The 111,911-nt window shown below is 67.0% G+C and carries 111 protein-coding genes, 6 tRNA genes and 1 pseudogene (2 of these 118 running past the window's edge); 52 read left to right on the top strand and 66 right to left on the bottom strand.

Annotated elements, in window-relative coordinates; all coding sequences use genetic code 11:
• Positions 1–1,378, bottom strand: the 5' portion of a protein-coding gene (locus tag ACOGXD_RS06475; protein ID WP_419917067.1) for an ATP-binding protein. Its footprint begins 23 nt before the window's first position; 1,378 of the gene's 1,401 nt are visible here — the first part of the coding sequence; its start codon is at positions 1,376–1,378; the stop codon falls past the left edge of the window.
• A complete protein-coding gene (locus ACOGXD_RS06470; protein ID WP_419917066.1) occupies positions 1,375–2,091 on the bottom strand; it encodes a response regulator transcription factor in 717 nt (238 codons plus the stop codon). The genes ACOGXD_RS06475 and ACOGXD_RS06470 overlap by 4 nt, the downstream gene beginning before the upstream one ends.
• 220 nt (positions 2,092–2,311) lie before the next feature.
• Between ACOGXD_RS06470 and ACOGXD_RS06465 the strand changes: the two genes are divergently transcribed.
• A complete protein-coding gene (locus ACOGXD_RS06465; RefSeq protein WP_419917065.1) occupies positions 2,312–2,623 on the top strand; it encodes a hypothetical protein in 312 nt (103 codons plus the stop codon).
• A gap of 70 nt (positions 2,624–2,693) precedes the next feature.
• Here the strand turns inward: ACOGXD_RS06465 and ACOGXD_RS06460 are convergent, their stop codons facing one another.
• Positions 2,694–2,945 carry an antitoxin HicB gene (locus ACOGXD_RS06460; RefSeq protein ID WP_419917064.1) on the bottom strand — a complete coding sequence of 84 codons (252 nt, stop codon included), beginning with the start codon at positions 2,943–2,945 and terminating at the stop codon, positions 2,694–2,696.
• A gap of 92 nt (positions 2,946–3,037) precedes the next feature.
• Positions 3,038–3,577 carry an NUDIX hydrolase gene (locus ACOGXD_RS06455; protein ID WP_419917063.1) on the bottom strand — a complete coding sequence of 180 codons (540 nt, stop codon included), beginning with the start codon at positions 3,575–3,577 and terminating at the stop codon, positions 3,038–3,040.
• A gap of 76 nt (positions 3,578–3,653) precedes the next feature.
• On the opposite strand from ACOGXD_RS06455, the gene ACOGXD_RS06450 reads away from it, so the two are divergent.
• The 6 genes from ACOGXD_RS06450 to ACOGXD_RS06425 all read left to right on the top strand — a co-directional run bounded on the left by ACOGXD_RS06450 (position 3,654) and on the right by ACOGXD_RS06425 (position 6,744).
• Positions 3,654–4,739: an LLM class flavin-dependent oxidoreductase gene (locus ACOGXD_RS06450; protein ID WP_419917062.1), complete on the top strand. Its 1,086-nt coding sequence runs from the start codon at positions 3,654–3,656 to the stop codon at positions 4,737–4,739.
• Positions 4,740–4,809: 70 nt separating this feature from the next.
• The gene (rpmB, locus tag ACOGXD_RS06445) at positions 4,810–5,046 is read left to right on the top strand and encodes a 50S ribosomal protein L28 (RefSeq protein WP_419854909.1); all 237 of its coding nucleotides are present in this window, start codon (positions 4,810–4,812) and stop codon (positions 5,044–5,046) included.
• The gene (rpmG, locus tag ACOGXD_RS06440) at positions 5,046–5,210 is read left to right on the top strand and encodes a 50S ribosomal protein L33 (protein ID WP_323671457.1); all 165 of its coding nucleotides are present in this window, start codon (positions 5,046–5,048) and stop codon (positions 5,208–5,210) included. The genes rpmB and rpmG overlap by 1 nt, the downstream gene beginning before the upstream one ends.
• A gap of 36 nt (positions 5,211–5,246) precedes the next feature.
• A complete protein-coding gene (locus ACOGXD_RS06435) occupies positions 5,247–6,515 on the top strand; it encodes a winged helix-turn-helix domain-containing protein (protein WP_419917061.1) in 1,269 nt (422 codons plus the stop codon).
• Between the two features lie 80 nt (positions 6,516–6,595).
• A tRNA-Asp gene (locus tag ACOGXD_RS06430) sits at positions 6,596–6,670 on the top strand.
• Position 6,671: 1 nt separating this feature from the next.
• Positions 6,672–6,744 (top strand) — tRNA-Phe (locus tag ACOGXD_RS06425).
• Positions 6,745–6,875: 131 nt separating this feature from the next.
• Here ACOGXD_RS06425 and ACOGXD_RS06420 read toward each other — a convergent pair.
• From ACOGXD_RS06420 to purL, 4 genes are all read right to left on the bottom strand, one after another.
• Entirely contained in the window at positions 6,876–8,291 is a 1,416-nt protein-coding gene (locus tag ACOGXD_RS06420; protein WP_419917060.1) for an NAD-dependent malic enzyme, read from the bottom strand.
• Between the two features lie 77 nt (positions 8,292–8,368).
• Complete coding sequence (gene purM / locus ACOGXD_RS06415; protein WP_419917059.1) at positions 8,369–9,463, bottom strand: phosphoribosylformylglycinamidine cyclo-ligase; 1,095 nt, start codon at positions 9,461–9,463, stop codon at positions 8,369–8,371.
• Entirely contained in the window at positions 9,460–11,052 is a 1,593-nt protein-coding gene (purF, locus tag ACOGXD_RS06410) for an amidophosphoribosyltransferase (RefSeq protein ID WP_419917058.1), read from the bottom strand. Before purF ends, purM begins: the two co-directional genes overlap by 4 nt.
• Positions 11,049–13,379 (bottom strand): phosphoribosylformylglycinamidine synthase subunit PurL, encoded by a 2,331-nt coding sequence (gene purL, locus ACOGXD_RS06405; protein WP_419917057.1) that lies wholly within the window; start codon positions 13,377–13,379, stop codon positions 11,049–11,051. The genes purF and purL overlap by 4 nt, the downstream gene beginning before the upstream one ends.
• A gap of 50 nt (positions 13,380–13,429) precedes the next feature.
• Between purL and ACOGXD_RS06400 the strand changes: the two genes are divergently transcribed.
• Positions 13,430–13,831: a hypothetical protein gene (locus tag ACOGXD_RS06400; RefSeq protein ID WP_419917056.1), complete on the top strand. Its 402-nt coding sequence runs from the start codon at positions 13,430–13,432 to the stop codon at positions 13,829–13,831.
• Between the two features lie 60 nt (positions 13,832–13,891).
• On the opposite strand, the gene purQ is transcribed toward ACOGXD_RS06400, so the two are convergent.
• The 12 genes from purQ to dnaK all read right to left on the bottom strand — a co-directional run bounded on the left by purQ (position 13,892) and on the right by dnaK (position 26,965).
• Positions 13,892–14,584, bottom strand: a complete 693-nt coding sequence (purQ, locus tag ACOGXD_RS06395; protein ID WP_419917366.1) for a phosphoribosylformylglycinamidine synthase subunit PurQ — start codon at positions 14,582–14,584, stop codon at positions 13,892–13,894.
• Positions 14,585–14,621: 37 nt separating this feature from the next.
• The gene (purS, locus tag ACOGXD_RS06390; RefSeq protein ID WP_419854916.1) at positions 14,622–14,894 is read right to left on the bottom strand and encodes a phosphoribosylformylglycinamidine synthase subunit PurS; all 273 of its coding nucleotides are present in this window, start codon (positions 14,892–14,894) and stop codon (positions 14,622–14,624) included.
• Positions 14,891–15,823, bottom strand: a complete 933-nt coding sequence (locus ACOGXD_RS06385; protein WP_419917055.1) for a phosphoribosylaminoimidazolesuccinocarboxamide synthase — start codon at positions 15,821–15,823, stop codon at positions 14,891–14,893. Before ACOGXD_RS06385 ends, purS begins: the two co-directional genes overlap by 4 nt.
• Positions 15,824–15,838: 15 nt before the next feature.
• On the bottom strand, positions 15,839–17,215 hold the full coding sequence (purB, locus tag ACOGXD_RS06380) for an adenylosuccinate lyase (protein WP_419917365.1): 1,377 nt from the start codon (positions 17,213–17,215) through the stop codon (positions 15,839–15,841).
• A 61-nt stretch (positions 17,216–17,276) separates the two neighbouring features.
• Positions 17,277–17,723, bottom strand: a complete 447-nt coding sequence (gene purE / locus ACOGXD_RS06375) for a 5-(carboxyamino)imidazole ribonucleotide mutase (protein WP_323671469.1) — start codon at positions 17,721–17,723, stop codon at positions 17,277–17,279.
• 103 nt (positions 17,724–17,826) lie between these two features.
• Complete coding sequence (gene purD, locus ACOGXD_RS06370) at positions 17,827–19,098, bottom strand: phosphoribosylamine--glycine ligase (RefSeq protein ID WP_419917054.1); 1,272 nt, start codon at positions 19,096–19,098, stop codon at positions 17,827–17,829.
• A gap of 43 nt (positions 19,099–19,141) precedes the next feature.
• On the bottom strand, positions 19,142–20,422 hold the full coding sequence (locus ACOGXD_RS06365; protein ID WP_419917053.1) for an adenylosuccinate synthase: 1,281 nt from the start codon (positions 20,420–20,422) through the stop codon (positions 19,142–19,144).
• Between the two features lie 113 nt (positions 20,423–20,535).
• Positions 20,536–23,067, bottom strand: a complete 2,532-nt coding sequence (locus ACOGXD_RS06360) for an ATP-dependent Clp protease ATP-binding subunit (RefSeq protein WP_419917364.1) — start codon at positions 23,065–23,067, stop codon at positions 20,536–20,538.
• A gap of 107 nt (positions 23,068–23,174) precedes the next feature.
• Entirely contained in the window at positions 23,175–23,606 is a 432-nt protein-coding gene (locus tag ACOGXD_RS06355; RefSeq protein ID WP_419917052.1) for a heat shock protein transcriptional repressor HspR, read from the bottom strand.
• 30 nt (positions 23,607–23,636) lie between these two features.
• The gene (locus ACOGXD_RS06350; protein WP_419917051.1) at positions 23,637–24,620 is read right to left on the bottom strand and encodes a DnaJ C-terminal domain-containing protein; all 984 of its coding nucleotides are present in this window, start codon (positions 24,618–24,620) and stop codon (positions 23,637–23,639) included.
• A gap of 9 nt (positions 24,621–24,629) precedes the next feature.
• Complete coding sequence (locus ACOGXD_RS06345) at positions 24,630–25,151, bottom strand: nucleotide exchange factor GrpE (RefSeq protein WP_419917050.1); 522 nt, start codon at positions 25,149–25,151, stop codon at positions 24,630–24,632.
• A complete protein-coding gene (gene dnaK / locus ACOGXD_RS06340) occupies positions 25,148–26,965 on the bottom strand; it encodes a molecular chaperone DnaK (RefSeq protein WP_419917049.1) in 1,818 nt (605 codons plus the stop codon). The genes ACOGXD_RS06345 and dnaK overlap by 4 nt, the downstream gene beginning before the upstream one ends.
• A 155-nt stretch (positions 26,966–27,120) precedes the next feature.
• Here dnaK and gpmA point away from each other — a divergent pair, with 155 nt between their 5' ends.
• On the top strand, positions 27,121–27,843 hold the full coding sequence (gpmA, locus tag ACOGXD_RS06335) for a 2,3-diphosphoglycerate-dependent phosphoglycerate mutase (RefSeq protein ID WP_419917048.1): 723 nt from the start codon (positions 27,121–27,123) through the stop codon (positions 27,841–27,843).
• A 10-nt stretch (positions 27,844–27,853) separates the two neighbouring features.
• Here gpmA and ACOGXD_RS06330 read toward each other — a convergent pair whose 3' ends face one another.
• On the bottom strand, positions 27,854–28,207 hold the full coding sequence (locus tag ACOGXD_RS06330; RefSeq protein ID WP_323671478.1) for a P-II family nitrogen regulator: 354 nt from the start codon (positions 28,205–28,207) through the stop codon (positions 27,854–27,856).
• Between the two features lie 101 nt (positions 28,208–28,308).
• Here ACOGXD_RS06330 and ACOGXD_RS06325 point away from each other — a divergent pair, with 101 nt between their 5' ends.
• The 4 genes from ACOGXD_RS06325 to ACOGXD_RS06310 all read left to right on the top strand — a co-directional run bounded on the left by ACOGXD_RS06325 (position 28,309) and on the right by ACOGXD_RS06310 (position 33,359).
• Positions 28,309–28,824 carry a Crp/Fnr family transcriptional regulator gene (locus ACOGXD_RS06325; protein WP_419917047.1) on the top strand — a complete coding sequence of 172 codons (516 nt, stop codon included), beginning with the start codon at positions 28,309–28,311 and terminating at the stop codon, positions 28,822–28,824.
• A gap of 45 nt (positions 28,825–28,869) precedes the next feature.
• A complete protein-coding gene (locus ACOGXD_RS06320; protein ID WP_419917046.1) occupies positions 28,870–31,047 on the top strand; it encodes a heterodisulfide reductase-related iron-sulfur binding cluster in 2,178 nt (725 codons plus the stop codon).
• 176 nt (positions 31,048–31,223) lie between these two features.
• Positions 31,224–32,360, top strand: a complete 1,137-nt coding sequence (locus ACOGXD_RS06315; protein ID WP_419917045.1) for an ATP-binding protein — start codon at positions 31,224–31,226, stop codon at positions 32,358–32,360.
• Between the two features lie 27 nt (positions 32,361–32,387).
• Positions 32,388–33,359 (top strand): HNH endonuclease, encoded by a 972-nt coding sequence (locus tag ACOGXD_RS06310; RefSeq protein WP_419917044.1) that lies wholly within the window; start codon positions 32,388–32,390, stop codon positions 33,357–33,359.
• 9 nt (positions 33,360–33,368) lie between these two features.
• Here the strand turns inward: ACOGXD_RS06310 and ACOGXD_RS06305 are convergent, their stop codons facing one another.
• Complete coding sequence (locus ACOGXD_RS06305; RefSeq protein WP_419917043.1) at positions 33,369–33,923, bottom strand: EcoRII N-terminal effector-binding domain-containing protein; 555 nt, start codon at positions 33,921–33,923, stop codon at positions 33,369–33,371.
• A 40-nt stretch (positions 33,924–33,963) separates the two neighbouring features.
• The gene (gene dcd / locus ACOGXD_RS06300) at positions 33,964–34,542 is read right to left on the bottom strand and encodes a dCTP deaminase (RefSeq protein WP_419854931.1); all 579 of its coding nucleotides are present in this window, start codon (positions 34,540–34,542) and stop codon (positions 33,964–33,966) included.
• A 40-nt stretch (positions 34,543–34,582) separates the two neighbouring features.
• Between dcd and ACOGXD_RS06295 the strand changes: the two genes are divergently transcribed.
• Positions 34,583–34,653 (top strand) — tRNA-Gly (locus tag ACOGXD_RS06295).
• 4 nt (positions 34,654–34,657) lie between these two features.
• On the opposite strand, the gene ACOGXD_RS06290 is transcribed toward ACOGXD_RS06295, so the two are convergent.
• The 7 genes from ACOGXD_RS06290 to ACOGXD_RS06260 form a co-directional block, all read right to left on the bottom strand.
• Positions 34,658–34,924: a hypothetical protein gene (locus ACOGXD_RS06290; protein WP_419917042.1), complete on the bottom strand. Its 267-nt coding sequence runs from the start codon at positions 34,922–34,924 to the stop codon at positions 34,658–34,660.
• Between the two features lie 3 nt (positions 34,925–34,927).
• The gene (gene dnaB / locus ACOGXD_RS06285; RefSeq protein WP_419917041.1) at positions 34,928–36,289 is read right to left on the bottom strand and encodes a replicative DNA helicase; all 1,362 of its coding nucleotides are present in this window, start codon (positions 36,287–36,289) and stop codon (positions 34,928–34,930) included.
• A 266-nt stretch (positions 36,290–36,555) separates the two neighbouring features.
• Complete coding sequence (gene rplI, locus ACOGXD_RS06280; RefSeq protein ID WP_419917040.1) at positions 36,556–37,005, bottom strand: 50S ribosomal protein L9; 450 nt, start codon at positions 37,003–37,005, stop codon at positions 36,556–36,558.
• Positions 37,002–37,448 carry a 30S ribosomal protein S18 gene (gene rpsR, locus ACOGXD_RS06275; protein WP_419917039.1) on the bottom strand — a complete coding sequence of 149 codons (447 nt, stop codon included), beginning with the start codon at positions 37,446–37,448 and terminating at the stop codon, positions 37,002–37,004. Before rpsR ends, rplI begins: the two co-directional genes overlap by 4 nt.
• Positions 37,448–37,909, bottom strand: a complete 462-nt coding sequence (ssb, locus tag ACOGXD_RS06270; protein ID WP_419917038.1) for a single-stranded DNA-binding protein — start codon at positions 37,907–37,909, stop codon at positions 37,448–37,450. Before ssb ends, rpsR begins: the two co-directional genes overlap by 1 nt.
• An 11-nt stretch (positions 37,910–37,920) precedes the next feature.
• Positions 37,921–38,256, bottom strand: coding sequence for a 30S ribosomal protein S6 (gene rpsF, locus ACOGXD_RS06265; protein ID WP_419917037.1), 336 nt, complete (start codon positions 38,254–38,256; stop codon positions 37,921–37,923).
• A 229-nt stretch (positions 38,257–38,485) separates the two neighbouring features.
• Positions 38,486–40,132, bottom strand: a complete 1,647-nt coding sequence (locus ACOGXD_RS06260; protein WP_419917036.1) for a transglycosylase domain-containing protein — start codon at positions 40,130–40,132, stop codon at positions 38,486–38,488.
• An 80-nt stretch (positions 40,133–40,212) separates the two neighbouring features.
• Between ACOGXD_RS06260 and ACOGXD_RS06255 the strand changes: the two genes are divergently transcribed.
• The 11 genes and pseudogenes from ACOGXD_RS06255 to ACOGXD_RS06205 all read left to right on the top strand — a co-directional run bounded on the left by ACOGXD_RS06255 (position 40,213) and on the right by ACOGXD_RS06205 (position 49,552).
• Positions 40,213–41,553 carry a CCA tRNA nucleotidyltransferase gene (locus ACOGXD_RS06255; RefSeq protein ID WP_419917035.1) on the top strand — a complete coding sequence of 447 codons (1,341 nt, stop codon included), beginning with the start codon at positions 40,213–40,215 and terminating at the stop codon, positions 41,551–41,553.
• Between the two features lie 40 nt (positions 41,554–41,593).
• The gene (locus ACOGXD_RS06250; protein ID WP_323671492.1) at positions 41,594–41,989 is read left to right on the top strand and encodes a DUF5318 family protein; all 396 of its coding nucleotides are present in this window, start codon (positions 41,594–41,596) and stop codon (positions 41,987–41,989) included.
• A gap of 98 nt (positions 41,990–42,087) precedes the next feature.
• Complete coding sequence (locus tag ACOGXD_RS06245; protein ID WP_419917034.1) at positions 42,088–42,570, top strand: CarD family transcriptional regulator; 483 nt, start codon at positions 42,088–42,090, stop codon at positions 42,568–42,570.
• Positions 42,571–42,593: 23 nt separating this feature from the next.
• On the top strand, positions 42,594–44,315 hold the full coding sequence (murJ, locus tag ACOGXD_RS06240) for a murein biosynthesis integral membrane protein MurJ (protein WP_419917033.1): 1,722 nt from the start codon (positions 42,594–42,596) through the stop codon (positions 44,313–44,315).
• Positions 44,316–44,355: 40 nt separating this feature from the next.
• The gene (locus ACOGXD_RS06235; RefSeq protein ID WP_419917032.1) at positions 44,356–45,207 is read left to right on the top strand and encodes a DegV family protein; all 852 of its coding nucleotides are present in this window, start codon (positions 44,356–44,358) and stop codon (positions 45,205–45,207) included.
• Positions 45,204–46,709 (top strand): hypothetical protein, encoded by a 1,506-nt coding sequence (locus tag ACOGXD_RS06230; protein WP_419917031.1) that lies wholly within the window; start codon positions 45,204–45,206, stop codon positions 46,707–46,709. The genes ACOGXD_RS06235 and ACOGXD_RS06230 overlap by 4 nt, the downstream gene beginning before the upstream one ends.
• A 157-nt stretch (positions 46,710–46,866) precedes the next feature.
• Positions 46,867–47,196 (top strand): hypothetical protein, encoded by a 330-nt coding sequence (locus ACOGXD_RS06225; protein ID WP_419917030.1) that lies wholly within the window; start codon positions 46,867–46,869, stop codon positions 47,194–47,196.
• The gene (trxB, locus tag ACOGXD_RS06220; protein ID WP_419917029.1) at positions 47,193–48,194 is read left to right on the top strand and encodes a thioredoxin-disulfide reductase; all 1,002 of its coding nucleotides are present in this window, start codon (positions 47,193–47,195) and stop codon (positions 48,192–48,194) included. The genes ACOGXD_RS06225 and trxB overlap by 4 nt, the downstream gene beginning before the upstream one ends.
• 72 nt (positions 48,195–48,266) lie before the next feature.
• Positions 48,267–48,590, top strand: a complete 324-nt coding sequence (trxA, locus tag ACOGXD_RS06215; RefSeq protein ID WP_419917028.1) for a thioredoxin — start codon at positions 48,267–48,269, stop codon at positions 48,588–48,590.
• A pseudogene (locus ACOGXD_RS06210) lies at positions 48,587–48,724 on the top strand (peptidoglycan-binding domain-containing protein); the annotation flags it as partial. The gene trxA and the pseudogene ACOGXD_RS06210, both read left to right, overlap by 4 nt.
• 147 nt (positions 48,725–48,871) lie before the next feature.
• Positions 48,872–49,552: a peptidoglycan-binding protein gene (locus tag ACOGXD_RS06205; protein WP_419917027.1), complete on the top strand. Its 681-nt coding sequence runs from the start codon at positions 48,872–48,874 to the stop codon at positions 49,550–49,552.
• Positions 49,553–49,674: 122 nt separating this feature from the next.
• Here the strand turns inward: ACOGXD_RS06205 and ACOGXD_RS06200 are convergent, their stop codons facing one another.
• A complete protein-coding gene (locus ACOGXD_RS06200; protein ID WP_419917026.1) occupies positions 49,675–50,577 on the bottom strand; it encodes a ParB/RepB/Spo0J family partition protein in 903 nt (300 codons plus the stop codon).
• Entirely contained in the window at positions 50,574–51,470 is an 897-nt protein-coding gene (locus ACOGXD_RS06195) for a ParA family protein (RefSeq protein WP_419917025.1), read from the bottom strand. The genes ACOGXD_RS06200 and ACOGXD_RS06195 overlap by 4 nt, the downstream gene beginning before the upstream one ends.
• Positions 51,471–51,561: 91 nt before the next feature.
• Here ACOGXD_RS06195 and ACOGXD_RS06190 point away from each other — a divergent pair, with 91 nt between their 5' ends.
• Entirely contained in the window at positions 51,562–52,182 is a 621-nt protein-coding gene (locus ACOGXD_RS06190; protein ID WP_419917024.1) for a 16S rRNA (guanine(527)-N(7))-methyltransferase RsmG, read from the top strand.
• A 13-nt stretch (positions 52,183–52,195) separates the two neighbouring features.
• Here ACOGXD_RS06190 and ACOGXD_RS06185 read toward each other — a convergent pair whose 3' ends face one another.
• On the bottom strand, positions 52,196–52,714 hold the full coding sequence (locus ACOGXD_RS06185) for a protein jag (protein WP_419917023.1): 519 nt from the start codon (positions 52,712–52,714) through the stop codon (positions 52,196–52,198).
• 26 nt (positions 52,715–52,740) lie between these two features.
• Positions 52,741–53,793, bottom strand: a complete 1,053-nt coding sequence (locus tag ACOGXD_RS06180) for a Rieske 2Fe-2S domain-containing protein (protein ID WP_419917022.1) — start codon at positions 53,791–53,793, stop codon at positions 52,741–52,743.
• A gap of 139 nt (positions 53,794–53,932) precedes the next feature.
• Here ACOGXD_RS06180 and ACOGXD_RS06175 point away from each other — a divergent pair, with 139 nt between their 5' ends.
• Positions 53,933–55,975: a cytochrome P450 gene (locus ACOGXD_RS06175; protein ID WP_419917021.1), complete on the top strand. Its 2,043-nt coding sequence runs from the start codon at positions 53,933–53,935 to the stop codon at positions 55,973–55,975.
• 10 nt (positions 55,976–55,985) lie between these two features.
• Here ACOGXD_RS06175 and ACOGXD_RS06170 read toward each other — a convergent pair whose 3' ends face one another.
• The 5 genes from ACOGXD_RS06170 to rpmH form a co-directional block, all read right to left on the bottom strand.
• Positions 55,986–56,339, bottom strand: a complete 354-nt coding sequence (locus ACOGXD_RS06170) for a Jag N-terminal domain-containing protein (RefSeq protein ID WP_419917363.1) — start codon at positions 56,337–56,339, stop codon at positions 55,986–55,988.
• Between the two features lie 183 nt (positions 56,340–56,522).
• Complete coding sequence (locus ACOGXD_RS06165; RefSeq protein WP_419917020.1) at positions 56,523–57,728, bottom strand: YidC/Oxa1 family membrane protein insertase; 1,206 nt, start codon at positions 57,726–57,728, stop codon at positions 56,523–56,525.
• Positions 57,728–58,012 carry a membrane protein insertion efficiency factor YidD gene (gene yidD / locus ACOGXD_RS06160; protein WP_419917019.1) on the bottom strand — a complete coding sequence of 95 codons (285 nt, stop codon included), beginning with the start codon at positions 58,010–58,012 and terminating at the stop codon, positions 57,728–57,730. The genes ACOGXD_RS06165 and yidD overlap by 1 nt, the downstream gene beginning before the upstream one ends.
• Complete coding sequence (gene rnpA / locus ACOGXD_RS06155; RefSeq protein WP_419917362.1) at positions 58,009–58,287, bottom strand: ribonuclease P protein component; 279 nt, start codon at positions 58,285–58,287, stop codon at positions 58,009–58,011. Before rnpA ends, yidD begins: the two co-directional genes overlap by 4 nt.
• Positions 58,288–58,352: 65 nt before the next feature.
• Positions 58,353–58,487 carry a 50S ribosomal protein L34 gene (gene rpmH, locus ACOGXD_RS06150; RefSeq protein ID WP_323673719.1) on the bottom strand — a complete coding sequence of 45 codons (135 nt, stop codon included), beginning with the start codon at positions 58,485–58,487 and terminating at the stop codon, positions 58,353–58,355.
• Between the two features lie 367 nt (positions 58,488–58,854).
• Here rpmH and dnaA point away from each other — a divergent pair, with 367 nt between their 5' ends.
• The 11 genes from dnaA (at position 58,855) to ACOGXD_RS06095 (ending at position 70,613) form a co-directional block, all read left to right on the top strand.
• On the top strand, positions 58,855–60,549 hold the full coding sequence (dnaA, locus tag ACOGXD_RS06145) for a chromosomal replication initiator protein DnaA (protein ID WP_419917018.1): 1,695 nt from the start codon (positions 58,855–58,857) through the stop codon (positions 60,547–60,549).
• Positions 60,550–60,872: 323 nt separating this feature from the next.
• On the top strand, positions 60,873–61,982 hold the full coding sequence (gene dnaN, locus ACOGXD_RS06140; RefSeq protein ID WP_419917017.1) for a DNA polymerase III subunit beta: 1,110 nt from the start codon (positions 60,873–60,875) through the stop codon (positions 61,980–61,982).
• Positions 61,979–63,061 carry a DNA replication/repair protein RecF gene (gene recF / locus ACOGXD_RS06135; protein ID WP_419917016.1) on the top strand — a complete coding sequence of 361 codons (1,083 nt, stop codon included), beginning with the start codon at positions 61,979–61,981 and terminating at the stop codon, positions 63,059–63,061. Before dnaN ends, recF begins: the two co-directional genes overlap by 4 nt.
• Positions 63,058–63,396: a DciA family protein gene (locus tag ACOGXD_RS06130; protein ID WP_419917015.1), complete on the top strand. Its 339-nt coding sequence runs from the start codon at positions 63,058–63,060 to the stop codon at positions 63,394–63,396. Before recF ends, ACOGXD_RS06130 begins: the two co-directional genes overlap by 4 nt.
• A gap of 126 nt (positions 63,397–63,522) precedes the next feature.
• Positions 63,523–65,478, top strand: coding sequence for a DNA topoisomerase subunit B (locus tag ACOGXD_RS06125; protein WP_419917361.1), 1,956 nt, complete (start codon positions 63,523–63,525; stop codon positions 65,476–65,478).
• A 34-nt stretch (positions 65,479–65,512) separates the two neighbouring features.
• Positions 65,513–68,050 carry a DNA gyrase subunit A gene (gyrA, locus tag ACOGXD_RS06120; RefSeq protein WP_419917014.1) on the top strand — a complete coding sequence of 846 codons (2,538 nt, stop codon included), beginning with the start codon at positions 65,513–65,515 and terminating at the stop codon, positions 68,048–68,050.
• Between the two features lie 9 nt (positions 68,051–68,059).
• Positions 68,060–68,455 (top strand): hypothetical protein, encoded by a 396-nt coding sequence (locus ACOGXD_RS06115; RefSeq protein ID WP_419917013.1) that lies wholly within the window; start codon positions 68,060–68,062, stop codon positions 68,453–68,455.
• 85 nt (positions 68,456–68,540) lie between these two features.
• Positions 68,541–69,263, top strand: a complete 723-nt coding sequence (locus tag ACOGXD_RS06110; RefSeq protein WP_419917012.1) for a DUF3566 domain-containing protein — start codon at positions 68,541–68,543, stop codon at positions 69,261–69,263.
• Positions 69,264–69,352: 89 nt separating this feature from the next.
• Positions 69,353–69,426 (top strand) — tRNA-Ile (locus tag ACOGXD_RS06105).
• Between the two features lie 23 nt (positions 69,427–69,449).
• Positions 69,450–69,587 carry a hypothetical protein gene (locus ACOGXD_RS06100; RefSeq protein ID WP_419917011.1) on the top strand — a complete coding sequence of 46 codons (138 nt, stop codon included), beginning with the start codon at positions 69,450–69,452 and terminating at the stop codon, positions 69,585–69,587.
• A gap of 39 nt (positions 69,588–69,626) precedes the next feature.
• Entirely contained in the window at positions 69,627–70,613 is a 987-nt protein-coding gene (locus ACOGXD_RS06095) for an NAD(P)-binding domain-containing protein (protein WP_419917010.1), read from the top strand.
• Positions 70,614–70,657: 44 nt separating this feature from the next.
• Here ACOGXD_RS06095 and ACOGXD_RS06090 read toward each other — a convergent pair whose 3' ends face one another.
• Positions 70,658–71,395, bottom strand: coding sequence for a maleylpyruvate isomerase family mycothiol-dependent enzyme (locus tag ACOGXD_RS06090; RefSeq protein WP_419917009.1), 738 nt, complete (start codon positions 71,393–71,395; stop codon positions 70,658–70,660).
• A 51-nt stretch (positions 71,396–71,446) separates the two neighbouring features.
• Here ACOGXD_RS06090 and lgt point away from each other — a divergent pair, with 51 nt between their 5' ends.
• Positions 71,447–72,352, top strand: coding sequence for a prolipoprotein diacylglyceryl transferase (gene lgt, locus ACOGXD_RS06085; RefSeq protein WP_419917008.1), 906 nt, complete (start codon positions 71,447–71,449; stop codon positions 72,350–72,352).
• On the opposite strand, the gene ACOGXD_RS06080 is transcribed toward lgt, so the two are convergent.
• The 4 genes from ACOGXD_RS06080 to ACOGXD_RS06065 form a co-directional block, all read right to left on the bottom strand.
• Positions 72,275–73,171, bottom strand: coding sequence for a TIGR03564 family F420-dependent LLM class oxidoreductase (locus ACOGXD_RS06080; RefSeq protein WP_419917007.1), 897 nt, complete (start codon positions 73,169–73,171; stop codon positions 72,275–72,277). The two genes, lgt and ACOGXD_RS06080, sit on opposite strands and share 78 nt — an antisense overlap.
• Before the next feature lie 63 nt (positions 73,172–73,234).
• Positions 73,235–74,137, bottom strand: a complete 903-nt coding sequence (locus ACOGXD_RS06075) for an LLM class flavin-dependent oxidoreductase (protein WP_419917006.1) — start codon at positions 74,135–74,137, stop codon at positions 73,235–73,237.
• Positions 74,138–74,193: 56 nt separating this feature from the next.
• Positions 74,194–75,231: a methyltransferase domain-containing protein gene (locus ACOGXD_RS06070; RefSeq protein ID WP_419917005.1), complete on the bottom strand. Its 1,038-nt coding sequence runs from the start codon at positions 75,229–75,231 to the stop codon at positions 74,194–74,196.
• A gap of 47 nt (positions 75,232–75,278) precedes the next feature.
• Positions 75,279–76,487: an MFS transporter gene (locus ACOGXD_RS06065; protein ID WP_419917004.1), complete on the bottom strand. Its 1,209-nt coding sequence runs from the start codon at positions 76,485–76,487 to the stop codon at positions 75,279–75,281.
• 104 nt (positions 76,488–76,591) lie between these two features.
• On the opposite strand from ACOGXD_RS06065, the gene ACOGXD_RS06060 reads away from it, so the two are divergent.
• Positions 76,592–76,665 (top strand) — tRNA-Ala (locus ACOGXD_RS06060).
• A gap of 2 nt (positions 76,666–76,667) precedes the next feature.
• Entirely contained in the window at positions 76,668–77,084 is a 417-nt protein-coding gene (locus tag ACOGXD_RS06055) for a DUF1801 domain-containing protein (protein ID WP_419917003.1), read from the top strand.
• A gap of 31 nt (positions 77,085–77,115) precedes the next feature.
• Here the strand turns inward: ACOGXD_RS06055 and ACOGXD_RS06050 are convergent, their stop codons facing one another.
• From ACOGXD_RS06050 to bmt, 5 genes are read right to left on the bottom strand one after another with little or no spacing between them, the layout of a single operon-like run.
• Positions 77,116–78,528, bottom strand: a complete 1,413-nt coding sequence (locus tag ACOGXD_RS06050) for a tetratricopeptide repeat protein (RefSeq protein ID WP_419917002.1) — start codon at positions 78,526–78,528, stop codon at positions 77,116–77,118.
• Entirely contained in the window at positions 78,467–79,465 is a 999-nt protein-coding gene (locus ACOGXD_RS06045; RefSeq protein ID WP_419917001.1) for a WD40/YVTN/BNR-like repeat-containing protein, read from the bottom strand. Before ACOGXD_RS06045 ends, ACOGXD_RS06050 begins: the two co-directional genes overlap by 62 nt.
• A 52-nt stretch (positions 79,466–79,517) precedes the next feature.
• Entirely contained in the window at positions 79,518–80,327 is an 810-nt protein-coding gene (locus ACOGXD_RS06040) for a UGSC family (seleno)protein (protein ID WP_419917000.1), read from the bottom strand.
• Positions 80,324–81,520: a hypothetical protein gene (locus tag ACOGXD_RS06035; protein WP_419916999.1), complete on the bottom strand. Its 1,197-nt coding sequence runs from the start codon at positions 81,518–81,520 to the stop codon at positions 80,324–80,326. Before ACOGXD_RS06035 ends, ACOGXD_RS06040 begins: the two co-directional genes overlap by 4 nt.
• Positions 81,471–82,466 carry a betaine--homocysteine S-methyltransferase gene (gene bmt, locus ACOGXD_RS06030; protein ID WP_419916998.1) on the bottom strand — a complete coding sequence of 332 codons (996 nt, stop codon included), beginning with the start codon at positions 82,464–82,466 and terminating at the stop codon, positions 81,471–81,473. Before bmt ends, ACOGXD_RS06035 begins: the two co-directional genes overlap by 50 nt.
• A 182-nt stretch (positions 82,467–82,648) precedes the next feature.
• Here bmt and ACOGXD_RS06025 point away from each other — a divergent pair, with 182 nt between their 5' ends.
• Positions 82,649–83,401, top strand: a complete 753-nt coding sequence (locus tag ACOGXD_RS06025) for an enoyl-CoA hydratase/isomerase family protein (protein ID WP_419916997.1) — start codon at positions 82,649–82,651, stop codon at positions 83,399–83,401.
• 97 nt (positions 83,402–83,498) lie between these two features.
• Positions 83,499–85,970 carry a CoA transferase gene (locus ACOGXD_RS06020; protein WP_419916996.1) on the top strand — a complete coding sequence of 824 codons (2,472 nt, stop codon included), beginning with the start codon at positions 83,499–83,501 and terminating at the stop codon, positions 85,968–85,970.
• Here ACOGXD_RS06020 and ACOGXD_RS06015 read toward each other — a convergent pair.
• Both ACOGXD_RS06015 and ACOGXD_RS06010 read right to left on the bottom strand, forming a co-directional pair.
• A complete protein-coding gene (locus tag ACOGXD_RS06015; protein ID WP_419916995.1) occupies positions 85,967–86,737 on the bottom strand; it encodes an SDR family NAD(P)-dependent oxidoreductase in 771 nt (256 codons plus the stop codon). The genes ACOGXD_RS06020 and ACOGXD_RS06015 overlap by 4 nt on opposite strands.
• A 39-nt stretch (positions 86,738–86,776) precedes the next feature.
• Positions 86,777–87,805: a TIGR03617 family F420-dependent LLM class oxidoreductase gene (locus ACOGXD_RS06010; RefSeq protein WP_419916994.1), complete on the bottom strand. Its 1,029-nt coding sequence runs from the start codon at positions 87,803–87,805 to the stop codon at positions 86,777–86,779.
• Between the two features lie 173 nt (positions 87,806–87,978).
• Here ACOGXD_RS06010 and ACOGXD_RS06005 point away from each other — a divergent pair, with 173 nt between their 5' ends.
• Positions 87,979–89,646 carry a class I adenylate-forming enzyme family protein gene (locus ACOGXD_RS06005; RefSeq protein WP_419916993.1) on the top strand — a complete coding sequence of 556 codons (1,668 nt, stop codon included), beginning with the start codon at positions 87,979–87,981 and terminating at the stop codon, positions 89,644–89,646.
• Between the two features lie 10 nt (positions 89,647–89,656).
• Here the strand turns inward: ACOGXD_RS06005 and ACOGXD_RS06000 are convergent, their stop codons facing one another.
• The gene (locus ACOGXD_RS06000) at positions 89,657–90,961 is read right to left on the bottom strand and encodes an acyl-CoA dehydrogenase family protein (RefSeq protein WP_419916992.1); all 1,305 of its coding nucleotides are present in this window, start codon (positions 90,959–90,961) and stop codon (positions 89,657–89,659) included.
• 244 nt (positions 90,962–91,205) lie between these two features.
• Between ACOGXD_RS06000 and ACOGXD_RS05995 the strand changes: the two genes are divergently transcribed.
• Positions 91,206–91,592: a DUF3499 family protein gene (locus ACOGXD_RS05995; RefSeq protein ID WP_419916991.1), complete on the top strand. Its 387-nt coding sequence runs from the start codon at positions 91,206–91,208 to the stop codon at positions 91,590–91,592.
• Here the strand turns inward: ACOGXD_RS05995 and ACOGXD_RS05990 are convergent.
• Positions 91,589–91,804 carry a hypothetical protein gene (locus ACOGXD_RS05990; RefSeq protein ID WP_419916990.1) on the bottom strand — a complete coding sequence of 72 codons (216 nt, stop codon included), beginning with the start codon at positions 91,802–91,804 and terminating at the stop codon, positions 91,589–91,591. The two genes, ACOGXD_RS05995 and ACOGXD_RS05990, sit on opposite strands and share 4 nt — an antisense overlap.
• A gap of 84 nt (positions 91,805–91,888) precedes the next feature.
• Here ACOGXD_RS05990 and ACOGXD_RS05985 point away from each other — a divergent pair, with 84 nt between their 5' ends.
• On the top strand, positions 91,889–92,146 hold the full coding sequence (locus ACOGXD_RS05985; protein WP_419854985.1) for a hypothetical protein: 258 nt from the start codon (positions 91,889–91,891) through the stop codon (positions 92,144–92,146).
• Positions 92,147–92,199: 53 nt separating this feature from the next.
• Here ACOGXD_RS05985 and ACOGXD_RS05980 read toward each other — a convergent pair whose 3' ends face one another.
• The 7 genes from ACOGXD_RS05980 to ACOGXD_RS05950 form a co-directional block, all read right to left on the bottom strand.
• The gene (locus tag ACOGXD_RS05980) at positions 92,200–92,466 is read right to left on the bottom strand and encodes a cell division protein CrgA (protein ID WP_419916989.1); all 267 of its coding nucleotides are present in this window, start codon (positions 92,464–92,466) and stop codon (positions 92,200–92,202) included.
• An 11-nt stretch (positions 92,467–92,477) separates the two neighbouring features.
• A complete protein-coding gene (gene pknB / locus ACOGXD_RS05975; RefSeq protein ID WP_419916988.1) occupies positions 92,478–94,793 on the bottom strand; it encodes a Stk1 family PASTA domain-containing Ser/Thr kinase in 2,316 nt (771 codons plus the stop codon).
• A gap of 65 nt (positions 94,794–94,858) precedes the next feature.
• Positions 94,859–96,139, bottom strand: a complete 1,281-nt coding sequence (locus ACOGXD_RS05970; protein WP_419916987.1) for a penicillin-binding transpeptidase domain-containing protein — start codon at positions 96,137–96,139, stop codon at positions 94,859–94,861.
• Entirely contained in the window at positions 96,136–97,461 is a 1,326-nt protein-coding gene (locus ACOGXD_RS05965; protein WP_419916986.1) for an FtsW/RodA/SpoVE family cell cycle protein, read from the bottom strand. The genes ACOGXD_RS05970 and ACOGXD_RS05965 overlap by 4 nt, the downstream gene beginning before the upstream one ends.
• 47 nt (positions 97,462–97,508) lie before the next feature.
• A complete protein-coding gene (locus ACOGXD_RS05960; RefSeq protein ID WP_419916985.1) occupies positions 97,509–98,348 on the bottom strand; it encodes a protein phosphatase 2C domain-containing protein in 840 nt (279 codons plus the stop codon).
• Between the two features lie 49 nt (positions 98,349–98,397).
• Positions 98,398–98,865, bottom strand: coding sequence for an FHA domain-containing protein (locus ACOGXD_RS05955; RefSeq protein WP_419916984.1), 468 nt, complete (start codon positions 98,863–98,865; stop codon positions 98,398–98,400).
• The gene (locus ACOGXD_RS05950) at positions 98,865–99,143 is read right to left on the bottom strand and encodes an FHA domain-containing protein (protein ID WP_419916983.1); all 279 of its coding nucleotides are present in this window, start codon (positions 99,141–99,143) and stop codon (positions 98,865–98,867) included. The genes ACOGXD_RS05955 and ACOGXD_RS05950 overlap by 1 nt, the downstream gene beginning before the upstream one ends.
• Before the next feature lie 50 nt (positions 99,144–99,193).
• Between ACOGXD_RS05950 and ACOGXD_RS05945 the strand changes: the two genes are divergently transcribed.
• A tRNA-Leu gene (locus tag ACOGXD_RS05945) sits at positions 99,194–99,277 on the top strand.
• 131 nt (positions 99,278–99,408) lie between these two features.
• On the opposite strand, the gene ACOGXD_RS05940 is transcribed toward ACOGXD_RS05945, so the two are convergent.
• A complete protein-coding gene (locus ACOGXD_RS05940; RefSeq protein ID WP_419916982.1) occupies positions 99,409–101,115 on the bottom strand; it encodes an RCC1 domain-containing protein in 1,707 nt (568 codons plus the stop codon).
• Between the two features lie 302 nt (positions 101,116–101,417).
• Here ACOGXD_RS05940 and ACOGXD_RS05935 point away from each other — a divergent pair, with 302 nt between their 5' ends.
• Together ACOGXD_RS05935 and ACOGXD_RS05930 are read left to right on the top strand one after the other, a co-directional pair.
• A complete protein-coding gene (locus ACOGXD_RS05935; protein ID WP_419916981.1) occupies positions 101,418–103,442 on the top strand; it encodes a cell wall-binding repeat-containing protein in 2,025 nt (674 codons plus the stop codon).
• 244 nt (positions 103,443–103,686) lie between these two features.
• Positions 103,687–106,041 (top strand): cell wall-binding repeat-containing protein, encoded by a 2,355-nt coding sequence (locus tag ACOGXD_RS05930; RefSeq protein WP_419916980.1) that lies wholly within the window; start codon positions 103,687–103,689, stop codon positions 106,039–106,041.
• Between the two features lie 114 nt (positions 106,042–106,155).
• Here the strand turns inward: ACOGXD_RS05930 and ACOGXD_RS05925 are convergent, their stop codons facing one another.
• Positions 106,156–106,479, bottom strand: a complete 324-nt coding sequence (locus ACOGXD_RS05925; protein ID WP_419916979.1) for a DUF4190 domain-containing protein — start codon at positions 106,477–106,479, stop codon at positions 106,156–106,158.
• A gap of 33 nt (positions 106,480–106,512) precedes the next feature.
• Between ACOGXD_RS05925 and ACOGXD_RS05920 the strand changes: the two genes are divergently transcribed.
• From ACOGXD_RS05920 to ACOGXD_RS05910, 3 genes are all read left to right on the top strand, one after another.
• The gene (locus ACOGXD_RS05920) at positions 106,513–106,788 is read left to right on the top strand and encodes a hypothetical protein (protein ID WP_419916978.1); all 276 of its coding nucleotides are present in this window, start codon (positions 106,513–106,515) and stop codon (positions 106,786–106,788) included.
• A gap of 147 nt (positions 106,789–106,935) precedes the next feature.
• The gene (locus ACOGXD_RS05915) at positions 106,936–107,475 is read left to right on the top strand and encodes a hypothetical protein (protein ID WP_419916977.1); all 540 of its coding nucleotides are present in this window, start codon (positions 106,936–106,938) and stop codon (positions 107,473–107,475) included.
• Position 107,476: 1 nt separating this feature from the next.
• Positions 107,477–107,926 (top strand): nucleic acid-binding protein, encoded by a 450-nt coding sequence (locus tag ACOGXD_RS05910; protein WP_419916976.1) that lies wholly within the window; start codon positions 107,477–107,479, stop codon positions 107,924–107,926.
• Between the two features lie 152 nt (positions 107,927–108,078).
• Here the strand turns inward: ACOGXD_RS05910 and ACOGXD_RS05905 are convergent, their stop codons facing one another.
• From ACOGXD_RS05905 to ACOGXD_RS05890, 4 genes are all read right to left on the bottom strand, one after another.
• The gene (locus tag ACOGXD_RS05905; RefSeq protein WP_419916975.1) at positions 108,079–108,786 is read right to left on the bottom strand and encodes a DNA alkylation repair protein; all 708 of its coding nucleotides are present in this window, start codon (positions 108,784–108,786) and stop codon (positions 108,079–108,081) included.
• A 48-nt stretch (positions 108,787–108,834) separates the two neighbouring features.
• Positions 108,835–109,326, bottom strand: coding sequence for a methylated-DNA--[protein]-cysteine S-methyltransferase (locus tag ACOGXD_RS05900; RefSeq protein ID WP_419916974.1), 492 nt, complete (start codon positions 109,324–109,326; stop codon positions 108,835–108,837).
• Entirely contained in the window at positions 109,323–110,864 is a 1,542-nt protein-coding gene (locus ACOGXD_RS05895) for an AlkA N-terminal domain-containing protein (RefSeq protein WP_419916973.1), read from the bottom strand. Before ACOGXD_RS05895 ends, ACOGXD_RS05900 begins: the two co-directional genes overlap by 4 nt.
• Positions 110,865–110,965: 101 nt before the next feature.
• Positions 110,966–111,911: the 3' portion of a DUF4349 domain-containing protein gene (locus tag ACOGXD_RS05890; RefSeq protein ID WP_419916972.1), read on the bottom strand. Its footprint extends 422 nt past the window's final position; the window shows 946 of its 1,368 coding nt (coding positions 423–1,368); its start codon lies beyond the right edge, outside the window; it ends in the stop codon at positions 110,966–110,968.

The following is a 111,911-nucleotide window of genomic DNA, read 5'->3' as shown; positions in this document are numbered from 1 at the left end:
GACGTATCTCGACGGTAGTGCCGGGGCCGTCGGTGTCGATGACCGACGCTGAGCCGTTGTGACTGCGAGCTACGTAGTCGACGATGGACAGCCCGAGGCCGGAACCGGGTTGAGCGCGTGCTTCGGGGGTCCGGTAGAAGCGCTCGAATACCGTCTCACGCAAGGCGGTGGGGATGCCCGGTCCGTGGTCGCGCACTCGGACGTGAGCCTCCCGGTCGACTGCGGCGACGCTGATCTCGATGGGCTCGCCCGGAGGCGACCACTTCACGGCGTTGTCGACGAGGTTGCCGATCGCTCGCTCCACCAACGCTGCATTCACGACCACCTCGCACGACTCGAACGCGGTCACAAAATCCGTCTCGGTCCGGCGGCGGTGCCGGTCCATGACCGACGCAGCCAGCTCGGCCAGATCGACGCGCTCCGGCTCGCCCTGGGATCGCTGGTCGGTCGCCAGCTCGACGAGCTCGTTCACCAGTTCGGTGAGCTGGTCGAGCTCGAACTGGACATCGTCGAGCATCTGGCGGCGCTCATTGCTGTCGAGTGCAACGACTGCATCGCCGACAGGCGCGTCGGAAGCCGTCGCGGCCGCTGGTTGGGCCGCAACCTGCTCGGCTCGCGCCAGCAGTTCGATGTTGGTGCGGATGCTGGTGAGCGGTGTCCGCAGCTCGTGGCCTGCGTCGGTGACCAGCCGACGCTGCTGGGCGCGTGACAGCGCCAAGGCCTCCAGCATCGCGTTGAAGCTGCGAGCCAACTCGCCCAGCTCGTCGTCGCGCTCAAGTTCGATGGGCTGGTCCAGGTCCTGGGTCTGCGCGACGTTCCGTGCCGCATCGGTGAGCCGCCGAACCGGCCGGATGGCACGACCCGCCACCAGAAATCCCAGCAGTCCGGCTCCCGCGACGCCGATGGCGGCCACAACAGCCAGCGCGTTGCGCAGGCCCGCCACGTTCGCGTCGACCTCGTCGAGCGGGCTGGCGACCATCAGCGCTCCCACGGGCGCTACCGGCACGGTCAAGACCCGGAGGCGTACACCGTCCGCTGACACATCGGTTCGATGCCGACGAGCCCGGCCATTGGCCACGGCAACGTCTGCGGGTGTTACCGGCAGCACCTCGTCAGACGCGTACACCACTGCGCCGTTCGGGGCCACGATCTGGGCGAGCACGTCCCGGGGCACGAATCGCCCGAAGAACTGCACGCTGCGGCGCTCGGGCAGACGCCCGCCGCTCGCGACCAGCACGGCGACGCGGTCGTCCAGCTTGCGATCGAGTGCCGACCGGGCCTCGGCTCGGGCAATCCAGAGCGCTACCCCCGAGACCGCCAGCACTGCGACGGCGACCGAGGCTGCCACCAGCAGCCCGAGCCGGGTACGGAAGCTCATGTGGGTCGGAGCACGTAGCCCACACCGCGCACGGTCTGGATCGGCCTGTGACCGTCGGAACCCGCTGCCGCTGCGAGTTTGCGCCGCAGGTAGCCGACGTAGACCTCCAAGGAATTCGAGGCCAGCGACGCGTCGTAGCCCCACACCGTGTCGTAGATCTCGTCGCGATGCAGAACACGACCCGGGTTGCGCAGGAACAGCTCCAGCAGCCGGTGCTCGGTGTGGGTCAGCGAGATGGGCTCGCCCGCGCAGGTCACCTCGTAGCTGGCGGTGTCGAGCACGATGCCGGCGCACGCCAGCCGTTCGCCTTCCTCCGGCGAGGAGCCCTCAGCGCTCCTGCGCAGCAGTGCCCGCAGTCGAGCCAGCAATTCGTCGAGCGCGAACGGCTTGGCCAAGTAGTCGTCAGCGCCGGCATCGAGGCCTTCCACCCGATCCGCAGTGGTGCCCCGCGCCGTCAGCAGCAGGATCGGCAGGCGGCTCCCGGCGGCGCGCAGGCGGCGGCACAGCTCGAAACCGCCCAGGTTCGGCATGGTGGCATCCAGCACCATCACGTCTGCCCGGCCGGCCAGCGCCTCGCCCTCGAGGCCATCGCTGCCTTCGAGCACGTCATAACCCTCGATCTGCAAGGCGCGTCGCAAGGCCGCTCGAATGCGTTGATCGTCGTCGACGACGGCCACCGCGGGGCTGCTCCGGTTCGGCAGATCAGCACCCATGGCCTCATTCTGGAACGCCGTTCATGAGAAACCCATGAGAGGCCGAGCCGGCAGGTGCCGAAAGTCCCCGCCGAGTTAGTTTCTTAGCGTGCTGAACTGGTGGCGTTGGCTGAGCGCAGGCCCTAGGGACCGCCGCGAGCACATCGTGTGGTCCCTCCGTTACACGGCAACGTTTTGCTCGCTGATGCTCTGGAATCTGTTCAGCAGCAACCTCAGTGTGTTGCTGATCATCATCATGTTGTGGCCTGCGTGGCTGGTCCCGTTCGTGCGCTGGCAGCATCGCCGAGTGCCGTTCAGCACGACCCCGAACAAGTTCAAAGCCGAGTGCGTGCGCTTAACGCTGAAGACGGCTCTATCCCGGGCCGCGGCAGCGGACATCGGCGACGTTGAGCCGTTCGTCTGGAAGGTGCGCACTCTCGGGAATCAGGTGACGGTGTCGTACCTGTACCCGAAGCACTGGTCGATGTCGGGCTCGGCGGTGTTCCGCCAGAACGTCGGCGAGATATCGCACCAGCTCGCATTGACCACCTAAGGACTGCAGTTGCAGCCGGGGCCTCGGTTTCGAGCCGGCGGCGGAGCGCCTCAGTTGCTGAGCCGTGTGGTCAGTTGGTCGTGCCGACCGCTGTGTCGAGAAGCGGAGCGTCGAATGCATCCCAAGGGAGCGGCCGAGGCAATGCCTCGCCGTTACGTTGCAGGTCCGCAACGATGTCGTCCACCAGCTCACGGATTCCGCGGAGGCAGTCCGCCTCGGTCGCAGCAATGTGACTCACCAGCACGAACCCGTTGCACACTCCAATCCAGGCGTGATCCTCGTCTGACCACGACACTCGAAACTGGTACCGAGGATCATTCATTGCCGGTCTCCATCATGTCGACGGCACGCAGTACCTGACGCACCTGATACGGCTTCGCGTCTCCGCCGTGGCGCGGAACGTGACGGTGGCGACTAGCCGGCGGCGGAGGTGCTGCGGCGGAGATGGGAGATGGTGAGCGCGGCGCAGGCTTCGCGTTCGGTTTCGTAACTCAGTGCCCGTACGGCGTCGGCGATGTCCCACCAGGCCACCTCGTCGACCTCGCTCGGGTCGCCCGCGAGCCGCTTGGGCATCTTCGCCGGGGCCATCGCGTAGAAGAGCACCAGCTTGGGCACCCCGCTGGCGATCATGTAGCTGACCGGGTAGGGCGCAGACGTGATCGCGCACCGCACGCCCGTCTCCTCGCGGACCTCGCGCAATGCCGCCTCCTCCCAGGATTCGCCCCGGTTGAGGTGGCCCTTCGGCAATGACCAGTCGTCGTACCGCGGCCGGTGCACCACCAGCACGGCACCGTCGTGGCACACCACGCCGCCGGCCGCCCGGTCCACGGGCGCACTGGAATAGCGGCCCCGCTCGATGTGGCGCCGGCGTGCCTTGACCGTGAGCTGCGCGGCAGGAGCCTGGACCGACTTCTTGCGGCCTTTCTTCGACGACTTGGCCCCATCGGATGCCACGCTTCGTGTCTAGCGTGTCCGCGCTGGCCGGGATGTACATGTCGGCGGTTGGCGGGATCGACAACGGGGGACAGACATGGACTTGGGAATCTGTATCGCATCGCACATCGGCGATCTCGACTACGTCGAGCGGGCCGAGGAGCTCGGCTACACGCATGCCTGGTTCGCGGACAGCCACATGCTGTGGTCGGACTGCTACGCCACCCTGGCGCTTGCCGCTGAGCGCACCAGCACCATCCAGCTCGGCACCGGCGTGTCGGTCTCGGGCACGCGGCCTGCTCCGGTGACCGCCGCGTCGATCGCCACGATCAACGCGCTCGCGCCCGGGCGGACATTCCTCGGCATCGGCACCGGCAATACGGCGATGCGGATCATGGGACACAAGCCCCAGCGCATCGCCGAGTTCGACCAGTACCTAGCAGCGCTGCGACCGATGCTGCGTGGCGAGGAAGCCGTCCACCACTTCGGCGGCAGCGCGCAGCCGATCCGCCACATCATGCCGGACAACGGGTTTGTCAACTTCGACGACGAGATCCCGCTGTACGTGTCGGGTTTCGGGCCGCGCTCGCTGGGGCTGGCGGGTCGCTACGGCGATGGCGCAGTGCTCTCGGTGCCGCCAGACGGCTCGGCCACGGCGCGCGTCTGGGAGTACATCGAAGAAGGCGCCGCCCAGGCAGACCGCACAATCGACCGCGCCGACTACCTGATGTGCTCGCTCACCACCATCGTGATCCTCGACGACGGCGAGACACTCGCCAGCCAGCGCGAGCGGGTCCATCACGAGGCGGGTGCCTTCGCGATGGCGTCGCTGCACTACTCCTACGACCAGTACCGGCAGTTCGGCCGGTCGCCCGGGGCACGCCTGGAAGCGGTCTGGGACGAGTACTGCGCGATGCTCGACGACACCGACCCCGATCGCATCCACCAGCGCATCCACGCCGGCCACAACTGCTGGGTGCTGCCCGAAGAGGCTCGGTTCCTCACCGACGAGCTCATCGATGCCACCTGCATCGTGGGCACGGCCGAGGCGGTCACCGAACGGCTAGCGGACCTAGGCGAGCGCGGGCTCGACCAGATCATGATCCTGCCCAACTTCGATCCCCGCTACGAGGTGCTCGAACGCGTCGGCAACGAGATCATTCCCCGGCTGGCGGCCGGCTGAGTGGGTCGGTACGAGACTGCTCGCTAGCCTTGTGCGCTGCTGTTGAGCCCATCCTGCGGAGCTGGCACCCATGAGCAACATCTGCCAAGTCACCGGCCGCCGGCCGCACTCGGGCTTCAACGTGTCGCACTCGCATCGGCGGACGAAGCGCTGGTTCAAGCCGAACATCCAGCGGAAGCGGTTCTGGGTGCCCAACGAGAGTCGCTGGGTCACGCTGACCGTCAGCGCCAAGGGCATCAAGACCATCAACAAGCGCGGCATCGAGTCGGTGGTGGCCGATCTGCGCCGTCGTGGGGAGAAAGTCTGATGCCCAAGAGCGACAAGCGTCCCGTCATCAAGCTGAAGTCCACCGAGGGCAGCGGCTACACGTACACGACGCGCAAGAACAAGACCAACACCCGCGACCGGATCGAGCTGCGCAAGTACGACCCGGTGCTGCGCCGGCACGTCATCTTCAAAGAAGAACGCTGAGCGGCGGCGCCGTCGAGGGCGCCCCATGAGCACCGCATGACCGCGGCGCGGCCTGCTCGCCTGAGCCTGCGGGCGGCGCGACGGCTCGCCATCGGCGCCCAAGGGCTCGCCTCACCGCTGCCGGGTGGGCGGCTGGACCTCCGGCATCTGCGACGGGCCATGGATTGCATGGGCCTGCTGCAGATCGACGCCGTCAATGTGCTGGCGCGCTCGCACCTGCTGGTGCTGCGCGCCCGGATGGGCGGCACGCATGACGCCGTGCTGGGGCTGCTCGAGCGGGCGGCGTACGCACGCCGCGCAGACGAGCGGGAGCTGACCGAGTACTGGGGCCATGAGGCGTCGTTCGTGCGTGTGGCCGACTGGCCGCTGTTCGGCTGGCGGATGCGCCGGGGGGCTGCCGGCGACATGTGGAGCGGCTACGCCCGCTTCGGAGAGGCCAACCAGCCCAAGATTCGTGCGGCGCTCGCTTGGCTCGACTCCAACGGCCCCGCATCCACGGCTGAGGTGGATGCTGCGATGGAGTGGGGACCGGGCGTGCGCGGGCCCTGGGGAACACGCAGCAACGGGAAGCTGGCGCTGGCGTGGCTGTTCTGGGCAGGCCGGGTCGGCGTGGCCGAACGCACCGGATTCGTGCGGCGCTACGACGTGATCGAACGGGTGCTGCCGAGCGAGGTGGTCGAGACGGTTGTGGACGAACCCGACGCGCACCGGGCGCTGCTGGCAGACGCCACCCGGTGCCTCGGCGTAGCCACCGCCGATGATCTCATCGACTACCACCGCCTGCCGAAGCGCATAGCGCCCGCTCGCATAGCGGAGCTCGTCGAGAGCGGCCAGCTCCGCCAGGTAACAGTGGAGGGCTGGGATCGGCCGGGGTATGTCCCCGCCGGCCAGCGCGCTGCCCGGCGACGGTCGAGGTCGGTGCTGCTCAGCCCGTTCGACCCGCTGGTGTGGCACCGCCCCCGCGCAGAGCGGCTCTTCGGCTTTCACTACCGCATCGAGATCTACACGCCCAAGGCCAAGCGGCAGTACGGCTACTTCGTGCTGCCGTTCCTGCACGACGATGCGCTGGCGGCGCGCCTCGATGTGCGCTTCGACCGGGAACGCAACGTGCTGGAAGTACCGGCTGCGTGGGCTGAACCGGCGTCATGGCCCAGCGGCGCCGCGGCCTCCGCAGACGCTCTGGAGGCACTGGCAGCCGAGCTGCATGCGCTGTCAGCGTGGTGCGGCGGCGAGGGAGTGTCAGTGCTGTCTCGCGGCAATCTTGCCGGCCGTCTGACCGCAGCGGTCAGCAGCGCTGATTGCTGATCGAGGTGGCTATCGTTGCTGCGCTTGCATCGGCAGAGATCCCGATCTCGACGTCGGCGCAAGCACACAGCAATACAGCTGGTCCCGTGGTGAAGTCTGGAGTTCACGCTGGCCTGTCAAGCCAGAGGTCGCGGGTTCAAATCCCGTCGGGACCGCGGTCGGGTAGCTCAGTTGGCAGAGCGCGCGCCTGAAAAGCGTGAGGTCACCGGATCGACGCCGGTCCCGACCACTGCCTAGTGCGAGCGAAGGGGCTTCGCCCCCGCTCACAACAATAGAAAGCTCGAAGGGCTTCGCCCCTCGGCCGCGAACTTAAGGGGTGCCGTCGCGACGACTCTCGTGGGGCGCTTGGGTGTGGCCTGTTTAGCGGCGGGTTACTTGGTCTTTTTGGGCTGCGGTTGCTACGGCGGAGGCCACTGCTGGGACTACTGAGCGGTCGAAGGCTGTGGGGATGACCAGGTCGGGGCTGAGGTCGTCGCTGGAGACTCCTGCGGCGATGGCCTCGGCGGCGGCGATCTTCATGTTCTCGGTGATGTCGGTGGCGCCCGCGTCGAAGGCGCCACGGAAGATGCCGGGGAACGCCAGCACGTTGTTGATCTGGTTGGGGTAGTCGCTGCGGCCCGTGGCCACCACGGCGGCGATGTCGCCGATGGCGTCGGGCAGGATCTCAGGGTCGGGGTTCGCCATGGCGAACACGATCGGGCGCTCCGCCATCGTCTCCACGTCGTCGCGGGTGATGAGCCCAGGACCGCTCAGTCCGAAGAACACGTCGGCGCCGGCCATCGCGTCGGACACCGAGCCGGCCACGCGCTCGGCGTTGGTGTTGGCCGCCAGCCATTCCTTGGCGTGGTTCAGCTCGGAGCGACCGGGATGAATGGTGCCCTTGCGGTCGCAGGCGATCACGTCGCCGATGCCGGCGCCCAGCAGGATCTTGGCGGTCGCAACCCCGGCGGCACCCGCCCCCAGGATGACGCAGCGCAGGTTCGCCAGCTCCTTGCCCACGATCCGCGCCGAGTTCTCGAGCGCAGCCAGCGCGACCACTGCGGTGCCGTGCTGGTCGTCGTGGAACACGGGGATGTCGAGCGCGGCCCGCAGCGCTTCCTCGACCTCGAAGGCCCCGGGTGCCGCGATGTCCTCCAGGTTGATGCCGCCGAAGGTGGGCGCCAGCCGGATGACCGTCTCCACGATCTCGTCGGGCTCGTTGACGTCGAGGCAGATCGGGAACGCGTCCACGCCGGCGAATTCCTTGAACAGCAGCGCCTTGCCCTCCATGACCGGCATCGCGGCCGCCGGGCCGATGTCACCGAGACCGAGCACCGCCGTGCCGTCGCTGACGATGGCGACCGTGTTGCCCTTGATCGTCAGGTCGTGTACACGCTCGGGCTGATCGGCGATCGCCCGGCAGACACGAGCGACGCCGGGCGTATAGGCCATGGAGAGGTCATCGGCATTGCGCAGCGGGATGCGGGTGACTGTCTCGAGCTTGCCGCCCTCGTGCAGCTCGAACGTGCGGTCCATCGAGGAGATGACCGTGATGCCTTCGAGCCCGTTGACTGCGTCGCAGATCTGAACGATGTGCTGCTCGCTGGACGCATCCACCACGATGTGCTGGCGCAGGGTGCCCTGGGTGATGGTGAAGCCGTCGAGGCTCTGGATGTTGCCGCCTACGTCGCCGATCGCCGTGCACAGCCGGCCGAGCGTGCCCGGCTGGTGGGCCAGCTCGACTTCGAGCGTGGCGGAATAGGCGGCGGTGGGTCGCGACCCCGCAGTGGCAGTCATCGGTGCTCCTGGCGCGCCCGGGGCGCTGTCCGGATAATGGGCAGGCAGGGTATTGGGCTGGACCCGTCGATTTGGCTCTAGCTGCCCGCTTGGACCAGGTGGGCAGTGCCCGCGCCCGGGCGGATCTCGCCGATCACCCAAGCCTGGTGGCCAGCGCCTTGCGCAACCGCAACCGCCGCATCGGCCTCCGGCGGGGGCACGGCAATCACCATGCCGATGCCGAGGTTGAAGACGCGTTCCATCTCCTCGGGCGTGACCGGGCCGGCATCCGCAATGCGGCCGAAGATCCTGGGCACCGGCCAGGATCCGCGCCGCAGCACCGCATCGACATCGGGGCCGAGCATGCGGGCCACATTCGCCACCAGTCCCCCGCCGGTGATGTGCGCAGCCCCGAGCGCGCCGCATTCGTCGAAGAGCGCTAGCACCGCGGGGGTGTAGATGACCGAGGGTCGCAGCATCTCGTCGCCCAGCGAATGATCGGCACCCGGCCAGGCGGGCGAGCCGAGCACCGCCGCTTCGGGCGTCTCACCGAGCAGGACGCGGCGGGCGAGGCTGTAGCCGTTGCATCGAAGCCCACCCGACGCCAGCCCCACGAGCGTCGCGTCGCCTGCGATGGAGCCTCGCAGCCGTGCGCGTTCGGCCACGCCCACGGCAAAGCCGGCGATGTCATAGTCGCCGGGAGCGAGCGCATCGGGGTGCTCGGCCAGCTCGCCTCCGACCAGCGCGCAGCCGGCGCTGCGGCAGCCGGCGGCCAAGCCCGTCACGATCGCCTCGACGACGTCGGGGTCGAGGCGTCCTGCGGTGATCTGATCGTGGAACAGCAGCGGCTGTGCACCGAGCGTGACGATGTCGTCGACGCACATGGCCACCACGTCGATCCCGATCGTGTCCCACCGGCCGAGCGCAGCGGCAATGAGGGGCTTGGTACCCGCGCCGTCATTCGCGCTCACCAGCACTGGGTCGGCGAAGCCCTCCGGCAGGGCCGTGACCGCCCCGAACGCTCCGATGTCGCTCAGCACCTCAGGCCGGTAGGTGCTGCGAGCGTGGGGCGCCAGACGCCGCACCGCCTCGTCGCCCGCGTCGATGCTCACTCCCGCCGCTTCGTAGGTCAGCGGCCCGGAATCGCCGGCTTCGAGTGCGCCAGCGGGTGGGTCCACAGATGCGGGCGTCATCCAGCGACGGACTCGGCGACGGCAGCACGCTGCACGCTGCCCGTCGCGATCAGCGAGCGATTCGGCTCGTCGGCAGCGCTGCCGAACACTTCGGCCCGCGCCCCCGCGCCGATCTCCACCGGATACTCGCCGGTCAGGCACGCATGACAGAACCCGCCGCCAGGCACGCCGGTGGCCTCGACGAGCTGATCCAGGCTCAGGTAGGCCAGCGAATCGACTCCCAGGTATGCCTCGATCTCGGCCAGGTCGCGATTCGCGGCCAGCAGCTCGTCGGAGGTGCCGGTGTCCATGCCGTAGAAGCACGGCCAGCGGTACGGGGGCGAGGAGATGCGCAGGTGCACCTCGACAGCGCCGGCGCTGCGCAGCATCTCCACGATCGACCGGGTGGTGGTGCCACGCACGATCGAATCGTCGACCACCACGAGCCGGCGACCGTCGATGTTGGGGCTGATCGGATTCAGCTTGGTCCGCACACCCAGCGATCGGACGTGCTGGTTCGGAGCGATGAAGGTGCGACCGATGTAGCGGTTCTTGACCAGCCCGTCGCCGTAGGCGATGCCGCTGGCACGTGCGTAGCCCTGCGCAGCAGGAATGCCCGACTCGGGAACAGGCATCACCAGGTCGGCATCGACCGGCGCGTTGGTTGCCAAGTGGGCGCCCATGCGCTGGCGGGCCGCATGCACGTTCTGGCCAGCCAAGGTGGTATCGGGGCGCGAGAAATACACGAACTCGAAGACGCACAAGTGCGGGGACGCCCCGTCGCCGGTTGACGATGTGGCTGCAAAGGGCCACAGCGAGCGGCACCCGGCTGCGTCGATGACGATCATCTCGCCCGGCTGGATCTCGCGCTCGAACGTCGCGCCGACCACCTCCAGCGCAGGGTTCTCCGATGCCAGCACCCAGCCGCCGCTGGACTGGCTGCTCCCAGCGTCGTCACCCGCTTGCTCGTCGACATCCAAGCGGCCCAGGCACAGCGGCCAGATGCCATGCGGATCACGAACCCCGATCAGGCGGTCGCGGTCGGCCACCACAAACGTGAAGCCCCCGCGCAGGCTGGGCAGTACCTCTGCGAGCGCTTCCGTGACGGCCTCGCGTGGGCGGGTGCGGGTGATCTGCGGTGTGGCGTTGATGCGCTGGGCGATCAGCTCGGCCACCAAGTCGCTGTCGCTGGTGACCACCCCGTCGAGCATCCCCGAGGAGGCTGCCAGCTCGGCCGTGTTGGTGAGGTTCCCGTTGTGACCGAGCGCGAATTCCGTGCCGTCAAGCCCCCGGTAGAAGGGCTGCGCTGCACGCCAGGAGCTCGAACCCGTGGTGGAGTAGCGGGTGTGGCCGATGGCGAGGTCGCCTTCGAGTCCTGCAAGCACGCGATCATCGAAGGCGCTGGCGACCAGGCCCATGTCCTTCACGACCGTGATGTGGGTCCGGTCGGACACGGCGATGCCGGCCGATTCCTGCCCCCGGTGCTGCAGCGCGTACAGCCCGAGATAGCTCAGGTGGGCCACGGGCCCGCCCGGCAGGTACACGCCGACGACGCCACAGGCCTCGCGCGGCTTGACCAGATCCACGCCTTCGGCCGGGGTGCCGCTCACGCCGCCTCCCCGTCGACGGGCTGTGCGAACGCTCCGGGCAAGGCACCGCTCCAGCGGGCCAGCGTGTCGGCGAGGGCCACGTCGATGTCGATACCGGGTTCTGCGAAGCGCCCGATCTGCACGCTCGATCCGCCGAACGGCCCGAGCCAGCGGCTCGCGAGCCCTGCTGCAGAGGCCGCGTGCGCGAGCCGCTCGGCATCGTCAGCTTCAACTGCGACCAACACGCGGCCCGGCGGTTCAGCGAACAGCGCCCGCTCCGCCGGCGACGGGCCTCCCAGCGACGGAACCCGCGCTTGCACGCCCGTGCCGCCGTGACAGCACATTTCCGCGATCGCCACGGCGATGCCACCGTCGGAGACATCATGCGCGAACCGCACGAGACCCTCCCGCACGGCTGCAGCCACGAACCGGGCTGTTGCGGCGCTGCCCGCGAGGTCGAGGTCGGGCAGCGCGCCGTCGCGGCAGCCACGACGTTCCCACGCCCACCGGCTGCCGCCCAGCGCCGTGGGACCCCGCGACGACGTGTCGGTGCCTGTGTCGTCCCCGACGGCCGGGCCGGGCGAGCCCACCAGAATGAGCGCCGTGCCCGACGGCAACTCGTCGGCGATCGGCCGGCGAGTGAGGTCGGGATGCACACCGAGCAGGCATACCACCGGTGTCGGGCTGATATTGGTGCCGTTGGTCTCGTTGTAGAGGCTGACGTTGCCGCCCACGACGGGCACGCCGAGTGCGTCACAGGCTTCCGCCATGCCGTCGATGGCCTCAGAAAGCTGCCACATGACCTCGGGATACGTCGGATTGCCGAAGTTGAGGCAGTTGACGAGCGCGAGCGGATCGGCGCCCACGCAGGCGAGGTTCAGCGCCGCCTCGATGACCACCATGGCGGTGCCCCAGCGAGGATCGGCATCGCACCAGCGGTGGTTGCCGTCCACCGACACGGCAAGGCCGCGCCCGGTCGGGGTGCCGTTGCGAGGGTCTCGCAGTCGCAGCAGCGTGGCGTCGCGGCCCGGGCCGACCACCGTGTTCAGGAACAGCTGGTGGTCGTACTGGCGGTACACCCAGCTCGGGTCGGCGAGCATCGCCAACAGGTCCGCAGCACAGTCGCTGGAGCTGCCCGCGGCGGGATCAGCCGCCGGGTCGACGCTGCGCCGGAGGGTCAGATCGGCCGGAGGCCGCATCGGACGGTCGTACGACGGCGCGTCGTCGTGCAGCGTGCTCGCCGGAACCTCGGCCAGGACTGGGCCATCCACCCCATCGCGCACGCGCAGCATGCCGTCGCTGGTCACGCGCCCGACCACCGTCGAGCTCACCTCCCAGCGTGAACAGATCTCGAGCACCCGATCGACGTTGGCTGACGAGACAATCGCCAGCATGCGCTCCTGAGACTCCGATGTCATGATCTCGAACGGTTCCATGCCGTGCTGGCGCAGCGGCACGACGCTGACATCCACCTCCATGCCGGTACCGCCACGCGAGGCCGTCTCGCTCGCAGCGCACGTCAAACCGGCGCCGCCGAGATCCTGGATGCCGCTGACGAGCCCTGCCTCCAGCAGTTCCAGGCATGCCTCGATGAGACGCTTTTCCTCGAAGGGATCGCCGACCTGAACGCTCGGGCGCTTCGTGGCATCGTCGTCGGCCTCGTCGAATCCCGCCGACGCCAGCACGCTGACGCCGCCGATGCCGTCGCGGCCGGTGCTCGCGCCCATGAGCACGGCCGCACTGCCCACCTCGGTGGCGCGGCCGAGCACCAGACGCTCGGTCGGCATGATCCCGAGCGCGGCAACATTCACCAGCGGGTTGTCTCGGTACGTCTCGCACGACACGAATTCGCCGGCAACAGTCGGAACGCCGACGCTGTTGCCATACCCCGAGATGCCGCTGACGATTCCCTCGGCGATCCAGTTGCTGCGCGGCTCGTCCAGCGGCCCCACGCGCAGCGGATCGGCGAGCGCAATGGGCCGCGCGCCCATGGTGAAGATGTCTCGCAGGATGCCGCCGACTCCGGTTGCCGCGCCTTGATATGGCTCGATGGCCGAGGGATGGTTGTGGCTCTCGATGCGCACGGCAACGGCAATACCGTCGCCGACGTCGACAACACCGGCGTTCTCACCTGGTCCGACGAGCACACACGGGGCCTCAGTGGGTAAACGAGCGAGATGACGGCGCGACGACTTGTACGAGCAATGCTCGGACCACATCACCGCATACATCGCGAGTTCGAGATGATTCGGTTCACGCTCCAAGAGCTCGCAAATGCGGCCGTATTCGTCATCGGTCAGGCCAAGTGCCGCATGAATGCTGGTTGTATCGGAAACTATTGCAGTCACATCAACCCAAGTTCATTGGATACTGGAATACGTCGTGCTATACAGACGTCATGAGCGAACGAACCATGTCCGACGAACACAAAGCGGCTATTGCCGCGGGTCGCATCGAGGCCGCAGCAGTGCGGGACTATCTTGAGGCCCTCGAAACTCACCGGCCTCGTCCCGGTCGCAAGCAGAGTGCGGAGTCGCTGAACGCCAAGAAAGACGCAATCGATGCGCAGATTGCCGAGGCAAAGCCCATCAAGCGCTTGCTCCTGATGCAAGAGCGCCGGGATGTCGAGGCGGCTATCGAAGCGCTGCAGGTCGAGCCCGATATGGCTTCTGTCGAAGAGGGCTTTGTCACTCACGCTGCCAACTACGGGCAGCGCAAGGGAATTCAGTACGCCACATGGCGAGAATTCGGCGTTCCTGCCGACATGCTGGCCCGTGCGGGCATCACACGGGGCGGCTGACACTTCAGATTCTCCGGCTCTCGGCGAGCGAAACGAGAGCCATCGCAGACAGACGCGTCTTCATGCGGCGCGGTGACCAGCGGCTTGGCGGCTGCTCGCTGCCGCATACAGCAACGCTTTGAGCAACTTGCGTCCGTCGGTAGAGCCCAACAGCTCCGATGTCGCCCGTTCCGGATGGGGCATCAAACCCACCACATTGCCGGTTTCGTTGCAAATGCCAGCGATGTCGTCCACTGAACCATTGGGATTGCCGACATAGCGCATCACCACTTGACCGTTCTCGCGCAAACGTCGCAATGTCGCGCTATCGCACACATAGTTCCCCTCAAAATGATTGATGGGAATGCTCAGTTCATCCGACGGCGACAGCCCATGTCCCAATACATGATTCACCGACGCCATCATCAGTTTCTGCGGCTGGCACAGGAAGGAAAGCCCGGCATTGGGTCGCAATGCTCCTGGCAGCAGACCTGCCTCGGTCAGTACTTGGAATCCGTTGCAAATGCCGACCACGGGACCTCCGCCAGCCGCGAATGACGCCACTGCGTCCATGACCGGCGAGAAGCGGGCGATTGCGCCGGTACGCAAGTAGTCACCGTGCGCGAATCCACCCGGAATGACGACGGCGTCGACGCCGCCCAGCGAGGTTTCGTCACTGCGCAGCAGCGTTGTTCGTGCCCCGAGATCTGCCAGCGCATCGAGCGTGTCGAGATCGCAGTTCGTGCCGGGGAATTGGACGACGCCGACCGTCACACTCATGGGCACACTCATGGGCACACTCACGGGGCGCTCACGTGTTGTGATCCTGCGCCACGGCTCGCAGCTCGATGCGGGCGTCCTCGATCACCGGGTTTGCCAGCAGGCGGTCGCACATCTGCTCCGTCACCGAACGGGCCTCGGAAGCATCTGCGGCGGTGACCTCCATGCGGATGGCTTTGCCGACCCTCACGCCGCTCACACCCCCAAATCCGAGCGCTGCGAGGGCTCGCTCGATCGTGGTGCCGGCTGGATCGGCAATCTCGGCTCGTGGCGAGACTTCCACCAGCACATCCCAGCGGTTCATGAAGCGGTGGCTCCCGCCGGCGCGCCGGGGTGCGCCAACCAGTCGACGAACGACTCGCCGGTCAGCGTCTCGTACGCCTCGATGTAGCGAGCACGGGTGGCGGCAACCACCTCACCGGTGAGCGGCGGCGGGGGCGGCTCCTTGTTCCAGCCGGTGGCTTCGGTGGCGTCGCGCACCGGCTGCTTGTCGAGCGACGGCGGCGATGCGCCGGGCTGCCAGTGATCCTTGGGCCAGAAGCGTGACGAGTCGGGAGTGAGCCACTCGTCGGCGACGACCAAGGCGCCGTCCACATAGCCCAGCTCGAACTTGGTGTCGGCGATGATGATCCCTCGCTCGGATGCATGGGCGGCCGCCGTGCTGTAGGCATCGACGCACACTTGGCGGGCGGCAGTGGCCGCGTCGTCGCCGACCAGCTCTGCGGCGGCGTCAAACGAGATGTTCACGTCGTGCCCATCGGTTGCCTTGGTGGACGGCGTGAAGACCGGCTCGGGGAGCTGCTGCGACTCGAGCAAGCCGGCCGGCAGCGGCTCGTCGTGCATGGTGCCGCGCTCGCGGTATTCCTTCCATGCCGAACCGGTGATGTACCCGCGCACGATGCACTCGATCGGCAGCATCTCCGCCCGGCGAACGAGCAGGGCTCGGCCGGCCCATTCGGATCGTCGTGCCGCAGCCGGGAAGTCGGCGGGGTCGGCTGAGACCACATGGGTCGGTGCGATGTCGCCGAGCCAGGTCGACCACCAGGCCGTCATGGCCGTCAGCACTCGGCCCTTGTCGGGCACCGGTTCGTTGAACACGACGTCGAAGGCCGAGATGCGGTCGCTGGCGACCATCAACAGGTGCCTGTCGTCGACGCGGTACATCTCGCGTACCTTCCCGCGGTGGACTAGCTCGAGCTCGCTCACGTTGCCTCTCTTGTCATCGTTGGTCATCACCCGCTGCTCGGCTCACAGCACCTCGCCCGGCTCGTAGTCGACGGCTGCGCCGTACCGTTCCGCCACCTTGCCCGCGGCGGCCACGAACTCGTCGACTTGATCTGCGGCGCGGCCGCTGAACGACGCCGGATCCGCCAGCGCCGCGGCGACGTCGTCGTGGCTGAGCTGCAGCTCGGAATCGGCCGCTATGCGAACCGCGAGATCATTGCGGTCGACGGTGCCCTCGCGCAGCGCCAGCACCGTCGCGGTCGCATGGGCGCCGATGCGCTCGTGCGCCTCCTCGCGGCCGGCGCCTGCTGCCACAGCGGCGGCAAGCAGGCGGGTGGTGGCGAGAAACGGCAGGTATGCGGCCAGTTCGGCTTCGACCCGAGCCGGAAAGACGGCGAAGCCGTCGAGGACGCTGAAGGCAGTCTCCAGCGCTCCGTCGAGTGCGAAGAACGCATCGGGGAGCACGATGCGGCGCACCACCGAGCAGCTCACATCACCCTCGTCCCATTGGTCGCCGGCAAGCTGCGAGGCCATCGTGAGATGTCCGCGCAGGACGGTCACGAGGCCGGTGATCCGCTCGCACGAGCGGGTGTTCATCTTGTGCGGCATGGCAGACGAACCGACTTGGCCGGCAGCGAAGCCTTCGGTGACCAGTTCGTGCCCGGCGGCGAGCCGCACGCCGAGCGCCATGTTGCCGAGCGGTGCTGCGGCGCCGACCAGCGCTGCGACAACGTCCAGGTCAAGTGAGCGGGGATAGATCTGCCCGGCGGAACCGAGCACCCGGGTGAACCCCAGCTCGGCCGCGATGCGTCGCTCCAGGCGATCCACCGCCGCCTGATCGCCGCCCAACAGCTCCAGCATGTCCTGCTGGGTGCCCACCGGTCCGCGGATGCCACGCAGCGGGTAGCGCGCCACGAGCTCCTCGATGCGCTCGAGCGACGCGAGCGCCTCGGTGCCGATCGTGGCCCAGCGCTTGCCCAGCGTGGTTGCTTGCGCGGGCACATTGTGCGTGCGCGCTGTCATCACGAGATCTCGGTGGGCGCTGGCCAACGCGGCGGTGCGCACGATGAAGGCCGCCATGCGCCGGGCGGCCAAGCCCAATGCTGCGGTGACCTGGCACTGCTCGACGTTCTCGGTGACATCGCGCGACGTCATGGCTCGGTGGATCTGCTCGTAGCCAGCGAGCGCGCAGAACTCCTCGATGCGTGCCTTCACGTCGTGGCGGGTGATCCGTTCCCGCTCGGTGATCGAGTCGAGGTCGACCACCTCGACGACGTTTCGGTACGCCTCCAGCGCGCCCTCTGGCACGTCGACACCCGCGTCTCGCTGCGCCTCGAGCACCGCTAACCACAGCCGCCGCTCGAGGATGACCTTGTGTCGGGGCGACCACAGCTCGGCCATCTCCGCAGAGGCGTAGCGCGACGCCAGAACATTGGGGACGACCTCGGGACTCACGCCAAACTCACCGGGCACCAGCGGCGCGGAACTCGTCCAGACGGGCAGCGAGCTCCGCATCGGTCACGGCCAGCATCTCGGTGACCAGCACTGCCGCATTCGCCGAGCCGTTCACTGCGACGGTGGCGACCGGGATGCCCTTCGGCATCTGCACCGTCGACAGCAACGCATCGAGGCCGTCGGCGAGGCCGCCGCTGAGCGGCACGCCGATGACCGGCAGGGTGGTGTGGGCAGCCACCACGCCGGCCAGATGCGCTGCCATGCCGGCCCCGCAGATGACCGCGGCAAAGCCGGCGTCGCGTGCTCCGGTCGCGAACGACGCCACGGCTGCAGGTGTGCGATGGGCGCTCATCACCTCGGTCACGTGTTCGACGCCGAACCTGTCGAGCATCTCGGCGGCGGGAGCCATCTTCGACGCATCGTTCGGCGAGCCCATCAAGATCGCGACCTTCATAGGTGTATTCCCCTGTCACACGTCAGCTTGCGCCCAGAGTCTCGCCGCCCGGAGTCGGCGACTGGGCGATGTCCGATGCACCCGCGGGCATCCAGCGCCGCGCTCATCGGCTGAGCGCGGTGGATGCCGCGGCCTCGGCGGCCGCGATGTCGGTGCGGTAGGTCATGCCCGGCCAGCTGAGCTGCCGCACGGCTTCGTATGCGCGGTCGCGCGCCACCGCCACATCGGGCCCGCGGCCGCAGACATTCAGCACCCGACCGCCCCCGGTCACCAGCGACTCAGGCGGAAGCGTCCGCCCGTCGCCGGCCCCGACGCCCGCACAGAACACGGTGACGCCTGGCACTCCACGCGCACGCTCGAGACCAGCGATGACGTCACCGGTACGCGGCGCTGCCGGGTAGCCCTCCGCGGCGCACACGACGCACACCATGGCATCGTCGGAGACGACGACCTCGTCGGTCAGCTCGCCCGCTGCGGCACCCGCCAAGAGCTGGGCGAGATCGTTCTCGATGCGCGGCAGCGTCACCTGGGCCTCGGGATCGCCGAAGCGGACGTTGAACTCCAGCAGGCGGGGACCGTCGGGCGTCAGCATGAAGCCCGCATAGAGCACGCCGCGGTAGTCGACGCCTCGCCGGATCAACTCGGCCAGCGTCGGCTCGAATGCCATCGCGGCCAGTTCGACGCAGGCGGTCCGGTCGACATCGGCCAGCGGCGACACGCAGCCCATGCCGCCAGTGTTCGGCCCCGTGTCGCCGTCTCCGATGCGCTTGTGATCGCGCACAGCCGTAGGCAGCAGCACGGCGCGGCGACCGTCGCAGAGCGCGAACAGCGACACTTCGGGGCCGCGCATTCCCTCTTCGATCACGATCCGGCGGCCGGCATCCCCGAACGCCGTGCCGTCCAGCTTGGCGTCGACGTCAGCATGGGCTTCGACCAGCTCGTCGCTGACCAGCACGCCTTTGCCGGCAGCGAGGCCGCTGGTCTTGACGACGTACGGCGGCGGCAGCGTCTCCAAGTAGGCGTGCGCTGCACGGCGGCCTGCGGGGTCGTTGTCAAAGGTGGCGTAGCCCGCCGTGGGCACACCGGCGGCGCTGACTACTTCCTTCATCCACGCCTTCGAGCTCTCGAGCATGGCGCCGTCGGCACCCGGTCCGAACACGAGCCGGCCGCTCGCCCGCAGGCGATCCGCCAAGCCGTCAGCCAGCGGCCCCTCCGGGCCGATGACGTACAGGTCAGCATCGATCTCGCCAGGACCAGCAGTGGTGCTGCCGGGTATGCCGGGATTGCCCGGCGTGACGACGACATCGGCGGTTCGTGCCAGGGCGCTCGCAAACGCATGCTCGCGCCCGCCCTGGCCGACCACACAGACCTTCATGAAGGCTCCCCCCTCACGCGGCGCTGGGTCCAAACTTCGCAGCTCACGCTGCGAAGCGGATGTACTGCTCGCGTCCCGGGCCGACGCAGACATACCGGATCGGCAAGCCGAGCTGGCGTTCGAGGAACACGATGTAGTCGACCGCTTGGCGCGGCAGCTGCCATCGCTGGGTGACCTTGTCGAGCGGCGTCTTCCAGCCCGGCAGCGTGGCGTAGACGGGGACAGCCCGGTCGTGCAGCGAGCGCAGGTGCGGCAGGTAGTCGTAGCGGTGGCCGTCCACCTCGTAGGCGACGCAGACCTTGATCGTGTCGAGTTCGTCGAGCACGTCGAGCTTGGTAAGCGCGATCTCGGTGCAGGCGTTCAGGCGCACTGCCTGGCGGCCCATGACGGCGTCGAACCAGCCGCAGCGGCGCGGCCGGTTGGTGTTGGTGCCGTATTCCGCACCGCGATCTCGCAGATGCTCACCCGTCTCGCCACCCAGCTCGGTGACGAAGGGCCCAGAGCCCACCCGGGTGGTGTACGCCTTGGCGATGCCGATGACCTGATCGATCGCGCCGGGCCCGATGCCCGAGCCGACCAGCGCGAACCCCGCCACCGGGTTCGACGACGTGACGAAGGGGTAGGTGCCGTGGTCGAGGTCGAGGAAGGTGGCCTGGGCGCCTTCGAACAGCACGCGCTCGCCCGCGTGCAGTGCCTCGTGGAGCCAGCCGATGGTGTCGGCCACCAGCGGCGCCAGCCGGGGTGCCACCTCAGTGATGAGCTGGTCGGCCAACTCGTCGGGATCGACGCCGGGATGGTCGTACACCCGCTGCAGGTAAGCGTTGCGGTCAGCTAGCACGCTCAGCAACCGCGAGCGCAGCGTCATCGGCTCGAGCAGATCCTCGACTCGCAGCCCGACTCGTGCCGCCTTGTCGGCGTACGCAGGCCCGATGCCGCGCTTGGTGGTACCGAGCTTGGCATCGCCGCGTTGCGCTTCGGCGAGCTCGTCGGTGATCTGGTGGTAGGGCAGCACCAGATGCGCCGCAGGGCTGAGCATCAACCGGCCGCAGTCGACGCCGCGGCTGGCGAGCATGTCGATCTCGTCGATCAGCACCCACGGATTGATCACCACGCCGTTGCCGATGATCGGCGTCACGTGGTCGTACAGCACCCCGCTGGGTATGAGCTGCAGGGCGAACGTCTCGCTGTCGACGACGATCGTGTGCCCCGCGTTGTGGCCGCCTTGGTAGCGAACGACGTGCTGGCATTCCTTGGCGACGATGTCGACGATGCGGCCCTTGCCCTCGTCGCCCCATTGCGTTCCTACGACGATCGAGCCGGGCATGATTCAACCCATCGCCAGCCGGCAGGATGCTGTCGTCGTCACCAAATCAGTCTAGGGAGTGACCCCTCCAGGGCCGCCGGATTTCCGGTGGATCCGGCCGTCCGGGGCACCCCTCAAGAGGCTTCTGCGAGCGGCGCGAAGCCGCCGGATTCCTCGGCTGCGGTGCGTGCCGGCGGCAACGGTGTGCTGAGGCGGAACGAGCCGTCGACGTTGTCCACCGTCACGGCGTCGCCATCGGCGAACGTGCCATCGAGCAGACCGGAGGCCAGTGGATCGGTCAGTTCACGCTGGACTAGACGCCGGAGCGGCCGGGCGCCGTAGGCGGGGTCGTAGCCGCGGTTGGCGAGCAGCGCCGATGCCTCTGCGGTCAGCTCCAATGTGATCTCGCGATCGGCAAGACGGGTGCGCAGGATCTCCAGCTGCCGTTCCGCAATCGCAGCCACGTCGCTGCGGCTGAGGGCGTCGAATTGCAGGATCTCGTCGACGCGGTTGATGAACTCCGGTGCGAAGAACTCCGCTGGGTCCACCGTCAGGTTCGACGTCATGATGAGCACGACGTTGGAGAAGTCGACGGTGCGCCCCTGACCGTCCGTCAGCCGACCGTCGTCGAGCACCTGCAGCAGCACGCTGAAGACGTCGGCGTGTGCTTTCTCGATCTCATCGAGCAACACGACCGAGTACGGACGGCGGCGGACGGCCTCGGTCAGCTGGCCGCCGTCGTCATGGCCGATGTACCCGGGAGGCGCGCCGATCAGCCGGCTGACCGAGTGCCGTTCCAGATACTCCGACATGTCGATGCGCACCATGGCTCGCTCGTCGTCGAACAGCGCTTCGGCCAACGCACGCGCCAGCTCGGTCTTGCCGACACCGGTCGGGCCCAGGAACAGAAAGCTCCCGATGGGCCGATCCGGCTCGCTCAGCCCAGCGCGGCTGCGACGGATGGCGTTGGCAACCGCCGCAACGGCATGCACCTGGCCGACGACTCGGTGGGCCAGCGTCTCTTCGAGGTGCACCAGCTTGTGCACCTCTCCTTCGAGCAGCCGGCTCGTGGCGATGCCCGTCCAGCGCGACACCACCTCGGCGATGTCGTTCGCGTCCACCTCTTCCCGCAGGATCCGCTTGCTGGCCTGCAGTCGTGCCAGCTCCCCGGCTGCTTCATCGAGCCGCCGGTGCACCTCGGGCAGCTGCCCGAAGCGGATCTCCGCGGCCCGCTCAAGATCTGTCTCGCGCTCGACCGCGACGGCCAGCGCCTCCGCTTCGGACTTCAGCGCCCGGATCTGGTCGATCGCCGCTTTCTCCGCCTGCCAGTGCGCCTTGAGCCCCGCAACGCGCTCGCGCTCAGACGCCAGTTCCTCGGCGATTGACGAGTCCTCGCCGCTCAGCGCCAGCTCCTCGATCTCGAGCTGGCGGATGCGCCGTTCGCACACGTCGATCTCCAGCGGCACCGAGTCGATCTCGATCCGCAGGCGGCTGGCAGCCTCGTCCATCAGATCGATGGCCTTGTCAGGCAAAAAACGCTCTCGCAGATAGCGATCCGACAGCGTGACCGCGGCAACCAGCGCCGCATCGGTGATGCGCACGCCATGGTGGACCTCGTAGCGCTCTTTCAGCCCGCGCAGAATGGCCACCGCATCGGTGACCGACGGCTCGCCCACATAGACGGGCGCGAAGCGCCGTTCGAGCGCAGCGTCGTCCTCGATGTGCTGGCGGTACTCGTCGAGCGTCGTTGCGCCCACCAAGCGCAGCTGCCCGCGCGCCAGCATCGGCTTGAGCATGTTGGCTGCGTCGAGCGAGCTGTCGCCGCCCGCGCCCGCACCTACCAGCGTGTGCACCTCGTCCAGGAACGTGATGATCTCGCCGTCGGACTCGACGATCTCAGCCAGCACCGCTTCGAGCCGCTCCTCGAACTCGCCCCGGTACTTGGCGCCTGCCACCATCGCCGCCAGGTCCAGCGCGACGACACGCTTGTCGCGCAGGCCGTCGGGAACGTCACCCTCGGCGATGCGGCGGGCCAAACCTTCGACGATCGCCGTCTTGCCGACGCCTGGCTCGCCGATCAGCACCGGGTTGTTCTTGGTGCGCCTCGACAGCACCTGGATGATCCGCCGGATCTCGTCATCGCGGCCGATGACAGGATCGAGCTTGTCATCGCGAGCCTCGGCCGTGAGATCGCGGCCGAATCGCTCGAGTGCTTCATAGGAATTCTCCGGAGTCGGCGACGTGACCCGTGTGCTGCCGCGCAGCTCGCCGACCTGCGCCGCCAGCGCGTCGCGGTCGGCGTCGAGATCGTCAGCGAGCGCCAGCAGCAGGTGCTCGGTGGACAGGTAGTCGTCGCCCAGCTGGGCGCGCTCGGCGTCGGCAGCCTGCAGCGTTTCGGCCAGCTCACGGGCGAGCCCGGGCGGCTGATGGGTTTGCGTGCTGAAGCTGCGCGGCAGCCGCTCGAGTGCCTCGAGCGCACGCGTACGCACGACAGCCGGCTCGATGCCGGCGCGTGCGAGCACGGGGAGCACCAGGCCCTCCGGCTGCGATACGAGCGCCAGCAGCAGGTGAGCCCGGGTGAGCTCGGCGTGGCCCCGGCTCTGCGCGGTTTGAGCAGCCGATGCCAGCGCTTCTTGGCACTTGTGCGTCAGCGGGCTGGACGGCAGCGGGCGGTTGCGAGGATCTGCGTCGTTGTTCATGATGTCAAGTGTAGCAGAAAACTTGATAATGAATGACTTAGATTTATTGATTCAACGGTTGGCGGACGACTGCCTCAGCCGTGCGGGTTCGGCCCTGCTCCGGGCCCCGAGCCCGGACGCCTGATGAGATCGGTCTGCGGCAGCGGCACCAGGTCACGCCGGTACTGCCGGTGCGTCTCTGCCACCAGCGTGGCTGCCTCGGCTTGCACGTCGGCGAGCTTGCGCTCCAGTGCCGCCACGCGCTCCTCCAGATCCATCACGCGCTTGACGCCTGCCAGGTTGAGTCCTTCGCTGGTGAGCTGGCTGATGCGGTTGAGCATCGCAATGTCGCGGTCGCTGTACCGGCGGCTGCCGCCGGAGGTGCGTGCGGGCGCCAGCAAGCCCTTGCGCTCATAGATCCGCAGCGTTTGAGCATGCACGCCGGCCAGTTCGGCCGCCACCGAGATGACATACAGCGCCCGGTTGCGCTCGGAGGCAGATGGCGTTCGCCTGGGTTGTTCGCTCATGACGGTGTTCCTCGGTTCGTCCCCTGGTCGCTATCGCTGTGCTCCTGCGGTGTCGGCGAATGTCGCCGGTTCCGGCTCGGTATCGCGCTGCCGCCGACCCGTCTCTCCCTCGAAGTCGGTGACGTCACGCAGTGCCTCGATCGCCGCCTGCTCCGCAGACGACAGCTTCGTCGGCACCACGATGTCGACGCTCACCAGCAGATCGCCGGTGCCACGGCGGGTGGAGACGCCGCGGCCGCGCACCCGGAAGGTCTTGCCCGACGGGGTGCCCGGCGGGATGCGCAGGGTCACCGAGTCCCCGTCGAAGTCCAGCACCTTGACATCAGCACCGAATACGGCCTCGGGAAAGGTGATCGGCACGTTGATGGTCAGGTTGCGGCCGTCACGGCCGAAATCTGTGTCCGGCGCCACGTCGACAAGCACGAACAGATCGCCGTTGGGTGCCCCGCCCGAGCCCGGCGAGCCCTTGCCCGCCAGCCTGATCCGGCCGCCGTCCTCGACCCCGGCAGGAATGCGCACCTTGACCTTCCGCATCCCGCCCGACGATGCGTCGGGCACCGCCACCTCGGTGACTGCTCCGGACACCGCATCGCGGAACGAGATGCCGAGCCGGGTTTCGAGATCGTGGCCGCGCATCGGCATGGGCCCGCCGCGGCCGGCTCGACCGCGGCCGTCGCCGAACAGGTTGCCGAAGATGCCGCCCAGATCGCCGAGGTCCTCAATGCGGATGCTGAAGCCGCCAGGCCCCGATGCGAACCCGCCCATCTGCGGGCCGAAGCCCGCAGGCCCCATGCGGCGCGCCTCGTCATACGCGGCTCGCTTCTCGGTGTCGCCGATGACGTCGTACGCCGCGGAGATCTGCTTGAAGCGTTCCTCGTCGCCGGCGCTCGAATCCGGATGGTGCTTGCGCGCGAGCTTCCGGTACGCCTTGGTGATGTCCTTGTCCGACGCGTCGGGCGAGACACCCAAGGCTGCGTAGTAGTCGGTCTCGAACCACTCGCGTCGTGGGTCCATCGTGGCTCCCTACCCCGCGCGCACCTGGACCATGGCAGCACGCAGCACACGGCCGTCGAAACGGAATCCGCTGCGCAGCTCCGCCGCCACAATCTGAGGGGCGTCGTCGACTGCCTCCTCGATCGTCACCGCCTCGTGCTGGGTGGGGTCGAACGGCTCCCCGACGGAGTCGATGCGTTCGAGCCCCGCCTTGCCCAGGGCGACCATGAGCGACTGGCCCACAGCGGCCACTTCGTCGTGCCCTTGGGCAGTGGCCGCGTCGCACCCGTCGAGCACCGGCAGCAGCGACTCGACCAAGCGGCTGACGCCGGCAGCCACCTGCTGGCGCCGCTCCGCTTCGACCCGCTTCCGGTAGTTCTGGAACTCCGCCCGCTGGCGCTGCAGCTGGTCGAGATAGTCGTCGCGCTCGGCCATCACGGCTTCGAGCTGAGGCAGCAGGTCGGCCCGTTCCGCCAGATCTTCCAGATCCTCTGGGCTCTCGCCGACTGCTTCCGCAGCCGCCGCGTCAAGCTCGGTCTCGGGTTCGCTCACTTCTCCTCGTCCACGATCTCCGCGTCGACGACATCGTCGTCAGAACCGGTGCCCTCGGCATCAGTCGCGGTGTTCGCGGCCGCAGACTCGTACAGCTTCTGGCTGAACGCGCTGCTGGCAGCGGCAAGCGTTTCGGTGGCCGAGCGGATGGCGTCGAGATCGTCGCTCTCGAGTGCCTCGCTCGCTGCAGCCACCGCGGACTCCACGGGCTCCTTGTCGTCGGCGGAGACGCTGTCGCCCTGCTCATCAAGCAACTTGCGGGTCTGGTACACGAGCGTGTCCGCGTTGTTGCGGATCTCGGCCTCTTCCCGCCGGCGGGCGTCTTCTGCGGCATGCGCCTCGGCATCGGAGACCATCCGCTCGATCTCGTCGGGCGACATGGCCGACTGCCCGGTGATGGTGATCGACTGCTCCTTGCCGGTCGCGCTGTCCTTGGCGGACACGTGGACGATGCCGTTGGCATCGATGTCGAACGCCACCTCGATCTGCGGGACGCCCCGCGGCGCCGGCGGCAGGCCGACCAGCTGGAACTTGCCCAGTGTCTTGTTGCCGGCCGCCATCTCCCGCTCGCCCTGCAGCACATGGATCTCCACGGAGGGCTGACCGTCTTCGGCTGTGGTGAACATCTCCGACCGGCGCGTCGGGATCGTGGTGTTGCGATCGATGAGGCGCGTCATCACGCCGCCCTTGGTCTCGATGCCCAAGCTGAGCGGTGTGACGTCCAGCAGCAGCACATCGGTGACATCGCCCTTGAGCACGCCGGCCTGGATGGCGGCACCCACCGAGACCACCTCGTCGGGATTCACGCCCTTGTGAGGCTCACGGCCCGTGAGCTCGGTCACCAGCTTCTGCACGGCGGGCATGCGCGTGGAGCCGCCCACCAAGATGACGTGGTCGATGTCGGCCTTTGCCAGGCCCGCGTCGTTGATGGCCTGTTCGAAGGGGGATCGGCAGCGCTTCAGCAGGTCGAACGTCAGCTCTTCGAACTTGGACCGGCTCAGCTCGTAGTCGAGGTGGAGCGGGCCGCTGTCGGTCGCCGTGATGAACGGCAGGTTGATCTGGGTGGTCTGCTTGGACGACAGGTCCTTCTTGGCCTGCTCGGCCGCCTCCCGCAGGCGCTGGCCGGCCATTGCATCGGTGCTCAGGTCGACCCCGTGGTCGCCCTTGAACGACGCCACCAGCCACGCGACCACAGCGGCGTCCCAGTCGTCGCCGCCGAGGTGGGTGTCACCGGCGGTGGACTTCACCTCGAAGACGCCGTCGCCGATCTCGAGCACGGACACGTCGAAGGTGCCCCCGCCGAGATCGAACACCAGGATCGTCTGGTCCTCGGTCTCCTTGTCGAGGCCGTACGCCAGCGCAGCGGCCGTGGGCTCGTTAATGATGCGCAGCACGTCGAGGCCGGCGATCTTGCCCGCCTCCGTCGTGGCGGTGCGCTGTGCGTCGTCGAAGTACGCCGGCACGGTGATGACGGCTTCGGTCACCGTGTCGCCGAGGTACTGCTCGGCGTCGAGCTTCAGCTTCTGCAGCACTCGGGCCGAGATCTCCTGCGGCGTGTAGTTCTTGTCGTCGATGGACTTGCCCCAGGTGGTGCCCATGTGTCGCTTGACCGAGGCAATGGTGCGCTCGGGATTCGTGACCGCCTGCCGCTTGGCGACCTCGCCGGTCAGCACCTCACCGTTGCGGGCGAAGGCAACCACCGACGGGGTCGTGCGGTCGCCTTCGGCGTTGGCAATGACAGCGGGCTCGCCGCCCTCCATCGCAGCCACCACCGAGTTCGTGGTTCCGAGGTCAATTCCGACAGCCTTCGGCATCGCTGTGCCTTTCATCGTGTGGCATCCCGGCCCAAACCGGCCAAGAATGCGGATTGGTAGTACTGACAAGCATATAAGTTGAGTGTATTACTAGCAACTTCTCTAAGTCATGCTACAGGTTGAAGCCCCAGCGCAGCGGGCTACCGTGCACGCCCATGGCATTGCTAGGCGACACGCACACCCTCGTGCTCCTGCGCCACGGCCAGAGCGCCTGGAACCTCGAGAACCGCTTCACCGGCTGGTGGGACGTCGGCCTGACTGACGACGGGCAGGCGGAAGCCCGTGCCGCCGGCGCCACCCTCCTGGCGGCAGGCATCGAACCCGACGTCGTGCACACATCGCTCCTGCGACGTGCAATCCAGACCGCCAACACAACGCTCGACGCGATGGGCCGGGGCTGGCTGCCGGTACGGCGGCACTGGCGGCTGAACGAACGGCACTACGGAGCGCTCACCGGTTTGAACAAGGCCGAGATGGCCGAACGGCACGGCGCCGACCAAGTCCATCTCTGGCGGCGCAGCTATGACGTGCCTCCCCCGCCGATGCCCCCTGATCATGAGTTCGACGTCGCAAACGATCCGCGCTACGCAGGCTTGAACCCCAGCGAGGTGCCACGCGGCGAGTGCCTGGCCGACGTCGTGCAACGCATGCTGCCCTACTGGCACGAAGGCATCGTCGGAGACCTGCGAGCCGGCGCGACCGTGCTGGTCGCCGCCCACGGCAACAGCCTGCGAGCGCTCGTGAAGCACCTTGACGGCATCGGCGACAGCGATATCGCCCAGCTCAACATCCCCACCGGAATACCGCTGCTGTACGAGCTAGATGCCAATCTGCAAGTCGCCACGCAATGCCCAGTCGAGGACCGCTACCTCCGCTGAGAGCCGCCCCCTACAGAGCGTCGATGCCGCGCTCACCCGTGCGAATGCGCACAACGCTGTTGACGGCAGTGACCCACACTTTGCCATCGCCAATCCGCTCGGTACGGGTGGATTCGACAATGGCATCCACCACCCGCTCAGCTAGCTCGGTCGCCACCAGCACCTCGATGCGGACCTTCGGAATGAAGTCCACGTGGTACTCGGTGCCCCGGTACGTCTCGGTGTGGCCGCCCTGACGGCCGAATCCCCGGACCTCCGACGCGGTCAGCCCGGTGATGTCGAGATCCCGCAACGCCTCGAGCACCATCTCGAGCCGGTGTGGCTTGATGACCGCTGTCACCATTGCAACCGAGGCCTCAACCATTGCGCCCTCCCGGCTCAGCCTCCCTAGCGTCGCACGCCGCAGGGCCGATTGCACGCAACCTGCCCGATGAATGGGCGGCGGGCGCTAGTCTCTGGCGCGTCTTGGGGGCCGGGCGCATGCTACGGTCCGGCGCTTGTGGGCCAGCCAGCCCCGGCGCAACAGGCCACGGCGGCAAGGAGCGGGATATGTCGGTAGCGAATCGTGCGGAGAGTCTTCGTGAAGTTGATCTGTTCTCCGACTGCAGCAAGAAGGAACTCCAACACATCGCACGCAAGGCCGAGCAGGTCGATTTCACAGCCGGCGACAACATCGTTGAGGAGGGCAGCGGCGGCGCGATGGCCGGCTATGCCTTCGTGATCGTGCACGGCACGGCAGTGGTCCGGCGCAACGGGCGCAAGGTCGCCGAGATCGGCCCGGGCGAGTCCATCGGCGAGATGGCGCTCTTCGACGACGGCCCGCGCACCGCGTCGGTGGTGGCTGCCACCGACATGGAAACGATCATGCTGTCGCGGCGGGAGCTGAAAGGCATCATCGACAGCACCCCTTCGGTGGCCCACAAGCTGCTGTCGGAACTGGCCGGTCGCCTGCGCAAGGCGAACCGCAAGCTCTACGGCTGAACCACTCACCGCCCCGTCGCAGGGGCGTCAGCTAACTTCGCCAGCGTGAGCAAGCCGCCTCTGCGACCGCACCAACTCGTACTGGGCATCGGTATCGCGTTCGCAGCGATCACCGCTGCCTCGGGCATTGCCGCGGCCGCCTTCGGCTTCCATGAGGACACCGACGCAGCGCATCGCGAGGTGTTCGGCAATGTGCCGGGCGGGGTCAAGTTCGCGTTCTACGCCTTGACGTGCGTGCTGATCGTCTACGGGGCATGGAACTTCGCCCAGCGCACGCGCAACTGGCAGCGGGGCGCGCCCGATCGACGCTCCACCACGGCGTCCAACGCCAGCCGGCGGCTGCACGACTACCGCGGCGGCGTGCTCATGCAGACGCTGCTGCGCGACCCGGCCGCCGGTGTGATGCATGCGCTGCTCTACTACGGCTTCCTGGTGCTGCTGGCCGTCACCACCACGCTCGAGATCAACCACCAGCTGCCGACGGCTGCGAAGTTCCTCGTCGGCCCCACCTACCAGGGCTTCAGCTTCGTCGGCGACTTGGCGGGAGCCATCTTCCTGGTCGGAGCGGTGTGGGCGATCGTGCGCCGGTATGCCGCGCGCCCGTACCGCATCCGGATCAAGTCGCGGCCAGAGCACATGGTGATCCTGATCGTGCTCGCCGCGCTGGGTGCCACCGGGTTCGTGGCCGAGGCCATGCGCATCGTGATCGACGGCCGGCCGGCATACGAGCAGTGGTCGTTCATCGGCTACCCGCTGTCGGCTGCGTTCGACGGCCTCGCCAATATCCGCGGCTGGCACCAGGTGTGGTGGATCGCCCACGTCGGCTGCTTCATGGCGTTCCTGGTGATGCTGCCCATCACCATGCTGCGGCACATGTTCACCTCGCCGCTCAACATGTACCTGCGCGACCGCGAGCGCCCCAAGGGCGCCATGCGGATGGTGCCCGACCTCATGGAGGCCGAGGACATCGAGACCATCGGCGTGTCGATGGTGAACGAGTTCACCTGGAAGCAGCTGCTCGACACCGACGCCTGCACGATGTGCGGCCGGTGCACGGCGGTGTGCCCGGCCCATGCCACGGGCAAGCCGCTCGATCCTCGCGAGATCGTGCTGAAGACCGGCGAGATCATGGCCGCGACCGGCGAGCACGGCGGGGTGACGCCGCCGATCGGCACTGATGCCGAGATCACTGTGGCGGCGGATTCGGTCTTCGAGCGGATCACCCACGAAGAGCTCTGGGCGTGCACGACGTGCAAGGCGTGCGACGAGAACTGCCCGGTCAACATCGAGATCCTCGACAAAATCCTCGACATGCGTCGCTACCTGACGCTGATGGAGAGCGAGTTCCCCGCCGAGCTGGGTACCGCGTTCCGGGGCATGGAGAACAACGCCAACCCGTGGAACCTCAACAACGGCGAACGGGCCGACTGGGCCGACGGTCTCGATGTGGAGGTGGTCGACGCCGATGACCCGTTCGATCACGAGTATCTCTACTGGGTGGGCTGTGCCGGGTCGTTCGACGACAAGAACCGCCGGGTATCGGTGGCCACAGCCAAGCTGCTGCAGCGCGCCGGGGTCGACTTCGCCATCCTGGGCCCGGGCGAGAACTGCACCGGCGACAGCGCGCGGCGGTCGGGCAATGAGTACCTGTTCCAGATGCTCGCGGCGGAGAACATCGCAGCGCTGAACGGCATGGGTGTCCGCAAGGTCATCACCCAGTGCCCGCATTGCTTCAACACGCTGCGCAACGAGTACCCGCAGTACGGCGGGAACTGGGAGGTCATCCACCATGCCCAGTTCCTCGAACAGCTTGTGGCCGACGGGCGCCTGGATCTCTCCGAAGCACGGCTGGACGAGCGGGTCGTGTACCACGACTCGTGCTACCTGGGCCGCCACAACGACGTGTACCTGGCGCCGCGCAACGTCATCGGCAGCCTGGGCGGCGTGGAGATCGTGGAGGCGCCACGCAACGGCACCAAGGGCATGTGCTGCGGGGCCGGCGGGGCGCGCATGTGGATGGAGGAAACGATCGGCACCAAGGTCAACGACGAGCGCTCACGCGAGCTGCTCGACACCGGCGCCGACCGCATCGCCACGGCCTGCCCGTTCTGCTACATCATGATCGACGACGGCGTGAAGGGCCACGGCGTCGAGGACGACGAAGTCAAGGTGGCCGACATCTCCATCCACCTCATCGACGCCCTCGAAGCCGCCGACGACTGAGCCCCGCCACCGCGTCGGCAGCGCCGGATGAACACCCGTGTGAGGCCAGCAGCCCTTGTGATGTCCAGCCTGCCGCAGCTTCTTTAGCGAATTTTAGCTTTGTTTAGCTTATTTTAGCCTTCTTTAGCGATGCCAAATAGGCTGAACTGCGTAGGCCATCGACTGGATACGCAGCAATGACCGATCAGAACCCGTTCCGGCCATCGTTCGGCGTTGCTCCGCACACGCTCGTCGGCCGTGAGGAACCGCTCGAACGTCTGCGTGTCGCGATGGCGGCCGGGCCGACGCACCCGGACTTCACCATGCTGATCGCTAGTCCACGCGGTTCCGGCAAGACCGTCCTACTCAAGGCCATGCGTGACGCAGCGGAGCAAGCCGGATGGGCCACCGTGCCGATCACCGCCACACCGTCTGAGAACCTTTCGGGATTGATCACCGAACAGCTCGCGGATGCCGTTACAGAACTCGACGATCGCCGCTCGCGCCGGAGGATCTCTTCGATCAACCTGTCTGTGCTGGGCACCGGCGGCGGAATCGAGTTAGCCGAGAGCGCAGCCGGCGCCGACCGGCCGCGAACCCGGATGCTGCGGACGATGGGCGCGCTCGGCGAACTGGCCGAGTCCAAGCACAGCGGTGCTTTACTCACTTTGGACGAGTTTCACAAGGCGCACATCGACTCAGCGCGTGAGTTCGCACATGCGTTGCAGGCGGTCTCCAAAGTCGACGCCAAGCCGGTCATGTTCGTGGGCGCTGGCCTGCCGAGCATGGAAGACGGCATTCTCGCTGACGACGCGATGACGTTCTTCCAGCGCATCGCTCGGACACCGATCCAACCGTTGGAGCGCGCCGAGACAATGCGGGCGCTGCGGGCACCCATCGTCGACTCAGGCCATCGCGTAACGAGCGAGGCGCTGGAGGCTGCTGCTTCGGCCGCATCGGGATATCCCTTCATGGTTCAGCTCGTCGGCTACCACATGTGGGAGTCATGCACCGACCTCGACGGCGGTGTGACCCTCGCTGACGCCGAGGCCGGAATCCGGATCGCGAACCTCGCCATGGTGGAACAGGTGCTCAGACCGGTCTGGCGGGATCTCTCCGACGGCGACAGGCGCGTACTCATTGAGATGAGCCGCTTCGCCGATGCAGAGGTCCGGCGACGAGACCTCGCCGCAGCGCTCGACAAGAGCTCCGGCTATCTCGCGACCTATCTCACACGCCTCGAGGCCGCAGGCACCCTGTACCGGCCATCGCGAGGTTCGGTGTCCTTCGTGCACGAGGCCATGAGGAAGTGGCTGCGCGAGGCTCACCTCTAGGCGTGGGCCGAGTCTTAGGATCGTCAGATGCCGTCGCTGGCAGCGCTTCTGGAGCTGACGGATGAACAGGCGCGCGCCGAGTGGGGGCGCATTTTGCAGAGGGAATGGCGACCACGGCAAGAGCCGTACCGTACGGTCGAACTCGTCTTGTGTTGCGCGTTGTTTCGCGTCGTCGACCCGCATCGCTTCGGCGGGCAGAACATTCATCTGATCCCGGGCGACGTGATCCGCTTGGCGGACTTGTTCAAGCGATCTTCGAAATCGATCAACATCAAGATGCTGAATCTCGATGGATCGTATGCAAATGGTGCCGCCTGCGACGTGCCGTTTTTCGACCAGATGGCAGCGGACCCTCTCCACCTCGCCGCGCTCTACGAGCGCGTGCTGCTCGCAGCACGGCACATGGGCATCGGCCCGGAACGTCTACCGGACTTCCTCGAAGATGACATCGCGGACGGGGCGATGCTGATCGGCCAAGCCGGCTTACCTCATCGCCCCCTCATCGAAGCCGCGGAAACCCTTGCGGCCAAGCTCAGGGCGAGGCAGTTGGCTGCCGACGAAGGTCAGACATTCCGCGTTGCCGAGCAGCAGATCCGGCTCGGGCAGCACCGGTTCGCCAAAGAGGTCCTCGCGAACTACGGGCACCGGTGCGGCTTCTGTGACTTCGCACCGCGCTCGCTGCCGCGAAAGGGACTACTCATCGCGTCTCACATCAAGCCGTGGGCGGCTTGCGATGATTCCGAACGGCTTGATGCCTCAAACGGAATTGCCGCGTGCCCTATGCACGACACCGCATTCGATGCGGGCCTCATCACCGTCAACGGCGGCCTGCAGGTGCATCGAGCACATCAGTTGCAGCAGAGCCGTCAGACCGACCAGGGAGTCGAGCGCAACTTCGGGCGCACGCTCCGGAGCCGTTTGCGTTCACCTGACGGCGCAGCTCCTCGTGCCTCCTACCTGCGGTGGCACCAGGAGCACATCTTCCTTGACACACTCTGAGTCGAACGCTCACCAGTGGGCAACGGGAATCTCCGTCGGAAACGACCCAGGCAGGCCGCTCCCGCCATGCGCCACCGGCACGTCCATGCCTTGCACCACCGCGAGGCCGGGCTCGACGGGACCCAAACGCTCTTCAACGTCATCCTCGTCATCGATGGACCGGCACACGAAGTACATGCAGGCAAGGTGATCTTGAAGGAACGAGAAGACGAAGATCGCGACCGCGCCGACATTCTCCGGATCGCGCAATGAGGACGGCGGGTCCTCGCTTACGCGTAAGTGCAGTTCAGGCCTCGTGTGGCTCCAGGTCGTCGCTGGGCGCCAGCCGAGCTCGCCGGTCGATCTGACACCGTACGAATCGCAGAGCACCACCGGTCGCGGCGGCACCTCAGAGCTAGCGAGATGTCCGGGAGCGAGCGCCTCCCACAGAGCACGAGGCAAGCGGATGCTGCCTGAAAGGTCATCGACCGTGCATATGTCGCCGAGGGACAACCGTTTAGCGCAGAGAAGCGAATTGCTCGGCAGCGCCGCATCAAGCCAGCCGGAGGCATCTGCGGTCCGCATCAGTCTTGGCATAGCACGCCACGATCACCACCGGCAGCTATCACAGCATGCGGCGGGAGCGGAAGTTCTCGTGGTAGCGGCTGGGTGTGGGACCGCGCTGGCCCCGGTACTTGGAGCCGAGCAGCTCGGCGCCGTACGGATGCTCGGCCGGTGTGGTCATCTCCATGAAGCTGATCTGGCAGATCTTCATGCTCGGGTACAGGGTGATCGGCAGGTTGGCGACGTTGGACAGTTCGAGGGTCAAGTAGCCGTCCCAGCCGGGATCCACAAACCCGGCGGTGGTGTGGATGAGCAGGCCAAGACGGCCCAACGACGACTTGCCCTCGATACGGCCGACGAGATCATCAGGGACTGCCACGCGTTCGAGCGTGGAGCCCAGCGCGAACTCGCCGGGGTGCAGGATGAACGCGTCGCCCGCGGCGACCTCCACCTCCTCGGTCAGGTCGGTCTGGTCTTCGATGACATCGATGACTCGACGGGTGTGGTTGCGGAAGACACGGAAGGTGGCATCCAGCCGCAGATCCACCGATGAGGGTTGCACTGCTGCGTCGCCCAGGGGTTCGATGATGATGCGGCCCTTCTCGAGCGCTTCACGGATGCTCCGGTCCGACAGGATCACCTCGGCTCCTTTCCGTCTGAATAGGCTCCGGCCTCATTCCGCGGGTGTAGTTCAATGGCAGAACTTCAGCTTCCCAAGCTGATAACGGGGGTTCGATTCCCCTCACCCGCTCACCTCACCCCGCCAGCAGCGTCGCGAGCGCCCAGATCGCTGCGACAAGTCCCACGAGTGCGAGCGGCACCGCCCGCCGCGCTGGCGCCCGCACCGGCTCTCCCCCACCGCCGTCACGCCGCGGGCGCACCATGGCCGCTAGGTTGCCCACCAGCAGCGCGCCGCCCACTGCCAGCACGAGGTACGGGATGAGATCGTCGCCGAGGAACATCGTGCTGCCGCCGTCGGCGGCCAGCACCTGGGCGGCACCTGCGAAAAAGTCCTCAGTCATCAGCTACTCGTGCGCCATGTCGGCGAACAGCGTGTACTGCGGCATGAACGCCAAGCGTGCGGTGCCGGTGGGCCCGTTTCGGTGCTTCGCGACGATGATCTCCGCCATGCCTCGATCGGCAGTGTCCTCGTTGTAGATCTCGTCGCGGTAGATGAACATGACGATGTCGGCGTCCTGCTCGATCGAACCCGATTCACGCAGGTCCGACAGCATCGGTCGCTTGTCGCTGCGCGACTCCAGATTCCGGCTCAACTGCGAGAGCGCCACGATCGGCGTCTCGAGCTCGCGGGCCAGGATCTTGAGGCCACGCGAGATCTCCGCAATCTCCACTTGGCGGTTCTCGGCATTCGCTCGCCCGCTCATGAGCTGCAAGTAGTCGACCACGATCAGACCCAGACCGCCCAGCCGGCTGCGCAGCCGTCGGGCCTTGGCACGAATCTCGGTGACGGTCACATTCGGGTTGTCGTCGATCCACATCGGCGCGTCGCCCAAGCGACCCACGCTGCGCGTGATGTGATTCCACTCGTCGGCGCGCAGCTGGCCCGTTCGCACCCGCGTGGCATCGACCCGTGCGTCGGAGGCCAGCAGCCGGCCCGTCAGCTCGGCATGGTTCATTTCCAGCGAGAAGAGCAGCACCGGCTGCTGCAATTCCAAGGCCACGCTGGATGCCATCGTCAGCGCCAGCGACGTCTTGCCCATGGCGGGTCGGGCACCCACGACGACCAGCGACGACGGTTGGATCCCCGCCAGGATGCGGTCGAGCGAGGAGAAGCCGGTCGCCAGGCCGGAGAACGCATCGCCCCGCTCGTACAGCTCCTCCAGCCGGTCCAGGCTCTCGTCGAGCAAGTCGTGCAGGGACTGGGTGGAGTCGACAATGCGGCGCTCGGCCACGCTGAACACCAACGACTCCGCCTGGTCGATGGCCGCAGCCGTGTCGTCGGGGCGACTGTGCGCCAGCTCCGAGATCTCCGACGAGACCGCTATCAGGCGCCGCAGCAGTGCGGTGTCTTCCACGATGCGCGCATAACGGTCGACGTGGGTGAGCGTCGGCGTGGCGGCTTCGAGCGCCAGCAGGCGATCCGCGCCCCCGGCCGCGGCGAGGTTGCCGCTGCGCTCGAGCTGATCGGCAACGGTCAGGCAGTCGACGGGTTCGGAGGAGACGTAGAGCGACTCGATCGCCTCGAACACGAGCCCGTTCGCGGGCACATAGAAGTGATCAACAGCGAGACGTTCGACAGCGGCGCCGATGGCATCGTTCGAGAGCAGCATCGCTCCGAGTACCGATTCCTCGGCGTCGATGTTCTGCGGCGGGACCCGACCGCCGACTCGGCGCGCGACATCGGTCGGCAACTCGGCGAGACTCATCGCCCGCGATCCTGCCGTGCGGACCCTGCGGAACGCTTGGGCACACCTAGGGGAAATCGCGGGGAAATCGCTCTCCGGGCCTGTGCACAACCAGCGAGTTGTCCACAGGCCTCGAAATGATGGTGAGGCACGCCCCTACTTCACAGAGGGGGTGTGACAGCAATGGTCTCGGGATCAGTGAGCCTGCCGCGAATTCAGCTCGCCTATGTGTGGGTGCGGCAGCGCAGACAAGCGGCGGACAGGCTCGCGGACCTCCGCTTGGCCTGCTAGTTCAGCGCGACGACCTCGACGTTGAAGGTGAACGACACGTCGGGGTGCAGCGCTGCCGAGACCTCGTGCGTGCCGATGGTCCGGATCGGCGCCTCGATCGTCAGCTTGCGGCGATCGACCTCGGCCCCCGTTCGGGCCGTCATCGCCGCAGCGATCTCCGCGGTCGTGACCGATCCGTAGAGATGCGTCCCCGAGCCAGCCCGGGCAGCAATGGTCACACCGTCCGCGACCAGTTCCTTGGCGACACGCTCGGCTGTCTCGCGCTCGCGCAGATCACGCGCGGACCGCGCCCGCGCCATGGCCGCTGCCTGGCTGACGGTGCCGTCCGTCGCTCGCAAGGCCAGCCCGCGCGGTATCAGGTGGTTCCGGGCGAACCCGTCGGCCACGTCGATCACCGATCCGGCAGTGCCGACACCGTCGACATCGCTGCGCAGCACGACCTTCATGCCTGCTCCCCCGCCACGGCAGCCGGTGCAGGGGCAACGACCTCGTCGAGATGCTCGTCGACCACGTCATCGCGGTGTTCCCGCTCGTCGCCCGCCGGGCCATCTGCTCGATCGACAGGCGGGCGACGGTCGTCGCCCGGCCGCTGGCCGCGCCGCTTGTCGCCCCGCCGCTGTGTCATCGGCCGGCGCGCGTACTCGATCAACGCCATCTCCCGGGCCGTCTTGATCGCCCGGGCCACCTCGCGCTGCTGCTGGCGATTGTTGCCCGAGACACGCTGGGCCCGGATCTTGGCTCGCTCGGAGACAAACGACCTGAGCAGCTCGACGTCCTTGTAGTCGACGTAGGACACCCTCGCCGTGGTGAGCGGGCTGACCTTGCGACGACGCGGACGGCTCCGCAGGTCTTTCGCGCGGGCCCGACCGGTTCGCTTGCGTGGTGGCATTAGAACGGTTCCTCCTCAGGTGACTGCTGTGGCGCGCTGTCGCCGGACTCCCAGGTGCCGCCGCGTCGCTCGCGGGATCCTCCCCCGTCGCCGGCCGCGCCTCGCGGGATCCGGGTGATCTCGGCCGTCGCCCAGCGCAGCGATGGCGCAATCTCGTCGGCAACGATCTCCACAACGCTGCGCTGGTCGCCGTCTGGTGTCTCCCAGCTGCGCTGCTCGAGCCGCCCGGTGACAACCACGCGGTTGCCCTTGGCCAGCGACTCGCTGACGTTCTCGGCGAGTTCGGCCCAGCAGACGACGTTGAAGAAGCTGACTTGCTCCTCCCAGTCGTTCGTCTGGCGGTTCATCCACCGCCGGTTCACGGCTACGCCGAGCACTGCCCGGGCGCGGCCGGTCTGGGTGAATCGAAGTTCAGGATCGCGGGTGAGATTGCCCACCACGGTGATGGTGTTGTCAGCCATGACGCCTCCGCTTAGTGGCTGTTGGTCGACCCCTCGTCGAGCAATCCGCGCCGATGCGCTTCGTCGTCGGGGAGTCGGATGAGCTTGTGGCGGACGACGTCGTCCGCGATCCGCAGATACCGCTCAACCGGGTCCATCGCGCCGGGCTCAGCCCGCAGCTCGATGACCGAGTAGTAGCCGCGTGTCTTGTGGTTGATCTCGTACGCAAAATCCCGCAAACCCCAGAAATCGAACGAGGCCACCTCGCCGATCTCTGAAATGCGGCCCTGGACTTCGTCCATGGCCTTGCGGGCTTCGGCGTTCTCCAGGTCACCGTCGCAGATGACCATCAGCTCGTACGCGCGCAATTGGGGGCGACCTCCTGTGGACCCGCCGGGGCGGGGCCCCTTGCGGGGCAGGGATGTGTTGCTGCACCCACCCTGCGAACCCGGCCCCAATGAGCAGGCCCGCTGCAAGCGTCGCAGACGCCTGTGGCTGGACGGGCACGCAAATGCCCGTGGTGCGCTCGCAACGCTAGGCCCCGCGACCAATGATCACACCCTGAATTACCTGCGCGTCACCGCGCGCAGACGCCTCTCAGGGCGGATGCTGCAGGGGATCCAGCACTGCCGCGAACAGCTCACCGGTCGCCGGCGCAAGGTCGATCTCTGCTGTTTGGGGCCTCCCAGTGATCCGCACGGCAGCGGTGTAGTGCGTGGTCCAGCCAGCGAACCATGCGTCACCAGTGCCTGTCGAGACTCCGGCGCGGCCGAGCGCCGGCACGCCGGAGGGCAGCGTGAGCGTGTCCATGCCGGCACGCAGCTCAGTGATCGACGTCGATGCGGGGACCAAGGTGCGTTCCATCGGCCATCGATCGGTGTCGCGGTCGGGCAGCGACCGACTCGGCGGGATGTCGCTCGCTTCGAGCACGATCCGCGAGGTGCGCCGCTCCCCGCCGGTGGCGACAACGCTGAACGCCGCCGCAACCTGCGACACGTCGCCAGCTCGCAGGACGGTGCCGGCAGATGTCTCGTCGTCAACGTCGTCGGCGATCCACGCCCCCCAGACATCTGCTGCCGGACCGAGCAGATCGCCGAGCGGCCGTGGCTGCAACCCGGTGTCTGCCTCGACGTCACCTGACGTCGAGGCGCTGGCGGCACTCACGAGCACGCGCACATCGCCACTGCGATCCAGCACGGCGATTTCGGCGCCAGCCACGAGGCCGGCCATGCCGTCGAGCTGGGCGCGAACGGCCTGTACCGCGGCGCGCTGGGCGGGTACGTCGACGCTGGTCGTGACGTGCAGCCCGCCAGTGACCACTCGATGAATGCCGTACCGCTCGACGAGCTCGACATATGCCTGCCCCACCGCGGCCGTCAAGCCCGCCTCAGCGATGAGCATGCGGACGAACCCGCCCGCCGCAGCGTCGACGGCGCCGCCGTTGGAGGCGCCCACGCCGGCCGCGCCGACACCAAGAGCGGCCGCCGGGCGAACGCCGGCAGGCACAGGTTGGGATCGCCCCGTCGCCAATTCGTCGGACGTGAGCAGGCCGTGCTCGTACATGGTCACGAGCACCCGGTCGCGATCTTCCCGGGCAGACCGGAACCGGTCGTCGGCGGGACCCGACACTGCATCGACGCCCCACGGGGCGTCGACCAGCGACGCTATGTAGGCCGCCTGGGTGACGGTGAGATCCGATGCGGGGATGCCGTACCAAGCGTTGGCCGCGGCATGAACTCCGTAGGCGCCACGGCCCAGGTACACGATGTTGGCGAAGCGCTCGAGAATCTCCGGCCGGCTGAGCTGACGGCCCAGCCTCAGCTCTGCCAACAGCAGGCGTGCCTCGCTCGCAGCGCCGTCGTGGGGGTCGTGGACGGTCTCGAGATACCTGCGCATGATCCCGTCGCGCGCCGGATCCGGTTCCTCCCAGAGTCGCCGCAGCGCCGCCGCATACGCCCCGGCATCGACGCCGTCACGCTCCAGAAAGCTCGGGTCCAGCACCACGACCATGGCATCGACGAGTGCCGGCGCCATGTCTTCCAGGCCCAGCGATGCGTGCGGGACGCTCGGGCCGATCTCGGCGATCGGTGTCCCGTAGCGGTCATAGAGCACGCTCGGCGCCACCGACGCATGCTGCGGTGGCGAGGGGAGACTGTCCAGCAGCCGGCTTCCGGTGCCTACCGCAATCGCCAACGCCAGCACAAGCCACAGGAGCCATCGAGCCCAGCGCTGGCGAGCGGGCATCCGGCGCAGAGTACCGCGAATTCGCTGGCCGCTCGGGTCCGGGACTCAGCGGCGGCCGACCGATTTGTACGCTCGACGCAGTGACATCGAACCCCGCGGGACCGACCCCGGCTCGGGGGCCACAGCCGGGCGCACAGGTGCTGAGCAGCGATGACCGGCGAGAGCTCCTGGAACGAATCGAACCGCTGGCGGCAGCATTCGCCGGCGCGGGACATCGGTTCTTTCTCGTCGGCGGACTCGTCCGCGACGCGCTGCTCGGTCACGGTCTGACCGGCGACATCGACATCACCACCGACGCCGTCCCGGATCGGATAGCGGAGCTCGCCGCCGGCTGGGCAGACACCGTCTGGGATCAGGGCAAGCGTTTCGGCACCATCGGCGCGCGCCGCGGCAGCACGACCGTGGAGATCACTACCCACCGGGCCGAGGCCTACGACAGCGGCTCGCGCAAGCCGCACGTGCGTTTCTCCGACGATGTCGCGACGGATCTGAGCCGTCGCGACTTCACCGTCAACGCCATGGCGATCGAACTCCCCGATTGGTCGCTGCTCGACCCGTTCGACGGCTTGACAGATCTCGCGGACGGTGTCCTGCGCACGCCATCGCCGCCAGAGGGCTTGTTCGCCGATGACCCGCTGCGGATGCTGCGGGCGGCCCGGTTCAGCGCGCAGCTCTCGCTCATTGCTACGCCGGAACTCGTCGCGGCGGTGCGCAGCTCGCGCCCGCGGTTGGCCATCGTGTCGCGCGAACGCATCGAGGCCGAGCTCACGAAGCTGCTCGAACTGCCTCAGCCCGCCGCCGGCGTCCGCTTCTTGGACGACACGGGCCTGCTGGGAGATCTCCTGCCGCCATGGCGGCATGCCGATGCCGCAGTGCCGGCTGCCGCGCTAGACGACGTTGCTCATCTCGGCGACCTAGTCGCCCACCGCTGGGCCATCCTGCTCGGACCCGTGTGCGACGAAGCCGCTGCAGCCAGATGCCTGTCTGCGCTGCGCTGCGACAACGCGACCCGCAGGAAAGTTGCAGCGATCCTCCGCGCGATCCGAGCACTCGAGGCTGGCGCCACACCTGCGGGGGCAGCAGTCGGAACCGACCACGCGGCTGCGCGACGGATCGCACGACAGCTGGTCGTTGATCACGAGCCGGAGCTGGACGCAGCAGTCGCCAGCTTGGCTGGCTGGGGCCGGACCGTCCACGAGCCATTCGCCTCGTGGCTGGCCGAGGTTCGAGCGGCCGAAGGCGACAGTCTCCGACGCCTGCCGATCGACGGTCGTCGCGTCATGGAGCTGCTCGGAACCTCAGGCCCGGCAGTCGGCGAAGCCCTGGAATGGCTGCGCGCCCAGCAGATCGAACACGGCCCACTCGATGCCGAAGAGGCCTGCGGGCTGCTCACCGCCTGGAACCAGAGCCGCGAGCACTAGGGGCCGGGGGCATTTGAGCCCGCGCACTAGCGTGAGCCGCGTGGCGCTCCAGCCTCGCATCGCACCCGAACCCGCCCCGGCTGTCCCCGGCTCGGTCGACTATCGGCTCAGGCGGCGCCGCCTGCTCGCAGATGTGGAGGCAGGCGTGGTGTCACGTGCCGAGGCCTGCGATGCCCATCCGGACCTGCTGCGGGCCGCTCGCAACGCCGCCCCGCCGCTCGGCCGACGCTGCCCGCTGTGCCCCGACGGCGACCTGCGGATCGTCGGCTACGTCTTCGGCCCGCGCATGGGCAGCGGCGGCAAGTGCGTGCTCTCAGACGCAGAACTCCAGCGGGTCGCCCGGCGCAACGGCAACTTCATGGCCTACGAGTTGGAGGTGTGCCCGGAGTGCGGCTGGAATCACCTCATCCGGAAGTACCCGCTCGGCGCCGGCTGATCTGGCGCCCGCCGCCACGGCTGCAGCGGCCCGGTGGCAGCAGTGAGAGTTTCTGGCATCCTCCGGTGAATCCTGATCGATGAACTCAGTAGGTGACGATGAAGTTTCAGCTTGGCGACCGCGTGATCTACCCCCACCACGGTGCTGCGGAGATCATGGCCCGCGAGGAGCGAGACGAATTCGGCGAAGTACGCGAGTACCTGGTGCTGAAGACGGCCCACGGGGAACTGACCGTCAAGGTGCCCGCCGACATGGTCGACGAGGTCGGCATGCGACCGCCGATCGACACCGATGATGTCGAGGATCTCTTCGAGCTGCTCGCCAAGAAGGACGTCCGCGAACCGGCCAACTGGAGCCGGCGCTTCAAGAATCACCAGGAGAAGCTGAAGTCCGGCGACATCTACCAAGTCGCCGAAGTGGTCCGGAACCTCGCATTGCGCGAGAACGCCAAGGGTCTCTCGGCCGGCGAGAAGTCGATGCTGGAGAAGTCACGGCAGATTCTCGTCTCGGAACTGTCGATCAGCATGGACGTCACCGAGGACGAAGCCCGCGAACAAGTGGAATTGCGGCTCGCCGGCTGAGCGAGCAGCGATCGGGCGCCACAATGCGCCGACAGCAGGGCGCCGCAGCGGCAGCAGCCGGCATCGGCGTCTCACGCCTGTCAGGTCTGGCTCGCACAGCGCTCGTCACCAATGTTCTCGGGATCGGCACCATCGGCGATGCGTTCGCCGCCGCGATGCGCATCCCGAACTTCCTCCAGAACCTGCTCGGCGAGGGTGCCTTGTCGGGCGCATTCGTTCCCGCCTATAGCTCGCTGACCGAGCGCGATGAGCGCGCAGCGGGGCGATTGGCCGGCGCCATTGCCACATTCCTGGTGGCAGTCACCGCGACCGCTGCGCTGATCAGCATTTTTGCCGCACGGCCCTTGGTGCGACTCATCGCCTGGGGATTCGTGGGCGAGCGCTTCGAGCTCACGGTCACGCTCGTGCGCATCACGGTGTGCGGCACGGCGTTGGCAGTGCTGAGCGCATGGTGCCTGGGAGTGCTCAACAGCCACCGTCGCTTCTTCCTCTCCTACGTGGCGCCAGTGGTATGGAATGCGACCCAGATCGCCGTGCTGGTCGGCGTGCTTGCATGGGGTGTGGCGGGCGCCGACCGCGCCACGGCGTTGGCCTGGGGCGTGACTGCGGGTGCAGCGGCGCAAGTGCTCGTGCAGTTGCGGGGTGTCTGGCGGGCCAACCCGCGGATCACCCTGAACTTCGGTTGGCGGGAACGGCAAGCAGCCGGGGTCATGAAGCGGTTCGGGCCTGCGGTGGCCGGTCGCGGGGTACTGCAGATCTCCGCCTTCTTGGACCTCGCGCTGGCCTCGCTGCTCAGCGTGGGAGCCGCAGCAGCGATGGCCGCCGCGCAGACGCTGTACCTGCTGCCGCTGAGCCTGATCGGCACCAGCATCGCCGCCGCCGAGCTGACCGAGCTGAGCCGGACCCGCGAGCCCGCCACGATCGCCGAGCGCACGTCCGCCCGGCTGTGCGCGACTGCGTTCGGCGTCTCCGGCGTGGTGGCGGTCTACTTCGCGGCCGGCGGCCCGCTCACCGATTCGGTGTTCAATCTCGCTGGGCTGCGCACCGCCATCGCAGACGACGACATCACTCTGATCGCCCTGGTGCTGGGCGCCTACTCGCTCGGATTGGTGCCGCTCGTGGCGTCGAGGCTGTGCCAGAACGTCCTGTTCGCCGCACGCGACACGCGCACGGCGGCCACCATCGCAGCGATCCGGCTGGCTGTCTCGCTGGCGGTCGGCGCGGCACTGATGCTGCCGCTGGACCGGGTGCTCGTGCTCGAGGGCGCCCTCACCGGATTCGGCGACATCGACCTGTTCTCGCTGGAATCCACCTGGACGCTGCTGGATGCGGGGATCCGATCAGATCCCGCACTGCCGGCCCGCCTGGGCGCGGTAGGTCTGGCGCTCGGTGCCGCGGTGGGCGCTTGGGTCGAACTGGGCTTGCTGCGTCGGGCGGTCATGCAACGGCGCTCCGTCAGGGCGGGCATGACAACGGGGGCCGACTGGCCAAAGGGGCGGTTGTTCGGGGGCGCAATTGCGCGTCACCTGGTGCCGGCAGTCGTGACGTTCATTGTCGGTCTGGGGGTCACGCTCGTGCTGGCACCAGTGCCGTCCGTGCTGCGAGTCGCGGTTGCCGGCTTGACCATGGCGGGAGTTCACCTCGGCTGCGGGCTGGCGCTCCGGCTGCCCGTGGCCCGAGCACTAACTTCGCAACTGTCCCGCGTGGCGCCGACGCGTGCGCAACGGCCACGATGCCGACGCTGACCAGTCCCCCACCGACGACAACCAAGGAGGCTGAGCCGAAATGACAGCGCAAGCCCCAGTGCACATCATCACCGACAGTTCCTGCGATCTCAGCGAAGAGGTCGCTACCGGCCTTGGCATCACGGTGGTTCCGTTGGAGATCCGGTTCGGCATGCAGTCGTTCACCGATCGCGTCGAGCTCACCACGGCTGACTTCTGGAAGCGCTGCCGGACCAGCGACGAGCTTCCGTCCACCGCCGCGCCCTCCCCCGGTGCCTTCGCCGAGGCATACCAGCGCGCCGCAGACGCCGGCGCGAGCGAAGTCGTCGTGATCACGCTGAGCGGGGATCTCTCTGCAACGATCGAAGCCGCGCAACAAGCGGCGTCAGAGCCCCCGAACGGGCTCACCTGTCATGTGGTGGACAGCCGAACGGTCAGCGCCGGTCTCGGGCTGCTGGTCATCGCTGCCGCCGAACTTGCCGCCACCGGCGCCGACGGATCGCAGATTGCCGATGCCATACGGACCTCAGCGCAGCGGGTCCGGGTTCACGCCGCTCTGGACACGTTGGAGAATCTGCGCAAGGGCGGCCGCATCGGCGCTGCGCAATCTCTGCTCGGCTCGGTCCTGTCGATCAAGCCCTTGATCACGGTCACCGACGGCCGCGTCGAGCCGGCGGGCAAGCAGCGAACACGCACTCGAGCACTCGCGCACCTGGTCGACCTCGTGGCCGCAGAAGGTCCCAATATCTCGCAGATCGCGGTGATGCATGCCGACTGTGACGATGTCGACCATTTTGTGGCACGGATCGCGCCGCTCACCGACGCGGCGCCCAGGGTGATGCTGATCGGTCCGGTCGTCGGAGCGCACGCAGGTGTCGGCACCATCGGCGTGGTCTTCGTTACGAAGGAGTGACCGACACCGGCTCGAACGAACGGTACGAGCGGCACGAACTGCTGCAGCCGGGCGCAGTCGAGACGTGGTCCGGCTTGGATCGCACGCTCAATCGACCGGTCACGATCCGCCGGGCAACTGCCGACAGCGAGATAGGCCACCGCCTGCGCCTGCAGGCCAAAGCACTGGCGCGGGTGGAGCACCACGGTTTGCTGCACATCCTCGACACCTACGACGAGGCGGACCATTTTGCGATCGTCACCGAGCAACTGCCTACGAGGATGCTCACTGACGAGCTCGCGGCACCCAACGGTGACACCAGGCGCCTGGCGGCGGCCGAAGCAATCCGCGTTGTCATCGCGGTGACCGAGGCGCTGGCCGTCCTGCACAGCGCAGGCTTCGCCCACGGCGGCGTCGACGCCGACTACATCGGGTGGCGCGCCGAGGTGGGATGGGTCATTCTCAACGGCCCGCCTACAGACGATGCCGTCACCATTCCCGCTACACGGCGCGCTGATCTGGCTTCGATCGCTGTGCTCGCGCACCGACTCATCGTCGGGGCGGCGCCTCAGCGGCGGCCGGATGGCACTTGGGAGCTCGACCCAGTCGTGCCCGATGTCGTGGCCCCGGTGCTGGCACGGGCTATCAATGCGTCGGATCCATGGCCCGATGTCCCGTCGATGCTGCTCGCGCTGCGGTCGGTCGTGGAGGAGCTGCCGACAACCGACGGCGCAGGCGCCGATCGCAGGTCGGTGTGGCAGGCAGAGCGGCACTGGCTTGCACCGGTCGGCGTCCTGGTAGCAGCAGCCGCCACGCTCGTCGGGGTCGCGCTGGTCATCGGGCAGCCGTCCGATCCCCCCACGGAAACATCGCCGTCCCCCGTGACTGCAGCCCCAGCCGCTGGCACGCAGCCAGTCGTCACAGTGGTGCCGTCGGCAACTGCGGCCGCGACCACTGTGACCGACGCGCCGCAGACGGCGCCGACAGTCCCGCCAGCACCGACGACGACTCAAGTTCGTCGCGCACCGATCCTGCTGGAATCCATCACCGACTTCGATCCGGCAGGCGACGACCGGATCGAGCACCCCGAACGACTCATCTTCATCAACGACGGCGATCCGAGCACCGGCTGGAGCACCGCGCGCTACAACACCCGGGACTTCGGCGGGCTCAAGGACGGTGTCGGGCTGATCGTTGTGCTGTACGGCGATGAGCCACACTCGGTAGAGCGCCTGTTGATCGATTCCCCCACTGTCGGGTGGTCCTTCGAGCTGTACGCATCAAGCGAGCGCAATCGCACCTTGATCGATTGGGGAAGCCCGGTGGCGACAGCCCAGGACATCACCGGTTCCACAACGCTGGAGGTGCCATCTGCCGAGGCCGCTGCCCTGCTCGTATGGATCACCGATCTCGGTGACGAGTTGCCCAACGGCGGGCATCGGGTCACCGTTTCCCGCATCGAAGTCACCACCACGATCCGCGGGGCCGAAGCACCGCCCAGCACCGACGCCGTGACCCCCTAGCACGACTCAACACGTCTATCTCTCCGCTCTTGTTCGCTGGCGCTCACGGGCCGCTCGGGCCACGGCTTCGCCCTGTGCCTCCCGCTCTTGTTCGCTGGCGCTCACGGGCCGCTCGGGCCACGGCTTCGCCTCTGGCTCAGCCTCTAGGCTTCCGCCGATGATCTTCAGGCGGGAGACGGGCTCCGGCGAGACGCCCGACGACAGCATTGACGCGGCCGTCGCTCGGTTTACCGATGCCGTCGACGCCGTGCGCGGCCGGACGAGCGGACCGCTGATCACAGCTGCGCGAGCGCTGGTGTACGGCCTAGTGATTGTCACCGCGGCGGTCGGTGTCGTGGTGCTGGTGGCCATTGCAGCGATCAGGGCACTCGATATCGCGGTGCCGGGCGACGTGTGGTCTGCGCACCTGATCGCCGGCGGCGCATTCGGCGGTGCCGGAGCATTGGCGTGGTCCAAGCGGCGACCGCGTGCAGCGAGGAGAACATGAGCGGCAGCGCTGGGTCTCCTGCCGCCGCTGCGCACGACGCCGAGCCTGCTGACGCCGCTCCACGCGACGTCATCATCGTCGGAAGCGGCCCGGCTGGCCTCACCGCTGCCATCTACACCGCACGGGCTAACTTGCGGCCGCTCGTGATCGAGGGCGAGCCGTCTTCCACGAGCGACCAGCCCGGTGGACAGCTCATGCTGACTACCGATGTCGAGAACTATCCCGGATTTCCCGACGGCATCCTGGGTCCTGACTTGATGGCCAGCTTCCGGGCTCAAGCAGAACGCTTCGGAGCCGAATTCCTCACCGCGAAGGCCACCAAGGTCGACTTTGGCGAACAACCGTTCTCAGTATGGGTGGGGGACACCTGCTACCGCGGCCGCACGGTGATCGTGTCCACCGGTGCGCAGAGCTTGCTGCTCGAACTGCCCCATGAGGAGCGTCTCATCGGTCACGGCGTGTCCACGTGTGCCACCTGCGACGGTTTCTTCTTCCGGGGTCAGGAAATCGCGGTGGTGGGCGGCGGTGACAGCGCCCTCGAAGAGGCCACCTTCCTGACGCGTTTCGCAGCAAAGGTGTACGTGGTGCATCGACGCGACGAGTTGCGCGCTTCGAAGATCATGCAGGATCGGGCCTTCGCCAACGAGCGGATCGAGTTCCTGTGGAACCGGCAGGTGGTGGAAATCCTGGGCGACGAGCGCCTCGAAGGCGTCACGCTCGAGGACACGCAGACGAAGCAGCGTTCGCCGCTCGACATCTCAGGCCTGTTCATCGCGATCGGGCATCGACCGAACACTGACCTGTTCGCGGACTGGCTCGACCGCAAGCCCAACGGCTATCTCGTGACCGAAGCCGGCAGCGCGCGCACGAACATCGAAGGCGTTTTCGCCTGCGGCGACGTCCAAGACGATTACTACCGCCAAGCAGTGACAGCCGCCGGCTCAGGCTGCCAAGCGGCCATCGACGCCGAGCGCTGGCTCGAAGCGCAAGGTCACTGATCGCGCCGTCAACCGCCATCGACCGAGACCGCAGCGGTAGCCTCGCGGCAACCACGAGATGAGGAGCCAGCGATGGCCGAAGGTATATCCACCTTGGACGACAGCACGTTCGATGAGACCGTCGGCAGTGCTGACAGCCCTGTGCTGGTGGATTTCTGGGCCGAATGGTGCGGACCGTGCAAGATGATCGCCCCCATTCTCGAGGAGATCGCATCGGAGCACGACAACATCCGCATCGCCAAGGTCAACGTCGACGAGAGTCCCGACCTGGCCATGCGCTTCCAGGTGATGAGCATTCCGACGCTCATCATGTTCCGCGACGGCGAACCGGCCAAGCGTCTCGTCGGCGCCAAGCCCAAGAGCGCCCTGCTGGCTGAGATCGGCGAGTTCCTCTGATCCGACCGTTCGGCATCGGCGCGGCAGGTCCGCACGTTCGAGACCTCCAGCATCGGCTGACCGCTACTGGACACTGGCACGGCCCGATCACCGGCATCTTCGACGCAGCGACTGCGGAAGCCGTCAAGGCCTTCCAGGCCCAGCGCTCAATCGATGTCGACGGGATCTGCGGACCCGAGACATGGGGACTGCTGATCGAGGCGGGCCAGCGGCTGGGAGACCGCTTCCTGTACCTGCGTACTCCACCTCTGCGGGGTGATGACGTCGCAGAGGTGCAACGGATGCTCAGCACGCTGGGTTTTTCGGTCGGGCGCATCGACGGGATCTGGGGCCCGCTGACCGCTGCAGCACTCGTCGATTTCCAGACGAATATGAGCTTGGGCGGCGACGGCGTCTGCGGTGGCCGAACCCTCCAGACGCTGCAGCAGCTGGTGAGGCCGCTCGGCGACGCATCGGTCGTCGCTCACATCACCGAACGGCAGCGCTTGGAGTCCGCCGGCGGCCAGCTGATCGGACGGCGCATCGCCGTGGGCGAAGCCGGCGGACTCGAACCGGTCACGGCGTCGGTGCGGCGCGAGATCGGGCGCGACGGCGCCGAAGTGCTGACGGTTCACCATCCTGATTGGTCAACACAAGCTGCGCAGGTGAACCGATTCGGTGCAGCCGTCTATATCGGCTTCGAGGTCAAGCCGGCCGCGCCCTCGGTCAGCTATTTCCAGGGTCGTCACTTCGTGAGCCGCGCCGGCCAGAAGCTCGCCGCCGACATCGCGGACGGGCTGGAACCAATGTTCGGTTCTATTGAAACGAACGGCATGGGGCTGCCGATGCTGCGTGAGAGTGCGATGCCCGCCGTGCTGTGCAGGTTCGAACGCATCGACGCTCTGCTGGAACGAAACCGGGAAGTGGCCGACGTCGTTGCCCAGTCGACCCGAGATCTGCTCGCTGATCAGCCCGTCGCCTGAGCTCAACGCAGTCTTCTCCCCATGTTGTCCACAGCTAGTGGACAACAAGTTCAGATTGAGGCTGCAAATCTCGGCACCAGCGCCTTTGTCATCCAAAGCTTGAGCCCGCCGGCAAACACCGCTCAACCTTCGAGGGTTGCCCGAAGGTTGTCGGTCAACGCCTCGTAGAGCCGGCCGAGATCCTCCATGTCGGCGAATCTGATGACAATCTGACCCCCTTGGCGGCTGAGTTGCACCTCCACGGCAGTCGTGAGGGCGGCCGCCAGCGCTGATTCGACCTCCAACACCGCTGCCGGACGATCCTCGGCAGCCGGGGCCGGCGCTGCGGGCCCGTCGGTTGGCTGATCCGGCTTCGACTCGCGTTCTGACGGCGCTCCGAAGGATCGAACTTCCTCTTCCACCGTGCGTACTGACCAGCCTTCATCCACGGCGCGCTCCGCGAGCAGTTCGAGCTCGACGGGGTCATCACAGCCCAGCAGTGCACGGGCGTGACCGGCGGAGAGTTCTCCGTCCAGCAAGTAGCGCTGCACGCTCACCGGCAACGACAAGAGCCTGAGCGAGTTGGTGACCGCCGCACGGCTACGGCCCATGCGACGTCCGAGCTCGTCGTGGGTGACGCCAAAGTCATCGATGAGCTGCCGGTACGCGGCCGCCTCTTCCAAGGGATTGAGATCGGCCCGGTGAACGTTCTCGATCAGCGCGTGCGTGAGGCTGGACTCGTCGTCCGCGGCGCGCACGACGACCGGAATGGTGTCCAGACCGATGCTGCGCGCCGCTCGCCAGCGACGTTCGCCAGCGATGATCTCGAAGCGGCCGACGATGCCCGTCTCGCGCACGACGATCGGCTGCAAGACCCCGATCTGGCGAATCGAATCTGCCAGAGTGTCCAGTGCTTCGGTGTCGAAGTGCTGCCGGGGTTGCAGCGGGTTGACTTCGACGGCTGAGACGGGCACCTCGCGATAGGCCGATTGGCCGGTGGGGATGAGCGCACCGAGCCCTCGCCCGAGTCCTCGTCGAGCGTTCATGTGGGGGCTCCTTCACGACTGACCGGCGAGATGCCAGCCGGATCTGCCTGCTCCTGTTCCCAGTGCTCATTCGAGGCGGGATCACGAGCCACGCGGGCACCGGCTGTCCCCGGCTGCCCGTCGCGCTCATGAATTTCCCGGGCGAGCTCCCGGTAGGCCACGGCGCCACGGCTGTTGGGCGCGTACACCGTCACCGGCTGCCCCACGCTCGGGGCTTCGGACAAGCGCACCGTCCGCGGGATCACGACCCGGCACACCCGATCACCAAAGTGTTGCCGCACATCAGAGACCACCTCTGCCGCGAGCCGTGTCCTGGCGTCATACATCACCATGACGATGGCGCTGATGACGAGGGCGGGATTCAGGCCCTGGCGCACCATCTCCACGTTGTGAAGCAGCTGGCCCAGCCCTTCGAGCGCGTAGTACTCGCACTGGACAGGCACCAGGATCTCGACTGCCGCACTCAACGCATTGACGGTCAAGAGTCCGAGTGACGGCGGGCAGTCGATGAAGATGTAGTCGTAGTCGTCAGTGATCGGGGCGAGAGCGTGCCTGAGTTTCAACTCGCGGCTGAAGGCAGTCACGAGTTCTATCTCCGCGCCAGACATCTCTAACCGTGCCGGTGCCACGTGGAAGTTCTCGATGCCAGTCGGTTGGATGCAGTCGGCTATCTCGGCTGCGCCGAGCAATACCTGGTACATCGAGGTACCCACCGCACGCGGATCGATGCCGGCGCCAGTAGCAGCATTGCCTTGTGGATCCATGTCGACAAGGAGCGTCTTCTGGCCCGAGTCGGCGAGCGACGCACACAGATTGACAGCCGTCGTCGTCTTGCCGACGCCGCCTTTCTGATTCGTCACCGCAATGATCCGGCCCATGCAGTCTCCGTTCATTGACGCTGAGAGTCAGCGTAGGCCACTCGCGAACCTGCTGCGCGGGCGGCAGTGTTTCACGTGAAACATGTGAGATACGGTTCCCGGCATCATGGCGGCGGCAGAAGAACGCCTCGTTGCCGTGCTCGGGCACGGTCAACAACAGGGCTTTCTGGGCCCGGGTGACCTCCTGGCCCACGTGGAGCACGCACGAGCCCACCACGCGGCGGCTCGACCGATGCCCGGTCAGCGCTGGTGCGATCTCGGGAGCGGCGGGGGAGTGCCCGGACTTGTGATGGCCCTGGAGCAACCCAGCATCGAATTCGTGCTGTTGGATAGGTCGCAGCGACGGGTTGATTTCCTCGAAACCGCTGTTCAGGACCTCGAACTCGCTGATCGCGTCACGGTCGCGCTCGGCGATGCCGCCGAACTTGCCCACCTCAGCCACCATCGCCATGCCTACGACGGCGTCGTGAGCCGGGCGTTCGGGCCGCCAGCCGCGGTCGCCGAGTGCAGTGCCGGCCTGTTGCGCGCGGGCGGCAGGCTCGTGGTCAGCGAGCCGCCCGGATGCGGTGACACGCGCTGGCCGCCCGACGCGCTCGCTCAGCTCGGAATGCGTTTCGTACAGCGAACCGCAGGCGCGCCGACGTTTGCCGAGTTGGAGTGCCTGACAGCTGTCGATCCGGCATACCCCCGAAGCTGGAAACAGATCCGGAAGAGACCGCTTTTCTGATCGATCGGACGGACTACGCCTCGTCGCTCGGGTTGGAAGCATCGCTCGGGCTGGACGGCACCAGCACGACACGCCGCCGGGGTTCATCGCCCACCGAGATCGTGTCGACACCGTCGATCTCGTTGACCGTGTCGTGTACGACCTTGCGATCAGCCGCGTTCATCGGCTCGAGTCCACGTTCCGTTCCGCGTTCCACTACGGCGCCGGCGAGCTCGCGTACGTATGCCTCAAGCGCCTCGCGGCGGCGCTGCCGGTAGCCCCCCACGTCAACCCGCACACGCGCGCGGCGCACACCTGGCAGCCTGCGCTGCAGCATGGTCTTCGCGACCTCCTGGAGTGCAACAACATGGCGGCCGCGCGGCCCGATCAGCAGCCCCAGTGCCTCGTTCTCGCCCTCGAGATTGATCTCGAAGCTGTCGTCGTCTGCTGTGACGGGCACCGCCTTGGCCTCGATGCCGAACGCCGTCACCAGGCCGTCCAGAAACTCCTGCACCATGGCCTGCTGTTCTGCTGTCGTTGTTTCACCCGTCATCTACATCTCCTCTGATGGGATCCTTCTCACCGAGCCGGCGACTGGCACTGACCCGGTTCTGGGTAGAACTGGGCGCAATAGGCTCGATACTTCATCACTTCGCCGTCTGAACGAACGAGTCGTGGACGCGGCACATAATGCTTGCGGCTCCAGATGACCACGTCCTGTTTCACATCCCGAATCTGAAAGTCGGCGACAAACTTGTTCAGGATGGGCGCTCGCAACTGCCGCGGCAGGAACTTCAGGCCGGCAATCGGCCGTTTCGGTTCCCGCAGCTCACGCACCGACGAGACGATGGTCAGGTCGATCAGCGTGCCGTCGATCGGGGTCGCCAGCACCCACAGCCGCGCATCCATGCCGATCGAGCGCTCCCGGAACTCAACATACGAGTAGCCCAGACCGATCACGCGCGCAACGGCCGACACCTCGAGCGTGAGCTTCCCGATCTTGGCGATCTTGCGCGTGGTGGCGAAGCCAAAGCGGCTCTCGAGACAGGGGCCCTCGATCGACACCGGCGCATCGCTGGTCACGTTGTCGTAGCCATGGATGTAGCTCAGATGGGCGATGTCGACGGAGTTCTCACTGGTCTCCTGCGGATGGCCTGGGAAACGGACCGTCCTGAGCGCGAGGTCGCTCCAGTCTCCGTCGTTGGGGGGTACGTGGGGCAGTTGCCACTGCGGCTCACGGCCCCCGAAGCCCCACCAGGCGAAGATCAAGCCCCCGATGTTCCGGGTCTCAAAGAGGCGCAACTTCGTCGACCGTGCCGGATCGTCCGAGGGCGTGGCAACGCACTGTCCCGTGACGTCGAATTCGAATCCATGAAATGGGCAGACCAACTGCCCGGCGACCACCCGTGCCCCGGCGTCGGCGCTGAGATCTGATCCGAGGTGCGGGCAGACAGCCTCGGCAACACAGACATCGCCGTGGTCATTGCACCAAGCAACGATCTTCTGACCCATCCACATCGCCGAATACGGTTCCGACTTCTGCAGGTTTCGATGGGTGCCGATGAAGTACCAACCCTCCGGGAATGGAGATAGTGAACAAATGTTCGCAACCTCCGCCATGTCGGAAGGCATCGATCCGGCCTCCTCACTCGACATCCGGGCACGGGGATGCTCCAAGCAGTCGGGTACCCTACCGTGGCGAACTTGGGCATCCGCACCCGGATCCCAGCTTGAGGCGAGGACGCCTCTCTTCTGGCCAAGGTCGAGCGCCGTGAAGGGCAACTACATGGCGACTCAAGCAGCAGCCGAGACAGACCAGGTGCTCACCCTGTGTGACGAGCTCATGCTGCTGATGCTCAATGAGGAAACCGGCTATTTCCATCAAGTGCCGGGCTGGCACTTGAGCTGCGCAATGGCCGGCGCAGCGCTGGCTGGGCTGTCGCTCGGCACACGCATTGACACCGACATGGAATCCCTCATCCTGTTGGACCAGACGCCGACCGGGAACCCGGTTCTGGATCTCGCTCTCTCGCAGATTGCTGGCGAGTCGAAACAGCACAGCGCTCAGTACTGGGTCGAGCAGCTCGCGCCGCGCGCCGAGATGATGATCGATCTGACGTTGGACCGGCTGGTTCAGATCGGGATTCTCGAGCACCACGAGGGAGATTTCTGGACGCTGGCGCTTGCTGGACGGCACAGCGAATACTTCTCCGACGAGGATGCGAAGGCAACTGTTCAGCATGTCAAGGCGCGAGTCGACAAGTCGATCTTCGGAAGCGACATTCCCGGCCCGAGAGACATCATCATCATCGCGCTTGCAAATGTCTGCGATGTCCTGCGTTTCATCTTCGATTTTGACGAAACAGCAGAGCAACGAGTTCAGCTGATCTGCCAGATGGATCTCATCGGCCGGGCTATTGCTGACGCTGTGGCGCAAAACTTGGCTGGCGCACTCCAGGGCGCCGCGCTCACGAAGACGATTCCCAAGCTCTCCGTTCGCCGACTCGCCCTCAATAAGCATGTCCGCGACGGAAATATGCCTGCCGGCTTTGCACAGCTCGCTGAGGAAATCGGACCGGTATTCAAGCTCAAGTCGCCGCTCGAAAAGCACCCGATGATCTGTGTTGTGGGTCCCCGCGTCAATCGCTGGGTACATCGGTACGGGCGCATGTACCTCAGGTCGAGTGACTATCTCCGAGGCCTGGAAGAAGCATATTTTGCCGAAGGACTGCTGCCAGCTATCGACGGAGCGGATCACTTCCGCCTGCGGAAAGCTCTGCGGGCAAGTTACGGCCGCGAGCGGCTGGAAAACCAAATCAACCAGACATACCAGAATGTCCGTACGCTCATGTCGACATGGAAGGTAGGCGAGACGCATGCTGGCGTTTCCATGTGCCGGCAGCTCGCCAACGCATCCATAACACCAACACTTATCGGTGTTGAAGCCGCCGATGTCATGGACGATATCATCAGTTACAAATCACGTGCACTCAAGACGCAAGTGATCAAAGTGATGCCGCCGTTCATGCTCCACACGCCCGGCATGAAGCGCAAGACGCGGGCTGTTGAGCTGCTGTTCGATCGAATTGTGCAATCCCATACTGCGGCCCAACGACTCGGCTGTCCGCGGGATCAAGCAGATGACATTCTGAGTCTGCATCGAAGCGATCCCACGTTCGTACCCGAATCAAACCTTCGTTTCATGTTTTCGGCAGTCGTGCTCGCAAGCATGTACGCCGGCGATGAGTTGGGCTTCTTGATGTACGCCATGCTGAGTCAGCCTGACTTGCATGAACAGATTCGCGCCGAAGCTGATGAACTCTTCGGAGATGGCGATCCGTCACCGGAAGCCTTTAAATCGTCCTCGATCGACGTGACCCGGCGTTTCATCATGGAGGTATTGAGGCTGTATCCGACGATACCGATGTCGATGCGAACTGTGATGAATTCATGTGTCGTCGAGGACTTCGAGTTGCCAGTTGGGTCCAAGATCCTCATTGCTACAACGGCCTGCCATTACATGGACGACCTGTTTCCCGACCCCTACCGATTCGACATCGATCGCTATCTGCCCGCACGAGCCGAACATCGGACACCTGGTTACGCTCCGTTCGGCTTGGGCACACATGGCTGCCTCGGTTCGAACATGGTTGACCTGCAGCTCACGCTGAATCTGCTGATGATTGCGCATCACTTCGAGCTGCAGATACAGCCAGCCGACTACCAGCTCAAGATCAGTGCGTTCCCGTCGCTGTCGCCCAACAACAAGCTCAAGTTCACCATCGTCAAGCAGCGGTACCCATTGCCCGCTTGACGCCCGCGCGCTACGAGGTCGAACCGTTCTGTTTCGGAGCAGCGCCGCTGCGACGCGAGCGGGACGGCCGCCGAGATGAACGGCCGCTGCGGTTCTTGTTCTGGCCTCCGCTCCGGCCCTGCTGTGCCTGACGCTGCCTGCCACCGGAGCGGCGGCGGGATCGGCGATGGTCTCGGCGCTGGTCGCCCACCCGCGGCGGCGGTCCGGTTGGCCGCACTCGCATGCGAACGCGAGCTGGTTGGCGTCGAAATCCCCAGTGCGATCGGCTCGGCTCCGCCAGGATCTCGATGTCTGCATCCTCGACGGCGACTGAGAGCGCATCGAGGCCGCGATCACGCGCCTCGGCGACGGTGTGGCCGGTCATCACGATCCACTCCACGACGCAGCGCCTAACTCCGAGAGGCTGAGCCGGTAGGCGAAGCCGTGGCCCGAGCGGCCCGTGAGCCCGTATCCAATGAGGACGGGGAACAAGAGCGGGAAACAACAGGTGACCCAACGACAAGGTCCACCAAAGCTCGCATCCTGTGGGGAGCGGTTGCCGGTGCGTTCATCGCTTGCGGCGATTGCGGGTCCTGCCGTCTCCCGAGGTACGACGACTCTGGATGGGCTTCGATTCCGGCTCTGGTTCGGCACGCCCACGCCGACGGCCGCGCTCGCGGGTTTCGGGCCGGTCCTGATTCCGATTCGAGGAGCCAGTGCTGCGACGCGCTCGTTTGCGCGCATCGACAACTCGTTCCTCCGATGAGCGAGTCCGGCGGATCGTGGGGGACTCAGAAGGTTCCGGCGGTGCCGGCGCCGGTGCGCGCTCGCCCGAGGAGTTCTGCGAACCCTCCCGCCGCTCTGCACGGCGACGCTCGCGCTCCGCACGGCGCTCCGCCTCAGCATCAAGTGCCTTGCGTGAGCGCTGGTTGGGCACCTGTCGCGGCGGCTCTGGCTCCGGGACTGCCTCGGCTTCGATGACCTTGGCGTCGGACTCCGCGGCGGCCAACGGTTCCGGCGGCTTCATCGTGGCGTGAATGAACGCTTGCTGGAGCATGCGGTAGATGCTGGACACGATGAAATAGGGCACCAGCGCCGCCGGCACGAAGAAGCTGAAGACCGGCAGCATGAACGGCAGGTACTTCATCATGATTTCCATCTGGCGGTTGGGCATCGCCGCGTTGCCGCGCCGCCGCGCCATCTGGCGCTGCTGGAGCCACGCCAGCACGAAGGTGATCGCTATGAGCCCCAAGTACGGCAGCCCGTCGACGAAGTCGGCCTGGACAACGTCCTTCGCCACCTTCGACAGGTCCATGCCCAAGGACCGCATCTCGCCCTCCGCGTCGACGATGTCCTTGTACATCTGCGAGTCAGGGCTCAGATTCCGGGGAAACGGGTTGTCGATCAGATGGTTGTCGTCGGGTATGCGCAGATTCCAGATGACGCGGTAGAGCACGATGAAGATCGGAATCTGCACCAAGTTCGGCAAGCACCCGCCCAGGGGGCTCACCCCGTGAGACTGGTACAGCTTCATCATTTCTTCGTTGAGCTTCTGACGGTCGCTGCCATGCCGCTTGCGCAGCGCCGTCATCTCCGGCTGCAACGCCTGCATCTTCGTCATCGACCGGGCGCCCCGCAGCGTGAGCGGGGTGAACAGCAGCATGATCGCCAAGGTCAGCATGCAGATCGCGAAGGTGTAGTCGGGCACCAACGAGTAGAACCACGCCAATACGGCGGCGATGCCGTCGAATATCGGATCAGCCCAGTCGAACATCAGTGCTCCAAGAGTCCTGCCGCTCCGACCGTGCGGTGGCCGCGACGGAGCGAATCGCCGGTCGCCGGCACCGGGTCGTAGCCCCAGCCGCCCCATGGATGGCAGCGGCAGATGCGTCGGAGTGCCAGCCAGCCGCCGCGTGCCGCACCCCAAGTGCGCAGGGCGTCGAGCGCGTACTGCGAGCACGTTGGATCGAAGCGGCACGATGGCAGTCGCGAGCGGGGGAGTGCTCGATACAGCTTGACCGCAGCGATCAACGCCCGAGTGAGCGGCCCTGATGTCATGGCCGGCTGTCCCGGGAGCTGTCCAAGGCTTCCGCGGCTCGTAGCAACCGCACCAGCTCGGCTCGAGCTGGCCGGTAGGTCACTGCCGACGCCGGCGCGCGCACGCCGACGAGATAACGGCCGGGCGCCAGATCGGCCGCGACCTCGCGAAACACGGCTCTCAAACGTCGCCGAACCCGATTGCGCTCCACTGCAGTTCCCCGGCGTCGGCTCAGCGCGAATGCCACGCGCGGCCTCCCCAGGCTGCGATCGGCCGCGAACGTCATCCACAGCAGCTCGCTGTCGAATCGACGACCGCGGCGCAGTGCGGCAAAGTCGGCCCTGCTGCGGCACGAATCGATCAGGCGCTCAGCCGTTGCCGGCCCTTGCGTCGGCGAGCGTTCACAATCGCCCGACCCGCACGGGTGGACATGCGATGGCGGAAGCCGTGGCGGCGGGCTCGTCTGCGGTTATGGGGTTGGTACGTGCGCTTCACGCTGCAGCCTCCTGGAGGTTCAGGCCGCGGGCAGGTCCGCGAAATGCGGTGCGGCGGCCAGAGCGTGCCCGGGTGTCGACCCGAGAGCACCGACAGCCTACGGGTGCTGATCCCTTCCGATGCGCGGGCGTCGCGCGCGATGACGCGCGGCAACGGCGCTCTGGGCCCTGTCACAGGTGTCTGATTTCGGCCACGACTCTCGGCGCCGGAGCTGCAAACTTCCCTGTCATCCGCTTGTTTTGCGGGCGTTATAGGTCTGTCGCCGAACTGTTGCGTCCTCGTCATCTCGAGCGCTGGGCAGGCGTGCAAAGACGCGCTTGCAGCAGTGTCAGCGCGGCCATAGGTTCCGACCACCGGATGCCGCTTGGTGGCTCGCAGGCGAACAACAGGTTCCGCGAGCACACGACGGACAGAGGCGAACGAGGTTGTCGTGGTGAGTTCTCCGCAGGCAGGTGCCGCAGCACACGACCCTGAGGATCATCGCAACAACTCCCAATCGCCAGAATCCCGATCCCCAGGGTCCCCATCACCAGAGTCGTCAGCACCTGCTCACGTGACTCCGGACAGCGCACCTGCACTGCCCGAAGGCGGCCGCGCGAATACCGATGAACTGTGGTCGCAGTGTCGCGACATCCTGCGGGCCACGGTGTCCGACGCGCTCTGGCTCGGCTACTTCCGTCACCTCCAAGCACTTCACATCGACGACGAACTGGCCGTGCTGATCGCACCGAGCAACATGATCCGCGATCGCATCCAACGGCGCTACATCCCCATGCTCCACGCAGCCTTCGAGCAACTGCCAGTTCATCCTCAGACCTACGAGATCGAGACCCGCCCCGAACTCGACGACCTCGACAGCGTCAATGGCGCCGATGCAGATCCGCACGACATGGATGCAATGCCTGACGGTGACGCCTCGAGCCCGGGCCACGACGAGGCTTGGCACCCAGCGACCGGTCCCGCCCACCCGCCGGCCGCCGCCGAGAACACTGCGCCGGACGCACCAGCGCCCGATGGCAGCGAAACTCCACGCAGAGTGCCAGGCGTTGACATCACCAATCCCCGATACACCTTCGAGAGCTTTGTCATCGGCAGCAGCAACCGGTTTGCACAAGCCGCGGCGCTCGCGGTTGCAGAAACTCCGGGCATCGCTTACAACCCCCTGTTCATTCACGGAGGCACTGGTCTCGGCAAGACCCACCTGCTGCAAGCCATCGTGAATTTCCTGGGCACCACCCTGCCGGAGCATCGTGTCCGGTACGTCTCCACGGAAACATTTCTCTCAGAGTTCATCGAAGCCATCCGCACGAACACGACACCGGCGTTCAAGAGGCGTTATCGCGAACTCGACGTACTGCTGCTCGACGACATCCAGTTCATGGAAGGCAAGGAAGGCCTGCAAGAGGAGCTGTTCCACACCTTCAACTCGCTGCATGTCGCCGGCCGTCAGATTGTGATCTCCTCCGATCGCCCGCCCCGCAGCATCTCCACGCTGTCGGACCGGCTGCGCAGCCGGTTCGAATGGGGCCTGATCACCGACGTCCAACCCCCGGATCTCGAAACCCGGGTGGCCATCCTGCGCAAGAAGACCGAACGGGGCCACGTGCCCGATGAAGTACTGGAGCACATCGCGCACCTCATCACCAACAACATCCGCGAGCTGGAGGGGGCTCTGGTTCGCGTCACTGCATACGCCAGCCTCACCCGGAGTCCGGTGACGCTCGAGATGGCCCAGCAGATCCTGAGCGATGTCCGCGAACCGCAGGAGACGCCCATCACCACCGACCGGATCCTGAACATGACCGCGGACATGTTCGGCTACGACGTGGGCGAGCTCACGAGCCAGCGCCGTCAGCAAGGCTTGGTCAACGCCCGCCAGATCAGCATGTATGTCATGCGAGAACTCACCGACCTGAGTTACCCGGCGATTGCCAGCGTCTTCGGCGGGCGCGACCATACGACCGTCATGCACGCCGTCAAGAAGATCAACAGCTTGCTCCCTGCTGAACGCAAGGTGTACGACCAGGTTGCCCAGCTCATAGCGCGCGTTCGGGCTGCTTAAGACCGATCCGCCGAGTTCTGTCCGCTGTGCGGCCGGTGACTGGATCTAGGGTGTCTCCACACACTGTGGACAATGAGTGGAAAAGTTCTCGACAAGCCTCGGGAAAAGTCGCGCTTTTCCACGATCACGCCAGCCACGCAGAAAAGGGAGGGTGAAGCTGTGGACGCGCAGGCAAGACTGTTGACAGGCCGCGTTGCGCTGATCTGCGACAACGGTCAGTCATCCACAATTCACAGCCCCTACAACCACTACCGAATAAGTCTCAACCTTCTCATTGAGGATGGTCTGTCTCATCGGTCTTGTACGGCCAAGGAGAACCGCCCGTGAAACTGCGCATTGAACGAGATGCACTAGTCGACCAGCTGACATTGGCGAGTCGAGGGGTCAATGTGCGTGGGGGTGGCTTGTTCGTGCTGACTGGGTTGCACCTGCGCGCCGATGGGGAAGGTCTCACAGTCACCGGCACCGACCTGGATCTCACGGTGCGCACGCAATTGCGCATGGCAGTGGAGACAGCGGGCGAGACCGTGGTGCCGGCCCGGCTGCTGACGGACATTGCCCGAGCGTTGCCGCCGGGCGAGGTGGACGTGCAAGTCGACGATGATGAGGTGCAGATCACCGGCGCACGTTCGCAATTCTCGGTGCGAACGTTGCCGACAGCCGATTTCCCCACGTTGCCGCAACCGGCGGGAGACGATGTCACCGTGCCGGCTGGCGAACTCGCAGAGGCCTTTCGCCAAGTCGTGCGCGCAGCGAGTTCTGACGATGCCCGCCCGATTCTCACCGGCGTACTCATGGCCGCCCGGGGTGACGGATTGCGGTTGGTGGCGACCGACTCCTACCGACTTGCCTTGCGCGATCTGCCCGAGGCGCAGGTGCTCGGCCCGGGGCAGCAGGTGCTCGTGCCATCTCGGGCCCTGGAAGAGCTCGGCCGGATCCTCGATTCGAGCAAAGACGTGACCATGCGGCTCGGCGAACGGGAAGTCGTCTTCGAAGTCAGTGACGATTCGCAGTCGGCCCAAGTGACCTGCCGCCTCATCGCAGGTGATTTTCCTAGCTATGAGCCGTTGATCCCCGATTCTCACGACAACCGCCTGGAGGTGGACCGAGCCGCGTTGCTCGACGGAGCACGCCGGCTGCGCCTGCTGGCCCGCGATACCAATGCACCGTTGCGGATGGAATTGCGTCCCGACAGCATTGAACTCACGGTCATCAGCCAGGACGTCGGCAGCGCGAGCGAGGAAATCGATGCCGCCTACGAGGGAGAGCCGACTACCGTCGCCTTCAATCCCGACTACCTCATCGAAGGACTCGACGCGGCCGGCGGCGATACGGTCGAGCTGGTGCGTCTCGACGCCCTCAAGCCAGCTGTGCTGCGGACGCCTGGGCAAGGAGAGTTCCTGTATCTGCTGATGCCCGTTCGGGTGTCGTGATCATTGCTTGGCTGAGCATCGAGAACTTCCGGAATCACCGGTCGACGAAACTGTCGCTCGACGCAGAGCGGACGCTCGTGATCGGGCCCAATGGGCACGGCAAAACCAACCTGCTGGAGGCCATCGCCCTGCTGGATGGCTCGGGTTCATTCCGCGGGGCCAGTGCGGAGACACTGGTGCGCACCAGCTGCGATCGAGGCTTCGTGCGTGCCGAGATCCGGCGAGGCCGCCGGACGCACCTGGTGGAGATGGAGATCGCGGCGTCCGGCAGATCCCGGGCACAGGTGAACGGGCAGCGGGTCCGGACACTGCGCGACCTCGCTGACGTGGTCAGCACGGTGGTGTTCTGCCCTGCCGACCTGTCGATCGCGGCGGGCGGCCCGTCGGTGCGTCGCGAGCTGCTCGACAATGTGCTGACCAGCACTGATCGTGAGTACCGGGCGCAGCGGCTTGATTTCGAACGAGTGCTGCGACAGCGCAGCAATCTCCTGAAGCAGGCTGGTCATCGCCTCGACGACGAGGCCCTAACCACGCTCGACGTCTGGGATGCGCAGTTCGCAGAGGTCGGCGAGGCCATCGCACAACGGCGGGCCGCCCTGTGCACGGAACTGGTGTCCCCGGCCCAAGACGCGTATCACCAGCTCGCCGGCTGCTCTGCGGACCTGGAGCTCTCTTATGCAGCCGCGTGGCGTGAGAACGGCCTTGCGAACGCGCTGGCGAAGGCACGCCCGGACGACCTGCGACGCGGCACCACCACCGTGGGCCCGCACCGGGATGACATGACGGTCTGCCTGAATGGCCTGCCTGCACGTACTCACGCCTCACAGGGGGAACAGCGAAGTATCGCCCTGGCGCTGCGGTTGGCCCAGCACAGGTACACGGCGCAGATCAGCGGGATCGAACCGGTCATCCTGTTGGACGATGTCTTCTCCGAACTCGACGAAGGCCGGGCTCGCCGTCTTGTCGGCTGCCTGCCCGCCGCGCAGACTGTCGTGACATCGGCCACCGGTCATGTGCCACCCGGAATCGAAGCCCACAGCCAAGTCCACATCCACAGCGGCGAGGTGGTCTCAAGATGAACAGACGCCGTCGCGCATCAGGTGGCCGCGAGCCTCGGTCGATCGGCGACTCGCTCAAGGCGGTCACTGCCGGATTCGGTTCACGGGGCCGCGCGATCGACCTCAACGAGCGCTGGACCGAGGCCGTCGGTGAGGCCATTGCGGCCCACGCGCACCCCGAGCGACTGGAAGCCGGCCGGCTGACGGTCGTCGTGGACGATCCTGCCTGGGCGACCGAATTGCGTTACCACTCCAGCCGGATTCTGGCCGCACTGAACGCCGATTCGGCAGCCGCGACGGTCTCTGAGCTGCACCTCCGCGTGCATCCTGGCACTGGGCAGAAAAAACGTCTCTGACCTGCGGTTTTACTGGTACCGAAACAGCTGCTCCTACGCCGAAAATCGGTCACCGCCCAGTAGACTGGTTGCACTGTGACCGACACGACTCTGGCACCCGCGTCGGCGGGCACCGGCGACGGCCTGGTGGGTGCCGTCGGCACTGACAGCACCGTTGCCGGCGACTACAACGCCGATGCGATCACGGTGCTCGAGGGACTCGAGCCGGTTCGTGAACGTCCCGGGATGTTCATCGGCTCGACCGGCCCCGGAGGCCTCCACCATCTCGTCTATGAGGTAGTGGACAACGCCGTCGACGAGGCCATGGCAGGGCATTGCAGCTCCATCGAGGTCACTCTGCGAGCAGACGGCACGTGCAGCGTCACCGACAACGGTCGAGGCATCCCCGTCGAGGCTCATCCGCAGTATCCCGACAAGTCAGCCGCCGAAGTTGTTCTGACCGTGCTGCATGCCGGCGGCAAGTTCGGCGGCACCGGGTACAAGGTGTCCGGCGGGCTGCACGGCGTCGGTGTGTCCGTGGTGAACGCCCTGTCGTCCGAGCTGGAAGCCGTCATCGACCGGGACGGCAGGCGATGGAAGCTGCAGTTTCACGACGGCGGCGAGCCGGTCGGCGAGCTGACCGACACCGGCCCGTCACCTGCCCGCAGCACCGGCACCACCATCACGTTCAAGCCCGATCCGACGGTGTTCGATCATGTCGAATTCCGGGCCCAGACGCTGACCGAGCGGCTGCAGATGATGGCGTTTCTCAACGCCGGCCTGTGCATCGGCTTCACCGACGAGCGGCGACCCGAACCGGTCCGCCACGAGTACTGCTACCCAGGCGGCATCCGCGATTTCGTCCGGCATCTCAACGAGAGCTCCGAGGCGCTGTTCGATGACATCGGCTACCTGTCTGCTGCCGAGCACGGCGACGAGGTCGAGATTGCCTTCCAGTGGAACAACGGCTTCAACACCGACGGCATCCACAGCTTTGCCAACGGCATCAACACCATCGAAGGCGGCATGCACGCGGAAGGGTTCCGCTCGGCGCTGACGTCGGCCGTGAACGCCTATGCCAAAGACCGCAAGATGCTGCGGCCCGACGACGGCAACCTGCAGGGTGACGACATCCGTGAAGGCCTCACCGCAGTGGTGAGCGTCCGCATGGAAGCGCCCCAGTTCGAAGGCCAGACCAAGGCCAAGCTGGGCAACACCGCCATGCGCAGCCTCGTGCAGAAGGCCGCCTACAGCGGGCTCGGCGAATGGCTTGAAGAGCACCCCAGCGAGGCCAAGCTGGTCGTGGGCAAGGCCGTCGACGCCCGCCGTGCTCGCATCGCCGCTCAGAAGGCCCGCAACACTGTCCGCAAGTCGGCGCTGCAAGGTGCTGGCCTGCCCGGCAAGCTCACCGACTGCTCCTCGGGCGACCCCGAAGAGGCCGAGTTGTACATCGTGGAGGGCGATTCGGCGGGAGGATCGGCCAAGGAGGCCCGTGACCCCGCCACCATGGCGATCCTGCCGATCCGGGGGAAGATCCTCAACGTCCAGCGCAGCCGGCCTGAGCGCATCTTCGACAACAACGAGATCAGTGCGCTGATCTCGGCGATCGGCGCTGGCGTCGATGGCGCGACCGGTGAGGGCGGCTTCGACATCGCCAAGGTTCGCTACCGCAAGGTGATCCTGCTGTGCGATGCCGATGTCGACGGAAGCCACATCCGCACGCTGCTGCTGACGTTCTTCTTCCACCGCATGCGCAAGCTGCTGTCGCATGGCTGCGTGTACATCGCCCAGCCGCCGCTGTATTCCACCAAGGTCGGCACCGAGACCGTCTATCTCAAGGACGACCGCAGAAAGGATGCGTTCCTGGCGGAGCGACCCAACCACCGCAACGAGTTCCAGCGACTCAAGGGTCTCGGCGAGATGGACGCCCAGGAGCTGTGGGACACCACCATGGACCCGGCCAGCCGGACCCTGTTGCGCGTCACGCTCGAAGAGGCCGCTACGGCGGATCTCATCTTCAGCATCCTCATGGGCGACGACGTGGACGCCCGCCGGGGCTTCATCCAGAACAACGCCAGCGACGTCCGCTTCCTCGACGTCTGAGCGTGGCAGGCAGACGGATCCGGCTGGAAGCGCCATGAGCAACGACGACCCTGACACCGGCACAGGCTCGCCCGACGAGGGCGGCGCCATCGGAATTGTGGACGTCGAGATCCAGACCGAGATGGAGCAGTCCTTCCTCGACTACGCCATGTCGGTCATCACCTCGCGGGCGCTGCCCGATGCCCGTGACGGCCTGAAGCCGGTGCATCGCCGGATCTTGTGGTCGATGTTCGACACCGGCCTGCGCCCGGACCGACCCCACAAGAAATGCGCCACGGTGGTCGGCGATGTCATCGCCAACTACCACCCCCATGGCGACGGATCGATCTACGACGCGCTCGTGCGGATGGGCCAGTCGTTCAGCCTGGCGAACACGCTCATCGACCCGCACGGGAACTTCGGCTCGCCGTCGGACCCGCCGGCTGCGTACCGCTACACCGAATGCCGGCTGACCGACCTGGCCATGACGATGGCGGAGGGCATCGACGAGCAGACGGTGGACTTCGCTGCGAACTTCGACGGCTCCCGCACCGAGCCGCTGGTGATGCCGTCGCGGTTCCCGAACCTGCTGGTCAATGGCAGCCAGGGCATCGCGGTGGGCATGGCCACCAACATCCCTACGCACAACCTCAGCGAGATCATCGACGCCACGATTCATCTCATCGGGAACCCCGACGCCACCGTCGATGACCTCATGGAGTTCGTGCGCGGGCCCGACTTCCCTACCGGCGGGCGGATGCTCGGCCGCGCCGGCGCACGGGAGGCCATGGCCACCGGCCGGGGCTCGGTGAAGCTGCGGGCCCGGGCCGAGATCGTCGAGAACGGCAAGCGGTCGAGCATCGTGGTCACCGAGATCCCGTACCAGACTTCGGTGGAGAACATCGAGCGCAAGATCGCCGATGCGGTGAACCGCAAGGTCATCGAGGGCATCACCGAGCTGCGCAACGAGTCGGCGAAGGGCAAGACGCGCTTCGTCATCGAGCTGCGACCGTCGGCGCCGGCAAACGTGGTGCTGAACAACCTGTGGAAGCACACGCCGCTGCAGTCCAGCTTTGCCGTGAACATGGTGGCGCTGGTCGACGGGGTGCCGCGCACGCTGAACCTCAGGGAAGCCCTGGTCGCGTATGTCGATCACCAGATCGAGGTGGTGACGCGGCGCAGCCAGCACCGGCTGGACGAGGCCCGGGCGAGAGCGCACATCGTGGAGGGCCTGCTGCGTGCGCTCGACCTGATCGACGAGATCATCGCCCTGATCCGCGCCAGCGACGATCGCGCCGCGGCACTGGCGGGGCTCTGCGAGGCGCCGATGTCGTTCAGCGCCGAGCAGGCGAACCACATCCTCGACATGCAGCTGAGCCGCCTGACCCGACTGGGGCGCACACGGCTGAGCGATGAGCTGGCCGAGCTGACGCAGACGATTGCCGAGCTGGAGGCCATCCTCGGCGACGACGGCCGGCTGCGGCAGGTCATCATCGACGAGCTGAGCGCCTTGCGTGCCGAGCATCAGACGCCGCGGCGCACAGAGATCGTCACTGATCCCGGCGAGATGGACGCCGAGGACCTCATCGAGGACGAGCCGCTGGTGGTGACGCTGACGCGTGAGGGCTACGTGAAGGCAACGTCGCCTGACGTGTTCCGGACGCAGGGGCGGGGCGGTCGGGGCGTGCAGGGCGCTCGGCTCAAGGACGACGATGCCGTGGTGCGCGTGCTGCTGACGACGGCGCATGCCTGGCTGCTGTGCTTCACCAACCGGGGCCGGGTGCACCGGCTGAAGGCGTACGAGGTGCCGCTGACCAGCCGCACGGCACGGGGCACGGCGCTGGTGAACCTGCTGCAGCTCGCGGCAGATGAACGAGTCGAAGCCGTCGTGGAGGCGCGCGAATTCCCCTCGGATCGGTACTTGATGTTCGTGACCCGCCAAGGGCTCGCCAAGAAGACGCCGTTGAGCGCATACGAGAACATCCGCTCGAACGGGTTGATCGCGCTGAGCCTGCGGGAAGGCGACGAGCTGGTGCGTGTGCTCGAGACATCCGGTGACAACGACGTGCTCGTCGTGTCTCGTGGGGGCCGCGCCATGCGCTTCGCCGAGAGCCAGGTGCGCTCGATGGGCCGCAGTGCAGCTGGCGTGCGCGCGATACGACTGCGCGGCGGCGACACCGTGGCTGCGGCGGACGTGCTGGGCGGGGAGGACAGCCGCGACCTGCTGGTGGTGACCAGCACCGGGTCGGCCAAGCGCACTGTTGCCGGACTGTTCCCGCGCAAGGGCCGTGGCGGGCTGGGCGTGATAGCCGTCAAGCTGCCGGACGCGGAGTCCCATGTGGTGGGGGCTCGGCTCGTGGATGCCGCTGACGAGGTGCTGCTGGTGTCCTCCAGCGGCGTGCTGATCCGCACACCGGTGTCTGACATCTCCAGCCAGGGACGTGTCGCGGGCGGCGTGCGAGCCATGGCGCTTGAGGACGGCGAGGAGGTCGTGGCTATCGCGCCCGTCGAGATGCCAGATATTCCCGACGCCGACGAAGTTGACGGCGAACCTCGCGAAAACCCTTCGAACGAGGCAGATCCAGCGTCATAGCGTCGGCTGATGCCGACGTGTGCGTCGCGAACGATGGGGGCTCGGATCCAGAGCGGGCAGGCAGCATTGCCTGTGGCGCTCTTGGCGCTGGCTCTGCTCGTGGGGTTGGGCTTGGTAGCCCGCTGGGGTCAGGCTGCGGTGGCGAGTTCGCGAGCCCAAGCCGTCGCGGATGCTGCGGCGTTGGCGACACTCGTTGCGGCCGATCCCGCCGCGATCGCACATGGCGCGCTCCCCGATGATGCTGCCGCATCGGCTGCTGTCATCGACGCCGGCGGGGAGTTAGCAGCGTTCGAACTTCGCGTCCGCGATGGCACGGTGCAGGTGGAAGTCGTTGTGGAACTCGATGGCCAGCGGGCGGCGGCTGCCGCTGCGGCCCCGTTGCCGCTGCTTGATGCCGGAGGCTGAGCCGAGCGGCGACGTTGAGGCTCGACTCTCCGAGCATCTTGCCGGCGACCGGGGGTCGTGCGGGCTGACTCCTACACTGCGAAGCGTGGCCGATGCGACATCGGGTGGGGAGCCGCCGTCGCCGGAGCCGGGCGGGCCGACTCCCACCGACGAGCTCTTTGCCGAAGCGCTGGGGATAACCCCAGCGAGCAGCTCCCGTCGTCGCGGTGGCCGCACACCGGCTCCGCAGAACCCGGCGCCGGATTCGCCCATGCCGCCCCAGATTCCGCCGTCACAGGGTCGTGTTGCGCCGCCGGGCCAGACACCACCGCCTGCTGCGCTGGGTCAGATTGCGCCGCCCCATGCGGCGCCTGGTCAGCCGGCGATGGCTCCACCCCCCTCGGCACCTTCCGAAGAAGCTCCGCCGATGCGCTGGGCGTGGCTGAGCCAGCGTCGAGCCCGGGTGAGGCGAACGCACCGGATCTTGCGTCACATCGATCCCTGGTCGGTGTTCAAAGTGTCGGTGCTGTTATACGCCTGCCTGTATGTCGCCGTGCTGGCAGCGGGTGTGCTGCTGTGGAACGCGGCTCAGCGCTCAGGTCTCGTCGACAAGGTGGAGTCGTTCATCACCGAAGTCGGCTCCTATGAGAGCTGGACCATCGACGGCATGGTGATCTTCCGGCGCGCCCGGATCATCGGGCTCATTGTCGCCACGGTCGGCGTGGCCTTTAACGTAGTGATGGCGATCATGTTCAACTTGATCAGCGATCTCACCGGGGGTGTCCGGGTCACCGTGCTCGAAGACGAGCGCCGCCCGCCCGCCCGCTGATCCTGCGTCGACAGGCGCAGATGTCACAGCTGCCGCCTCCGCAGCGGGCGCACACATTGACGACTGGGCTGTAGTGTGTGCGGCTCCGCGGGGCTATAGCTCAGTCGGTTAGAGCGCACCCCTGATAAGGGTGAGGTCGTTGGTTCGATTCCATCTAGCCCCACACATGGACCAGCGTCGGGCACAGTGAGCTTTCTTCGCCGGGCGCTGCTCGCCGTGGTCGTTGGCGGTCTGGTCACCATCGTGCTGCGGTTGCGTTCATCGCAGGACATCCCCCGCAGGGAAGGCAGTTGGCGTCAGCTGGCCGGCGCCGATCTGCGGTGATCGCCGAACGCGTGAGCCCAATCCCATGAGCCCAATCCCATGAGCACCGTTGCAGTCATCGGCGCGGGCGCGGTGGGGCAGCGAATCGCCCGGCAGCTCGCCTCGCGGCCTGATGTCGACCGGCTCGTGCTGGGATCGCGTCACACCGCCCGACTGCGTGGCCTCGCTGCACAGTTGCTCGATGTGGATGTGGAGGTATTGGAACCCGGCGCCTTGCCGGAAGCTGACGTGGTGGTGCTCAGCCTGCCGAGCGGCGGCCACGCTGCGCTCGCCGGCAAGGCCCTCGAGCGCCATTCGCACGTGGTGTCGCTGTCGGGTGCCGTGGCCGACGTTGAGCAATTGCTCGAAATGAACAAGCGAGCCATGAACGCCAAACGGTCCGTCGTGGTCGGTGCGGGTTTCTCGCCGGGCTACAGCTGCCTGCTGGCCCGCCACGGTGCGGCCCGATTCGACGTGGTCACCGAAGTGCACATCGCCCGGGTTGGCACCGGAGGCCCGGCATGCCAGCGCCAGCTGCACCGAGCCAGGACCGGAACCTCGGTGGATTGGCGCGACGGGCAATGGCGGCGCCGTCGCGGCGGATCGGGCCGGGAGCTCGTGTGGTTCCCCGACCCGCTCGGCGCCCACGACTGCTACCGGGCGGCGCTGGCGGATGCGCTGTTGCTGGTGCCGGCGTTCGGCGATGTCGAACGGGTGACCGCTCGGGTGGCGGGTACGCGGCGCGATCGCCTCACGGCCATGCTGCCGATGCTGCGGCCGCCCCACCCTGAAGGCGGGCCGGGCGGGGTGCGGGTGGAGCTGCGCGGCATACGCGACGGCCGCCACTGCACCGACGTGCTCGGCGTGATCGACCATCCGAGTGCGGCCGCTGCTGCGGTGGCAGCGACCGCTGCCGGCTGGGCGCTGGCCGACGAACTGCCCGCCGGAGCGTGGGGACTGGGAATGCTCGACGACCCGTTGCCGTGGCTTGCCGAGCTGGCCGAGCGAGGCGTCCGCGCCGCCGCCTACGAGGGCGCACGCCTGTAGCGCTGGGAGCGGAGGCGTTTGCCGCTTCCGCTGCGGGCACTCGGTCAGAAGCGCACGTCCCGCTGCCATTCCTCCAGCAGGTCGGTGCGGCCGAACGTTTCGAGCTGTTCTGGGCCGATGCGGCCCCACACGAACAGCAGGAGGTCCTGGGCCGGGCCTCGTGCAGCTACGTCGGACTTCGCATGCGCACGCTCCACCTGCATCCCGTCGGGCGTGCGAGTGATGACCCATTCTCCGTCCGCGTCGGTGGCGTGCAGGTGCACGGTCTCGCCGTTTCCTGCGAACCCTTCCGGCAGCCGCAGGCGCACGTAGACATCGAAGAGCTCGTTGACACCGTCGACAGCGAGTTCGGGTGCAATAGGTGCCGGCGTCATGCCAAGGGCGGCTTCAGCGTCCCACCGGTGCATCGTGCATTCGTGCGCCATACGCCGCCACCAAAAGCTCATGGACTGTTGTTCGGGATCCCACGACCAGGCTTCGGCATCCGGCGGGCGCTCCGTCATGAGGCCGGTAAGTGCGTTGAATGCGTCCGCGTGCCACTGCGCCACGGAACCCGGAGGTCTGGTGATGGCGGTTGGGTCGACGCGCGCTCCCGCAGTGATGCTGCTGTGCACGAATGTCCAGACCGTCGCGCAGTGCTCGATCAGTGCTTCGAGGGTCCAGTCGCCGCAGCTGGGGACGCGTCTGGCCCACATGTCCGGTGAGCGTTCGGCATCTGCGGCGATTTCGTTGAGTCGCGCGCCTTCTGCGGCCCGCAACTCTGCGTACCCTGTGGCATTCATGGCCTGTGATCTCCTGCTCCTGCCGGTCGAGCCAATGGCCGCAGCCACGACGTGAACGGGCTTCTGGCGTCGATTCCCAGTCCGTCGCGGAGCTACATCTCGCTCGGCCCGCTCGACATCCGAGCCTATGGCGTTGCCATCGCCCTGGGCGTGCTGGTGGCAGTGTGGATCACCTCCCGCCGCTGGCGGCGGGCCATCGCGGACGGGGACGATGCGTACCGGGCTCGCGCCAACGATCTGGTCGGGACGATCGCGATCTGGGCGGTTCCCGCCGGCCTGATCGGCGCCCGGCTGTATCACGTCATCACCGACTTCGATCGGTATCGGGGCAACCTCGGTGATGCGCTGAAGATCTGGCAGGGCGGGCTGGGCATCTGGGGCGGCATCTCGGTGGGCGTGCTGGTTGCGGTGTGGATGCTGCGCCGGGGCGGGCACAGCACCGGAGCGATGCTCGACGCGCTGGCGCCCGCGCTCGCGGTGGCCCAGGCCATCGGCCGGCTGGGGAATTGGTTCAACCAGGAGCTATACGGTCAGCCCACGGACCTGCCCTGGGGGCTCGAGATCGACGAGGCGCACCGCGTCGCCGGCTACGGCCTTGAAGAGACGTTTCATCCCACGTTCGCCTACGAAGCCCTGTGGAATCTCTGCCTCGCGGCGACGCTCGTGTGGGTCGTCCCCAGGGTGTTGCCGCGGCTGCGCACCGGCTACCTGTTCGCGATGTATGTGCTCGGCTACACCGCCGGGCGGTTGTGGATCGAACTTCTGCGCATCGACACGGCCAACGAGCTGTGGGGCGTGCGGATCAACGTGTGGACCAGCATTGTGGTCGGCCTCGCAGCGCTGGCAGCCGTGCTGGCGGGCCTGCGCCGTGGCCCCGATTCAGCTCAGCAAGCTGATCAGGGTGTCGCGGGTAGCGGCTTGCTCGTCGAGGGTGCCGAACGCCGATCCGGCGAATGACGTCACGCCGCAGTCGGCCAGCGCGTTGATGCGATCGCTGACCTCGGCTGCACTCCCGATGACGGCGATGTCCTCGGGCCCGCTGAGGCCCTCTCGGTCGAGCATCGCCCGGTAGCTGGGCAGCGTGCCGTAGACCACCAAGTCCTTGGCAGCCCGCTCGCGAGCGGTGGCTGCGTCATCGGTGACGCACACCGGAAAGCCGGCCACCACCTGCGGCGCCGGGCGACCGGCCTCGGCGGCTGCGGAGTTGATGGTCGGCGCGGTGTGATCCCGCAATGTTGCCGGCCCGGTCATCCAGGTGAACGTGCCGTCGGCCATGCGGGCGGTCAGGCGCAGCATCTGGCTGCCCAGCGCCGCGACGAACACCGGCGGCGCGTCAGCAGCCGGGGGAGTGATCTCGCCGCGCCCGACAACAGCATCGCCGCCGTGGGAGACACGGCGATCGGTCATCAGCTTCGTCAGGATCGTTAGGTAGTCGCGCATGTGCGCAATGGGCCGGTCGAACGAGTAGCCCCACATGCCCTCGACCACTGGCTTGTGCGACGGACCGATGCCCAAGTCCAGGCGCCCGCCGATCACGGCCTGGGTCGTGAGTGCTTGCTGGGCCAGCATCATTGGATGCCGGGGGTAGGTGGGCACCACCGCGGTGCCGAGCCGGATGCCGGGCACCTCGCGGCCGGCCACGGCGATGGTGGTCAGCGCGTCGTGGCCGAAGATCTGGGGCGTCCAGTAACGGCGGAAGCCCTGCTCGGAGGCCTCGCGGATGCTGGCCTCGAAGCGCTCAGGTGTGGTGTCGAATCCGAACAGCTCGATATGCATGTCCGGCAGCGTAACGGCGCGCCCACCCGTATTTCCGGGTTGGCGGCCGAGTCGGTGCCAGGCTCAGGCGAACGTGTCGAACAGCTCTTCAAGCGCCTTGAGCTGACCGCCGCTCGTGCTGGACGGCACCAGGATCGGCGTCTTGCAGCCGGCATCGAACCATGCCTCGACGCCGTCGCGGACTTGGCTGGCCGAGCCGTACAGCGTCGCGTTCGACAGCCAGTCATCGGTCATCGCCCGGTTCAGCGCTTCGGTGTCGCCTGCGGCGATCGCCGTCTCGGCCGCTTCCATCTCGTCGACCCAGCCTGCCTGTTTCCAGTAGTTCCGGTAGTTCGGCAGCGACACGTAGCCGGCCAGCGTCTTGCGGTTCCGCGCTGCTCCCGCGGCGCGGTCGTCATCGATGACCGTCGGGATCATGTTCCCCACGAAGAAATCGTCACGGCCCGCCGCCTCGCCGAGGTGCGCTACTGAGTTCTGGAAGTCGTTGCAGCTCGCATTCGCCCATACCGCACCCGAGCTGATCTCCGCAGACAGCTCGGCCATGCGCTGGCGCAGCGTGGCCAGCACGATCGGCGGGAGATCGCCGTGCTGTGACGACGCGGCCTCCATGGCAGCGATGTACTCCCGGATGTCGGCGAGCGGCTTGCCGGGCGTGATGCCGAGGCGCTCATGCACCGGCCCGTGCGTCACGCCGATGCCCAGCCAGAACCGTCCGCCCGAGATCTCGTGGATGAATGCCGCAGTCGAAGCCATGTCGACCGGGTTGCGGAAGTAGATCGGCTGCACCGAGGTGCCGAAGTGGATCTCGTTGGTGACCTGGGCAATCGCCTGGCACAGCGCCACCGGATCGCCCATGGAGGGGCAGTAAATGCCGCTGAAGCTGCGCTGTTCTATCTCGGCGGCGATCTCGAGGGTGCGTTCACGGCGGCCGCGCACGGCGGCCAGTGAAATGGCAGGCATGTTCATGCGGGGTTTCCTAGCAGACATGCCAGATTGCCGCCGTTGGCTGTGCCGCGGGGCTCTCAGACAGGCTTGCGGGCCACGAAGCAATACAGCGTCGTGAAGATTCCCGTCTTGCCGCCGGCGACGTAGGCGTCGGCGGTGCGATCGAGCAGCTTGGCGATCTCGGCGGTACCTCTGGGCAGGATCCTCAACGTTTCAGCCACGCGTGCAGCCCGGATCGCGAGCTGTCGACCCAAGGGTGTTCCTCGCAGGGTGATCCTGCCGGTTCCGCTGCGTGCTTCCATCGGCTGATACCACGGGGTTGCCGATCCGTTCTCGGCGGTTCCGCGGTCAATGCCTTCGATGACTTCGAATCCTGCTGATTCGAGTGCTTGGTTGACTTCGGCGAATGTTGCGATCTGCTTGAGCGCGATCCCGCGCATGAGTTCTCGCTTGATCTCTTGGTGATTCGCGTTGTCAGCGTCGAACGTGTCGGTCAGACACATTTCCTGACCCCACAACAGTGCACCGGGTTTCAGCACCCGCGAGATCTCGGTGAATGCGCCGACCTTGTCCGGCGCATGACAGGTCGATTCGATCGCGTAGGCCCGGTCATACGTGCCGTCTTCGATGGCGGCCATGTCCATGAAGCTGGACTCGACGTAGTCGATCATGTCGCTGAGGCCTGATTCGGCGGTCAGCTCCCTCGCCCTGGCCAGTTGGACTCCGCTGCTGTTGATGCCGGTGACCTCGACTCCAGCTTCACGGACCACCGTCCGCATCGGCCCGCCGATTCCGCATCCGACATCGATCACCGACATGCCCTCGCGCAGATCCAGCTTGTCGATCATCAGCCGTTGATGGCGGAGCTTGGAGTCTTCCAAGCTCTCCTGTGGAGTCAGCGGTGCGAAGTGGAGCGATTCGCCCCAGCCGTAGATCATGAGGTGGCTGCAGATGTCGTAGTACTCCGTTGCTGTCTCGGCGTGGTCGGAGCTCGGGCCATCGCTCGGCGCATACGTCTCGTCGAGTCGCCTGTTCAGCAGCTCCACTCGTTGCCGGAGATCCGAGCCGCGGTACGACGCCTTCAGCCCGCGTGCGACCTGCCAGATGCTGCTCACCCGGGGGAGCCTAAGAGGCTGAGCCACGGGCCCGATCCATGCACGCCCTACGGCGATCCTGCGATGGCCGCTTCCCGCATCGGCAGCATCAACAGGCCGAGCGCGATGAGACTGGTGACGGTGACGAGCACGATTGCGGGTCCGAATCCGGAGGCGTCGATGATGAAGCCGCACACCGCCGGACCGGCGAGCGCGCCGACACCGAGACCTGTGTAGTGGATGCCGATCACACCGCCCAAGTTCTCCACCCCGTACCAGCCAGCCAGCACCGACGGTGTGGCGGTCACCCACACCGCCCAGCCGACACCGTGCGCAACGGCACTGGCGATCAGCACTGCAGGGTTCCCGTCAGAGATCCACCAGATCGCCAGCGCTGCCGTCATGGCAGCAAACGCCGACCGGCACAGCCACATCGGATCGGCGCGATGGCCCAGCGCGCCGCAGGCCAGCCGGGCGACGACGCTCGTCGCGCCTGAGATGCCGATCAGTGCTGCGGCCAATGCCGGCGCGACACCACGGTCGACCGCGTAGTCGTTGTAGAACGCGACCGGCGCGTAGAAGCCCGGCCCGATCGCCACGACTGCTGCAAAGAACAGCAGGAATCGGCGCGAGCGCACCAGCCGGGCGACACGAATGAGGCCTGCCGTGGACATGCTCACCCGGTCGCCGCGCGTCGCTGCCCAGCCGATGGCGACGAGAGCCACAGCCGCCAGCACGGCGTAGGTCTGGCGCCAGCCCAGCCTGGAGATCAGCGCATGGCTCGCCAGCGGCATGACCAGCGTCCCGGCACCCACGCCGGCCAGCAGGAAGCCCATTGCCGCGGGACGCCGTCGCTCGCTGAAGCTGCGACTGATCAGGCCGATCATCGACGGGTAGCAGAAACCCGTAGCGAGCCCGACCAAAACCCCGAACGCGGCGTAGGTCTGCCACAGCGCATTCGACCAGGCGGTCAGCAGAAGACCCGCTGACATCGCCACCGCTGCGACCCCGACCAGCAGGCGGGCGCCGTAGCGGTCCCCGATGCGACCTCCGATGGCGCCGCCGGCGTAGTAGGTGCAGACGGCCGTCGAGAACAAGGCGGCCACGGGACCGGTCGTCGTGTCGAGGTCGTCCGCGATGGGCGTCAGGAAGACCCCGAACGAGAAGAGGATCCCGAACGTCACGAAGTTGGCAGCAAACGCCGCAGCCGCAATCGACCACGGGGCCGCAGGCTCTGCGGGTTCCTGTGAGTTCGTCACGTTCGATGTGCCGTCCACCAGCCCCCAAGCCTGCCCTGCGCCGGCCCGCCCCGCGGGTTGCACTGATCTCACCCGGATTCGCGCGGCGGGCTGGCCGGTACCCTCGGTGGCCCTCGCTTCTTGGGGCTGTAGCTCAGATGGCAAGAGCACCTGCTTTGCAAGCAGGGGGTCACGGGTTCGAGTCCCGTCAGCTCCACAGTGTCCGATGCGCAGTCACCGAAGCTCCTTGCTGGTGGCAATCCGCAGATTCCCAAGGGCGACGGCGATGTCCCGGTGCAGGCCTTCATCGAGGCGATGCCGGGGTGGAAGGGCGCCATCGCTCGGCAGCTGGATGATCTGATCGAGCAGATCGTGCCTGACGTGCGCAAGGCCGTGCGGTGGAACTCGCCCTTCTACGGCGTCGAGGGGCGCGGATGGTTCGCGAGCTGCCATGCATTCACCCGGTACGTCAAGGTGACGTTCCTCAATGGCGCATTGCTCGTTCCCGAGCCGCCCGGCTCGGGCAAGGATCCCGATTCGCGCTGGGTGGACATACCTGAGGATCAATTCGACGAAACGCAGATGTCAGCGTGGATCGAGCAGTCGGCAGCACTCGACGGCTGGCACGGGTTTTGATTGGCGGCGGGCTGAGATCTCACCACCGCGATCAGCACAATTCAAAGCCAGCCACCGGGCGAGTGGGTCGACGGTCGACGACCTGAGCACAGAACGCTCGGGCCTCGTCGGTACGCCCGCTGCGGACGTATGCAGCAAGGAGCGTGTTGGTCATCAGGTCACGCTGGGCCCGGCTGCCGCCGATGCGGACGACCTGGGGGATCAGCGGCTCGAGGACATCGATGACCGTCGACCACTTCTCGTCGACGAATGCGCCGTAGGCCTGACCGAGCGTTGCCCCAGTGGTGCCTGCCGGCAGGCGGCCTGCCTCGCCAAGCTCCTGCAGCTCGGTGAGGCACGCCTGCAGCTGCTCGGTCTCGCCGAGGACGGCATAGGTGAGTCCGGCGTGGGCATCGACGAACACGATCGGCTGCGGGAACCGCTCCTCGTAGAACTCTCGAACCTGCTGCCAGATGGCGCGATCACGAGGCTGCCCTGCCAACTCCGATCGCCACATGAACGACGACGAGTCGGAGAACACGGTGATCGGCGGGCTGGTCGTGGTGCCCGGCAGGCAGTTGTGGCGGAAGGCCTGCCATGCATCGTCGTGGCGACTGACCGCCATGAGCACCAGCGCGTAATGCCACCAGATGTGGCAGTGCAGCACGCTCGCCCGGTCAGAATCGGGGAGCCACCCTTCGAGGAAGCTGACCGCTTCGTCGTCATCGCCGGCTTCGAAGAGCGCGTGCACGAGCGTGTGGGCACCGTGGGGAGTGCTCGGGCGCTGTTCGAGCGCACGCTCGGCGAGCTGCCGGCCCCGGTCCCACCGTCCGGTCTCGATGAGGGCGAAGGCGTGCACTGTGGCGAACCACCAGTCGTCGCCGTAGTGCGTGGCCAGCGGCTCGAGAAACTCGAGCAGTTCGGCCTCGCGGCCGATACGGCCGCTGAAGCCGATGGCGCCGAACACGCCGCAGGCGGGTGCGAGGGCGAACGCATCCCGCGGGTAGTCGATGACGTGCTGGCGGATGAGGTCGAGCGCTTGGGGCACCTGGCCGGCGACGAGCAGCCGCACAATCTCGACGTGCTGGCGTTCCCGCGCAGTGGCCGAGTGGCTCAGCTCAACGGCGGCCTCCGCTGAGGCCCGTGCTTCGTCGGGCCGCACGTAGAGCTGGTGCTGGCGGGCCAAGGCGGCGTGAGGGAGGGCAAACCCTGGATCGGCCGCGATCGCCGCCGCCAGGCAGTCCTCGACCCCAGCCTCGGCGGACAGCATGCGGTCGATGCCCTCGACGTAGGCGTCACGGGCCTCGGCGGATGAGGTGCTCACTTCGAGGCCGTAGCGGTCCTTCATGCGCTCTGTCTCCAGCGTCGCCGCCGTCGGCGTGTCCGTGGTCTCCCGGGTCGCGTCAGACCACCGCCAGCGACCAGACGAGCGGGAGACCCGACCCGAGTTCGGTCCACTGGGCATCGTCGGACACCTGCCATACCTCGCCCGTGTCGGTGCCCACGAGCACCCCGCCCACGTTGTCGGGATCGGCGATCAGGCCATGGAAGTTGACCGGCGACGGCGAGTGGGCGTCGTCGCAGAGCGACCGCCACGACTGGCCGTGGTCGTCCGACCTGTAGAGGGCCGCATGAGCCCCGCCGTCGTCCTTGTAATGCGAGAACGCTGTGGGCGCACTGGCGACGGTGACGCTGTAGGGGTCGCGGCGGTCGACGCACAGCGGACGCGAGTAGCGCGGCACGACGCCCTTCCATGCGTACTGCCATGACTCGCCGTAATCGTCGGAGCGGAACACGCCGGCGTTGCCTTCGAGCTCTTCGGCGACGCCGTCAAAGCGGCCATAGCCGGTGCTGATGAACAGCACCCCCGGCTCGGCGGGGTGGGCGAACATCATGTGAATGTCTGGGTTGTCGCCGGGCAGGTCGACCGACCAGCTCTCGCCCCCGTCGGTGGAGCGGGCCACACCGCCGACCTCGACACCGACCCAGATGCGGTCGGGATCGTCCTCGTCGATGACGAGCGCACGTGCCCGCCCCGGCAGGGGAGGCTCGACCGGCACGCACCAGCGCTCCGCTTCGGGGAGCGCAGCGAACGCCGTGATCTCGTCCCACGTTGCGCCGTCGTCGTCACTGCGAAACAGGGCCGCCGGCTCGGTGCTGGCATACAGCCGGCCGTCGCTGGCGGCCCGGATCTGCCACACCTCGCGCCCGGCGAGCTGCGGCCCGGCCCAGGTCTGGCCCCCGTCCTCGCTGGTGAACAGGCCGCTGGCCGATCCAGCGAACAGGCGGCCGTCGACGTTGACGAGGTCGCGGACGTGGCGTGCTTCGAGCGTCTGTGTGGATCCCGTGCTGTCGATGGCGAAGACGCCCTTGGTGGTTCCCGCAAGCAGCTGACCGTTCATGGGCTCACCCTAGATCGCACGCGGAAATGGCGGGTTCGGGCGCGTCAGACGTTCACTGACTGCTGTGCTCAGACTCTCGCGGGTCGTCGAGTGCGATGGTCCAGCCGGGGCCGAGCTCTGCGTCGAAGCGATGCTGGAACATGGGCACGAGCATCGTGGCGGGCAGGACGCATTCGGCGCAGGCTTCGTCGGGAATGTGCAGGCGAAGTGTGATGTGGCGTCCGGTGATCGACGCAGTGAGGTCGGCACGGTCGGCGCGCAGGACGGCAGCCAGTTCTTCGACGACATCGGCAGGCCCGGTCTCGGTCAGGCCGCCGGCGCGGACGGGGTGCACGCTGGCGGTGGTGAGCAACGCCAACACAGCGGGGGTCACCGCATCGGCGACAGCCATCGCCTCGGCCGAAGTCAGGCTGCCGATGGGGTGGGGCACGGTGGCGAACGGGTAGTCAGCGAAGCCCTGCAGTTCGGCGATTGCCTCGCCGGTGGCTGCGAAAGGTTCGGTGAGGATTGCGGCAGCGGGCACGCCCCGCTGCTCGAAGTGCACGGCGTCGAGCACACTGCTCGACGAGCAGCTTCCTCAATCGCCGATGGCGGCGATGATCGCCGTCACGTCGGCGGCCAGCGCCTCCACCTCCTCGGGAGCGGCCGGCAGGTTGGCGGTGGGCTTCATCAGCAGCACCGCGTCGCGTGCCCCGTGGGCCTCGATGAGGTTCTGGGCAACACGCTGGAGGATCCCGGGGGCGTGGGTCTTGCCATTGCTCACCAGCCCGATGACGGCGCCTTCCAGCGAGTCGGACCGCGGAGCGAGCGCTGCGCCCGCACCGCTGACGGGCAGCGTCGGATCCACCAAGGTGACCGTCATGGCGCGAGTATCTCCTGCGTGATGAGCGGGACGCTGCGGTCACGGCTCCAGGTGGGAAAGAACGAGGAGTGACCGCCGGCAGCGCCGCCGCCGACCATGAGCGCGATGTCGTCGGGACACGTCCCGCGGGGGACCGAGATGTCCTCGTCGCCGGGCTGCACCTGTGGGTCGGTCTCCATCCATTGCGTCGGATGGAAACCGGTGACGTTCCCGGCCGCCTCGACCTTGCCGCCGCGCTTCACGTCTGCATAAGTGCGCGTGGCGTGTGAGAACAGGTACTCCTGCACTTGCGCCCGGCTCCAGCCCGCGGCTCCGAGCTTGCGGGCGTGCTCGGGCGCGAACACCACCAGCGACCGGCCCGAGCTGAGCGAGCCCAGCGCAGCCATCGTGTCGGCGAAGGTGCCCAGCAGGCCCTCGGGATCGGGCGATGCGTGGTTCAGCACGTTGTGGCCCGACTCGGCGGCCATCACCGTGACCGTGCTCTGGTCGGGCGAGTAGCCGAGCGACACGTGGTACGGCTCCCACGGGCTGGTGGTCTCGTCTTCCCCGAAGCACATCGCGTACTTGCCGGCCCAGCCCTGGGTGCTCTTGTCGAGTTTGCCGGGAATGGCGGCGAGGCAGTTCCGTAGCACCAGCCGCACCGCGCGGCCGATCGTGGCGTTGGCCCGGAAGCCAGGGCCGAACAGGTTCTCCTTGCAGTGGATGCCGATCTCGTCTCGGATCGGACCATTGATTGCGATGAGGATGGCTGCGCCGCCGGTGCTGGCCGACACGGCATGCAGCTCGAAGCTCGGGTCGCCGATGGCGGCGAGAGCGGCACCCACAACAGGGAAGTACTCAGGCAGGCACCCGGCCATGACGGCGTTGGCGGCCGCCTTGCGTGCGCTGACCTCGGGGCCGCGGGCGGGTTCGCGCAGCAGCACATCGTCTGCGGCCCAGACACCGCCAGCCACCATGGCGTCCACCAGCGGTTCGGTCGGGGGCACCACCGGCAGCCCGTCGGTCCAGCCGGCCTCGTAGCAGGTCTCGATGGCCTGCCACGGGTCGGTCAATTCGAGATCGCCGTTCGACGTCATGGCCTGCCGTTGTCTCGGTTGCGCGCATCCGAGGCCATCGAACCTCTCCGCCGGAACCCGTTCGCGGTCAATGGCGGTGCCGTCGACGCCGAGGACGCCTGCGGACGAGCCGCTCATCGAGCGTTTCGCGAGGGTTGGGCGCTGCGGTGACTTCGGGCGTGGGCTCATCACCTGCCAGCACGGCCACGATCTTGGCAGTGTGCTCGGGGGTGCTGCCGCAGCAGCTGCCGATCACGCTCACGCCGGCGGCGTGAACCCGGTGCGAGTGAGCGGCCAGCAAATCCGGCGTGCCGTCATAGACGAGCGAATGACCGTGCCACACCGGCACGCCGGCGTTCGGCTTGGAGATGACCGGGGTGTCGGGAGCGACTTGGGCGATGGCGAGAACCGCTGCCTCGGTGTCGGGCACGTTGTTGCCGCAGTTGGCGCCGATGGCGGCAAGTTCCATGGGTCCCAGCCGGTCGGCCAACTCGTTTCCGGTGACACCCATCATCGTGCAGCCAGCGGTGTCGAAGCTCATGGTGACTGCGACGGGCAGATCGCACACCCTGCGCGCTGCGCGGACGGCGGCTTCCACTTCGTCAAGGGCACTCATGGTCTCGATCCACAGCAGATCAACCCCGCCCGCATCGAGGGCAGAAGCCTGCTCAGCGAACGCGGCTTCGCAGGATTCGACGCTCATGTCGCCGAGCGGCGCCAGCAGTTCGCCCGTCGGGCCCATCGAGCCGGCTACCAGCACCGGCCGGTCAGCACGCTGCGTTTCGGCATCAGCCTCGGCCCGCCCGATGTGTGCGGCGGCTCGGTTCAACTCGGGCACGCAGTGTTCCAAGCCGTGCAGCGACTGGCGGAAGCAGTTGCCGCCGAAGCTGTTGGTCACGATCAGGTCGGCACCCGCCTGCAGGTAGCCGCGGTGGACGGCCCGGATCTCGTCGGGGTGGCTGAGATTCCACTCCTCTGGCGACCATCCGGCCGACAGTCCGGCGGCAAACAGCTGCGTGCCCATTGCACCGTCGGCCACCACGTAGCCCTTGGACTTCACCAGGTCATTCAGTGTCGTCGTCATCGGTCGGCGCGGGTCCTTGATTGATGCGTGTGTGCGGAGCGGGTCGGGGAGTCATCCCTACAACGGCAACGTACTGCTGCCGACATTCGCCACACGACCGATTTTCCCGCACTTGCGCCGGCATCCGTCGTCACGCGGGCGCTCACCGTGCAAGCATTTCGCGACCGGAGAGGGGAGCTGCCATGGACGAGGTGACGTACGAGGTCGACGGGCACGTGGCGACGATCACGTTGAACCGGCCCGACAAGCTCAATGCGATGACCGACGAGATGTATCACGGCATCGGCGAAGCGCTGCTGGCGTCCGACTCCGACCCTGCTGTGCGCTGCACGATCGTGACCGGAACCGGCAGGGCGTTCACCTCGGGCCACGACCTCGGCGAGTTCGCGGACCGAACTGCTTGGATGCCGTGGCGGCCTGACCGGTTCGACATCGGTATGGAGACCGCCAAGCCCACGATCGCCGCGATCCAGGGCTACTGCCTGGCGGGCGGGCTGGAGCTGGCGCTGTTCTGCGACATCCGGGTCTGCGACGACACTGCCCAGTTCGGCTGCCCGGAGGTGCGCTGGGCGATCCTGCACGGCTACGGCGCGCTGAGGCTGCCGGGGCTGATCGGCTCGTCGGATGCAATGCGGCTGCTGCTGACCGGCTCGTTCATCGACGCTGCTGAGGCTCTGCGCATTGGGCTGGTCAGCGAGATGACTGCTCCCGAAGACCTGCAGGCAACGGCCCGGGGCATCGCCGACCAGATCGCCGCCAACGGCCCCGCCGCCATTCGCATGACCAAGGAAATGGCGCTGCGCGGCCGGGAGGTGTCGCTGGCCGACGGCCTGCGGCTCTACCAGGAATACACCCGCGCGGCCTTCGCCTCGCCCGACGCGAAAGAGGGCCTGCGGGCCTTCGCCGAACGCCGCGATCCCGATTACGACGCCTAGCGCGACAACTGAATCGTCGCGGACGATCCCCGCGGCGGCCCACCAGCAGGATCAGTACGATCCGGGCCCGCTGGACTGACGGCGACGCAGGGGTGATGTGCGAGGCGTTCGGGTACTGGATCTGAGCGAAGGACGTGCGGGCGCATATTGCGCTCGGCTGCTCGCGATGACCGGCGCCCACGTGGTGGTGGGCGAGCCGCCGGAGGGATCGCATCTGCGGCGATCGCGTGTGATCGATACCGCCGCAGGGCCGATATCGGCGGCGTGGGAGTACTTGCGGGCCAACACGGCGAGCGTCATCGTCGAACCCGGCACCTCGCTGGCTGAGCTGGCCGGCGACTTCGACGTGGTGGTGCTGGACGTGCACGGCGATCTGGCCTCGACGCAAGCGGAGATCGCAGCGGCCCGCGACGAGCATCCCCAACTCGTGGCAGCGGCTATCACGCCGTACGGCTTTACCGGACCGAAGTCGGCCTGGCGCGCCGGTCCGCTCGAACACTGGGCACTGGGCGGGCACATGAGCCTCAACGGCGAGCCCGAACGGCACCCGCTGCCGGGCGGCGGTCCGTGGCTGACGCACCTGGTTGGTGCGAGCACGGCGGTCGGCATCCAGGCAGCGCTCGTCAACGCCGCCACGACCGGCCGCGGCGACCTGGTGGAGGTGTCAGCGCTGGAGGCGCTGGCCAATGCCCACCAGTGGAGCTTCAGCCTCTACACCCACAACGGCGTCACCAAGCGACGGTGGGGCAACCGCTTCGGCGAGCAGCACCATCCGCTGGCGCTCTATGAGTGCATCGACGGCTGGATCTGCATTGCGTCCGTGTCGATCCACCAGTGGGAAGGCTTCTGCATCGCAATGGACCAGGTGGAGTTGCTGGCGCGGGACGACTTCTACGTCCCCGCCGTGCGATTCGACCACGCCGACGAGCTCGACGAGATCATCTCCGCCTGGGCTGCCACGAAGACCGTCGCCGAAGCCGTCGCCGTCCTGCAGGACAACCAAGTTCCCTCCGGCCCGGTGGCCAGCCTCGACGACATGCTGGCCAGCCCGCAGCTCGCCGCACGCGGTTACTGGCAACACCTCGACGCCGTCGATGCTCCGACCGACGGTGCCAGCCAGAGCGAGTCGGGTGCCGGCGGTGTGTCAACCCCACGGCTGCCGGGACCGCCGGCGCATATCGAAGGCGCGACGCCGCAGTTCCGCCGAGCGCCCGCACTCGGTGCGGGCCTCGACGGCACAGCGCCGGATGGAGGGACCTGGCCCGCTGGCGTCAAGCCGCTGGCGGGCGTGCGGGTGGTCGAGTTCACGATCGCCTGGGCGGGCCCGCTGGTCTGCCGCATGCTCGGCGATCTCGGCGCCGACGTCATCAAGATCGAGCACCCCACCGCACGCGGCCTCGCCATGCCGCCCGCCGAGATGATCCTGGCTGAGCGCGGCGGCTGGGAATGGGGACAGCTTCCCGGCCCCCTGTCGCGCAACGGCATCTTCCTCGACAACGACCCCGGCGACGACTGGTTCAACCGCCTCGGCCACTGGAACAAGATGAACCGGTCGAAGCGCTGCCTGTGCCTGGACCTGAAGGCCCCCGGCGGGCGAGAGGTGCTGCGCAGGCTTGTCGAGACGGCGGACATCGTGGTGAACAACTACAGCCCTCGCGGCGTTCGCTCCGCTGGCATCACACCAGCCGAGCTGCGCGAGATGAACCCGGGCCTCGTGACGCTCGATATGTCCGGCTTCGGTGCCACCGGCCCCGACGCCGAGCGCATCAGCTGGGGTCCGGTGCTCGATGCCGCCTCGGGGTTGGCGTCTACCACCGGCTACCCAGACTCGGGTCCCTACAAGCAGGGCATCGCATTCCCCGATGTCGTCGGCGGCCTGCACGGCACCGTCATCGCATTGGCAGCGCTGTGGCAGCACTGGCGCACCGCCGAGCCTGTCGGGGTCGACCTGTCTCAGCTCGAGACAGCGATCAATGTTGCCGGCGACCAGTTCGCCGAAGCCTCAATGCGACCTGTCAGCGCGCTGCCCCCACCTCGCCGCGGCGCCCGAACACCAGACGCCGCGCCCTCCGGCGTCTACCGATGCCGCGGCAACGACGCCTGGCTGACCCTGACAGTGGAAGACGATGAAGCCTGGAAAACACTCACACAGGTGCTCGACGATCCAGCATGCAACCCCCAGTGGACCACCGCCGCGGCGCGCCACGCCGATCATGACGCCATAGACGTCATGATCGAACGCTGGACAGCAACCCGAGACAAACACGAAGCCGCCGCCGAGCTGCAAGCTGCAGGCATAGCGGCCTCAGCCGTCATGACAATCGCCGACGTCGTCAACGACGACCACAGCGCAGCCCGCGGACTGATGGTTGACCACGCCCGCCAAGGCGAACAACCCCAGCTCTTCCCCGGCCTTCCGTTCCGCTTCGACACCACACCAGCCGCCCTCAGCCCACCCCCCAAGCTGGGCCAGCACAACGACGAGATCTTGTCTGAACTCGGCTACACCCCAACCGAGATCACTGCTCTCTACGACAGCAACACCATCGCCAAGCAACCACCCGATTAGGCCATGGTGAGGCCGCCGCTGACCGACAGGGTCTGGCCGGTGATGTAGCCCGCTTCTTCGCTGCACAGGAACACCACAGCGGCGGCAACCTCGTGCGGCTGGCCGATGCGCTTCATCGGCACGGCCCGGGCCATCGCCCCGATGATCTTGTCGCTCGTGTCGGTGGCCGCGGCGATCTCTGCCAGCAGGCGGGTGTCGGTCGGGCCCGGACACACCACGTTCGCGGTGATGCCGCGGCGCGCCACCTCGCGAGCGATGGTCTTGGTGAAAGCAATCACGCCGCCCTTGGCACCGGCATAGACGGCTTCGCCCGACGAGCCCACCCGAGCAGCATCCGAGCTGACGTTCACGATCCGCCCGAAACCCGTTTCGATCATGGCGGGCAGGCATCCGTGCGTCGTGCGAAGCGGACCCTTGTAGTTGATCTCAATGACCCGGTCCCAGAAATCCTCATCGGTGGTCACAAACGGATGCAGCACGTCCCACCCCGCGCAGTTCACCAACACTTCAACCGGTCCGAGTTCGTCCACCACCGTCAGCAAACCCTGCGTCACGGCGTCGGAGTCGGCCACATCCATCTCCACAGCAATAGCTGTACCGCCCTCGCCGTTGACGGCGGCAGCTGTCTCGGTGGCCTCGGGCACCCGCAGGTCGGCCACCGCCACGCGTCGGCCATCGCGGGCCAGCCCGAGGCAGATCTCTCGCCCGATGCCTCGGCCGCCGCCCGTCACCAGTGCCACCCGGGCTGTGCTGTCTGGGTCGCTCACGTTGTCTCCTGTCGTCACGCGCTCGGGCCGTGGTGCGTTCTAGGAGCGGGTGGCCTGCGCCACGTCGCCCCACTTGTGGACCATGTCAGGGTCCTTGCGGATCTGCTCCTCCGCCAGGTACATGACCACCCGGCTTGCGGTGCCCGTGTAGCGGTCCTTCAACCGGTCGGCCATCTCGTTCCAAGGGGCGACCAGCGCGAAATGCTCCAGCATGTCGTCGGTAATGCAGTCGGCCATGCCAGCGATATCGCCCGCAGCCATGCGCTCGCGCAGCGCCGCGGTCACGCCTTCGTACCCCAGGTCGGTGAACTGGAACGAGTAGTTCGGCGTGGTGCCGTAGAACGCGATCTGCGTCTTGGCTCGTCGGACGAGCGGCGCCAGTTCTTCGGGAGAGTCGCCCGGCGCGGCGAACACCGGCACGATCAGGTCGATCTCGTCGATGTCGCGGCCGGCACGTTCGGCACCTTGGGCCACCTCGGGCAGCAGCCGCTCGCGGATGTAGTGCATGGTGTGCATCGGGTGGACATGCACGCCGTCGGCCACCTCGCCGGCCACGCCGTTCATGATCGGACCGACAGATGAAATGTCGACCTTCACGTCGCCGTAGTCGTGGCTGCGAGGCGCCCACTGGGCCGGCAGCAGGCTCAGGTTGAAGAACTCGCCCTCGTAGCTGAGCTTCTCTTCGCGCCGGAAGGCCCGCAAGCACGCCTGCACTGCTCCCACGTAGTCGCGCATGCGTGCTGCGGGCCGGTCGAACTCAGCCGCATAGCGCCGAACGATGTGGCCCTTCACCTGGCTGCCGAGCCCCAGCCGGAAGCGGCCGTTGGTCTCGCCGGCCAGTTCCCAGGCGATCTGGGCCGACACCATCGGGCTGCGGGGGAACGCCACGGCGATGCCGGTGGTGAAGGTGAGGCTGGGGGCCGCAATGGCGGCCGCAGCGAGCTGCATCCACGGCACTTGGCCGGTTTCGGTGTAGAGCATCCCGGAGAAGCCGGCACCCTCCACCTTGCGGGCCAGGTCGGCCGCATCGCTCCAGGTGGATGAGCCGGTCATGAGATCGAATTCCACCTCGGGGTCTCCTTCAGGCGGGGGCACGAACCCGCTCAACGTAGCCCCGCGGACCGTCGGGCTGCCGTTCTACGCTGCGACGATGGCGCGGAGGCTGAGCCGGATGGCGAAGCCGTGGCCCGAGCGGCCCGTGAGCCCAATCACATAAGCACTGGGAACAAGAGCGGGAAGTGATGTCGGAGCAACGAGAAGGCAATGCAGTCCGCGTTTCCTCTGAAGGAGCGACCTACGACTGGCTGCTGCTGGGCGACGCCGTCGACCGGGCGGCAAGCAAGTGGGGAAATCGTCCTGCGGTGATCTTCGGCGATCGTCAGTGGAGCTACGCCGACTTCGCGGCTGAAGTCGACCGCGTGGCCAAGGGGCTGATGGCACTGGGCGCCCAGATCGGCGACCACGTGGCCGTGTGGATGACCAACCTGCCCGAGTGGCTATGGCTGCAGTACGCGATCCCCAAGGTGGGCGGCTGCATCGTGCCGCTCAACACCCGCTACCGGACTGACGACGTCGCGTACACGGTGGCGCAGTCGGAGAGCCGGTTCATGATCTCGATCGACCAGTCAGGGCCGATCGACTACCGCCAGATGCTTTGCGAGGCGTACCCGGAGATTGCCGGCGCAGGCCATTTGGAACAGTTGGTGTTCACCGGCGCGGATCGTGACGATGCCTTGGCCGATGCGATGAGCTGGGACGATCTGCTCACCGCGGGGGAGAGCGTCTCCGATGAGGAGCTGGCCGAGCGTGCCGCCAGCGTGACCGTCGACGACCGCATGATGCTGGCGTACACGTCGGGCACCACCGGTCATCCCAAGGGTGTGGTGCATACCCACCGCCCGCTGCGCAACAGCCGGGAGCGCTCGATGCTGCTGGGTCACACCGCCAACGACATCCACATGAGCTACTTGCCGCTGTTCCACCTGTTCGGCTATGGCGAGGTCTCGATACAGGCGGTACTCACCGGCGGCTGCCAGGTGCTGTTCGACGTCTTCGACCCGGCAGCGGTGCTGGCGGAAGTGGAGTCACGGGGCGGCACGGTGCTGCATGGGTTCGACTCGCACTGGGGCGACCTGCTGCGAGCCCAAGACGAGCACCCTCGTGACGTGTCCAGCCTGCGCATGGGAACGCTGGCGGCGGGCATGGAATCGTCCACGCCCATAGCTCGCCGGGCTCAGGAGGTGTTCTGCCCGACCATCTCGGGCTGGGGCATGAGCGAGTCGTGGGCGTTCGTGAGCTGCAGCCACCCCACCCACTCCGTCGAGCAACGCACCGAGGCCTCCGGCTACCCCATGGACGGCATCGAGTACCAGATTCGCGACTTGGATACCGGCACCGAATGCCCGCCCGACACCCCGGGAGCGCTGTTCGTCCGCGGCTACACCGTGATGGAGGAGTACTGGCGCCGCCCCGAGGCCACAGCCGAAGTGCTCGGCGATGACGGTTGGCTCGACACCGGCGACATTGCAAGGATGCGCCCCGACGGCCACGCCGTCTTCATCGGCCGCCACAAGGACATGCTCAAGGTCGGCGGCGAGAACGTCTCACCGGCCGAAGTGGAGGGCTATCTGCTCGAAGTCGACGGCGTCGAGCAGATAGCAGTCGTCGGCTACCCCGACCCGCGCCTCGTCGAGGTGCCCGTCGCCTTCGTGCAGCTCACCGCTACAGCCCCATCAGACATCACCGAGGAGTCGCTCATCGAGCGCTGCCGAGGCCGCATCGCCAGCTTCAAGATCCCCCGCCACGTGATCTTCGTGAAGGAAATGCCAGCCACCCCTTCAGGCAAGATCCGCAAAGTAGAACTCCGCGACTGGGCCCTACAAGACCTCGGCGACCCCACTCATGCTTGAGCGGGTGTAGTTACGGGCCAGAGAACGCCATGGCTGGAGCAACCGGCCCGCCGAGCGTGTGATCAGCGGCATGTCCCATGGCACGCTCGCCCTCGCGGCTCTTGACCTCCGATCGGGCCACGACATGGTGATGCACCTCATCGGGCCCGTCGGCAAGCCGCAGCGTGCGCTGTGCATGCCACATGTCCGCCAGCGGGAACCACTGCGAGACGCCGGCGGCGCCGTGCATCTGGATGGCCTCGTTGATGATGTCGCAGCACTTCTCGGGCACCATCGCCTTGACAGCGCTCACCCAGATGCGGGCTTCGGCGTTGCCGAGGGTGTCCATGGCCTTGGCCGCCCGCAGCACCATCAGCCGCATCGCCTCGACCTCAATGCGGGACCGCGACACGATCTCCATGTTCTTGCCCAGGTTGATGAGCTTCTTGCCGAAGCCCTCGCGTGACAGACCGCGATCAACCATCATTTCGATGGCCTTCTCGGCGGCGCCGATGGAGCGCATGCAGTGGTGGATGCGACCCGGGCCCAGCCGCAGCTGAGAGATCTCGAAGCCGCGGCCCTCGCCGAGCAGGATGTTCTCCTTCGGCACGCGCACGTCTTCGAACGTGATGTGCATGTGTCCGTGAGGTGCGTCGTCGGCACCGAAGACATGCATGGGTCCGAGGATGTTGACGCCGGGCGTGTCGATCGGCACGAGGATCTGCGACTGCTGCTTGTAGGTGTCCGCGTCGGGGTTGGTGCGGACCATGGTGATCATGATCTTGCAGCGCGGGTCGCCGGCACCTGAGATGTAGAACTTCTCGCCGTTGATCAGCCACTCGTCGCCGTCGAGCACGGCATTGGTCTGCACCTGCTTTGCGTCCGAGCTCATCACTGCAGGCTCGGTCATGGCGTAGGCGGAGCGGATCTTGCCTTCGAGCAGCGGTTCGAGCCACTGTTTCTTCTGTTCCGGGGTGCCGACACGCTCGATGACTTCCATGTTGCCGGTGTCGGGTGCTGAGCAGTTCAGGCATTCCGAGGCCAGCCGGTTCTTGCCCAGCTCATTGGCGATGTAGGCGTAGTCGAGATTGCTCAGGCCCTCGCCGGTGTCGGCGTCGGGCAGGAAGAAGTTCCACAGCCCCTGCTCGCGTGCCTTTGTCTTGGCACTCTCCAGCAGCTCGAGCTGACCGGGCGCCCAGCTCCAGCGGTCTTCGCGGTTCTCGCCCATCTGGTGGAATTCCTCGGTGATGGGGTCGACCTCGTCGCGGATGAACGCCTTGACCGCTTCGTACAGCGGCTCGACCTCGGTGGACATCCGAAGATCGAAATCGTCCATGCTCGCGGACTTCAATGCTCCGCCAACCACAGCTGCTCCCCTCGTGTGCTCGCCAGCCGCAGGTCTGCTGCTGGCGCAGTGAACCCTACCGAGATCGATTCTGAGAGGCTGAGCCGAAGGCGAAGCCGTGGCCCGAGCGGCCCGTGAGCGACAGCGAACAAGAGCGGGAAGCACAGGGCACCGGGCTGCGCGGCGAGCCGCCTATCCCCTAGCGGACTCGGGCGCGCCGGTACCTTCGGAAGCCATGTTGCAGTGTGTTCGAGGGATGTGCACCGAGCTGGCCACCGCGGGGTTGGGCTACGACGTGCCGGGAACGAGGGCGTGGCTCTACGACCTCGACGCCGCCACCATCGCCGGCACCTCCCGCCAGCGCGACATGATCATGCCGCTGTGCCGCGCCCATGCGGACCGGATCAAGGTGCCAGTCGGGTGGGAGCTCGACGATCAGCGGGCCCCGGAGCCTGAAGCTGTCGTGGCCCCCTCTGAGCTGAGCGCCGCGGAGAGCGCCGGACCGCTCTTTGCGCCCCGGTCCCGGCCCGAGCCGTCCGAGATGCCGCAGCCAGAGCCCGAGCGCGAACCGGCACCGCCGTCGCTGCTCGAACGCGCCTTCCGGGCTGCACCTTCTCGTTAGAGCAGGCTTGCTTTTCGGGCGGCCGTGAGCACCAGCCGCCCCCGGGGGTTCAAGCTCGCCCGGTAGCGAACCCCCTCGGCGTCCACCAGCACCAGTTCGTTGCCCTCGCTGGCGACCTGGAGCTCGACGCCGAGTTCCGCGGAGAGCTCAGCGCGGCTGGCTTCCAGCGCGGCCCGCATGGCGCTGCGCCGCTGCGCCTCGTAGAGGTCCATGTCGTACTCGACAAAATCCCCCGGCTCAGTTCCAGAAGGCCGCACAAGACAAACAATGTCACAAGCTGTCGTTAGCGTGATGCCGTGAGCCTGTGGCTGGCCGTGCCGCTCTCGCTGGTGTTCATCTACATCGTGTACCGGCTCGGCCTGCGAATGATGGCCACGTTCTCGAGGCCGATTCCCCCGCCGCCCCCGCCAGGGGAGCTGCGACGGGTGCGCCTCACCTACCGGTGCAGCCTCTGCGGAACCGAGATGCGCATGACACGCGCCCCCGTGCAGCACCCGGAGCCGCCTCGCTGCTGCAGTGAAGACATGGATCTCATAGCCAACGCCGACGAGTAGCAGCCTGGTTCCCACAGGTTTTCCACAGCCTGGGGAAAGTTACATCCGTGTCATTACCGCCAGCGCGTAGCGAGCAGGATGCCCACCAAGACGATGCCCAAGCCGACGGCAATCCAGGCGCTGGCCGGACTGCCCGGCAGCCAGCTCATGTAGTTCGCCACGATCACTGCGGTGCCGACTCCGAGCAGTGCCACGATCAGCCAGCCGAACCACGAGGCGCTCTGGGGGACGTCGCTGCCAGTGCTGTGCTGCTGGGCAGGTGCGTTCTGCGGTCGTGTGCCCTTGGGCGTGATGCGGCTGGTCTTACGGGGCCGGGCCATGACGGGTCAACCTAACCGTTGCCGTCGGCTTCTTCGCCGTTGGCTTCTGCTGGGCTGGCTTCGCCGATGACCATGGTGATGGTGTCGTAGTTGATCCTGATGTCGGTGCCCGGCGGCGGATCCAGCGAGATGACCTGCCCGTCGGCGGGATCGCCGGCAGCCACCGTCTGCGTGCGGCGTTCGACTGTGAAGCCCAGCTCCGTCAGGGCCGCTTCGACCCCGTCGGGATCGAAGGTCTCCAATGCCTGCAGGCTCGGGATGGCCAGCACCGCCGGTGGCTTGAACATGTGCAGGACCACTTCGGATCCGGCGATCAGCACCGTTCCGGGTTCGGGACTGATGTCGCGGACGACGTTCGTGTTGACATCGAGGTTGGAGACCTCGCGCGCCGTGCGCTTCACGGTGAAACCGAGCGCCACCAGCTGGGCTTCGATGCGGTCGGCGAGCGTGGTGCCGAAGTCCTCCAGTGCGGGCACCACCAGCTCCTCTGGGCCGTCAGACACGATCAGCGTGATGACGCTGCCCCGCTCCACAGGCTCGGCGGCTTCGGGACTGCTGCGGATGACCGTTCCCGCGCTGAACTCGGTGGTGAACTCGCGCTCCACCCGGTCGACGAGTCCGAGACGGGCCAGCGTGACCCTGGCGTCGTCGATCGTCTGCCCGGCCAGGCGCGGCACCTCGACTTCGCCACGGCCCGCGGAGACCGTCAGCGTCACGATCGTGCCTGCTGGACGTTGCTCGGTACTCGGGATGCTCTGCTCGGTCACCAATCCGATCGCCAGGTTGTCGTTGCGCACGTCGATGCGTTCCACGCTGAAGCCTGCGGTGACCAGCATCGCCTCGGCCTCTTCGTAGGTTCGCCCGACCACGTTGGGCAGCAGGATCAGGGTGCGCGGCGCGGCTACGAACAGGGTGACCGGATTGTCGGGATCGTTCGGCTCGGCGAGCAGCAGCCCGGCGCGGGGATTCTGCTGGAACACGACGTTCTCGTCGACGTCGTCGCGTTCGGAGAATTCGATGCTGACGTGCTCGAAGCCCACGTCGGCGAGTTCGCGTTCGGCTTCGGTGAAATGCAGGCCCACCACGCTGGGCACCCGCAATCGCACATCGGAGGTGCTCTCGGGTTCGGTCACCACGCCCGGCTCGCCGCGGTCGTTGACCAGCAGGAATACCAATCCCGCAATCACCAGCAGCAAGATGACCAGCAGCGTGATCCACATCGGCGTGCGGTCCGGCGGCTCGACAGCGCCAGGCGGCGGACCTTGCGGGTACTGCGGCGGGTACTGCGCTCCGCCGTATTCGCTTGCGCCGCCTCCATGGCGGCCGTACGGGGGCGCCGGCGGTGCCGGAGGAGGTTGTTGGTACGCGGGCGGCGCAGTCTGCGAGGGCGCTGCGACCGGCTCGGCAGGGGGCGCATGCGGCGTGCTCTCGGGCGCGGCGGCTGTCACAGCCGGGAAATAGGCGGTGACATCGGTTGCTGCGGCATGGGTCGGCTGACCTGCCCGGAACCGCAGCAGATCGTTGCGCAGCTCGGCGGCTGAGCCGTAGCGCGCGGCGGGGTCCTTGGCGAGCCCCCGCAGGCAGATGGCCTCGAGTTCGTGGGGAACGTCGGCGTTGTAGCGCGACGGCGGGACCGGCGCTTCCTGGACGTGCTTGTAGGCGATGGCAACGGGACTGTCCCCGGTGAATGGCGGCCCCGCGGTCAGCACCTCGTAGAGCACGACGGACAGCGAGTACACATCGCTGCGCGGATCCGCTTCCAGCCCCTGAGCCTGTTCGGGCGACAGGTACGTAGCCGTGCCCATGACAGATCCGGTGCGTGTCAGGTCGTCGGTGCCGCCGCCGAGTGCTCGTGCGATGCCGAAGTCGGCCACCTTGACCTGGCCCGACTGGGTGATCATGACGTTGCCGGGCTTGATGTCGCGGTGCACCACGCCGTTGCTGTGAGCGAATGCGAGCGCGGCGGCAATGTCGATGGCGATATCTGCAGCCCGGTCGGGGTGCAGCGGGCCGTCGCTGCGGATCACCTCCGCGAGGCTTCGGCCCTCGACGTACTCCATCACGATGTAGTAGGTGCCTTCGTGGTTGCCCCAGTCGTACACGCCGACCACGTTCGGCTGGCTCAGGTTTGCGGCGGCTTGGGCCTCACGCCGGAACCGCTCGACGAAGGACGAGTCGGTCGCGAACTCGGGGAACAGGACCTTGACGGCGACGGGCCGGTCGAGCAGGCGGTCGCGACCCAGGAATACCTCGGACATTCCGCCCCGCGCGATGCGGCTGAACAGCTCGTAGCGACCGCCGAAGATTGGGTTGTCGGTGTCTGCCATGAGCGGGGGCCAATTGCTGCCAGATCGGGCCGTGGGGCCGGCGGGGTGACTGCGAAGTGTTCGGGCTACGGGCGGTTGGAGATGGCGACTGCCCGCAGCGCAAGGGCGGTTTCCGCTGCGGTCGCAGCGATCATCGTTGCCAAGGTACCGCCGCCTCGTCCATTGCCGATGTCAAGTGTGGCGTCGGGTTCGATCAGCACCGCCACGGCGACGGTGGGCGCATCTGCCGGGGCCAGCAGCACGGCCCAGCTCCCGGTTCGTGTGCTGCTGTCGGACGGATCGCCCAGCAGTCCGGTCGCGATTGCTGCTGCAACTTCGATGCCGTCGGCCGGCTCGAGGCCGATGGAGGCTTGCTGTGCCTCTGCGGCCATACGACCCAGCAGTCCGGCCGCGCTGGCAGTCTCGAAGAGCTGCCCGGCATCGCGCGGCGCGGTCTCCACCGACGCCTCGAGAGCCGACTGCTCGTCTTCGGCGGAGCGGCTGTCGACGCGGCGCACGACGTGGGGGCGCATCCGGATCCCGTCGTTGGCGATCGATGCGGCTGCCACCGCCAGCTGCAGCGGTGTCATCCGCACCGGTGTGTCATCGCCGCTGCCGCTGCCGGTGTCTTCCGGTTCGACCCCGTCCAGTTCGCCAGGCAGATCGATGCCGGTTGAACCCGGCTTCCGGCGTGCACCTTCCAGCAACTCGACGCCCGCCGCGCCGAGCGATTGGTCGGCGGTGAGGGCGTAGTGGCGCTGGTAGGCGCGTGCCACCGGAAGCCGAGTACCTGCTTGAACGGCACCGGGCTTCGGTGATACCAGCGCGTCGGGATCGAAGCTGGGGCGAGACCACATCGCGATGACCGCGCCGGTCGCTGGCTCGATGGCGACGACGGCGCCGTCACGGTCGCCCAGCGCGGCACGCGCGGTGAGCTGTACGCCGTGGTTGAGAGTCAAGATCACATCACCCACTCGACCGCTGTCGGCGAACAGGTCGGCCAGCTCCTGTACGGCAATGCCCGTCGCTCTGCCCGACAGCTCGCTGTCGTAGCTGCGCTCGACTCCGCTGGCGCCGGCTGCTGGACCCAGGTAGCCCACGACGTGGGCGTACAGCGGACCGTGCGGGTACGCACGGAGCAGTCGCTGACCGGCGTCGGGGTGCCCGATGGGGAGCGCGAGGATTTCGCCATCGGCGCTGTGGATCGCACCGCGTGCGTTGCCGAAGGCTGCCGCCGCGGCACGCGTGTTCAGTTCGTGACTGCGGAGACCCTCGGCAGCGACGAAGCCCAGATTGGTGAGCTGCACCAGCAGGATGGCGAAGCCGACCGCGAGCGCGACGGTCAACCGGATGATGCGCCCCTTCACGAATCGCCCTGCGCCAGTTGTTGAGGCTCGCCTCGGGAGACATCGCTGACGCTGGAGATGGCGAGCAGCATCCCGACCGCGATGCAGTTGCCGACCATCGCGGCTGGGCCGTGGGCCACGAACGGCAGGGCACCCACGGTGTGCGGAAGCAACCGCAGCACGCCGGCAATGGTGAGGAATGCCTGCAGCCCGACAACAACGGTTGCCGTGGCCGCAAGCAGCCGATGTGTGCCGTACGCCCGTTGTGCGATACCGGCGCCGACGCCGACGAACAGCATGAGTGCCGCCAGGATCGCAGCGCCGCCCAGGATGCCGAGTTCCTCGGTGATCACGGCGAAAACGAAGTCGCTGTGTGCTGCAGCTATGCGATCCGGGGCACCGAGACCTGGCCCCACGCCGCTGAGTCCGCCGGCGCTGATGGCGAAAGCGCTCTCGACCGTCGCTGCGCCGTCGGTCGCCGTCCACGGGTTCTGCCAGTGGCGCAGCTGAGCGGAAAGCCAGTCGTACACCGAGGCGAGCACAACCACGCCGATTCCATAGGTGGCGGCGATCCCGCCGAGCGCTCGCGTACGCACCGTTCTCGCAACCGTCGGCAGCCCCGTTTCGAGGTGATCGTCGCCGTCCAGCCAGAGCGGCAGCCAGGCAGCCACGAAGATCACCACAGAGGACGCGATGTCACCCCCTGCGATGAGGAGTGTCCACGCGCCGACGGCGGCGACGATCGCGCCAGCGGTATGGCGATGCGGAACCACGCGAACCGGCAGCCAGCGCGGGGCGCAGACGGTGAGCGCGCAGGCTGCCAGGATCACGGCGAGCTTGGCCAGTCCGTACGGCTGCACGCTCAGCGATCCGAGATTCAGCCACTGGCGCGGCGGTTCGTACGCGCCGGCTGAGGGATCGGCCCCACCGGAGAAGCTCCCCGCGGCAAGAAGTGCGACAGCAAAGAAACCGCACACGCCGGGTCGCTTCAAGAGCCAGTCGAGCCGCGGGGCGGCGACCAGGGTTGCGGCGATTGCCGCAAATCCCAGGAGCACGGTGACTGCCTGCTCGGACGCCAAGGAGGCATCGACCCGCGCGACGAAGACCCAACCGATGCCCATGAGCAACCCAATGAGTCCGAAGAGGATCTCGTTGCTGTTCGGCGCCCACCTCCTGATGGCGACGTGAGCTGCTGCGCCTCCGGCCAAGACAGCGGCCAGCCAACCGGCGGTACGCCAGAACGATTCGATTGCGCCACTGCTGCCGGCACCGCCCAAGGCGGAGTTCTGCTCCACACCCAGCGCGGCGACAGCAAACGTGGTGCAGATCACTACGCCGGCCATTGCGGCGAGCGCTGCCTCGGTACGGCGTCGGACCCGCAGCGGAGGCCTCAGCGTGAGCGCGAACGCCGCCAGCCGCGCCGTCTCGGCGTTCGCTGGGTGCCGCCGTCGGGCTCGGGACCGTCGGCTTCCGTCGAGGCCGGCTTGTGTGCGACCCCTTCGATGTCGACGTCGACCACCAGTGCTGTGGAGTTGTCCCGCCCCCCGCGGTCATTGGCCTGCCGGACGAGGGCGCGTGCCACATCGGAGGGATGCTCGTCGATGTCGAGCAGCTCGGAGATGTCGGACTCGTCCAATTCGTTGGTGACGCCGTCGGTGCACAGCAGGAAGCGGTCGTTGCCGGTGAGCTCGAGGATCCAGTCGTCGACCACGACGCTCGGTTCCACGCCGATGGCCCGCGTCAGCGTGTTGCGCCGGGGGTGGTCAGCGGCCTGCTCGACGGTGAGGTCGCCGGCTCGGATCATCTCGGCCACGAAGTTGTGGTCGATCGTGAGCTGGGTGAGCTCGCCCCCTTGGTAGCGGTAGACGCGGGAATCGCCGACGTTGGCCAGGCACCACACGCGGTTGTCGTCTTGCTGCACCACGGCGATGGCACACAGCGTTGTGCCCATGCCTGACAGGTCCGCATGAGCGGTCGACCGGTGATGCACCACCTGGTTGGCATGGCGAACCGCCGCCAGCAGCTCAGCCGGTGTCGAGGGGGAGTTTGCGGCGACGGTCTTCACCGCGAGGCTCGAGGCGACGCTGCCGCCGAGGTGGCCGCCCATGCCGTCAGCCACCACGAACAGGCCGATGTCTGCATACATGGCGTCTTGGTTCTCGGCGCGGCGCAGGCCCCGATCCGACGCTCCGCCCCAGCGAATGCGCATCTGGCGGGCTGGGGCAGTCATGACGGCCCAGTCTCGCGGCTGCGCGCTGCGGCGGCACCGTACGCGCCGGTCATGTGCCCACCTCGAAGACCGTGGAGCCGACCTGCACGAAATCGCCGACGCGTACCGCCGTTGCGTTGTCGACCTTCTGGCGGTTCAGGTAGGTGCCGTTCGTCGAGCCCAGATCCTCCAACAGATGCTGGCTGCCGTCGCGGAAGAGACGGGCATGAGCCTGCGACGAGTAGCTGTCGTCGATAATCACGTCGCACTCGGGACCGCGCCCGATGGTCAGCGTGTCAGCCAGCAGGTGTCGTTCTCCCTGGGCGCTCAACGGCGACCGGACCACGAGCGCTACCGGCTGCGGGGCTGTGTTGCCGTTGGCGACCCCGTTGCCTCGCAGCGTGCGCAACGACCTCCAGCCGAAGTGATTGCGGGGTGTTGCGACACCGGCCCACACGGCGCGCATTACGCGGAAGAAGAACAGGTACAGCAACACGAGCACGCTCAGGGCGAGCAGCCGCACCAGCTGTTCGGACATCAGTCCAGCTCCAGCCGCAGCTCGTGAGTGCCGATGGTGACGACATCGCCGTGCGACAGGCGCTCGCTGGTGATGTCGACCCCGTTCAGCAGCGTGCCGTTCACGCTGGCGAGATCCACCAGCAGCAGGCCGTCTGCGCCGGAGGTGATCTGCGCATGCCGCCGTGAGACCTTCGGCCCGTCGAGCACGATGTCGCAGTCGTCACGCCGCCCGATGACTGTCGACGAGCCCAGTTCGTGGCACTGTCCGTCGCTGCCGACCAGGCTGGCGCCACCCACGGGAATTCAGTGTAGGAGCGGAGGTTCGCGGGCTAGTCTGTTCGCCCCACGCGCGAGTGGCGGAATTGGCAGACGCGCAGGCTTCAGGTGCCTGTGCCCGCAAGGGTGTGAGGGTTCAAGTCCCTCCTCGCGCACAGCAGTGAGCCAACAGACCGCATGGGCTTGGTACGGCGTCCGTCCATGTTTTCGCAGCCCTATTGCGTGCACGCGCACTCGTGTAAGGCGGTCACCGTCGGCCTCGCCGATGTCAGCATCGCCCGGAACTTCACCTGTCGGAGTTGTCGCGGCCCCAGCATTTGATCTGGCCGGCGGGGTTGAGCGCGCACGAGTGCTCGAAACCGGCTGACACAGCGATGAACCCGCGCGCGGGCGCGTCTGCCTCCCGGAAGTCGTTGCGGCCCCAGCATTCGACGAGGTGAGCGCGGCTCAGCGCGCACGAGTGCTCCCAGCCGGCTGACACGGCGACATATTCGCCGGCAGGTGCGTCTGTTTGCCCGAAGTCGTTTCTGCCCCAGCAGACGATGCCGCGGCCGTCGTTCAGGGCGCACGAGTGCTCGTAGCCGGCGGAAACGGCCGCGAACGCGCCTGCGGGTGCGTCCGTTTGCCCGAATTCGCTTTGGCCCCAGCATTCGATGAGCCCGGCGTCGTCCAGCGCGCATGTGTGCCGGCCGCCGCCGGACACAGCAACGAACTTGTTCGTCGGTCCAGCGGTCCTCTCCATGTGGCGATCGCCCCAGCACGCGACGGTGCCGTCGCCGCGCAGCCCGCATGAATGAAAGCCGCCTGCTGTCACGGCGGCGAACTCGCCCCACAGAGCGTCTGCCTGCCCGAAGTCGTTGCGGCCCCAGCAGTCAATGAGCCCGGCGTGATCGAGCGCGCACGAATGAGCGCCGCCGACTGCCACGGCGGCGAACTCGCCCGCCGGAGCGTCTGTTTGCCCGAAGTTGTTGTCGCCCCAGCAGTCGATGAGCCCTTCGTGGTTGAGCGCGCACCAGTGCCCCCAGCCGTTCGACAACGCGACGAACGGAGCAGAGACGTCGGGTGCCGCCGCTAGTGGCGTAGCGGGCGCCGTCTTCTGTTCTTCGGTGAGTTCGATCCGGTAGTGCTCCGCGCATGCCCCGCGTCCTGCTACGTCGAATTTGAGGCAGTGCCGGACATAGGAATCCTCCAGCGGCCGAGGGGCGCCTTCGTGATGATCGACCGGGATCTCGACGACTCCGGTGAAGCGGATGAAGTCGTACAGGTCTTGCAGATAGTGCTGCTTCAGGCGGCCGACCATCTCGTCACGCATCTCGGGATCGAGCGTCGGGTAATAGCCCGCCTGTCTCGCGCAGTCGTATCGAAGGTCGTAGAACTCGTCGGCGCTCAGCCCGAACTCCGACTCGTAGTGATCCAGCTCTGCGGCTGACCTGTCGGCAAGCTCGACACCGGCGAAGCCGGCTTCAGCAGCGCAATCTGACATCCAGTTGTCGTATGCCTGCTCCAGCAGGCCGCCCGGTCCCAAGTCGGCAGGCAGATAGTGGTACGCCCTGGCGAGAGCGTCCTCAATGTCGATCTCGAACTGCAGACGCTCGCGCTCGTGACCTTCGACCTCGGTCGGAATCGCGTGGCGGCGTGCTCCGTAATCGGCGAAGTAATCGTCCGGCTTGCGGAACCGGGCGTAGTACGGGTGGTAGTACACGACCTCGTCGATGAGGTCGTACAAGCCGAGTTCCACATCGCTGTAACGCCGTCCAGGATCCGAAGGCACCTGCTGTGCGATCTCCGCCCATGACGGCCCCACCTCATCAAACGGCTCAGAGAACTCCTCGGAATCCCCTATCCCAAGCAACAGAACCAACACGAGGGTCGCCACGACCACGACAGCCGCCGCGCCCAGCACAACCCATCGAACGTGCCGAGGCTCTGAGCTATCGCGGCTGTCATCGGACGGCCCGTCGTCGGCACCCGTCGAGTCCTGCGTCGGAATCACAGCACAACCGTCCCCGTCAGCGAACGGGAAGCGAATGCTGCAACGTCACCATCGGAGTATTGCGGTGCGAGCCTTGCGGCCGACGGCACAGAATTCCCACTCGCAACGAAACTGCGGGAATGCGTGGATGAACGCCCCCGCCGAGGGTGCCGATGTCGGCAGCGGCGCTTCTGGCGAATTGTCGAGGCCTCAGATCCCGACGACAGCACGTTCCTGGAACGCCGCCAAGTCAAGTGGTCCAACCGTTGACCTAGCACTGAGTGAACGCCTCGAATTGGGAGGATGAACTACGTTCACGAGCCATGAGACTTCAGCGAGTCCTCGGGGCTGCCGCTGCGACTGCCCTATGGGCAGCGACGTTGCTGACGCCCTCGGCATCAGCTGCACAGTCCGACGCCCCGCTCGCCGCACTCGACATCACTCGTTACGGCGGCGCTGACCGCTACGCCACGTCGCTGCTCATCGCCGAGGCCGTCGCGGCCGACGCCGGGGGCGAGCTGGAGTCGGCGGTGATGGTGTCGGGCGGGCACTGGGCAGATGCCGTGGTCGCTGCATCTGCTGCGGGCGCCGTCGGCGCTCCGGTGCTGATGACACCGCCCGATCAGCTGCGAGCCGACGCACTGGAGTTCTTGCAGCGCGTCGGGGTGTCACAGGTCACCGTGGTGACCAGCGGAGCGGCACCCGACACGACCGTGTCCGAGTTCGTGTTCGCAGCGCTGGAAGACGCTGGCATCGAAGCGATCCGAGTCGGCGGGTTGGACCGCTACCTCACCGGAGTTGCGGTGGCGCGCACGCTGGACGCTCCCGGTTCGTTGCACGGCGCGGGGCGCTCGGCGATCATCGCCAACGGCGAGGTGTTCGCGGACGCACTGGTTGCCGGCCCGTTGTCGGCCAAGGCGCAGGTTCCGGTGCTGCTGACCCCGCGAGATGAGCTGCACGATGCGGTCGCGGTTTATCTGGGCGAGGCGAACATTCGCCATGTGCTGCTGATGGGAGGCACGGCGGCGGTCTCCGCAACGGTCAAGGCAGACCTCGACCGACTCGGCATTTCGGTGGACCGAATGGCCGGCGCTTCACGATTCGAGACCGCAACCAAGACAGCGGCATTTGCCGACCGGTCGTTCCCAAGCGGTTGCTTCGATGGCAGCCATGTGGGACTGGCGCGTGCCCGGGTTCCGTTCGACTCGTTCAGCGCTGCGCCGTTGCTCGCTCGCCTCTGCGCGCCACTGGTCTTGACCGATCCCGGCAAGGTCCCGTCGAATACGGCCGCATTCCTCGACGAGATCCGTGCTGATGCCCGTGCACCGGTATCGGTGACGGTGTTCGGAGGCGAGGCAGCTGTTTCCCAGGACGCACTCGATGCGTACATCGGGCTGGACTGCGGCGGGAGCAGTACCGACCCGCCGATGGAGCTGTTCCGCGACCGCGATCGCGTCTCGGAGCCGGTGTGGTCTCCCGACTGCAAACGCATCGCCTTCATTCAGAGCGGGCAGTTGTGGCTGGCTGATACCGACGGTGGTGGCGCTACGGAGGTGCCGACACCTACCGGCATCCTTCCGCAGGATCCGAATTGGTCGCCTGACGGCGTCAGGATTGCGTTCTCAGACACGGAGTTCGTCCGAACAAGTGCCGGCACTGAGCAGCGGGGGCACATCTACGTCATCGATGCAGACGGCTCAAACCTCACGCAGCTGACCTCCGGTCCCTACGAAGACGAGCATCCGAGCTGGTCGCCCGACGGCAAGAAGATCGCTTTTCACCGTCTGGAATTCGGGGATCTCGCAACCCGCAGCGGCGGTAGCGAGCGGTACATCGTCACCATGACGTCAGACGGCAAGCGATTGAAGCGCATATTCGGTGAATTGGCCGAGAGAGCCTGGGCGAACCGCGTCGCGTGGGAGTGGGAGTCAGAGCCGGCGTGGTCGCCTGACGGCAAACAACTTGCCTTCAAGTACAGCCATCGGCTGGCCATAGCGAACGTTGACGCCAAGAGCTTCAAGGACGACTTCCGCGTGTACTTCGACATCGGCATTCGGTTCAGCGGCAGCCGCATCTCATGGTCTCCCGACGGCACCAAGGTTGCGATCAGCCGTCACCTCGTAGCGCCGTCGGGGCATCTGTCCGACGATAAGAGCATCGCCATCGTCGACGTCGCGAGCGGAACCGCCACCGACATCACCCCGCGAGGCGAGGACCACACCGATCCGCACTGGTCGCCCGACGGGAAGCGCATCGTGTACCAGTCGCACCGCGGGGAGAGCAGCGGCGGCTACTACAGAACCGTGGAGGATCGGATCTTCGTAGTCGGGGTCGACCACCGGCCCTGATTGCCCGCTGTTCGTTCGAGCCACGCCGCACAGTTAGCTGCCGGGCGGTCTCGGGCTAGCCGACGCAGGCCTCCCGGCCGTGCACCCCGGACACACATGAGCGTTCTTGATCGTGTCAATGAACCAGACGGCGGCGCTGGCGCTACTGTGCCATCGTGTTCCGGCCGTCGCACGCTTCGAGTGCTCGGCCACGCATGGACAAAAGGCAGCTTTAGCCATCGGACCGGGACCTAGCTTGCGGTGGATGCGGCGCTTGTGCGTCGCGGCGCTTGCGGCGTCGTTGGCACTTGGCGGTGCTGGGTCGTGGTCGGCGGGTGCGGCCGCCCATGACGGTTCGGGTGTGTCGGTGCTGCGCTACGGCGGCGCGGACCGGTATGAGACGTCGCTGCTGGTCGCAGAAGCGTTCGCGGCGGATGCAGGTGGGTCCTTGCCGTCGCTGGTATTGGCATCTGGTGAGCGTTGGACCGACGCGGTCGTGGCGGTGCCGGTGGCCGGTTCACTTGGCTCGCCGGTGCTGTTGACCCCTCCGGACGAGCTGCGTGGCGACGCCGTGGAGTTCCTGCAGCGTGCAGGGCTGACCGAGGTAGTGGTGATCGGTGACGCCTCGGGTGACGACGACCACGGGCGCAGCCTCGGCGTCAGCGTTGAGGTGGCGGACGCTGTGGAGGAACTGGGCATCTCGGTGTCACGCGTAGCGGGCTCGGATCCCTACACGACGAGTGTCGCCGCGGCTCGTCATGTCATCCCGGGTGCAATGGGCTCCAGAGGCCGCACGGCGATCGTGGCGAGCGGCACCGCGTCCACGGGGGCGCTGGTGGCTGGCCCCTTCGCCGCTCGCGGTGTGCATCCGGTGCTGCTGTCACCGCCTGATCGGCTGCATCCCGACGTGGCCGCGTATCTCGCGGATGCAGAGATCGAGCATGTGGTGGTGATGGGCGGCGCCGCTGCGTTGAGCGCAGAAGTCGAATCAGCCATCGCCGCCACTGGCGCGTCGGTGACTCGTATGGCGGGCAGGACGATCTATGGCATCGCCGCCGAGACGGCGAGTCTCATCGCGGGGGCCTACAGCGACGCTGCCGGGCGAGCATGTTTCGCGCCCGACACCGTCGGGGTGGCGCGTGCCGGTGTGCCGTTCGACGCGATCAGCGCAGCACCGTTGTTGGGCCGGCAGTGCGCTTCGCTGGTGCTAGCCGACCCCGAGCGCATCCCCGCGGACGCAGCGGAAGTGCTCGATATCGCCCGAGATGCCGGCCACACGTTCACGCTGCAGGTGTTCGGAGGCGACGCAGCGGTCGCCCCAAGGGCCATTGACACCTATCTCGCTGGTGAGGACCCCATGGCCCAGTGCCGGCCGCGCGGCGCGAGCGCCGACACGGCCGAATTCCCGCAGCCCCACGTGTTCGCTCCGTCCACCGACACATTGAGCGTGGCCGTGCTGTTCATGGACTTCCACGACGCCGAGTCAGAGTATTCCACTCGTGAAGAGGCCGATCTGGGCCTGCAGTTCATGGAGGAGTACATCGAAACCGTCAGCTACGGCCAGCTCGATGTCGAGGTCAAGGCCTTTCACAAGTGGCTCCGAGCTCCCGAGCCATACGACCACTACATGCGCACGACGCACTTCGGCCGACGCCTTGGATGGCTCGTCAGCCGACAAGCTGTCGAACTGGCCGATCCGGTGTTCGACTTCTCAGACACGGACGTCGTCCTGACGGTATTCCCGAGCTTGCACTTCGGCGGCGCAGGTCCCAATGGCCTGGTTGCTGCTGACGGCACGACGATGATCATGGCCGCCGTGAACACAGAGCGGTTCACCGGCCGTCTGGAACAGCGGGACATCCTCCGTTTCGGTGACGGCGAATGGCTGTACCGCGCGGTGGTCGATTGGGGCGAGCTCGCCGCACACCAGCTTGCGCACGGGTTCGGCCTGCCCGATCTCTTTTCCTTCGACGGCGACACCCCTGTGCTGCCCGACCCTCCGAGCGGCATGGAGTGGATTGCCGCCCGATTCGGCGTGATGGAGTTCTACAGCTACTTCCTCGAGAGCGAATCCAAGATGCTGTTGCGACGCGACATCGAACCACCTGACGGCGGCCCCTCCGGTGTATACGGCGTATTGACAGCTCCCGCCATGCGTGCGGACGAGATGCTGGCGTGGCACCGCTGGCAGCTCGGATGGCTCCGCGAATCCCAGGTGCGCTGCCTCAGCGGCTCCGAGGCCAGCGTGACGCTCGCGCCCATCGCTCAACCCGACGGACAGGTCGCGATGGCCGCGATTCCGCTGAACGCCCGCGAGGTGATCGTCGTAGAAAGCCGCCGCAAGCTCGGCTATGACGCTGACGCGTCGCTCACCGGGCCACACGGCGAGACGGTCAGCTTTCCGGCGCTCCTCCATGAGGGCGTGCTGGTCTACACAGTGGACATGCTCACCCCCTCGGGCCATCTGCCAATGCGAATCGCCGGCGACAGCGGAAACGGTCAGGTCGACGGCTACCCGGTGCTCGAAGTCGGCGAATCGGTCACCGTGCGCGGCTACACCATCACCCTCGACGCCGACAACGGCGATACGCACGCCATCACCATCGTTCCCGCCGGATAGGGCATGCCGTACGCAGCTAGGTCGGCGGCACCAGAAACAGCAGCAGCCGCCAGCGTCGCCGATCGTTCCAGACGGGCGGGTTGTCGGGTCGGGCCGCGGGCCGCGGCCGGGCCGTCATTCGTCTCTCTTCCAAGGCTGCAAACCGATCAGAGCGATGACGGCGAAAGTGAACATTATCGAAGCGACCCCGGCAGCGTTGATGACCTGCGGAATCACGCCGTAGTTCACCAACGCCCAGTACACGGTTTGGGGATAGCCGAGCCCAAGCGCTACAAGCGAGAGTTCACGGCCGCGCTCAGCTCGGCGCTTGATCTTGAACAGCGCAACGTGACCGAGAACAACACCAGCAGGACCGATCGTCAACGCAGAACACATAAACGCCGCCACCGCGAACCGGCTGTGCCGAACGGTCAACGGTTGGCGCGTGTCCTCGTCCACGCGGGAGAATCTAGGTGTCGTGGACATTGACTCATGAGATTCCGCCAACGCGCGGCCTTGGCCTCGATCGCAGTGTCGGTCGTGTTCATAGCTGTCGGCCTGGTCGCAGGCTGGGGACTGCTCAGTTTCGGAGGATGGATTGTGCTCGTCGCCGGCATTTTCGTCAGTGTTCGTGACCTGATCAGCCGCCCCCAGGACGCCGCCAAGCTCGCCAAAGGCCTGCGGTGGGCGAACACCACCATCGCAGGGTTCGCGATGTACGTCGTGTTCATCGTCGTGCTGCTGGCCATCGCGTTCCGGCTCGGCTAACTTGCCGCCTCTCCTCATGGAAGTGCAATCGCAGGAGCCCCGCTGTCCTCGGCAGCGGGGCTTTTGCGACTGTAAGGGCCACCTAGCAAATATCCCGCTGAGCATCGTATTTTTGACATCTGCAAATCGGATGTCTAATTTGGCGGCATGACTAGCGGAACCGGGCCGGGGCGAGAGCTGTGCGCAGCCGATTTCGCTGCCGACGCGCATGGCGTCAAGTACCACGGCGAGTTCAGTCGTCATCCTGAGGCGTACCTGCGGCTGCTCTCGCTGCTCAACGACCCCGCGAACGAGCAGCGGCTCATCGACGCCGAGATGCACGGACTGCCCGCACTCTGCGGGGTGGCCCGCTTCATCGAGGCCGACCCGGTCATCGGAGCGCTGATCTCGAGCGATGAGACCGCCGTGCGCGCACGCCAGACCATCGGCGTCGCTGTCAAGCTCAAGATGGTCAAGCTCGGCTGGCGCCGCACTGGCCGCAAGGGCGCGGTCAAGGGCGCCCGTCTCTTTGCCAAGGCCGAGCACTTCGCCCTTGACGACACCTCGTGCGCCGATGCCTCCTCGCGGGCACTCGCGGCGCTCGATGCCGTCGCGGCCATCGGCAGCGACGCCGAGCGCGAAGAGACGGCTCAGATGTTGATGGAAGCGCTCGCCAGCAGCCGGCGCGCTGAAGGACGTCGGTTCTGACATGGTCATCGTGCTCGACAGCGGTCCCCTCGGGCTGCTCAGCAACCCGACGCCACGAAGGCCCGGCAACGATGCCTGGGAATGGGCACGAGCACACGCAGCCGCCGGCGCCAGCCTCGTGCTCCCCGAGATCGCCGACTACGAAGTGCGGCGAGAGCTGGTCCGCGCAGGACGAGCCGCCGGGCTCGCCCGACTCGACGAACTCTGCGCCGCCTTGAGCTACGCGCCCCTGTCGACGCCGGTCATGCGCGACGCCGCGTCGCTGTGGGCTGAGGCACGCAACAGCGGGTACCCCACTGCGCACCAGGCTGCCCTCGACGGCGACGTCCTGCTCGCAGCCCAAGCCCGCAGCGTGGCCGCGGCAGACCCCGCCCAACAGGTCGTCGTCGCAACCACCAACGTCGCCCATCTCGAACGCTTCGTCGAAGCCAAACACTGGGCCGACATCTAGCCTTCGAGACTGGTCCGATGGTCGGGGTCTTTCGCGCCAACAGAGCTCGGGCCAATCGCAGGTTGCTGGCCGGTTGAGGTGTCGGACACCCGACTGCGGTCGCGCACTCACGCCACGCCGAACGCGCCTGGTGGCTCTGTCGTGACGGTGGGTCATACAGCGCGCCGGATCTTGTCGGCGTTCTTGAGGGCTTCGCGAGCGGACAGTGCGCTCATGCGGTTGCGGTTGCGGGCGACGTAGTTCTCGACGGTCGGCAGGTCGGTCCATGCGAGCGAGCGCAACGCCCACCCGATGCCCTTGCGGACGAAGAAGTCGGTGTGGGACAGGTTGGGCTCGATGCAATCGAAGAGCAGGTCGAGATCGGTCTCGTCTTTCCTGTTGATCTGGCAGATGATCGATGACCTGCGTTTCCACATGTCGCTGTCGCCGCTCCATGAGCGCATGTGGCCGGACATGTCGCCGGGGTAGGCCTCGAGCAGCTCGCGCAAGCGGTGCGTGGCGATGTCGTCGACGTAGTCCCACCAGGCGCCGGTCACGACGAACTCTTCGAACATCGGCAGCGTGTCGAGCGTGCGGAAGGGCCGGCACTTCGGCGCGCCGGCGATGTCGAGGGCGATGTAGCGCTCCTCCCGGAACTCGGCGTTGCGCCAGAGCTCGAAGACCGTGTTCTGCCAGCTCGTCTTGTCGTCGAACGGGTGAGCGCGCAGGAGTGCGTTGAGCAGCTTGCGGCGGGCCGGTTTCTGCACGCCGCGATAGGGCATCTCGGATTTCATGTAGGCGCGCATGCCCTCGGCCTTGTCGGGATTGGCATGGTCGGCGAGCGCGCGACGGATGTCGGCAACGAGCTCGGTGTTGGCCATGATCAGAGCTGCCTGCCTTCGGCTCCTGCGCGACCGTGCATGCCCCGGCTATAGCGCGCCTTCGTGCTGCAGCAGTTGCGTCTTGAGGTCGAGGCCGCCGCCGAATCCGGTGAGCGAGCCGTCGGCACCGATGACCCGGTGGCAGGGGAGCACGATCGGCACCGGGTTGCGGCCGTTGGCCTGGCCGATGGCTCGCACAGCCTTGGGCCTGCCGACGAGCGCGGCCTGCTCGCCGTAGCTGCGGGTGCTGCCGTAGGGGATGTCGCCGAGTGCCCGCCAGGCCGCCTCCTGGAACGGGGTGCCGCGCAGGTCGAGCGGCACGTCGAAGCTGGTGCGATCGCCGTCGAAATACTCGCTGAGCTGGAGCGCTGCCTGGCGCAGGATCGGATGGCCGGGGTCTTCGACCATGTCGTCTGGCAGCTTGACGGACGTCTCGTCACCGCGCCACGACACGGCACGCAACCCCTCGTCGGTCGCCACGAGGCCCAATGGCCCGATGGGGCTGTCGATGGTGGTGTGCCAGTGAGGATCGGTGCTCATGAGTTGCTCCCGGTTGTGCTGGGTTTGTCAGCGGATGATGGGCTGGACTTGCCGGCGGCGTGCCACAGGTGCTGTGCAGCCCACGAACGGTAAGGGCGCCACGGCTCGGCCAACGCTTCTAGCTCGGCGGCGGTGACGGAGTGGCCGACGAGACGCTCGGCGACCCGGCGCAGGCCGAGGTCTGAGGCGGGGAACGCATCGTCTGCGCCGAAGACGCGCATGGCGATGAGGTGCGCGGTCCACGGGCCGATGCCGGGCAGTTCGCAGAGCCGCGCCACGGTGTCGTCGAGCGTGTCTGCCGCGCTCAAGTCGAGATCGCCGCTCGCGACGGCTTCGGACAGGCCCACGATGGTGTCGATGCGTCGCTGGGTGAATCCGAGCCCGGCGAGCCCGGACGCTCCGGCATCAGCCAAGCTCGCCGCACCCGGGAACAGATGGGTCAAAGGCACTTGGACGTCGACGCAGCACTCCGATGGAGGTTCGAAGGGCGTGCCGAGGCGCTGGGCGATACGGCCGCACATCGTGGAAGCCGCAGCGAGCGAGATCTGCTGGCCGACAACGATGCGGATGGCGGTCTCGAAACGGTCCCATGATCGCGGCACCCGCAGCCCGGGCGCCTGCCGCACCAGAGGGCCGATGAGCGGATCATCGGCCAGCGCAGCTTCGGCCGGTGACGGGTCGTCGTCGGTACCGAGCATCGCCCGGCAGCGGCTCACCGCATCGATGATCGAGTCGTACGTCGGCAAGTGCAGCCGCAGCTGCAAGTGGTCTCGGTCGCCAGCAGCAGGCACAGCGGCGGCGCTGTTCGGCCCGACCGCCATGGGAGCGGCGCTTTCGGGCACAGCCAGCTCGGCAATGCCGGGGTGGCCGCAGGCGCTGAAGCTGCGGATATAGCTGGAGTGCCCGTCGGCATCGGCGCTGACGGCTTCGACGCCGGGGATGGCTCGAGCGCCCTGGTGCGAGATGAACGTCTCGAAGTCGAACGGCGCCAGATACGGCACCGCGAGCACGAGACCGCCGTCGAGGTGAGGCCGCTCGCCCTGCCGCCGTCTTGAGCGCAGCTCGGTGGGCGTGAAGCAGAACACCGATGTGATGGTCCGATGCAGTTGGCGCGGCCCGCCGAAGCCCGCGGCCCGGGCGATCTCGGCGAAGGTCAGATCGGTGTCGTCGATCAGGCAGCGAGCAAAGTGCGCACGACGCGACCGGGCGATGGTGGTGGGCGTCGCCCCGACATGGTGCTCGAACAGCCGCCGCAGTTGCCGGCCGCTATAGCCCACGTGGGCTGCGAGCGCCTCTTCGTCGTGGTCGTCCAAGAACCCGTCGTTGATCCGCAGCAGGGCCGCCCCGACCGGCACCGGCACGTCCAGGTCGGCGAGCGATCCGGCGCGACGCTCTGGATGGCAGCGCAGGCAGGGACGGAATCCGTTCGCCTCCGCGGCCACCGGGTTGGAGTACTGCGTCACGTTGCGCGGCAGCGGCTGCGCCGAGCAGTCCGCTCGGCAGTAGATGCCCGTCGTGCGCACGGCCGATACCTGCATGAGGTGAGTCTGGCAGGCCGCATCGGACACAAACGGACATCGCCCATGGACGTCCGAATATGTCCGATTCTGCCAGCGGCCGCTGAAGAGCCGCGGAGAGATCAGGCCTCGGCGCCGGGCGCCGCGCCGGCCTGCCGGGCCCGACGCCGCCGCAGCCACCACCACGCCACCGCCAGCGCGATCAGGATGACCGGCAGGAACGGCAGCAGGGCGCCGATGATGAGCAGCACGCCGTTGCCGACCGCAACCAGCGCGTTCCAGCCGCCGCTCAGCGCATCGCCGAAGCTCGGCGGCGCGTCCTCTTCCTCGACGAAGAGATACAGACCTTGGCTGCGGGCCAGTCGGGCCAGTTCCGTGCCGCTCTCGGTGACGGGCACTGCGCTCAGCCGGACGTTGATCTCCAGCCCGCGGGTCGCCACCCGCCCAGCGATGCGCCCATCGGTGACCGGCAGAGTCAGCGTCGCCACTGCTCGCTCGCCGGGCTCGATCCGGTCGAGATCCGTTCCGTCCGGCACGATCAGATCATCGGTGTTGAACCGCAGCTCATTCGAGCTCAGCGTCACCCCGGTGAGCACGGTCTCGCCTTCGTTCTCCAGCTCGAAGCAGAAGCCCACATCACCGTCCGGCGAGGTGGCCAGATCCGTGAACCCGAGGCACGGGTCGTCGTCGCCGTCTGCCATCCAGGCCCGCAGGACCGCCGAGGTGCGCGGCACCGCCTCGACCGACTCCGTGATCGACAGCGTGATCGTGGCCAGGTCCACTCGGTCACGCAGCGAGCGCAGTTGCCCGCGGAGCCGTTCCAGGTTGGTCTCGCGGTTGGCCAGCTCGCGTTCCAGTTCGGCGACGCCTTTCACGTCGGTGGCCTGCGACAGGAAGTCGCGCAACCGGTTCACGCTGATTTCGGCGGTCGAGATGCGGCTGTTCAGGTCGACGACGATGTCGGTGACATCCTCGGCGTTCACGGATTGTTCGACCAATTCGCCCACGTTGGACAGCCGTTCCAGCGCCGTCGAGAACTGCTCGGGCCGGACCTTGAAGGTCAGCGTG

Source organism: Candidatus Poriferisodalis sp. (assembly GCF_965204125.1).
GTDB lineage: Bacteria > Actinomycetota > Acidimicrobiia > Acidimicrobiales > Poriferisodalaceae > Poriferisodalis.
This window is presented reverse-complemented; position numbering and strand designations above follow the sequence as displayed.

What these genes read in the sequence shown, in the direction of transcription:
- ACOGXD_RS06050 (WP_419917002.1), bottom strand. Translation starts at nt 78,528, where the DNA reads ATGCCCAGTGGACCGAACTCGGGTCGGGTCTCCCGCTCGTCTGGTCGC.
- ACOGXD_RS06470 (WP_419917066.1), bottom strand. Translation starts at nt 2,091, where the DNA reads ATGGGTGCTGATCTGCCGAACCGGAGCAGCCCCGCGGTGGCCGTCGTC.
- ACOGXD_RS06235 (WP_419917032.1), top strand. Translation starts at nt 44,356, where the DNA reads ATGACAGCGCAAGCCCCAGTGCACATCATCACCGACAGTTCCTGCGAT.
- ACOGXD_RS06200 (WP_419917026.1), bottom strand. Translation starts at nt 50,577, where the DNA reads ATGAACGCTCGACGAGGACTCGGGCGAGGGCTCGGTGCGCTCATCCCC.
- ACOGXD_RS06000 (WP_419916992.1), bottom strand. Translation starts at nt 90,961, where the DNA reads ATGGACGATTTCGATCTTCGGATGTCCACCGAGGTCGAGCCGCTGTAC.
- ACOGXD_RS06365 (WP_419917053.1), bottom strand. Translation starts at nt 20,422, where the DNA reads ATGCCCGGCTCGATCGTCGTAGGAACGCAATGGGGCGACGAGGGCAAG.
- ACOGXD_RS06330 (WP_323671478.1), bottom strand. Translation starts at nt 28,207, where the DNA reads ATGGTTGAGGCCTCGGTTGCAATGGTGACAGCGGTCATCAAGCCACAC.
- rpmG (WP_323671457.1), top strand. Translation starts at nt 5,046, where the DNA reads ATGCCCAAGAGCGACAAGCGTCCCGTCATCAAGCTGAAGTCCACCGAG.
- ACOGXD_RS05900 (WP_419916974.1), bottom strand. Translation starts at nt 109,326, where the DNA reads ATGAGCACCGATCCTCACTGGCACACCACCATCGACAGCCCCATCGGG.
- dnaB (WP_419917041.1), bottom strand. Translation starts at nt 36,289, where the DNA reads ATGAGTCTCGCCGAGTTGCCGACCGATGTCGCGCGCCGAGTCGGCGGT.
- yidD (WP_419917019.1), bottom strand. Translation starts at nt 58,012, where the DNA reads ATGACATCAGGGCCGCTCACTCGGGCGTTGATCGCTGCGGTCAAGCTG.
- ACOGXD_RS06205 (WP_419917027.1), top strand. Translation starts at nt 48,872, where the DNA reads ATGCTCAGCACGCTGGGTTTTTCGGTCGGGCGCATCGACGGGATCTGG.
- ACOGXD_RS06195 (WP_419917025.1), bottom strand. Translation starts at nt 51,470, where the DNA reads ATGAACGGAGACTGCATGGGCCGGATCATTGCGGTGACGAATCAGAAA.
- pknB (WP_419916988.1), bottom strand. Translation starts at nt 94,793, where the DNA reads ATGGCAGACACCGACAACCCAATCTTCGGCGGTCGCTACGAGCTGTTC.
- ACOGXD_RS05990 (WP_419916990.1), bottom strand. Translation starts at nt 91,804, where the DNA reads ATGGACCTCTACGAGGCGCAGCGGCGCAGCGCCATGCGGGCCGCGCTG.
- ACOGXD_RS06165 (WP_419917020.1), bottom strand. Translation starts at nt 57,728, where the DNA reads ATGTTCGACTGGGCTGATCCGATATTCGACGGCATCGCCGCCGTATTG.
- ACOGXD_RS06315 (WP_419917045.1), top strand. Translation starts at nt 31,224, where the DNA reads ATGACCGATCAGAACCCGTTCCGGCCATCGTTCGGCGTTGCTCCGCAC.
- ACOGXD_RS06305 (WP_419917043.1), bottom strand. Translation starts at nt 33,923, where the DNA reads ATGCGGACCGCAGATGCCTCCGGCTGGCTTGATGCGGCGCTGCCGAGC.
- ACOGXD_RS05910 (WP_419916976.1), top strand. Translation starts at nt 107,477, where the DNA reads ATGGTCATCGTGCTCGACAGCGGTCCCCTCGGGCTGCTCAGCAACCCG.
- ACOGXD_RS06355 (WP_419917052.1), bottom strand. Translation starts at nt 23,606, where the DNA reads ATGAGCGAACAACCCAGGCGAACGCCATCTGCCTCCGAGCGCAACCGG.
- ACOGXD_RS05995 (WP_419916991.1), top strand. Translation starts at nt 91,206, where the DNA reads ATGTTGCAGTGTGTTCGAGGGATGTGCACCGAGCTGGCCACCGCGGGG.
- bmt (WP_419916998.1), bottom strand. Translation starts at nt 82,466, where the DNA reads ATGACGACGACACTGAATGACCTGGTGAAGTCCAAGGGCTACGTGGTG.
- ACOGXD_RS06035 (WP_419916999.1), bottom strand. Translation starts at nt 81,520, where the DNA reads ATGAGCGGCTCGTCCGCAGGCGTCCTCGGCGTCGACGGCACCGCCATT.
- ACOGXD_RS05930 (WP_419916980.1), top strand. Translation starts at nt 103,687, where the DNA reads ATGCGGCGCTTGTGCGTCGCGGCGCTTGCGGCGTCGTTGGCACTTGGC.
- ACOGXD_RS06185 (WP_419917023.1), bottom strand. Translation starts at nt 52,714, where the DNA reads ATGACGGGTGAAACAACGACAGCAGAACAGCAGGCCATGGTGCAGGAG.
- ACOGXD_RS06450 (WP_419917062.1), top strand. Translation starts at nt 3,654, where the DNA reads ATGGACTTGGGAATCTGTATCGCATCGCACATCGGCGATCTCGACTAC.
- ACOGXD_RS06400 (WP_419917056.1), top strand. Translation starts at nt 13,430, where the DNA reads ATGAGCGAACGAACCATGTCCGACGAACACAAAGCGGCTATTGCCGCG.
- ACOGXD_RS05955 (WP_419916984.1), bottom strand. Translation starts at nt 98,865, where the DNA reads ATGTCCGAACAGCTGGTGCGGCTGCTCGCCCTGAGCGTGCTCGTGTTG.
- ACOGXD_RS05960 (WP_419916985.1), bottom strand. Translation starts at nt 98,348, where the DNA reads ATGACTGCCCCAGCCCGCCAGATGCGCATTCGCTGGGGCGGAGCGTCG.
- dnaK (WP_419917049.1), bottom strand. Translation starts at nt 26,965, where the DNA reads ATGCCGAAGGCTGTCGGAATTGACCTCGGAACCACGAACTCGGTGGTG.
- purM (WP_419917059.1), bottom strand. Translation starts at nt 9,463, where the DNA reads ATGACGCCCGCATCTGTGGACCCACCCGCTGGCGCACTCGAAGCCGGC.
- ssb (WP_419917038.1), bottom strand. Translation starts at nt 37,909, where the DNA reads ATGGCTGACAACACCATCACCGTGGTGGGCAATCTCACCCGCGATCCT.
- purE (WP_323671469.1), bottom strand. Translation starts at nt 17,723, where the DNA reads ATGAAGGTCGCGATCTTGATGGGCTCGCCGAACGATGCGTCGAAGATG.
- rpmB (WP_419854909.1), top strand. Translation starts at nt 4,810, where the DNA reads ATGAGCAACATCTGCCAAGTCACCGGCCGCCGGCCGCACTCGGGCTTC.
- ACOGXD_RS06350 (WP_419917051.1), bottom strand. Translation starts at nt 24,620, where the DNA reads ATGGACCCACGACGCGAGTGGTTCGAGACCGACTACTACGCAGCCTTG.
- ACOGXD_RS06090 (WP_419917009.1), bottom strand. Translation starts at nt 71,395, where the DNA reads ATGAATGCCACAGGGTACGCAGAGTTGCGGGCCGCAGAAGGCGCGCGA.
- ACOGXD_RS05935 (WP_419916981.1), top strand. Translation starts at nt 101,418, where the DNA reads ATGAGACTTCAGCGAGTCCTCGGGGCTGCCGCTGCGACTGCCCTATGG.
- ACOGXD_RS06260 (WP_419917036.1), bottom strand. Translation starts at nt 40,132, where the DNA reads ATGCCCGCTCGCCAGCGCTGGGCTCGATGGCTCCTGTGGCTTGTGCTG.
- ACOGXD_RS06310 (WP_419917044.1), top strand. Translation starts at nt 32,388, where the DNA reads ATGCCGTCGCTGGCAGCGCTTCTGGAGCTGACGGATGAACAGGCGCGC.
- trxB (WP_419917029.1), top strand. Translation starts at nt 47,193, where the DNA reads ATGAGCGGCAGCGCTGGGTCTCCTGCCGCCGCTGCGCACGACGCCGAG.
- ACOGXD_RS05980 (WP_419916989.1), bottom strand. Translation starts at nt 92,466, where the DNA reads ATGGCCCGGCCCCGTAAGACCAGCCGCATCACGCCCAAGGGCACACGA.
- ACOGXD_RS06075 (WP_419917006.1), bottom strand. Translation starts at nt 74,137, where the DNA reads ATGAACATGCCTGCCATTTCACTGGCCGCCGTGCGCGGCCGCCGTGAA.
- ACOGXD_RS05915 (WP_419916977.1), top strand. Translation starts at nt 106,936, where the DNA reads ATGACTAGCGGAACCGGGCCGGGGCGAGAGCTGTGCGCAGCCGATTTC.
- ACOGXD_RS06115 (WP_419917013.1), top strand. Translation starts at nt 68,060, where the DNA reads ATGCCGACGTGTGCGTCGCGAACGATGGGGGCTCGGATCCAGAGCGGG.
- ACOGXD_RS06180 (WP_419917022.1), bottom strand. Translation starts at nt 53,793, where the DNA reads ATGCCTTCCGACATGGCGGAGGTTGCGAACATTTGTTCACTATCTCCA.
- ACOGXD_RS05920 (WP_419916978.1), top strand. Translation starts at nt 106,513, where the DNA reads ATGAGATTCCGCCAACGCGCGGCCTTGGCCTCGATCGCAGTGTCGGTC.
- ACOGXD_RS06190 (WP_419917024.1), top strand. Translation starts at nt 51,562, where the DNA reads ATGGCGGCGGCAGAAGAACGCCTCGTTGCCGTGCTCGGGCACGGTCAA.
- ACOGXD_RS06025 (WP_419916997.1), top strand. Translation starts at nt 82,649, where the DNA reads ATGGACGAGGTGACGTACGAGGTCGACGGGCACGTGGCGACGATCACG.
- gpmA (WP_419917048.1), top strand. Translation starts at nt 27,121, where the DNA reads ATGGCATTGCTAGGCGACACGCACACCCTCGTGCTCCTGCGCCACGGC.
- ACOGXD_RS06290 (WP_419917042.1), bottom strand. Translation starts at nt 34,924, where the DNA reads ATGACTGAGGACTTTTTCGCAGGTGCCGCCCAGGTGCTGGCCGCCGAC.
- ACOGXD_RS06435 (WP_419917061.1), top strand. Translation starts at nt 5,247, where the DNA reads ATGACCGCGGCGCGGCCTGCTCGCCTGAGCCTGCGGGCGGCGCGACGG.
- gyrA (WP_419917014.1), top strand. Translation starts at nt 65,513, where the DNA reads ATGAGCAACGACGACCCTGACACCGGCACAGGCTCGCCCGACGAGGGC.
- ACOGXD_RS06095 (WP_419917010.1), top strand. Translation starts at nt 69,627, where the DNA reads ATGAGCACCGTTGCAGTCATCGGCGCGGGCGCGGTGGGGCAGCGAATC.
- rplI (WP_419917040.1), bottom strand. Translation starts at nt 37,005, where the DNA reads ATGAAGGTCGTGCTGCGCAGCGATGTCGACGGTGTCGGCACTGCCGGA.
- rpsR (WP_419917039.1), bottom strand. Translation starts at nt 37,448, where the DNA reads ATGCCACCACGCAAGCGAACCGGTCGGGCCCGCGCGAAAGACCTGCGG.
- ACOGXD_RS05895 (WP_419916973.1), bottom strand. Translation starts at nt 110,864, where the DNA reads ATGCAGGTATCGGCCGTGCGCACGACGGGCATCTACTGCCGAGCGGAC.
- ACOGXD_RS06420 (WP_419917060.1), bottom strand. Translation starts at nt 8,291, where the DNA reads ATGACTGCCACTGCGGGGTCGCGACCCACCGCCGCCTATTCCGCCACG.
- ACOGXD_RS06245 (WP_419917034.1), top strand. Translation starts at nt 42,088, where the DNA reads ATGAAGTTTCAGCTTGGCGACCGCGTGATCTACCCCCACCACGGTGCT.
- ACOGXD_RS05905 (WP_419916975.1), bottom strand. Translation starts at nt 108,786, where the DNA reads ATGGCCAACACCGAGCTCGTTGCCGACATCCGTCGCGCGCTCGCCGAC.
- ACOGXD_RS05965 (WP_419916986.1), bottom strand. Translation starts at nt 97,461, where the DNA reads ATGGCCGGCGTAGTGATCTGCACCACGTTTGCTGTCGCCGCGCTGGGT.
- ACOGXD_RS06130 (WP_419917015.1), top strand. Translation starts at nt 63,058, where the DNA reads ATGAACAGACGCCGTCGCGCATCAGGTGGCCGCGAGCCTCGGTCGATC.
- ACOGXD_RS06460 (WP_419917064.1), bottom strand. Translation starts at nt 2,945, where the DNA reads ATGAATGATCCTCGGTACCAGTTTCGAGTGTCGTGGTCAGACGAGGAT.
- ACOGXD_RS06385 (WP_419917055.1), bottom strand. Translation starts at nt 15,823, where the DNA reads ATGACCAACGATGACAAGAGAGGCAACGTGAGCGAGCTCGAGCTAGTC.
- ACOGXD_RS06080 (WP_419917007.1), bottom strand. Translation starts at nt 73,171, where the DNA reads ATGCATATCGAGCTGTTCGGATTCGACACCACACCTGAGCGCTTCGAG.
- murJ (WP_419917033.1), top strand. Translation starts at nt 42,594, where the DNA reads ATGCGCCGACAGCAGGGCGCCGCAGCGGCAGCAGCCGGCATCGGCGTC.
- purB (WP_419917365.1), bottom strand. Translation starts at nt 17,215, where the DNA reads ATGGCCGAGCTGTGGTCGCCCCGACACAAGGTCATCCTCGAGCGGCGG.
- ACOGXD_RS06045 (WP_419917001.1), bottom strand. Translation starts at nt 79,465, where the DNA reads ATGAACGGTCAGCTGCTTGCGGGAACCACCAAGGGCGTCTTCGCCATC.
- ACOGXD_RS06170 (WP_419917363.1), bottom strand. Translation starts at nt 56,339, where the DNA reads ATGACCGGCCACACCGTCGCCGAGGCGCGTGATCGCGGCCTCGATGCG.
- purD (WP_419917054.1), bottom strand. Translation starts at nt 19,098, where the DNA reads ATGAAGGTCTGTGTGGTCGGCCAGGGCGGGCGCGAGCATGCGTTTGCG.
- ACOGXD_RS06225 (WP_419917030.1), top strand. Translation starts at nt 46,867, where the DNA reads ATGATCTTCAGGCGGGAGACGGGCTCCGGCGAGACGCCCGACGACAGC.
- purS (WP_419854916.1), bottom strand. Translation starts at nt 14,894, where the DNA reads ATGAACCGCTGGGATGTGCTGGTGGAAGTCTCGCCACGAGCCGAGATT.
- ACOGXD_RS06005 (WP_419916993.1), top strand. Translation starts at nt 87,979, where the DNA reads ATGTCGGAGCAACGAGAAGGCAATGCAGTCCGCGTTTCCTCTGAAGGA.
- trxA (WP_419917028.1), top strand. Translation starts at nt 48,267, where the DNA reads ATGGCCGAAGGTATATCCACCTTGGACGACAGCACGTTCGATGAGACC.